General features: G+C 44.0%; 106 protein-coding genes and 1 tRNA gene (2 of these 107 only partly in view). 33 read left to right on the top strand and 74 right to left on the bottom strand.

Annotated elements, in window-relative coordinates; all coding sequences use genetic code 11:
- Window positions 1-342, top strand: the 3' end of a protein-coding gene (locus APB76_RS16220; protein WP_054961931.1) for a GGDEF domain-containing protein. 768 nt of this gene lie to the left of the window's left edge; only the last 342 of its 1110 coding nucleotides appear in the window; its start codon lies off the left edge, out of view; it ends in the stop codon at window positions 340-342.
- Between the two features lie 160 nt (window positions 343-502).
- Here the strand turns inward: APB76_RS16220 and pstB are convergent, their stop codons facing one another.
- The 4 genes from pstB to APB76_RS16200 all read right to left on the bottom strand — a co-directional run bounded on the left by pstB (window position 503) and on the right by APB76_RS16200 (window position 4073).
- On the bottom strand, window positions 503-1252 hold the full coding sequence (gene pstB, locus APB76_RS16215; protein WP_049843214.1) for a phosphate ABC transporter ATP-binding protein PstB: 750 nt from the start codon (window positions 1250-1252) through the stop codon (window positions 503-505).
- Between the two features lie 50 nt (window positions 1253-1302).
- The gene (gene pstA / locus APB76_RS16210; RefSeq protein WP_049843442.1) at window positions 1303-2166 is read right to left on the bottom strand and encodes a phosphate ABC transporter permease PstA; all 864 of its coding nucleotides are present in this window, start codon (window positions 2164-2166) and stop codon (window positions 1303-1305) included.
- 50 nt (window positions 2167-2216) lie between these two features.
- Window positions 2217-3146 carry a phosphate ABC transporter permease subunit PstC gene (gene pstC / locus APB76_RS16205; protein ID WP_049843215.1) on the bottom strand — a complete coding sequence of 310 codons (930 nt, stop codon included), beginning with the start codon at window positions 3144-3146 and terminating at the stop codon, window positions 2217-2219.
- Between the two features lie 105 nt (window positions 3147-3251).
- Window positions 3252-4073: a phosphate ABC transporter substrate-binding protein gene (locus APB76_RS16200; RefSeq protein ID WP_054961930.1), complete on the bottom strand. Its 822-nt coding sequence runs from the start codon at window positions 4071-4073 to the stop codon at window positions 3252-3254.
- A gap of 370 nt (window positions 4074-4443) precedes the next feature.
- Between APB76_RS16200 and APB76_RS16195 the strand changes: the two genes are divergently transcribed.
- A complete protein-coding gene (locus APB76_RS16195; RefSeq protein WP_054961929.1) occupies window positions 4444-6087 on the top strand; it encodes a methyl-accepting chemotaxis protein in 1644 nt (547 codons plus the stop codon).
- 45 nt (window positions 6088-6132) lie between these two features.
- On the opposite strand, the gene APB76_RS16190 is transcribed toward APB76_RS16195, so the two are convergent.
- From APB76_RS16190 to APB76_RS16175, 4 genes are all read right to left on the bottom strand, one after another.
- Window positions 6133-6534, bottom strand: coding sequence for a VOC family protein (locus APB76_RS16190; RefSeq protein ID WP_054961928.1), 402 nt, complete (start codon window positions 6532-6534; stop codon window positions 6133-6135).
- A complete protein-coding gene (locus APB76_RS16185) occupies window positions 6527-6967 on the bottom strand; it encodes a MarR family winged helix-turn-helix transcriptional regulator (protein WP_237767921.1) in 441 nt (146 codons plus the stop codon). Before APB76_RS16185 ends, APB76_RS16190 begins: the two co-directional genes overlap by 8 nt.
- 158 nt (window positions 6968-7125) lie before the next feature.
- Window positions 7126-8109 carry a chemotaxis protein gene (locus APB76_RS16180; protein ID WP_054961927.1) on the bottom strand — a complete coding sequence of 328 codons (984 nt, stop codon included), beginning with the start codon at window positions 8107-8109 and terminating at the stop codon, window positions 7126-7128.
- Between the two features lie 148 nt (window positions 8110-8257).
- Window positions 8258-9223 carry an ABC transporter substrate-binding protein gene (locus APB76_RS16175; RefSeq protein ID WP_049843219.1) on the bottom strand — a complete coding sequence of 322 codons (966 nt, stop codon included), beginning with the start codon at window positions 9221-9223 and terminating at the stop codon, window positions 8258-8260.
- A 118-nt stretch (window positions 9224-9341) separates the two neighbouring features.
- On the opposite strand from APB76_RS16175, the gene APB76_RS16170 reads away from it, so the two are divergent.
- The gene (locus tag APB76_RS16170) at window positions 9342-11285 is read left to right on the top strand and encodes a PAS domain-containing sensor histidine kinase (RefSeq protein WP_193395090.1); all 1944 of its coding nucleotides are present in this window, start codon (window positions 9342-9344) and stop codon (window positions 11283-11285) included.
- An 11-nt stretch (window positions 11286-11296) separates the two neighbouring features.
- On the opposite strand, the gene APB76_RS16165 is transcribed toward APB76_RS16170, so the two are convergent.
- From APB76_RS16165 to rbsD, 7 genes are all read right to left on the bottom strand, one after another.
- A complete protein-coding gene (locus APB76_RS16165; protein WP_049843221.1) occupies window positions 11297-12841 on the bottom strand; it encodes a DUF3369 domain-containing protein in 1545 nt (514 codons plus the stop codon).
- A 124-nt stretch (window positions 12842-12965) separates the two neighbouring features.
- Window positions 12966-13970, bottom strand: a complete 1005-nt coding sequence (locus tag APB76_RS16160; protein ID WP_054961925.1) for a substrate-binding domain-containing protein — start codon at window positions 13968-13970, stop codon at window positions 12966-12968.
- A gap of 29 nt (window positions 13971-13999) precedes the next feature.
- Window positions 14000-14920 (bottom strand): ribokinase, encoded by a 921-nt coding sequence (rbsK, locus tag APB76_RS16155; RefSeq protein WP_049843223.1) that lies wholly within the window; start codon window positions 14918-14920, stop codon window positions 14000-14002.
- Window positions 14921-15062: 142 nt separating this feature from the next.
- Window positions 15063-15941 (bottom strand): ribose ABC transporter substrate-binding protein RbsB, encoded by an 879-nt coding sequence (gene rbsB, locus APB76_RS16150; RefSeq protein ID WP_004745594.1) that lies wholly within the window; start codon window positions 15939-15941, stop codon window positions 15063-15065.
- 60 nt (window positions 15942-16001) lie between these two features.
- Window positions 16002-16985: a ribose ABC transporter permease gene (gene rbsC, locus APB76_RS16145; protein WP_054961924.1), complete on the bottom strand. Its 984-nt coding sequence runs from the start codon at window positions 16983-16985 to the stop codon at window positions 16002-16004.
- The gene (gene rbsA / locus APB76_RS16140) at window positions 16982-18487 is read right to left on the bottom strand and encodes a ribose ABC transporter ATP-binding protein RbsA (RefSeq protein ID WP_054961923.1); all 1506 of its coding nucleotides are present in this window, start codon (window positions 18485-18487) and stop codon (window positions 16982-16984) included. Before rbsA ends, rbsC begins: the two co-directional genes overlap by 4 nt.
- 24 nt (window positions 18488-18511) lie before the next feature.
- The gene (rbsD, locus tag APB76_RS16135) at window positions 18512-18931 is read right to left on the bottom strand and encodes a D-ribose pyranase (protein WP_054961922.1); all 420 of its coding nucleotides are present in this window, start codon (window positions 18929-18931) and stop codon (window positions 18512-18514) included.
- A 309-nt stretch (window positions 18932-19240) separates the two neighbouring features.
- Between rbsD and APB76_RS16130 the strand changes: the two genes are divergently transcribed.
- Window positions 19241-19504, top strand: a complete 264-nt coding sequence (locus APB76_RS16130; protein ID WP_054961921.1) for a DUF3012 domain-containing protein — start codon at window positions 19241-19243, stop codon at window positions 19502-19504.
- A gap of 21 nt (window positions 19505-19525) precedes the next feature.
- Here APB76_RS16130 and APB76_RS16125 read toward each other — a convergent pair whose 3' ends face one another.
- The 6 genes from APB76_RS16125 to APB76_RS16100 all read right to left on the bottom strand — a co-directional run bounded on the left by APB76_RS16125 (window position 19526) and on the right by APB76_RS16100 (window position 26952).
- Window positions 19526-21814, bottom strand: a complete 2289-nt coding sequence (locus APB76_RS16125) for an ATP-binding protein (RefSeq protein ID WP_054961920.1) — start codon at window positions 21812-21814, stop codon at window positions 19526-19528.
- A 160-nt stretch (window positions 21815-21974) separates the two neighbouring features.
- A complete protein-coding gene (locus APB76_RS16120; RefSeq protein WP_049843229.1) occupies window positions 21975-22643 on the bottom strand; it encodes a LuxR C-terminal-related transcriptional regulator in 669 nt (222 codons plus the stop codon).
- Window positions 22644-22792: 149 nt separating this feature from the next.
- Window positions 22793-23806, bottom strand: a complete 1014-nt coding sequence (locus APB76_RS16115) for a S1 family peptidase (RefSeq protein ID WP_054961919.1) — start codon at window positions 23804-23806, stop codon at window positions 22793-22795.
- Window positions 23807-23879: 73 nt separating this feature from the next.
- On the bottom strand, window positions 23880-24842 hold the full coding sequence (locus tag APB76_RS16110) for a S1 family peptidase (protein WP_054961918.1): 963 nt from the start codon (window positions 24840-24842) through the stop codon (window positions 23880-23882).
- 108 nt (window positions 24843-24950) lie between these two features.
- The gene (gcvT, locus tag APB76_RS16105) at window positions 24951-26069 is read right to left on the bottom strand and encodes a glycine cleavage system aminomethyltransferase GcvT (RefSeq protein ID WP_049843232.1); all 1119 of its coding nucleotides are present in this window, start codon (window positions 26067-26069) and stop codon (window positions 24951-24953) included.
- 259 nt (window positions 26070-26328) lie between these two features.
- The gene (locus tag APB76_RS16100; protein WP_049843233.1) at window positions 26329-26952 is read right to left on the bottom strand and encodes a helix-turn-helix domain-containing protein; all 624 of its coding nucleotides are present in this window, start codon (window positions 26950-26952) and stop codon (window positions 26329-26331) included.
- 370 nt (window positions 26953-27322) lie between these two features.
- On the opposite strand from APB76_RS16100, the gene APB76_RS16095 reads away from it, so the two are divergent.
- The 3 genes from APB76_RS16095 (at window position 27323) to gcvP (ending at window position 32020) form a co-directional block, all read left to right on the top strand.
- The gene (locus tag APB76_RS16095; RefSeq protein WP_049843234.1) at window positions 27323-28618 is read left to right on the top strand and encodes a serine hydroxymethyltransferase; all 1296 of its coding nucleotides are present in this window, start codon (window positions 27323-27325) and stop codon (window positions 28616-28618) included.
- Window positions 28619-28654: 36 nt separating this feature from the next.
- A complete protein-coding gene (gcvH, locus tag APB76_RS16090; RefSeq protein WP_049843235.1) occupies window positions 28655-29035 on the top strand; it encodes a glycine cleavage system protein GcvH in 381 nt (126 codons plus the stop codon).
- 120 nt (window positions 29036-29155) lie between these two features.
- A complete protein-coding gene (gene gcvP / locus APB76_RS16085) occupies window positions 29156-32020 on the top strand; it encodes an aminomethyl-transferring glycine dehydrogenase (protein ID WP_054961917.1) in 2865 nt (954 codons plus the stop codon).
- A 78-nt stretch (window positions 32021-32098) separates the two neighbouring features.
- Here the strand turns inward: gcvP and APB76_RS16080 are convergent, their stop codons facing one another.
- The gene (locus APB76_RS16080; protein WP_049843256.1) at window positions 32099-32749 is read right to left on the bottom strand and encodes a glutathione S-transferase family protein; all 651 of its coding nucleotides are present in this window, start codon (window positions 32747-32749) and stop codon (window positions 32099-32101) included.
- 99 nt (window positions 32750-32848) lie between these two features.
- Between APB76_RS16080 and APB76_RS16075 the strand changes: the two genes are divergently transcribed.
- Window positions 32849-33277, top strand: a complete 429-nt coding sequence (locus APB76_RS16075) for a winged helix-turn-helix transcriptional regulator (protein ID WP_049843257.1) — start codon at window positions 32849-32851, stop codon at window positions 33275-33277.
- Between the two features lie 20 nt (window positions 33278-33297).
- Here the strand turns inward: APB76_RS16075 and APB76_RS16070 are convergent, their stop codons facing one another.
- The 3 genes from APB76_RS16070 to APB76_RS16060 all read right to left on the bottom strand — a co-directional run bounded on the left by APB76_RS16070 (window position 33298) and on the right by APB76_RS16060 (window position 35287).
- Complete coding sequence (locus APB76_RS16070; RefSeq protein WP_004744035.1) at window positions 33298-33642, bottom strand: YajD family HNH nuclease; 345 nt, start codon at window positions 33640-33642, stop codon at window positions 33298-33300.
- A gap of 119 nt (window positions 33643-33761) precedes the next feature.
- Window positions 33762-34658 carry an SMP-30/gluconolactonase/LRE family protein gene (locus APB76_RS16065; RefSeq protein ID WP_049843258.1) on the bottom strand — a complete coding sequence of 299 codons (897 nt, stop codon included), beginning with the start codon at window positions 34656-34658 and terminating at the stop codon, window positions 33762-33764.
- A 20-nt stretch (window positions 34659-34678) separates the two neighbouring features.
- The gene (locus tag APB76_RS16060; protein WP_054961916.1) at window positions 34679-35287 is read right to left on the bottom strand and encodes a short chain dehydrogenase; all 609 of its coding nucleotides are present in this window, start codon (window positions 35285-35287) and stop codon (window positions 34679-34681) included.
- A gap of 101 nt (window positions 35288-35388) precedes the next feature.
- Between APB76_RS16060 and APB76_RS16055 the strand changes: the two genes are divergently transcribed.
- Window positions 35389-36285 (top strand): LysR family transcriptional regulator, encoded by an 897-nt coding sequence (locus APB76_RS16055; protein WP_054961956.1) that lies wholly within the window; start codon window positions 35389-35391, stop codon window positions 36283-36285.
- A gap of 104 nt (window positions 36286-36389) precedes the next feature.
- On the opposite strand, the gene APB76_RS16050 is transcribed toward APB76_RS16055, so the two are convergent.
- A complete protein-coding gene (locus tag APB76_RS16050; RefSeq protein ID WP_049843261.1) occupies window positions 36390-36728 on the bottom strand; it encodes a winged helix-turn-helix transcriptional regulator in 339 nt (112 codons plus the stop codon).
- Window positions 36729-36922: 194 nt separating this feature from the next.
- Between APB76_RS16050 and APB76_RS16045 the strand changes: the two genes are divergently transcribed.
- The gene (locus APB76_RS16045) at window positions 36923-37348 is read left to right on the top strand and encodes a YybH family protein (RefSeq protein WP_049843262.1); all 426 of its coding nucleotides are present in this window, start codon (window positions 36923-36925) and stop codon (window positions 37346-37348) included.
- Window positions 37349-37506: 158 nt separating this feature from the next.
- Here APB76_RS16045 and APB76_RS16040 read toward each other — a convergent pair whose 3' ends face one another.
- The 9 genes from APB76_RS16040 to APB76_RS16000 form a co-directional block, all read right to left on the bottom strand.
- On the bottom strand, window positions 37507-37767 hold the full coding sequence (locus APB76_RS16040; RefSeq protein ID WP_049843263.1) for a DUF5062 family protein: 261 nt from the start codon (window positions 37765-37767) through the stop codon (window positions 37507-37509).
- 205 nt (window positions 37768-37972) lie between these two features.
- Window positions 37973-38842, bottom strand: coding sequence for a PhzF family phenazine biosynthesis protein (locus APB76_RS16035; protein WP_054961915.1), 870 nt, complete (start codon window positions 38840-38842; stop codon window positions 37973-37975).
- 58 nt (window positions 38843-38900) lie between these two features.
- Window positions 38901-39242, bottom strand: a complete 342-nt coding sequence (locus tag APB76_RS16030; protein WP_054961955.1) for a MerR family transcriptional regulator — start codon at window positions 39240-39242, stop codon at window positions 38901-38903.
- A gap of 29 nt (window positions 39243-39271) precedes the next feature.
- On the bottom strand, window positions 39272-40339 hold the full coding sequence (locus APB76_RS16025; RefSeq protein ID WP_054961914.1) for a threonine aldolase family protein: 1068 nt from the start codon (window positions 40337-40339) through the stop codon (window positions 39272-39274).
- A 113-nt stretch (window positions 40340-40452) separates the two neighbouring features.
- A complete protein-coding gene (locus APB76_RS16020; RefSeq protein WP_237767920.1) occupies window positions 40453-42390 on the bottom strand; it encodes a sensor histidine kinase in 1938 nt (645 codons plus the stop codon).
- Between the two features lie 207 nt (window positions 42391-42597).
- Window positions 42598-42873 carry a hypothetical protein gene (locus tag APB76_RS16015; protein ID WP_054961913.1) on the bottom strand — a complete coding sequence of 92 codons (276 nt, stop codon included), beginning with the start codon at window positions 42871-42873 and terminating at the stop codon, window positions 42598-42600.
- A gap of 76 nt (window positions 42874-42949) precedes the next feature.
- Window positions 42950-43999 carry a hypothetical protein gene (locus tag APB76_RS16010; protein ID WP_054961912.1) on the bottom strand — a complete coding sequence of 350 codons (1050 nt, stop codon included), beginning with the start codon at window positions 43997-43999 and terminating at the stop codon, window positions 42950-42952.
- A gap of 53 nt (window positions 44000-44052) precedes the next feature.
- Window positions 44053-45102, bottom strand: a complete 1050-nt coding sequence (locus APB76_RS16005; RefSeq protein ID WP_054961911.1) for a hypothetical protein — start codon at window positions 45100-45102, stop codon at window positions 44053-44055.
- A 311-nt stretch (window positions 45103-45413) separates the two neighbouring features.
- Window positions 45414-46034 (bottom strand): LysE family translocator, encoded by a 621-nt coding sequence (locus APB76_RS16000; RefSeq protein WP_054961953.1) that lies wholly within the window; start codon window positions 46032-46034, stop codon window positions 45414-45416.
- A 168-nt stretch (window positions 46035-46202) separates the two neighbouring features.
- Here APB76_RS16000 and APB76_RS15995 point away from each other — a divergent pair, with 168 nt between their 5' ends.
- From APB76_RS15995 to APB76_RS15980, 4 genes are all read left to right on the top strand, one after another.
- A complete protein-coding gene (locus APB76_RS15995) occupies window positions 46203-46760 on the top strand; it encodes a helix-turn-helix domain-containing protein (RefSeq protein ID WP_054961910.1) in 558 nt (185 codons plus the stop codon).
- A 168-nt stretch (window positions 46761-46928) separates the two neighbouring features.
- Window positions 46929-47435 (top strand): hypothetical protein, encoded by a 507-nt coding sequence (locus APB76_RS15990; RefSeq protein WP_237767919.1) that lies wholly within the window; start codon window positions 46929-46931, stop codon window positions 47433-47435.
- Between the two features lie 65 nt (window positions 47436-47500).
- The gene (locus APB76_RS15985; RefSeq protein WP_054961909.1) at window positions 47501-48127 is read left to right on the top strand and encodes a LysE family translocator; all 627 of its coding nucleotides are present in this window, start codon (window positions 47501-47503) and stop codon (window positions 48125-48127) included.
- 118 nt (window positions 48128-48245) lie between these two features.
- Entirely contained in the window at window positions 48246-49103 is an 858-nt protein-coding gene (locus tag APB76_RS15980) for a DMT family transporter (RefSeq protein ID WP_054961908.1), read from the top strand.
- A gap of 119 nt (window positions 49104-49222) precedes the next feature.
- On the opposite strand, the gene ribA is transcribed toward APB76_RS15980, so the two are convergent.
- The 5 genes from ribA to APB76_RS15955 all read right to left on the bottom strand — a co-directional run bounded on the left by ribA (window position 49223) and on the right by APB76_RS15955 (window position 54568).
- Window positions 49223-50278, bottom strand: a complete 1056-nt coding sequence (gene ribA, locus APB76_RS22640) for a GTP cyclohydrolase II (protein ID WP_074181716.1) — start codon at window positions 50276-50278, stop codon at window positions 49223-49225.
- A gap of 187 nt (window positions 50279-50465) precedes the next feature.
- Window positions 50466-50852 (bottom strand): response regulator transcription factor, encoded by a 387-nt coding sequence (locus APB76_RS15970; protein ID WP_049843274.1) that lies wholly within the window; start codon window positions 50850-50852, stop codon window positions 50466-50468.
- Window positions 50852-53149 carry a PAS domain-containing sensor histidine kinase gene (locus APB76_RS15965; RefSeq protein ID WP_054961907.1) on the bottom strand — a complete coding sequence of 766 codons (2298 nt, stop codon included), beginning with the start codon at window positions 53147-53149 and terminating at the stop codon, window positions 50852-50854. Before APB76_RS15965 ends, APB76_RS15970 begins: the two co-directional genes overlap by 1 nt.
- Entirely contained in the window at window positions 53146-54180 is a 1035-nt protein-coding gene (locus APB76_RS15960) for an ABC transporter substrate-binding protein (protein WP_054961906.1), read from the bottom strand. The genes APB76_RS15965 and APB76_RS15960 overlap by 4 nt, the downstream gene beginning before the upstream one ends.
- 297 nt (window positions 54181-54477) lie before the next feature.
- Window positions 54478-54568: transfer RNA gene (locus APB76_RS15955), tRNA-Ser, on the bottom strand.
- Window positions 54569-54873: 305 nt separating this feature from the next.
- Between APB76_RS15955 and APB76_RS15950 the strand changes: the two genes are divergently transcribed.
- Entirely contained in the window at window positions 54874-55563 is a 690-nt protein-coding gene (locus APB76_RS15950) for a MaoC family dehydratase (RefSeq protein WP_049843277.1), read from the top strand.
- A 68-nt stretch (window positions 55564-55631) separates the two neighbouring features.
- On the opposite strand, the gene APB76_RS15945 is transcribed toward APB76_RS15950, so the two are convergent.
- Entirely contained in the window at window positions 55632-56204 is a 573-nt protein-coding gene (locus tag APB76_RS15945) for an aldolase/citrate lyase/malate synthase family protein (protein WP_049843278.1), read from the bottom strand.
- A gap of 162 nt (window positions 56205-56366) precedes the next feature.
- Between APB76_RS15945 and APB76_RS15940 the strand changes: the two genes are divergently transcribed.
- Window positions 56367-57896, top strand: a complete 1530-nt coding sequence (locus APB76_RS15940; RefSeq protein WP_049843279.1) for a DUF3612 domain-containing protein — start codon at window positions 56367-56369, stop codon at window positions 57894-57896.
- Between the two features lie 346 nt (window positions 57897-58242).
- Here APB76_RS15940 and APB76_RS15935 read toward each other — a convergent pair whose 3' ends face one another.
- Both APB76_RS15935 and APB76_RS15930 read right to left on the bottom strand, forming a co-directional pair.
- Entirely contained in the window at window positions 58243-58677 is a 435-nt protein-coding gene (locus APB76_RS15935) for an Mpo1 family 2-hydroxy fatty acid dioxygenase (RefSeq protein WP_049843280.1), read from the bottom strand.
- Between the two features lie 70 nt (window positions 58678-58747).
- Entirely contained in the window at window positions 58748-60124 is a 1377-nt protein-coding gene (locus APB76_RS15930) for a diguanylate cyclase (RefSeq protein ID WP_054961905.1), read from the bottom strand.
- A gap of 364 nt (window positions 60125-60488) precedes the next feature.
- On the opposite strand from APB76_RS15930, the gene APB76_RS15925 reads away from it, so the two are divergent.
- The gene (locus APB76_RS15925) at window positions 60489-61556 is read left to right on the top strand and encodes a DUF3541 domain-containing protein (RefSeq protein WP_049843282.1); all 1068 of its coding nucleotides are present in this window, start codon (window positions 60489-60491) and stop codon (window positions 61554-61556) included.
- A gap of 116 nt (window positions 61557-61672) precedes the next feature.
- Here APB76_RS15925 and putP read toward each other — a convergent pair whose 3' ends face one another.
- The 4 genes from putP to APB76_RS15905 all read right to left on the bottom strand — a co-directional run bounded on the left by putP (window position 61673) and on the right by APB76_RS15905 (window position 68077).
- Window positions 61673-63160, bottom strand: coding sequence for a sodium/proline symporter PutP (gene putP, locus APB76_RS15920; protein WP_054961904.1), 1488 nt, complete (start codon window positions 63158-63160; stop codon window positions 61673-61675).
- 71 nt (window positions 63161-63231) lie between these two features.
- Window positions 63232-63930, bottom strand: a complete 699-nt coding sequence (locus APB76_RS15915; protein ID WP_054961903.1) for a hypothetical protein — start codon at window positions 63928-63930, stop codon at window positions 63232-63234.
- A 24-nt stretch (window positions 63931-63954) separates the two neighbouring features.
- Entirely contained in the window at window positions 63955-67074 is a 3120-nt protein-coding gene (gene putA / locus APB76_RS15910; protein ID WP_054961902.1) for a bifunctional proline dehydrogenase/L-glutamate gamma-semialdehyde dehydrogenase PutA, read from the bottom strand.
- Between the two features lie 187 nt (window positions 67075-67261).
- Window positions 67262-68077, bottom strand: coding sequence for an AraC family transcriptional regulator (locus APB76_RS15905; RefSeq protein WP_049843286.1), 816 nt, complete (start codon window positions 68075-68077; stop codon window positions 67262-67264).
- A gap of 494 nt (window positions 68078-68571) precedes the next feature.
- On the opposite strand from APB76_RS15905, the gene APB76_RS15900 reads away from it, so the two are divergent.
- From APB76_RS15900 to APB76_RS15890, 3 genes are all read left to right on the top strand, one after another.
- Complete coding sequence (locus APB76_RS15900; protein WP_049843287.1) at window positions 68572-69669, top strand: PEGA domain-containing protein; 1098 nt, start codon at window positions 68572-68574, stop codon at window positions 69667-69669.
- Window positions 69670-69811: 142 nt separating this feature from the next.
- Window positions 69812-71632 carry a formylglycine-generating enzyme family protein gene (locus tag APB76_RS15895; protein ID WP_054961901.1) on the top strand — a complete coding sequence of 607 codons (1821 nt, stop codon included), beginning with the start codon at window positions 69812-69814 and terminating at the stop codon, window positions 71630-71632.
- A 264-nt stretch (window positions 71633-71896) separates the two neighbouring features.
- Window positions 71897-72610 carry a helix-turn-helix transcriptional regulator gene (locus APB76_RS15890; protein ID WP_054961900.1) on the top strand — a complete coding sequence of 238 codons (714 nt, stop codon included), beginning with the start codon at window positions 71897-71899 and terminating at the stop codon, window positions 72608-72610.
- Between the two features lie 13 nt (window positions 72611-72623).
- Here the strand turns inward: APB76_RS15890 and pdxH are convergent, their stop codons facing one another.
- Window positions 72624-73259, bottom strand: coding sequence for a pyridoxamine 5'-phosphate oxidase (pdxH, locus tag APB76_RS15885; protein WP_049843290.1), 636 nt, complete (start codon window positions 73257-73259; stop codon window positions 72624-72626).
- Window positions 73260-73469: 210 nt separating this feature from the next.
- Here pdxH and APB76_RS15880 point away from each other — a divergent pair, with 210 nt between their 5' ends.
- From APB76_RS15880 to APB76_RS15865, 4 genes are all read left to right on the top strand, one after another.
- Window positions 73470-74861, top strand: coding sequence for an HlyD family type I secretion periplasmic adaptor subunit (locus APB76_RS15880; protein ID WP_049843291.1), 1392 nt, complete (start codon window positions 73470-73472; stop codon window positions 74859-74861).
- 64 nt (window positions 74862-74925) lie between these two features.
- On the top strand, window positions 74926-75576 hold the full coding sequence (locus tag APB76_RS15875) for a transglutaminase-like cysteine peptidase (protein ID WP_371717672.1): 651 nt from the start codon (window positions 74926-74928) through the stop codon (window positions 75574-75576).
- Between the two features lie 5 nt (window positions 75577-75581).
- Window positions 75582-77492, top strand: a complete 1911-nt coding sequence (locus tag APB76_RS15870) for a bifunctional diguanylate cyclase/phosphodiesterase (protein ID WP_049843292.1) — start codon at window positions 75582-75584, stop codon at window positions 77490-77492.
- A gap of 18 nt (window positions 77493-77510) precedes the next feature.
- The gene (locus APB76_RS15865; protein WP_049843293.1) at window positions 77511-79625 is read left to right on the top strand and encodes a type I secretion system permease/ATPase; all 2115 of its coding nucleotides are present in this window, start codon (window positions 77511-77513) and stop codon (window positions 79623-79625) included.
- A 74-nt stretch (window positions 79626-79699) separates the two neighbouring features.
- On the opposite strand, the gene APB76_RS15860 is transcribed toward APB76_RS15865, so the two are convergent.
- Entirely contained in the window at window positions 79700-82237 is a 2538-nt protein-coding gene (locus APB76_RS15860; protein WP_054961899.1) for a glycosyl hydrolase family 18 protein, read from the bottom strand.
- 354 nt (window positions 82238-82591) lie between these two features.
- Window positions 82592-83989 carry a tryptophanase gene (locus APB76_RS15855; protein ID WP_049843295.1) on the bottom strand — a complete coding sequence of 466 codons (1398 nt, stop codon included), beginning with the start codon at window positions 83987-83989 and terminating at the stop codon, window positions 82592-82594.
- Between the two features lie 424 nt (window positions 83990-84413).
- On the opposite strand from APB76_RS15855, the gene APB76_RS15850 reads away from it, so the two are divergent.
- A complete protein-coding gene (locus tag APB76_RS15850; RefSeq protein ID WP_054961898.1) occupies window positions 84414-85052 on the top strand; it encodes a DUF2057 family protein in 639 nt (212 codons plus the stop codon).
- Window positions 85053-85068: 16 nt separating this feature from the next.
- Here the strand turns inward: APB76_RS15850 and APB76_RS15845 are convergent, their stop codons facing one another.
- Entirely contained in the window at window positions 85069-86340 is a 1272-nt protein-coding gene (locus tag APB76_RS15845) for an HD-GYP domain-containing protein (RefSeq protein WP_054961897.1), read from the bottom strand.
- 226 nt (window positions 86341-86566) lie between these two features.
- On the opposite strand from APB76_RS15845, the gene APB76_RS15840 reads away from it, so the two are divergent.
- The 6 genes from APB76_RS15840 to sstT all read left to right on the top strand — a co-directional run bounded on the left by APB76_RS15840 (window position 86567) and on the right by sstT (window position 91404).
- Complete coding sequence (locus APB76_RS15840; protein WP_054961896.1) at window positions 86567-87100, top strand: GNAT family N-acetyltransferase; 534 nt, start codon at window positions 86567-86569, stop codon at window positions 87098-87100.
- A 100-nt stretch (window positions 87101-87200) separates the two neighbouring features.
- A complete protein-coding gene (locus APB76_RS15835; RefSeq protein ID WP_054961895.1) occupies window positions 87201-87629 on the top strand; it encodes a hypothetical protein in 429 nt (142 codons plus the stop codon).
- A complete protein-coding gene (locus APB76_RS15830; protein ID WP_054961894.1) occupies window positions 87626-88219 on the top strand; it encodes an SCO family protein in 594 nt (197 codons plus the stop codon). Before APB76_RS15835 ends, APB76_RS15830 begins: the two co-directional genes overlap by 4 nt.
- Before the next feature lie 5 nt (window positions 88220-88224).
- Window positions 88225-88671 carry a copper chaperone PCu(A)C gene (locus APB76_RS15825; RefSeq protein ID WP_054961893.1) on the top strand — a complete coding sequence of 149 codons (447 nt, stop codon included), beginning with the start codon at window positions 88225-88227 and terminating at the stop codon, window positions 88669-88671.
- A 241-nt stretch (window positions 88672-88912) separates the two neighbouring features.
- Window positions 88913-89977, top strand: a complete 1065-nt coding sequence (gene rsgA / locus APB76_RS15820) for a ribosome small subunit-dependent GTPase A (RefSeq protein WP_054961950.1) — start codon at window positions 88913-88915, stop codon at window positions 89975-89977.
- A 206-nt stretch (window positions 89978-90183) separates the two neighbouring features.
- On the top strand, window positions 90184-91404 hold the full coding sequence (gene sstT / locus APB76_RS15815) for a serine/threonine transporter SstT (RefSeq protein WP_049843302.1): 1221 nt from the start codon (window positions 90184-90186) through the stop codon (window positions 91402-91404).
- A gap of 51 nt (window positions 91405-91455) precedes the next feature.
- On the opposite strand, the gene APB76_RS15810 is transcribed toward sstT, so the two are convergent.
- Window positions 91456-92598 (bottom strand): tetratricopeptide repeat protein, encoded by a 1143-nt coding sequence (locus APB76_RS15810; protein ID WP_054961892.1) that lies wholly within the window; start codon window positions 92596-92598, stop codon window positions 91456-91458.
- 378 nt (window positions 92599-92976) lie between these two features.
- Here APB76_RS15810 and nagB point away from each other — a divergent pair, with 378 nt between their 5' ends.
- Window positions 92977-93777: a glucosamine-6-phosphate deaminase gene (gene nagB, locus APB76_RS15805; RefSeq protein ID WP_054961891.1), complete on the top strand. Its 801-nt coding sequence runs from the start codon at window positions 92977-92979 to the stop codon at window positions 93775-93777.
- Window positions 93778-93831: 54 nt separating this feature from the next.
- Here the strand turns inward: nagB and APB76_RS23120 are convergent, their stop codons facing one another.
- The 3 genes from APB76_RS23120 to APB76_RS15795 form a co-directional block, all read right to left on the bottom strand.
- A complete protein-coding gene (locus APB76_RS23120) occupies window positions 93832-94005 on the bottom strand; it encodes a hypothetical protein (protein ID WP_167350321.1) in 174 nt (57 codons plus the stop codon).
- 82 nt (window positions 94006-94087) lie between these two features.
- Window positions 94088-94900, bottom strand: a complete 813-nt coding sequence (locus tag APB76_RS15800) for a PilZ domain-containing protein (protein ID WP_054961890.1) — start codon at window positions 94898-94900, stop codon at window positions 94088-94090.
- Window positions 94901-95112: 212 nt separating this feature from the next.
- Window positions 95113-95832 carry an SDR family oxidoreductase gene (locus APB76_RS15795; RefSeq protein ID WP_049843306.1) on the bottom strand — a complete coding sequence of 240 codons (720 nt, stop codon included), beginning with the start codon at window positions 95830-95832 and terminating at the stop codon, window positions 95113-95115.
- A 152-nt stretch (window positions 95833-95984) separates the two neighbouring features.
- Between APB76_RS15795 and APB76_RS15790 the strand changes: the two genes are divergently transcribed.
- A complete protein-coding gene (locus APB76_RS15790; protein ID WP_054961889.1) occupies window positions 95985-96884 on the top strand; it encodes a LysR family transcriptional regulator in 900 nt (299 codons plus the stop codon).
- Here the strand turns inward: APB76_RS15790 and APB76_RS15785 are convergent.
- The 19 genes from APB76_RS15785 to APB76_RS15695 all read right to left on the bottom strand — a co-directional run.
- Window positions 96881-98317: a coniferyl aldehyde dehydrogenase gene (locus tag APB76_RS15785; RefSeq protein ID WP_054961888.1), complete on the bottom strand. Its 1437-nt coding sequence runs from the start codon at window positions 98315-98317 to the stop codon at window positions 96881-96883. The two genes, APB76_RS15790 and APB76_RS15785, sit on opposite strands and share 4 nt — an antisense overlap.
- A 137-nt stretch (window positions 98318-98454) precedes the next feature.
- Window positions 98455-100194, bottom strand: a complete 1740-nt coding sequence (gene dsbD, locus APB76_RS15780; RefSeq protein ID WP_054961887.1) for a protein-disulfide reductase DsbD — start codon at window positions 100192-100194, stop codon at window positions 98455-98457.
- Window positions 100191-101075 (bottom strand): FAD:protein FMN transferase, encoded by an 885-nt coding sequence (locus tag APB76_RS15775; protein ID WP_049843310.1) that lies wholly within the window; start codon window positions 101073-101075, stop codon window positions 100191-100193. Before APB76_RS15775 ends, dsbD begins: the two co-directional genes overlap by 4 nt.
- On the bottom strand, window positions 101065-102288 hold the full coding sequence (locus tag APB76_RS15770; protein ID WP_054961886.1) for a DUF3570 domain-containing protein: 1224 nt from the start codon (window positions 102286-102288) through the stop codon (window positions 101065-101067). The genes APB76_RS15775 and APB76_RS15770 overlap by 11 nt, the downstream gene beginning before the upstream one ends.
- 15 nt (window positions 102289-102303) lie before the next feature.
- On the bottom strand, window positions 102304-102780 hold the full coding sequence (locus APB76_RS15765) for a DUF4266 domain-containing protein (RefSeq protein ID WP_054961885.1): 477 nt from the start codon (window positions 102778-102780) through the stop codon (window positions 102304-102306).
- Window positions 102777-103241 carry a TlpA family protein disulfide reductase gene (locus APB76_RS15760; protein ID WP_049843313.1) on the bottom strand — a complete coding sequence of 155 codons (465 nt, stop codon included), beginning with the start codon at window positions 103239-103241 and terminating at the stop codon, window positions 102777-102779. The genes APB76_RS15765 and APB76_RS15760 overlap by 4 nt, the downstream gene beginning before the upstream one ends.
- Before the next feature lie 29 nt (window positions 103242-103270).
- Complete coding sequence (locus APB76_RS15755; RefSeq protein ID WP_054961884.1) at window positions 103271-104473, bottom strand: vWA domain-containing protein; 1203 nt, start codon at window positions 104471-104473, stop codon at window positions 103271-103273.
- A complete protein-coding gene (gene tadF / locus APB76_RS15750; protein ID WP_049843315.1) occupies window positions 104463-105017 on the bottom strand; it encodes a tight adherence pilus pseudopilin TadF in 555 nt (184 codons plus the stop codon). Before tadF ends, APB76_RS15755 begins: the two co-directional genes overlap by 11 nt.
- Window positions 105007-105435 (bottom strand): TadE/TadG family type IV pilus assembly protein, encoded by a 429-nt coding sequence (locus APB76_RS15745; protein WP_049843316.1) that lies wholly within the window; start codon window positions 105433-105435, stop codon window positions 105007-105009. The genes tadF and APB76_RS15745 overlap by 11 nt, the downstream gene beginning before the upstream one ends.
- Entirely contained in the window at window positions 105432-106172 is a 741-nt protein-coding gene (locus tag APB76_RS15740) for a tetratricopeptide repeat protein (RefSeq protein WP_049843317.1), read from the bottom strand. Before APB76_RS15740 ends, APB76_RS15745 begins: the two co-directional genes overlap by 4 nt.
- The gene (locus tag APB76_RS15735; RefSeq protein WP_049843318.1) at window positions 106169-107023 is read right to left on the bottom strand and encodes a type II secretion system F family protein; all 855 of its coding nucleotides are present in this window, start codon (window positions 107021-107023) and stop codon (window positions 106169-106171) included. The genes APB76_RS15740 and APB76_RS15735 overlap by 4 nt, the downstream gene beginning before the upstream one ends.
- On the bottom strand, window positions 107020-107934 hold the full coding sequence (locus APB76_RS15730; RefSeq protein WP_054961883.1) for a type II secretion system F family protein: 915 nt from the start codon (window positions 107932-107934) through the stop codon (window positions 107020-107022). The genes APB76_RS15735 and APB76_RS15730 overlap by 4 nt, the downstream gene beginning before the upstream one ends.
- On the bottom strand, window positions 107934-109268 hold the full coding sequence (locus tag APB76_RS15725; protein ID WP_054961882.1) for a CpaF family protein: 1335 nt from the start codon (window positions 109266-109268) through the stop codon (window positions 107934-107936). The genes APB76_RS15730 and APB76_RS15725 overlap by 1 nt, the downstream gene beginning before the upstream one ends.
- Window positions 109268-110431, bottom strand: coding sequence for a P-loop NTPase (locus APB76_RS15720; protein ID WP_054961881.1), 1164 nt, complete (start codon window positions 110429-110431; stop codon window positions 109268-109270). The genes APB76_RS15725 and APB76_RS15720 overlap by 1 nt, the downstream gene beginning before the upstream one ends.
- A gap of 1 nt (window position 110432) precedes the next feature.
- Window positions 110433-111047 carry a CpaD family pilus assembly lipoprotein gene (locus tag APB76_RS15715; protein ID WP_237767918.1) on the bottom strand — a complete coding sequence of 205 codons (615 nt, stop codon included), beginning with the start codon at window positions 111045-111047 and terminating at the stop codon, window positions 110433-110435.
- Window positions 111048-111063: 16 nt separating this feature from the next.
- Window positions 111064-112449 carry a type II and III secretion system protein family protein gene (locus APB76_RS15710; RefSeq protein ID WP_054961880.1) on the bottom strand — a complete coding sequence of 462 codons (1386 nt, stop codon included), beginning with the start codon at window positions 112447-112449 and terminating at the stop codon, window positions 111064-111066.
- A gap of 20 nt (window positions 112450-112469) precedes the next feature.
- Complete coding sequence (cpaB, locus tag APB76_RS15705; protein WP_054961879.1) at window positions 112470-113312, bottom strand: Flp pilus assembly protein CpaB; 843 nt, start codon at window positions 113310-113312, stop codon at window positions 112470-112472.
- 24 nt (window positions 113313-113336) lie between these two features.
- Window positions 113337-113519: a Flp family type IVb pilin gene (locus APB76_RS15700; RefSeq protein WP_054961878.1), complete on the bottom strand. Its 183-nt coding sequence runs from the start codon at window positions 113517-113519 to the stop codon at window positions 113337-113339.
- Window positions 113520-113593: 74 nt separating this feature from the next.
- Window positions 113594-115343, bottom strand: the final stretch of a protein-coding gene (locus tag APB76_RS15695) for a DUF1566 domain-containing protein (protein WP_054961877.1). It continues 3104 nt past the right edge of the window; the window shows 1750 of its 4854 coding nt (coding positions 3105-4854); its start codon lies beyond the right edge, outside the window; its stop codon occupies window positions 113594-113596.

The following is a 115343-nucleotide window of genomic DNA, read 5'->3' as shown; positions in this document are numbered from 1 at the left end:
CACGGCCATCAAGCAGGAGACAGGGTACTCAAAGCATTCGCTGAAAGGTTAAGTTGCTTAGATGCAATATGCTACCGTATAGGGGGAGATGAGTTTGCTGTGATAAGTGACAAAATCGATGAAAACGAAATCGCCTCTATTACCAATGACATTCACCACAAAATGCGAGCTTCAATCATAGTAACGGATGGGACCGCGATTCATATGAGTTCGAGTGTTGGCAGTGCGCATTTCCCGGAAGACGCAGAAGAGAGCAACGAACTCATGCTCATCGCTGACAGCCGAATGTACATAGAAAAGCACGCTTCTAGGAAGGTGGATGCTACCAACACCGTTGGTTAAAGCACTAGGTGAATTTGACGCGCATACTTTGCAGCACTTCTTGTTTGAGTCAAATGCGATAGCCCTAACTGAATACATCTTCTAAAAGACATAAAAAAGCCCCTCATAAAGAGGGGCAAAGTACCATCGCTTATAGTTATAATATTCTCTTAGTAACTGGTTAACCGAAGTCACCGTTTACATAACCTTTAGTGCGGTCATCTTTCGGTGTACTGAAGATCACCTGAGTATCGTTGTGCTCTACAAGCTCTCCCATTAAGAAAAACGCAGTACGGTCAGAAATACGGCGCGCTTGCTGCATTGAGTGAGTGACGATGACGATTGTGTAGTTTTTCTTTAACTCTTCCATTAGCTCTTCAATTTTATGAGTTGCTATTGGGTCAAGTGCTGAGGTGGGTTCATCCATTAGGATAACATCCGGTTCCATCGCTATCGTACGAGCGATACACAGACGTTGCTGCTGACCACCAGACAAACCAAATGCATGAGACTTAAGGCGATCTTTTACTTCATCCCATAATGCGGCACCACGCAACGAGCGCTCTACTACTTCGTCGATGTGTTTTTTATCTTTGATACCTTGAGCCCGTAGACCGTACGCAACATTCTCATAGATGCTCATTGGGAATGGGTTTGGCTTTTGGAAAACCATACCAACCTTGATACGCAGATCTGCAACATCAATGTTTCCGTAGATGTCGTCACCGTCCATATCTAGACGCCCCGTTATCTTCACACCTTCAATCAGGTCATTCATTCGGTTCAAGCAGCGCAATAACGTTGATTTACCACAGCCAGATGGACCGATCAAAGCGGTAACTTGGCGCTCTGGAACTGGAAGGTTAATTGACTTAAGTGCTTGGTTTTCGCCATAAAATAGATCTAGGTTTTCAATATTAAACTTGTTCATGTTCTTAGTCTCTTAATTCTATAATTCGTGTCTAACTGTGCTGAGTAGGCTTAATACGTAGCTTTGTTAAAGCGGCTAGCAATGAACTTAGTCGCCGTATTAATCAATAAGACCACTACAATCAGCACTGTTGCTGTACCGTACGCTTGATTCCACTCTTCAATAGTGAACAGCTCGGTTGTTAGCTTATATAGATGAACCGTCAGCGTGCGCCCTGAATCGAGTAACGAATCCGGAATTCGCGCAACCATACCCGCCGTTAAAAAAACTGGTGCTGATTCACCAATTACACGACCGATACTTAGAATGACCGAAGTTAAGATACCTGGCGTCGCACTAGGTAAGATAAGGCGCCAGATGGTGTAGATTTTTGAAGATCCTAGCGCATAAGAGCCTTCACGATAAGTTTGTGGTACTGCCATAAGCGCTTCTTCCGTGGTACGAATAATCACTGGCAGAATAAGGATACTTAGTGTTAGAGCACCCGATAGAATCGAGAAACCAAGGCCAAGAATCGCAACAAAGAAAGTCATACCGAATAGGCCAAAGATGATCGATGGTATACCGGCCAGTGACTCAGTACAAAAACGGATAACCTTAACCAAACGACTACCCACTTTAGCGTACTCGGTTAAGTAGATTGCCGTCATGATGCCAAGAGGTGCGGCAACAGCAATTGAGGCGATAACCATGTATATGGTCGACACAATCATTGGGAAGATGCCTTTTTCTTCTCCAGTCGCTGTATAGTTATCGGTAATGAATGCCCAATCTACATGCTTAAGACCATTCGATAAAATGTACCAAATAATCCAGAATAGAAATCCAACCGTTAGTGCGGCAGAGGCCCACACAAATGCATTTAAGATATTGTCTTTAGTCTGACGTGCCTTTTTCAGCTTTGCTGTATCCATTTGCGAGACCTTTGATTGGCTAGGTGATTGCGATAATTGAGACATGGTCATTACCTCGCTTTCTCGCGGTTAAGGTAAAGCAGAACCGCATTCAGAGACATAATAAACACCAGTAGAACAACACCTGTTGCGTAAAGTGCGTTCGCGTGGACACCACTTGCGTAAGACATTTCAATCGCAATGTTCGCCGTTAGAGTTCGGGCAGAATCAAGGATACCTTCAGGCATCGCTGGCGCATTACCCATTACCATGATGATGGCCATGGTTTCACCAAGGGCACGGCCGATACCCAAAATCACACCGGTCATAATACCGCTTCGAGCAGCAGGTACTAACAGTTTGAAGATAGTAAAGATTTTCGAAGCGCCTAGTGCTAACGAACCTTCCTTATATGTCCTTGGTACTGCGCGAATCGAAGTTTCAGATACCGTGATAACCGTTGGAAGAATCATCACACCCAGCACGATAATACCCGCTAGAATCGTGTTACCTGCCGGAACATTGAAGATATTTTGAATCAGAGGAACGATGATAACCAGACCGAAGAAGCCGTATACGACCGATGGGATACCCGCTAAAAGCTCTACCGCAGGGCGAATAATGTCTGCCACACGTTTTGGCGCGATTTCAGCAATGTAAATCGCAGTTAGAACGCCAACTGGCACACCAACTACAACCGCACCTAAGGTTGATACCACAGAGGCAACAATCATGGTAGCAACACCATAAAGCGCCGGCGGTAACCAATCTTGGCCGAAGACGATGCCTGAAACACCCACTTCTTGGAACGCTGGGATACTTTCTTTAACAATGAAGTAAGCGATAACCGCTAGAGAGACAATACCGATAACCGCACTGGTTAAAAATAGGCCGTGAAAGATACGTTCTTTCCAATCTACACGTTTTTGGGCACGCAGACCTGACTTATTTAGTTGAGTCACTTCAGTATTCATAAGCTTTTCACTATTTGCGATGGTCATATGAAAATCTCACAGTTCGAGCTGCAAAGCAGAGTCGAAATGGATTGAAAACGCTCAGCCCGAAAAGGTGGGCTGAGCAAAGTTAGTAAGTAGGGTTAACTGATATTAGTTAACTGAGATGTAGCCTTTATTGTCTACAAGCGTTTGTGCTTCAGCAGAAACCATCCAATCTAGGAACTTCTGAGCTTCAGCTGATGGCTTGCCTTCTTTGAAAAGAACAAGGAATGGACGTGCAACTTTGTAAGAACCGTTCTTAACGTTGTCAACGTTCGCTTCAACACCGTCGATTGAAAGCGCGTTTACAGACTGATCAACTGTACCTAGTGAGATGTAGCCGATAGCGTAAGGGTTTGAAGCAACCATAGTTTTTAGTGCACCGTTACCATTTGCAACTTGAGCACGTTGAGAGATTGCAGAAACCTTCTTACCAGAGATTTTCTTTTTAAGCTTCATGATGTCTTCGAAAGCACCACGAGTACCAGAAGCAGTATCTCGAGTGATCGCTACGATTGGCTTGTCTGCACCACCGACGTCTTTCCAGTTAGTGATGTCACCTTTATAAATCGCCGTGACTTGTTGAGCAGTTAGCTTGTCTAGACCATTTTTAGGGTTAACAACCACTGCGATACCGTCTAGTGCAACGGTTAATTCTTTAAGCGCAGGCTCTTTTTCAGAATCTTTCAGGTTACGTGAAGACATACCAAGGTCAGCACTGCCGTTTTTCGCTGCTTTAACACCAGCAGAAGAACCAGGGCCTTGAACTTCGATAAATACGTTGTTGTGTGTCTTCATATATGTTTCAGAGAAAACTTCCATCAGTGGAGTTACGCTGCTAGAGCCAACTGCAGAGATAGTTTCTTTAGCAGAAACTGAAGTCACTGCCATTGCGCCTAGAAGTGCGATTGCACCGATTACTGTCTTTTTCATCACAATTTCCTTAAGTGGCTTTATTGCCGTTGTGTTTCACTTGAACGCTGCCCACTTTAGGACTCGAATATGACAGTTGTGTTTCACTTCGTTGAAGCCTGTATGACAGATGATTTTTTCTTTTCCTTCATAGGAAGAGGTATACCACTTAGATATTTTTCGGCCAGTAACTCGCGATTGACAAATTATGTAACACAATTGATTGGTTTTTAACCTAATGAAAAGATTGATATATTTAGTTGCATAACGCCTGTTCAAAGTTTGAAAAAGCGCAAGATATTTCATCATTGATTTATGAACTAAAGGAATTAGAATCACTCTCATTATAACAATAATAAATCTATTAATATTTCATCGGAGAGGACTCAAAATGCGCCAGTTACTAAACGGCTTATCTATTAAGCTGCAGGTTGTCGTACCTGTAGTATTTACTTTGCTATTACTCATCATCGGTATCACATACAGCACTAACAGCTTGAAAACAGCTTTCAATCAGGTGACGACTTCCACCGAAAACGTGGTAGAGCACAAAGATAACCTGACCAAGATTATAGATAACACCTATGGCATGCGTATCAAGGCCATTTATAGCTTGTTCCGTGCTGAAGATGTCGCTCAGCTTCAATCAACTCTCATTGCTAAACAAAGCGATAATTTGCGTCTACTTGATTCACTACGTGAGGTCGAGGGGTTACAAAATGAAGTAAAACAAATGGAAGAAGCGATTGAAGGCTACGTGAGCTACTCAATCAACACCATGGTACCGCTACTCAACTCGAAACACGGCCAGATGAGCATATCTGCGGACTTTCAACGTCAGTACGATCAAGCATCTTCTCTGTACCGTGACAAAGGCAACCTAATGGTTAAAGCCATCGAAGCACTGTCCAACAAACTTAACGCCCTTGCGATGGCTGAAGTCAAATACAATGAGCAGGTTCACTCTGGTGTAATGATGAACTCTGTTATTGGTTTAGGCTTTGTCTTACTCGGTGCATTCGCAATTAGCTGGGCGTTAGCCGGTATTATCGTCACTCCAATTCGCAAGCTGCAAAACGCAATGCAAGAGCTTGCCCAAGGTAATCTAAAGGTGACTGTTGCCGAAGAAGGTAATAACGAAATCACGGCGTTATCTAAAGATTTCAATTCAACGGTAGCTCAACTCAAAATGACGGTTGACTCACTGGTTCGCATCAGTGTCGATGTGGCATCTGCATCAACTGAACTCGCCGCTGTAATGACCCAATCCAGTGCAAATTCTGACCAAGAAAAAAACGAGGTCGAGCAAGTTGCCTCTGCGATTAACCAGATGGAAAGTACCGCCTGTGAAGTAACGCAAAATGCCAACCTTGCAGATCAAGCCTCTAGTAATGCAGATAAACTTGCGCGTGAAAGCCTTGCTATCTTTGAACAAAACACTCGTGATAGCGCGAAAATGGCCGACCAACTAGCGCTAGCAGCAAGTGTCGTAAATTCACTAAAAGACCAATCAGAGCAGATTGGTAAAGTTATCGAAGTAATTGAAAGCATTTCAGAACAGACTAACCTGCTAGCATTGAACGCTGCTATTGAAGCGGCGCGTGCTGGTGAAAGCGGACGTGGTTTCGCGGTAGTTGCAGATGAAGTACGTATGCTCGCCGCAAGAACTCAAGAGTCGACCAAAGAAATTCAAACCATTATCGAAGAGTTACAAAGCCAATCAGGCAGCGCAAATGACAGTATGGACTCTAGCCTTGCGATGCTTTCTCAAAACCAACAGCAGGCTGCTAAAGTGAGTGAAGCTTTAAGTCACATCAGCGCTTCTATTTCAGAGCTAACAACGCTCAATGCACAAGTCGCGGTCGCTTCAGAAGAGCAAGGTCAGGTAACCTCAGACATTAATAAAAACCTTGGCAATATATACGAGTTAGTAAGCCAGAATGTAACGGGCATCACTCAGTCTGCTGCTGCAAGCCAAGAACTTTCAAATTTAGCAGAGAGCCAAAAACAGCAGCTTGGATTCTTTAAAGTGTAAATATCGCACTGTTCGAAAGAGGCTCTTCAAGAGCCTCTTTTCGTATCACTTTCTCGCATATTTAATGACAGACAACACGCTACCGAGCGGGTCACGAAATGAGGCAATTCGACCAATACGCTCTATATCCATTGGCTCCACGACCACTTGTGCACCATTTGCTATTGCTTTCTCTAGCGTCGTATCCACATCATCTACAGTCACATAGGCTTGCCAAAAGCTAGGTACACCGCGATCTTTTAAAGGCTGCGGCATAGTCAGAATGCCTGCAAATGGCTCTGAACTATTCTCATTCATGACCAAGGCATAACGCGACTGATTTCGCCCCGGCACTTCTTTTAATGTCCAGCCGAGCACGTTAGAATAAAACTCTAGAGATTGATCAAAATCAGTCGTCATTAGTTCACACCAGCTAAACAGGCCGTGGTCTTCAAATGGTTTATCCATTATTTTCTCCCAAAAGGTTCTCCACAAACTTGTTGAGCAATTCGTGAAGTTGTTGTTGTTGTTGACTATTAAAGTTGTGCAGTGCTTTGCCCAATACACCAAATGCGACGTGTTTCGAAGACTCAACCAACGCTACTGCTTCTTGTGTCGCGACAATCGAGTAGCTTCTCCCGTCAGTTTCAGACATAAGCCGACGGATCAGATCGCGCTTTTCCAACCCTTTAATCAGACTGGTCACCGAACCTCGATTTTTTAACAACCGTTGTGACAATTCGAGCGGAGTAATACGCTCTGCTTCAATAACTGTCATCAAGAATATCCATTGCTCACGGGTCAAATTAAGCCCACTTTGGCTAAATTGCGCTTCAAGCTCATTAGTCAGTACTCTTGAAGCTAAGCCTACCAATCCGCCTATCGTATCTGTTGGTTTCATAGTGCCACACTTTAGTTTGAATTTAAACTATATTATTAGATTTAATATCTAACCACAACACATTTGATAAGATAACACTTTTGAATAAGGGGGGGGGGGGAATAACGACAAAAGGCACGCAATGCGTACCTTTCGAAAGACTAGTCTAAAAAAAGTGCTTAAGACTCTTTGCCGAAGATATATTTATCCATCATGGTCACCATTCTACCTAGTTCTGGTTTGGTAATCGTATCGTTCGCCCCCAAAGCCAACGCTTTAGTCCGATTATCCTCACTCATAAGCGATGAAAACATCACAATCGGTACGGTTGAATAAGCTTCACTGTCACGTAGGCGTTTAACTAAGTGCATACCATCCATACGTGGCATTTCAACATCAGTGACCACACCATCAACGAACTCGCTAACCGGAAGCCCTTCTTTCTTGGCAACCTCGATTAGACTCATTAATTTATCATGAGCCTCCCCACCGTCTTTACAAGCAATGATATTGTAACCAGCAGAACTCAGGGTATCTTGAATCATAGAACGTATAAATGCAGAATCATCCACCACCATGATCGTTTTCGCATTTCGCTTAGTCACCATACGCTGATTTAGATCGACACTCTTGTCTAAAGTAACATCGTATTTTTCCATACTCAGCTCTGGGTTGATATCTGCGATAATCTTTTCGAAATCGAGAATCATGATCAGGTTGCCATCTTTACGTACTACAGCAACAACACAATCTTGCTCTCCCGCTTCCAAGAACTGGCTTGGTGATTCAACATCATTCCAAGAGATTCGATGAATACGGCTAATACTGTCAATCAAAAAACCATTGGTCATGTTGTTAAAGTCAGTGACAATCACAAACTTCTTATCTGTGTTTTTCGAAGTCGGAACACCTAACCAGCCAGCAAGATCGACCAACGGGGTCAAGATGTCACGTGATGAAAACACACCCACCATGTGAGGCTGTGCATTTGGGTAATCCGTTGTATCAGGTACTTGGATAACCTCTCTCACCTTAGCGACGTTGATACCGTAGTAGCACGTCTTTTTGCTGCCATCAGGCAGTTCCTTAACCAAATGAAACTCAATAATTTCAAGTTCATTGGTACCACTTTCCGTTAAAATCGTACTGGTTGATCCGCTCATAATTCTACTTTCTTAGTTTGATCACTTTATATTATCGTCATCAATTACAAATTCTTTTGCTCTTTTTATCTGTAATCCCGTGATTTGTAAATCAATTGCTCCGACACAGTTCAAACTTCTCCGCATAGATGCCCAAACCAGTGACAAATTAATCAATTGAGTCCCAATATGAAGGCAAAGTCAAATCCCATCGCATTCGCTCTGGCTCAGAATAGATCGCTTTACCTTGATTACCTGTTACGATCGGGATTGGTTTGTTGTGTCCATGTTCAATAATCTGATTCACTAACTTGGCTGCTTGCTCTCCTTGGCTATAGCCAAATAACACTACACCGCCCATTGCTTTGTTTTTGCCCACAGCGAAATCCCAAAAGGCAAAAATCGGTAGCTCAGAGTGCTGATTGGTCCAATTAATCACTTGCTCTGCGGGAACATTATTACCTTGTGCATCAACAAGCGTTTGATATAGTCCAACGATGATCACCGTGAACTCATCCTGCTTAGCCCCAAGAACTTGACCCTGCCACTCTTCTTGGGTGGTAATCGCCTGGCTATCGACCTCAATGCCGAGGTTGTCTCTTATCAAGGTATATTGCTTGTCGATGTAGCTTTTGGCTATCTGAGAAGTCACTCCTGAATCAAACAGAATCTTTACTTTAAAGTTCTGAACATCAAATAGTTTGTCTAGCTCCCCTAACGATTTGGTAAACAAAGGGCGCTCTAATACCCCTGTTACTTTGGCCTGACCACGATATTTTGACAGTAACTTTCTCGGGTTGGAATTTATGCCTAAGAACACAATTGAAATCGGCTCATTAAATAGCTTCGGCAACATAAAGGATAATGCATTATCATCACCTAAGATGACAATGTTGGGCTGATACTCTTGGTATTTTACATACGCTTGGTCTGCTTTTTCTGCGTAGTCAGCCTTAGGAACACGTTTGGTATCCATCTGAAAAGTGTCGAACTCAACGGTGTCGATCAGTGTCGAGGTTATCCCTTCAACATAGCTCTGATCCCAAGGATACTCGGAGTGATAGCTCTCAATCAGTAAAACTTTTGTAGCAAATGCTGGGGACGAAAAAATAAGGCAAAGCAATATCCATCGCATCAGTCTTTCCTCTCGCTTTTCTTTTAGTGTAGTTGCCTTAGCTAAACTCTCCACTCGCTTTCCGCATCAAACAACATTTGAACGTCTATACTCAAAAATAAACTTTCGAATTAATGCCATGACTCGTAGTAAAGACATAGAAGATAGCCAAAACAGTCCTTTATACAGCCGGATCGGGCGGCGAATCATTCTTATCATGGTTTTACTTAGCGGCTTAATTACTGTTTTTACCACGTTACTGCAATTATCGTGGGACTACAGGAAAGAGTTCGATACCGTTAAACAGCGTCAATTTGAGATACGCGATATACACGCTCCAATCATTGCCTCTTCAGTTTGGGACTTTGACCTTTTAATTCTTCAGCAAGAGATTGATGGCTTGGTGAACTTGCCGAGAGTGGACTATCTCAGAGTCGAAAGTGGCGGCTACACTTTTGAAGCTGGCACAGAAGTCATCGAAAACGCAATCACCAAAAAGTATCCTTTGATATACAAGCATCCAAATACTTCGCGCGTTGAGGAAATCGGTCATATTTACGTTCAGTCTGATGCACAAGAGATCTACGATTACTTGATTTGGCAGGCGGTATACACCCTACTCCTCAATGCAGGAAAAACATTACTTGTTTGTTATTTGGTGCTGATGGTTTTTCATCGCAGCGTTAATCAAAGGATTTTCTCAATTGCACAGTATCTAAGAAGATACAACCCTCGTCACCCGGCTGAACCTTTGGTCCTTGAGCACCAAGCGTGGGTATCAGAAAAAGATGACGAGCTTGACTGGTTAGCTGAAGAAGCCAACAAGATCACCAATAATGTCACTCGACTTTACGACAGCATTAAACAAGAACAAGAGCGCCTAAAGGAGTTTGCTCATGTTTCGTCTGACTGGTTGTGGGAAACCGATCAATTGGGTCACCTTGTCTATTGCTCCGACAGTATGAGAGATGCTTTTGAAATTGATAGTCTTGGTAAACCTCTGGTTAGTCAGATACCTGCACTGAAACATTGCTCTTCACTGCACGAAAAGCTGCTACAGAGAAGTAGCTTCTCGATGTGTGAAGAGACGATTACCTTAAATTGCATAACTCAATTCCTGCTATTTCAAGCAAAAGCTCGCTATGAAAGCGATCATTTCGTTGGCTTTCGCGGAACAGCAATAAACATCACCGAGCTCAAACTGACCCAAATAGAACTTGAAGAGCTTAACCAGAACTTAGAACACACGGTGGCCACACGTACCTTAGATTTAAAACAAAGCATGGAGCAATTGAGGCATACCCAAGAACAACTGGTCGAATCAGAAAAGCTCGCCGCTCTTGGAGGGCTAGTCGCTGGTGTTGCCCATGAAGTCAATACTCCGTTGGGAATCGCAGTCACTGCTACCTCGGTGATTCGTGACATCACCCAAGAAGCTAACCAAGCCTTCACCAATCAAACCCTAACAACCGATCAATTTAAATCGATCATGGAAAGAATGTCAGACAGCAGCACTATGCTCGAACACAATCTCAATAGAGCAGCGAAATTGATTAGAGACTTCAAACAAACCGCTGTCGATCAAGTGTCTGAAAGTCGTAGCCATTTTCAGGTGTATCAAGTGTTAGATGCCCTCATCGCTAGCTTACATCCTGAAACGCGAAAAGTGCCTGTGGTTCCTGAACTGAAAGGCGATACCGAGTTGGCGATGAATAGCCTCCCAGGAGTGCTCACTCAAGTAATCTCAAACCTTATTATGAACAGTATTAATCACGCGTTCAATGAACAGACCACACCAAGTATTTCGATCCAGTTCCACCAAGAAGAGGACATGATGATGATTGAATACTGCGACAACGGGAGTGGTATAGAGGCGTCTTTACATCAGAAAATTTTTGAACCTTTCTTTACGACCAAACGTGGTAAAGGAGGGTCTGGCTTGGGATTAAATTTAGTCTTTAATCTAGTGAAACAGAAACTTATGGGAGAACTTAGCTTTAACTCTGAACCTGGCAAAGGGGTTCGATTCGAGCTAAAACTACCAATAAATTTGCCAACAAATGATGTTCCTGACCACCATTGAGATTACACCATTTAATCAGGCAAGGAGTTGCGTATTTCGATGAACTCTTCCCAATGGCCAATGAGCAAATCAACAAGCTGCGGCTGAAAATGTGCCCCTTTTTGCTTCAGTATCTCGGCGCGAATGTCCTCATCGCTCCACGGTTCTTTATAACTTCTCTTAGCACCAAGTGCGTCAAAAACATCGGCTAGTGCGGCAATACGTCCGCTAATGGGGATATCTTCGCCTTTAAGCCCGTTGGGGTAACCTGAGCCATCCCACTTTTCATGGTGATAAGCAGCAATCTCTTTTGCCATGACAATTAAGCGGCGTTTGGAGCGGCTCAATATCTCAACACCATAATCGACATGCTTCTTCATAATCTCCCACTCTTCTGCATCGAGTTTCCCGGGCTTATGAAGAATGGAATCAGGAACAGCTACTTTACCCACATCATGCAGTGGAGAAGCGTGTTTAAGCATCCCGGCTTCATGTTCATTTAGACCATACAGCAAGGCTAGTTTTTCACAGATTAAAGAAACCCGTTGAACATGCGCGCCGGTTTCTCGGCTTCTTGCCTCTACCGCGTTAGCCAAGTTGTACACCAACTCTTTCGACGTTTCCTTTATATCCAGTAGCAAGCTCAAGTTCTCAAAGGTCAAACCGATATTCTGCATATAGATTTCGAGCAGTTGAACATCTAACTCGGACAAATCTTTATGGAAGTTCACATACAATAAGCTATCAACACCCTGATCGTCGCTAGTATATAGGATAAACGCGTCACCGAAATGTTGCGAATGTCCTTGGTCCAATACCTGCAGACATCGCTCAGCGACATCATCCGGTAACTTGTTAAATGCACATTCGCTGTAACAATCTACATAATCGCCCGTAGCCGCCAACGTAAGAGCGCGTGTGACCTCTCCATTCGGACGCGGTTTAACAACACAATAAAAGGCTGACTTTTCAAGCTGAAGTAACGAGGTGAGTTGCTCCAAAACCGAGGCAGCGTAAGCTTGTAACGTTGTGGTATTTTGAACTTTCGCCGAGGACTCGATGACTTTTTTGAGACCCGACTTCTGCTGATTAATCAGACACAAATCACGGTATGAGCGAAGCATCGAATAAAGCAGGGTTTTAAGCTTCTGGGTCGTCAATTCGGTTTTTTCTTTATAGTCATCAATTTCGTATTCACGGATAACAATATCTTCTGGAGCCTGCCCTGCTTGCCCAGTGCGCAAAACAACTCGCATCAAGCTGTTACCTAAATCTTCACGAATGTATTTCACTAACTCTAACCCTGCATGCTCTGTTTCCATCACCACATCAACCAGTGCTAAAGCTATATCGTTATGCTGTTGACAAATAATCTTGGCTTCTTGCGCAGAGTACGCTGAGATTAGGTTGAGTTGACGACCTTCGAACGAAAAGCCAGACAATGCCAAACGAGTCACTTGATGCATTTGAACATCATCATCCACCAACAATACTAGCCACGGTTCAGAGGGAATAGTCTCATTGGCCGGGTTATCCTCCGGACTTTCTTGCTGTCTTTTGTCGGCAAACAACTCCATGTAGTACCTAATATAGCAAATGAGTTCATTCTTTAGGTTTAGCACAAATTTGCAAATACTTACTACTTACACACTAAGCAAATGACTATTCCACTGCTCAGTATAGTGGAACTAAATAGGTGAGTTAGCTAAGCTGAGTAACCGTAGATCGCTTAACTAAGGTCGGCTCTAGCTGCACCACTTGGGTATCTGTACTGCTGCCATCCAGCTTCTTGAGTAAAGCTTCTACTGCTGCTTTCCCTAAACGGTACTTGGGCTGATGTATCGTAGATAAAGATGGGCTCATAAATTTTGCAATGTGGATGTCATCATAACCAATGATGGAGAGATCTTGGGGGATACGAATACCTTGTTCGTTAGCTGCGTTGATCACCCCCATCGCCATCATGTCATTGCATACAAAGATCGCACTGGGTAGTGGTCCTTTCGCCACCATTTTGTTAAAGGCATCATAGCCACCTTCACACTCGAAGTCCGACTCTATGATCCAATTAGCTTTAAACACAAGTCCGGCCTCGTTCAGAGCCCGTTTATATCCTTCATAACGCATTTGAGCTTGGTGTTTGACCAATGGACCAGTGATACAACCAATCTGTTTATGACCAGACTCGATTAAATGCTTCGCCGCTAGATAACCACCGCGCAATGAGTTGTCTTGAATCTTGTCACTGGTAAACAGCATCGGCCCCCAATCCATAACAACGACTGGAATGTCTTGGTATTGCTCAAAGACTTCTAAACGCTCACCTTCGAGTGAAGAGCACATCAAGATCAAGCCATCGACACGTTTTTGCAGCAAGGTATTGATCGACTCACGCATCCGTTCGTGATCGCCCTCTGTATTACACAGGATCAGGCTATAACCTTGTTGATAGCAACTGCGCTCCACCCCTTTTACCACTTCACCGAAAAACGGGTTAGTCGAGGTGGTCACCAGCATGCCGATGGTTTTAGTTCGATTGACTTTAAGGCTGCGAGCTAATGCAGACGGGCGGTAGTTTAACTCACGGGCGGCATTATTGACGCGCTCAGAGATTTCTTCACTGACGAAACGAGATTTATTGATGACATGGCTCACCGTAGAGGTCGATACACCCGCAACTCTTGCGATATCTTTCATTGTCGCCATGTCATTCTCTCCTTGCTTGTGGCTAGACGTTAGCTTTGCTCTGCTAAGAAGGCATCGACTTCTTCTCGCGACGGGATGGATGTCTGAGCACCAAAACGCGTCACAGAGATAGCCGCTGCTGCATGAGCAAATTTGATCGCTGATTCTAAAGGTAAATCTTCTAGCAGACCAGTGACCAATGCCCCATTAAAGGTATCTCCTGCTGCGGTTGTGTCTGTGGCATCAACCTTAAAGCCAGGAATTAACTCTCCGCGGCCATTTTGACTCAGCCATACCCCTTTCGCGCCAAGGGTAATCATGACGATTTCGATCCCTTTACGATGCAGTTCGTTCGCCGCTTCTTGCGCACTATCGTTATCCGTCACGGTAATCCCAGTAAGCACTTCCGCTTCTGTTTCATTTGGCGTAATAACATCGACACAGGCGAGCAGTTCATCCGAAAGTGGACGAGCCGGTGCAGGGTTTAAAATCACATTGGTACGCGATTCTTTGGCCACTTTGGCCGCTTTTTCTATACCACAAATCGGCGTTTCTAATTGCGTCAGCAGGTACTTTGCCGAACGAATCTGCTCTAAATCTGACTCAATCGCATCAGCGGTCAGTTTTGCATTCGCTTCTGCAGAAATACAGATGCTGTTTTCACCGCTATCGGCAACCTGAATCATTGCAATACCGGTTGGGCAGTTTGGCTCCATTTTAACGCCGGCAATGTTGATGTTATCCATCTTGAAGTTTTCGCGAATGTTGATACCAAACGCATCATCACCGACACAAGCAATGAAGCCGATATCCGCATTTAATCTTGCAGCCGCTACGGCTTGGTTTGCCCCTTTACCACCAGGAATAACTTGATAGCTTCGACCATGTAACGTCTCGCCAGGGCGAGGGAAAGAAGGCACTTGAAGAACATGGTCAGCGTTAACACTACCTAAAACCACTAACTTATTCATAAGGTAATCCTCGGCTCGCTAGAGCCACTTATATGTGAACAGGAGTAATAGCGATGGACTCTGTAAAAAAGCGCATGGCTATTCGCCCTTCTCCCCTAGACGACAGACATAAACGGGGAGAAGGACAAAATTGGCTAACTCACTACTTAGTGATAACTTTCAGCGGTACCGGGATGTACTCTTCTACTTGAGAACCTTTCAGTACTTTGTCAGCAGTTTCGATACCAAGTGCGCCGATAAGATCTGGCTGCTGAGCGATAGTTGCAGATAGCTTGCCGCGGTTAACCGCTGCGATGCCGTCATCTGTGCCATCGAAGCCAACGATCATCACATCTTTACCCGATGCTTGAACTGCGCGCAGAGCACCTAGAGCCATCTCATCATTCTGAGCAAATACCGCTTGCACATCTGGGTTAGCCGCTAGCAGGTTTTCCATTACGTTAAGACCTTTAGTACGGTCGAAGTCCGCAGGTTGGCTCGCAAGAACGTCCATTTCACTGCCTTTAACCGCATTCATAAAGCCTTCACCACGCTCGCGTGCCGCAGAAGTACCCGCAATGCCTTCCAGTTGAATAACTTTCGCTTTCATACCCACTTTTTCAACGATGTAGTTACCCGCCATTTCGCCGCCAACAACGTTGTCAGAAGCAATGTGGCTCACCACTTCACCACGGCTCGCACCACGGTCTAGCGTCAATACTGGGATGTTAGAACGGTTTGCCATACGAATCGCATTTGACACTGCGTCTGAATCCGTTGGGTTGATTAGAATCGCCTTAACGCCACGGATAGTCAGGTCTTCAATGTTTGACAGCTCTTTGCTTGGGTCATTTTGCGAATCTAGTACGATTAGGTCATAACCTAACTCTTTTGCCTTTGCTTCAGCACCATCTTTCATCGTAACGAAGAAAGGGTTGTTCAGCGTAGACAGTACGATTGCCATCGTGTCCTGAGCTTGCGCTGAAACAGAAACGGTTGACGAAAGTAGTGCAGCAGAGATAAGAGTCGTTAGTTTTTTCATTTTCTCAGTCCTTGTGTAGGGTGAGCCAAGACACGTCACTTGGCTCGATTTAGTTATGATTTACTTGTTTTTGTTGTCTACCAGTACCGCAAGTAGAATTACCACTGCTTTCGCGATCATTTGGTAGTAGGAGGAAACATCGAGTAGGTTTAGAGCATTGTTCAAGAAGCCGATGATCAACGCACCGATCAGAGTACCCATAATACGGCCTTTACCACCCATTAAGCTGGTACCACCAAGTACTACCGCTGCAATCGCATCTAGCTCGTAGCCCATACCCGCGGTTGGCTGTGCTGAAGAAAGGCGTGATGTCACGATGATACCTGCCAATGCAGCGAGAAGACCACAGATCGCGTAGACACCGATTTTCACACGGTCAACGTTAATACCAGATAGTCGCGTGGCAGATTCGTTACCACCTAGAGCGTATACGTATCGGCCAAAACGGGTGTGGTTGAGTAAATACCATACGGCAGCAAAGACAAACACCATCAGCCAGACTGGAACTGGAATGCCTAGAGCGTAGCCAGTTCCAAACCATGCAAATGCATCGGCGGTATCTGTAAAACCCGTTGAGATTGGTCGACCGTCGGTGTAAACCATGGTTACACCGCGTAGAAGCGTCATGGTAACCAAAGTCGCTATAAAGGCCTGAACCTTACCCTTGGCGATAATAATGCCGCTAATTGCACCTAGAGCAGCACCCGCAAGTAAAGCAGTTGGCACCGCGACAAGCACTGGCACTTCCATTGCAATCAAACTTGCAGCAAATGCGCCACACAGCGCCAACACTGAGCCAACACTAAGATCGATACCTGCGGTCAAGATAACCAGTGTCATACCGACTGCAATGATCGCGTTAACCGACGTCTGGCGCAGAATGTTGAGTATGTTATCGACCGTAAAAAAGTTGGGATTCAAGAATGACACGACAACAATCAGGAACAAGAGTGCTATCAGTGATTTTTGTTCAATCAACCACTCTTTGCTAAACAGTTTCTTGCTGTGTATTTCCGTTGGTTTGCTCATGGTATTAGTACTCATGCTGCTTCCTCATTAATCTTTTTGCCTACGGCACAGGCGAGTAGTTTTTCTTGATCGGCGTCTTTTGCATCAAACTCGCCGCTGATTCGACCTTCATGCATAACGAGGATGCGGTCGCTCATGCCTAACACTTCTGGCATTTCCGATGAGACAAGAATGATACTCATGCCATCGGCTTTAAATTTGTTTATCAGTTGATATATCTCTTTTTTCGCACCGACATCGACGCCACGAGTCGGCTCGTCTAAAATCAGCACTTTTGGTTTGGTCATTAGCCCTTTAGCAATCGCAACTTTTTGCTGATTACCACCGGATAGATTGCCAATAATTTGGTCACGGGTTGGTGTTTTGATGTTGAATAGCTTGATAAAGTCTTCAACGGCTACCACTTCTTCACCATGCTGAATACGTCCACCTTTGGTCAGCTTATCGAGCGCGCACAGAGACATATTCTCTTTGACCGAAAGCCCCAGCACTAAGCCATCTCCTTTACGGTCTTCAGATATATAAGCAATACCATTGGCGAGCCCATCTTGCGGGCTGACTGGGTTAATGGTTTTGCTATCGAGATTAATCACGCCCCGCTCACTAGGTAGCGCGCCGTAGATCACCTTCATTAGTTCAGTACGACCTGCGCCCATCAAACCTGATACACCCAGAATCTCGCCGCGTTTAAGAGTAAAGCTGACGTCTTGAACACCAGAACCTGTCAGGCCAATGACTTCTAGGCAGGTTTCACCATGGCGAGCGTCAATGCGTGGATACTGCTCATCAAGCTTGCGACCCACCATCATCTCGATAAGGCCATCTTCATCGGTATCTGAAACTAAGCATTCACCAATAAACTTTCCGTCACGAAGCACGGTAATGTCATCGCAAACTTCAAAGATTTCTTTAAGACGGTGAGAGATGTAAACAATGCCACAGCCTTGCTCACGAAGCTCATTGATCACTGTAAACAAAGATTCGGTTTCGGTATCCGTTAAGGCATCGGTCGGCTCATCCATAATGATGACCTTAGATTCAAATGACAGCGCTTTAGCGATTTCTACCATTTGTTGCTCACCTAGGCTTAGGTCACCCAGCAAAGTCTTAGAACTGTGTTTGACGTTCAAGCGTGCCAGTAACTTGTCCGCTTCATCGTACATCTTGCCCCACTGAATACCGACGAATGCACTAGTAAATTCGCGGCCTAGAAAGATGTTCTCGGCGATGGTTAGCTCAGGAATAAGGTTCAGCTCTTGGTGAATGATGCTTATCCCAGCCTCTTGTGATTCTCTTGGACCTTTGAAGGCCGCAGCTTCAGCTTGGTAATGAATAGTCCCGCTGTCTTTGGTGTAAATACCCGTCAGAACTTTCATTAACGTCGACTTGCCTGCACCGTTCTCACCCATCAGCGCCATTACGCGTCCTGGATACACATTGAGGCTCGCTTTATCCAAAGCTTTAACACCAGGAAATGCCTTCTCAATCGAGCTTAGTTGAAGAATGGCTTGAGTCATAATTCTTCCCTACTGTCCTGCGGCTTAAAAAACCACACCTGCTTGAAATATAACGTTCGCATAAGGTGTACATTCACCAGTGCGCACGACGGCTCGGCTCTGTTCGGTTCTCGCTTTAAATTCTTCATGCGAAATGTAAGTCACCGAAATTTGCTTACCACTTAGCTCACTTTCTGTTGCCAGCTCTTTAACCAGCGCCTCATGATGAGCGGGGCTCACCTTGGCAAACTCCTCCGCGATTATGACACCTTCGATCTGAGATTCAGTCAAAAGCACTCGCACTGTCTCTAGAAATGAAGGAACACCATGTGTCAGTGCTAAATCAATGCGTTGCACCTCATCAGGGATAGGTAAACCCGCATCGCAAATAGTGATTTCATCGGTATGGCCCAATGTCGCCACCAAATACGAAAGTTCTGAATTTATTAGGGTACTTTTCTTCATCTCATCGACCTTCCAATAATACGTTTATCGTACGGCGAGTCTTTATTTCTCTATTTAGTTAGTTATTGAGAAAACACTCATCGAAACGTTTCGATAGCATAATAGTCCGTCACTTTAGAATTTCGAGACTCGATTTTATAGAGTGTGAAATTGATCCGTTTTGCTAGTGACTATTCTCTTTTCAAAGTGATTCAGATCACCCATCGAAACGTTTCGATACGCCATGTCCTATACTATTTTAAGAGCCAATGACAAATTGCATGCCCAGTTTAGGTATAGTGTGAGCCTGGATAATATGTGGAATTTAATATGAGAAAGATCGCTTTTTCTTTCGTTGCTCTTATAACGCTTAGTGCCTGCCAAACTGAGGTAGGAACTCAAACTTGGTGTGACGAGATGACTGACAAACCCAAAAGTGAGTGGAACGCTCAGGGCGCGGTAGACTACGCTAGGCACTGTGTACTGCAAGATGCTGTAGGCAGTGAATCGTGGTGCAATGACTTAGAAGATAAGCCAAAGGCTGATTGGAGCGCTAACGACGCAACTGGTTACGCCAAGCATTGTGTATTCTAAACACCACTTAGCGAGCATTTGCTACAAAACAGATGCTCGCCCCTCAAGATCAATTCTATTTTCAAGTGTGATTGTAAATTTCGTGCCTTCACCTAGCGCGCTTTCCAGTTCAATGCTTGCCCGTAGTTTTTGGGTGCATATATTGTAAACCATATGCATCCCTAGTCCTGTTCCTCCTCGTGCTCTTAGTGTGGTGAAAAAAGGCTGAAAAATCTTAGATTGGTCTTCTTCACTAATCCCTCTACCGTTGTCTTCGACTTTGATCGTTGTGTGTGTTTTATCTTGTCTAGCAATTAGCTTTACCTCCCGGCTCAGAGACTGAGACTCCGTAAATGCATGAAGAGCACAGTTGGTCATAAGCTCTTCAAGCACACAGGCTAACGATATGGGTGCTACGTATACTCTTAACTTTTCATCACAATCGATTTGCGCGGACACTTGATGCTCCTTGAATAACTCTTCTGTATGAGTGACAACGTCTTTAAATAACTGTGTTAACTCAACCAACTGAGGCTCTTCTACCGTCATTTTTTGATCAATATTTTTTAGCTTACTGACTAACTCCACTGAGCGGTTGATATTCGAAATTAGCATTTCCATGCATTGATTAGCGATGGATAAGAATTCATTAAGATCATCTTGAGAAATGGTCTTATCTCTAAAACTTGTTTGAATCGAAGACAAACGTTCATTTAATATGGACAAACTCGTGACGGATACGCCTAATGGAGTATTTAGCTCATGTGCAACGCCGACAACCATTCCACTTAACGCAGACATTTTTTCTGCTTCCATTAACTGGTCTTGAGTACGTTTGAAGCGCTCAATCAAAGTATATAGTGAATGTGTGTCTTCCTTTGAAGTCTGCTTTTGTAATTGCCCTTCGACATCATCTATCAATGAACGAAGCCCACTAATCATCGTTTTAAGTGAGTTAGACATGATGTCTCTATCACTACTTGGGGTGATATCCAAGTTTTCAAGATTCCCTTTGGCAACTTGGTGTAGTACATCAATGTTGCTTTCTAGTCGATCGAGCAGTTTATTGAACGCAATCGCCACATCCCCTGCTTCTGTGCCAAATTCTATAGGCACGCGACGAGAGTAATCTCCATATTGGCTGATTTGTTCGATGGTGCTTACCGTATCAAGCCAACTCATCCTCACACCATGTTCGCTAACATTAAGACCCATTGCTTCTTCTTGCTCTGTGACTCTATCTAAACTCATTTTTCTCAACACTAGAAATATCGCGATAGCGTTTAGGGCAGACCAAGTAATGACCATTGCCAAGCCTACCATTTGGATGGCAATCTGAGCGCCTATTTCGTTTGGGAGTAACCATCCTACTTTAAGTCCGGTGTATAAGGTTCCGACAATCCCACAAAAAAGATGAACAGGGATAGCACCAACCGGATCATCGACCTTAGCTTTAATCAATACACGGTCACCTAAAATGATACAGGAAGAAGCAAACACGCCTAACAACAGTAAATCGACCATTCCCATGATATCTGCACCAGCGGTGACGATCACCAAGCCCCCCAGAACACTATTAAGTACAACAAACACAGGAACATGACGGTGATGATGTAACCAGAACAAAGTAGTACACCCCGCGATAGCACCGCATACCAGCGTATTAAATAGTACTTTCGGAACTCGTTGATCGAATGTATATAAACTTCCACCATTAAACCCTAACCAAGCAAATAGCATCAGAAATACACCCAAGGTGACCAAGGTATGACTATAGGAAGGGATCTCTCTCACCGACTTTTTGTCGAAACGCCCCTTCCTTGGCCCAACAATGATTGTTCCAACTAGGCCAATCATTCCTCCAACCACATGCACCGTTGTGCCACCAGCGAAGTCATAAAAACCACTGGAGTTTAACCACGAGCTTGGATTCCAAGTCCAAAAGGCGACGATGGGATAGGTAATCAACGCAATGATCAATGAGGTGTAAATGTAGCCTTTGTAACTCATACGCTCTGCAACACAGCCAGATACAATCGTCGCAGCAGTGGTCACAAACATCACGTTAAAAAGGATTTTTGGCAGAAACTCCGGCGCCATAGAAATTGTAGAAAAAGAGAACAGACTTTCGCCCTGACTAAGGTGAAACCCAAATACTACGTAAGCCACCGTCACAACGATAAAGTCAGCGAGATTTTTCATCGCGACATTAACTGAGTTTTTAGCGCGTACACTGCCAGTCTCGATCAGAGTAAACCCTGCCTGCATAAACAAGGCAATACAGGTACACCCTAGCAACCAGAGCAATGAAATAAGCTCTTTGTCTGCCATTCCACACCTAATGGTTATACACTTACTCAACTAAGCGTAGTTTAGGCTCTTTAGACCATCCAAATATGGTGGGAAATTTGTGTTTATAGATGAAATTTTTCAATAAAAAAGGCCAAGCATTGTCGCTTGGCCTGGCAAGGAAAATTAACTTTTAGCGCGATTAAACCCGCTCTTCCAACGCAATGTTATTGTTTGCCCACAGTAGTGCTTGTAATCGGTTTTTAGCGTTAATTTTCTTAAAGATGTTATGCAAGTGCGTTTTGACCGTATTTTCACTAACAAACAATTCTTCCGCAATTTGAATATTAGATGCTCCATGCCCTAGCAAGCGCATGATCTCTTTCTCTCGTTTGGTTAAATTGGCATAGGCTTGAGACGTGGTCACTGTATTCGCGCAGCGGAAGTGTTCGATATAGTCTTGAGCAACTTTGCGCGATAACCACATCTCATCGTTCATGATCTTTTCCATCCCCTTGAGCAGCAAGGATACTTCATCATCAACATAGAAAACACCGACCAAATTGCGCCACTTAAACAAATGGCTTGAAGGCGCTTCATTTGGGCAATTGAATACGATTTCTTTGACTGCGTATTGACTGACTATTTTCGCTTGGTTGTACGCCTCAAACTTACTTTCATCAAGATAGTGGTAATCGATAAGAACAAGATTGCCAAGTAATGAGCTACCCTCTTCAACTTCTTCTAAAGCATCAGATGTAACCATGGTTACTTGAAGTGAGAGTCCTTTTTCCAAAGAATCTTTCAGCAGTTTTGACTGCATCGTTACATCAGAAATAAGCGTAATTTTGTAGATATCATTATTCATCATGGCGATCCCTAAACGACTTACCGATGACTTAAAACTATCGTTTAGAAAGAATTAGTCAACACAGCAATCTACTCATTCAAGAGTTATTCAGCAAAAACACACCATAATTTCAATGAATTGATAGGGCATTCTCATTTGTAAGAATAATCTTAATTGAATATGCGCATGGGGAATATTGAATAACGTCGCACTAAAAGTACTAGTAGCAGGTAGAAAAGGCTCAACAGGTTATTATAGCCCCCTCCACTGTCTCCACTAGGGGAGGGGGAAACAGTGGTAATTGGTGAGTTAGTCACCAAGCTCCTTACACCATTAGTTGTGACGACATAAGCTTTCGGGATTTCGAGGCCATTAATCACACGTGCTATCCATGCTTGATAGTCGTGAACATCAGTAAAAACAGAGGTTACCACACTACTCGTGTCTCCACATGATGAAGGACCAAAGCTCGTAATCCCAACTTGTATGTATTGAGAGCCATTAAACCAATACACTGGCCCACCAGAATCGCCACTACAGGTAGAGTTTCGATAACTACCGCTAATTGGTCCACTAAAACAAAGATGGCTTGAGGTCAGTTTGCTTCCGTATTCCGCTTGGCAAGCTGAGGTTGTCATGTAGGTTAGCGTCGTTTCTAGTAAGTTAGTCCCACCAGAAACATTTCCTTCAATTAAGCCGTGCCCAATCGCCTTATAGGTATCACTGACTGAAAAAGTATTGTTAATAGTCGTGTTTATCAGTGAGGTATAGTCGGAGACTGCCAACGGTGTTTCTAACTTGATGATGGCAATGTCATCGGGCCAAAGCTCTGCTGATGAATCAATATAAGTATCTGGGTAGTAAAACTCTAAAGCTTTGGCTTGCTGATTAGAGAGAAAATTACTTTCATCATCTAACTGAGGTGCAACAACGGTGTTAAGCATCAGATTATCATCACCGTAAATGCAGTGCGCAGCGGTAAGAACATATTGCGAATTGATCATCGTTGCGCCGCAATAAGATGACGAACTATAGACATTGCCATTGCGGAAAAACAGGCTTGCAAATGAGGGGTAATTGACAATGTTGGCATCACTACCGTTGACAATATAGGGTGTAACTTCAACGGCATAACAGAGTTTAGTAAGCAGTAGTAAGCAAAGTAACCGAACTGACGCTTTCATACATTCTTCCTACATCGTAATCACTCTTTAAGTTTAGATTACGATGTAGAAAGTGCGTCATTTCATAGAGATATTATTGATTGCGTCTCCAACCAACAAAACCTAATAGGGTTAGAAAGGCGAAACCTAGAGAGCCGCCGCCTCCACCACCAGCACTAGTCTGAACAGTAGTGTCAACAAATGAACGGCTACCGTTGGTGGCAGTTGAAACATAGTACTTTGGTGATTGGCCACCAGAAATCACACTATTAATCCAACCATTGTAATCATAAGTTTCCGTAAAAACTGATGTTGCTGGCTGTGCTGGGTCTCCACACTTTGTCGGTCCGTAACTTGTTATTCCTATTTGGACATACTTACTACCGTCCCACGTATAAACAGGTCCTCCAGAATCACCGTTACAGGTAGAATTCTTATAAGAACCACTTTGCGCACCATCAAAGCAAAGCTGCTTGTCAGTGGTGCCACATACAGACTTATTCTTTAACTCTAAACTTGTCTCCAACAAAACCCCGCTAGAAGAGACGTTGCCCTCAATTAAACCATGTCCAATGGCTTTAAATGAGTTGGAACCATTGTTCTGGGCATAAGTGTCGTTTTCTGTTGTATTCAACAAATACTGATAATCAGAAATATTGAGTGGTGTCTCTAGCTTAATAATTGCTATGTCGTTTGGTAAACCTTGGGCAGTAGAGTCAACATAATCGTCAGGGAAATAAAACTCTTTTGCGCGAGCAGATTGGTAACTGCCATTTGGGTATTGAGACAGGTCTGTTAACTGAGGAACAACCCAAGTATGTAAATTCTGGTTGTTATCTTGATAAATACAGTGAGCTGCAGTAAGAATATACTGTGAATTAATCACCGTTGCACCACAGTAGTTCCCGTATTGGCTTCCATTATTAAAGTACAAACTAGCGAACGAAGGAAAGCTACTTACATTGGCAGGTGATCCGTTAACTATATATGGGTTAACATCCAAGCTATAAGCACTCGCTGCCCAAAGGCAAGAAAGTACCACTGAAATCTTTCTCATAATAAATCCTATTCATCAAATCCATGTAATTGTACAGAATTATACAAACAAAAAAACCTCTCCAGAGAGAGGTTTTAACACACATAAATATATTATGTCATACCATATTTAGCCACGGTAATAACGCTGTGGAACAAATGGCATTTTTTCAATAGTCATAGGTAGTTTTTTACCACGCACGTCAGCAAACAGTTCTGTACCAACCGCCGCTAAGTCGGCACGTACGTACGCCATTGATACTGGCTTACCCGCATTCGGTCCTGCTGTACCACTTGTTACTACGCCAACTTTGTTGTCTTCAGCGTCAAACAGCTCCGCACCTTCACGTACTGGTGCTTTTGTTTGGCCAACTAGACCAACGCGCTTGCGTGAAACGTCTTTAGTTTCAATCTGCTTAAGAATGATGTCCGCGCCCGGGAAGCCACCTTCACGCTCACCACCTGCACGGCGAATCTTCTGAATCCCCCACAAAAGGCTTGCTTCAACAGGAGTGGTTGTCGTATCGAGATCATGACCGTATAGACATAAACCACACTCAAGACGGAGCGAATCACGAGCGCCTAAACCAATCCATTCAACTTCTTCTTCATCAGTTAGTTTTTGCGCCAACTCTTGCGCATGTGAATTTGGTACTGAGATCTCGTAACCATCTTCACCAGTGTATCCACTGCGGCTAACGATACACTCAACACCTAGGATCTCTAATTTCATCACATCCATAAACAGCATGTCAGCCACTTCAGCATTGAAACGCTTAAGTACATCTACCGCTTTAGGGCCTTGAAGTGCTAATAATGCACGGTCATCTATAATCTCTAGCTCGACACCTGATGGCAAGTGCGCTTCTAGATGATTGATGTCTTGCTCTTTACATGCAGCATTGACAACAACAAATAGGTGGTCGCCCAAATTAGCCACCATTAAGTCATCCATAATCCCGCCTTGCTCATTGGTAAAGAAAGCATAGCGCTGGTTACCTTGTGGCAAATCAACAATGTCTACAGGAACTAATGACTCAAGGAATGCTGCTGCGCCCTCACCGTGTAAACGCAATTGCCCCATGTGCGAAACATCAAACAAGCCTGCCGCATCTCGTGTATGTAGATGTTCTTTCTTAACACCAAGCTTGTATTGAACAGGCATATCGTAGCCAGCGAAAGGAACCATCTTCGCACCAGCTTCAACGTGCAGCGCGTGTAGAGGGGTTTTTAGTAAATCTTGAGTCATTGTTGTCTCCATTTAATCAGGTTCGTTTTCCGTTCGAGGAAACCTTGTTTCCAATAATAAACACGAGTGAGGATTTTTTGCACTCTTAACCTAACGATGAGCATTCAAAATGTGACATTTAACATCATATTCACAACAAACAGGAAAAAACAAAAACGCCATTTCGGACATAGACTATCCAAAATGGCGCTTAAGCATACTCAAACAAAACAAAAGCAAACGGTTGCATTCACTATAAGAAATTCACATCGAATTTACATTATTTCGCAGTCACCCAAAGAATGTGTGCATCTTGCTCACTGGTCGATATCAACATATGACCCATATTCGCATCATAATAAACGCTATCGCCTTCATTCATTTCGACGGGTTCATAGAACTCAGAGTAAAACATCACTGAGCCGGATATGATAAGCAAAAACTCTTCGCCATCATGCCTTACCCAATCCCCATACTCATCGAAGCTACGTGCGTGAACTCGGCTCTTAAATGGCATCATCTTTTTATTAGATAGCTGAGTAGCCAAAAGCTCATGCTCATAGGTCGGAGTGGGGTGAGGTTTTCCTTGGTTTGCTTTAGTGATATCACGACGCCCCGTCGCCACCTTTTTTCTTGGTGGTTCAAAGAGTTGAGGCATATCTATCTGTAAACCCAGCGCTAGTTTTTGCATAGCTTGAAAGGTTGGAGAAATCTGCTCGTTCTCAATCTTGCTTAAAGTAGAACGCGCTAATCCGGTTCGTTGGCTTGCTTCTTCTAAAGTAATCCCGAGCTTGCCACGAATATCTTTAATTCGTTGCCCTAGCTTTAACGGCTCAATATTCTCATCCACCGACTCTTTTGCAAGAGTCAAAGATGGATACTCATCATAGATATCTTCGGGCATGCTTCCCTCTACTAATTACTGCGACTTCCTGTTTCATTTTCATTGTGCACGAAGCAGATAGTGGAAGAAAGCGTCGAACAAGAAATAAACCGTGCTCTTGTTAACAAAATCAGAAACCTTGTTTCCAATAGGAAATTTTTGGTTGATTGTTCTTGTCACAACCGCTATGTTACCAACTTGTTAGTTGTAGAGATGTTATTTCCGAACTTTGTGTATGACTGTTTTAACACTCAGTTTCGGTTTCCCCCACCATTTTGGGGTTAGAAATTCACCCTGCTCTTACATAGAGAAGAGTAGTAATAGAAGTAGAACTGACGAGAATAATGAACAACATAAGAATCTCGTTGGCATGAATGGAAGGTCATCTACCATGAACAAACCGTTTCAAAATCACAGCCTAGAGAACTTTTTCTCTACTAACCTTGCTGCTACTGACGATGCTGTCTTCGCTGGAATCCAAGCTGAATTCACGCGTCAAAACGAACAAATTGAACTTATCGCTTCAGAAAACATTGTCTCTAAAGCGGTAATGCAAGCTCAAGGCACTTGCCTAACCAACAAGTACGCAGAAGGCTACCCAGGCCGCCGCTACTACGGTGGTTGTGAACACGTAGATACAGTTGAAGCGATTGCTATCGAACGCGCTAAGCAACTGTTTAAATGTGAATACGTAAACGTTCAGCCACACTCAGGCGCACAAGCAAACGGCGCTGTTAAACTGGCTCTACTTCAACCTGGTGATACTATCTTAGGTATGTCTCTCGATGCGGGTGGTCACCTTACTCACGGCGCGCGCCCTGCACTATCGGGTAAATGGTTCAATGCCGTTCAATATGGCGTTGACCGTGAAACTCTGGAAATCAACTACGAAGATGTTCGCGCGCTTGCTGTTGAGCATAAGCCAAAAATGATCATCGCAGGTGGTAGTGCAATTCCTCGTACTATCGATTTCGCTAAGTTCCGTGAAATCGCGGATGAAGTTGATGCAATCCTAATGGTTGATATGGCGCACATTGCTGGCCTAATCGCGACAGGTGCACACCCTAGCCCAATCCCACATGCGCATGTTGTAACAACCACAACGCACAAAACACTGCGCGGCCCTCGTGGCGGTATGATTTTGACCAACCATGAAGACATCATTAAGAAGATAAACTCGGCAGTCTTCCCAGGCCTTCAAGGTGGTCCTCTAATGCACGTTATCGCAGCAAAAGCAGTTGCATTCGGCGAGGCGTTAGGTCCTGAATTTTCAACTTATATCGATTCAGTGATCAACAACGCAAAAGTTCTGGCTGAAGTGTTGCAAACTCGCGGTTGTGACATTGTGACTGGCGGAACAGATACACACCTAATGTTGGTTGACCTTCGTCCTAAGGGCTTGAAAGGTAACAAAGCTGAAGAAGCATTAGAGCGTGCAGGGATCACATGTAACAAAAATGGCATCCCATTCGATTCAGAGAAGCCTATGATTACATCGGGCATCCGTTTGGGTACGCCTGCGGGTACAAGCCGCGGCTTTGGCGCTGAAGAATTCAAACTCATCGGTAATTGGATTGGCGACGTACTAGATGGGCTAGTCGATAACCCTGAAGGTAACGCAGAAGTAGAACTGCGCGTTCGCAAAGAAGTGAAAACACTGTGTGCTCGCTTCCCACTTTACCAATAAACAAATTAATCAAAGTTATTTTTTGGAGATTAAGCAATGGACAAAACACTGAAGTTTGCAGATAGCCACGAGTGGGTACGTGACAACGGTGACGGCACAGTAACTATCGGCATTTCGCAGCATGCTCAAGAAATGCTAGGTGACGTTGTATTCGTTGACCTACCTGAAGTAGAAGACGAAGTTGAGGCAGGTGAAAGCTTCTCTCTGGTTGAGTCTGTAAAAGCAGCTTCAGACATCTACGCGCCAATCACAGGTGAAATCGTAGAGATCAACGAAGAACTAGAAGATAGCCCAGAGCTTATTAACGAAGAACCTTTTGAAGGCGGCTGGATTGTTAAAGTGAAGATGTCTGATGCATCTGAGCTAGACAACCTTAAAGACGCAGAAGAGTACCTAAACTCAATCGAAGATGAGTAATTAGGAAGATGCAGAAAGCTGCCCCCGACTCGGGTGGCAGCTTTTTTTCTAAGTTCGGACGTATAATTAACATTATCAGTAACGAAGGTCGTTACCCGGACACGGAGTAGGTAAAGGACAATGACTGAATTACTTCAAAGCCTCAGCACACAAAACGAGTTCGTTGCTCGCCACAACGGCCCAAACAAATCAGACCAACAGAAAATGTTGGAAGCAATCAACGTAGCAAACCTAGATGCGTTGATTGAAGAAACCGTTCCAGCGCAAATTCGCCTAGAAAAGCCAATGACTCTTGCGGAAGCGAAAAGCGAAGCAGACATGTTGGTTGCAATGCGCGAGTTTGCCGACCAAAACCAACTTAAGCGTACTTTCATCGGTCAGGGTTACTACAACACCTTCACGCCGAACGTTATCTTACGTAACGTACTTGAAAACCCTGGTTGGTACACAGCATACACGCCTTACCAACCAGAAATTTCTCAAGGTCGTCTAGAAGCGCTGCTTAACTTCCAACAGATGGTGATGGACCTAACAGCAATGGACATTGCTAACGCATCACTTCTTGACGAAGCAACAGCGGCTGGCGAAGCGATGACGCTATGTAAGCGTGCTGGTAAGAGCAAGAGTAAAGTCTTCTTCGTAGCAGACGATGTTCACCCTCAAACGCTGGAAGTTGTAAAAACTCGTGCTAAATACATCGGCTTTGATGTTCAAGTCGGCTCGCTAGAATCTCTACCTGAGCAAGACGTGTTTGGTGCACTTGTTCAGTACCCGGGTACAACAGGTGAAGTTCGCGACTTAACGGATATCATAGCGAAAGCGCAAGCAAACAAAACCCTGGTTACCGTGGCGACCGATCTTCTAGCATCAGCGCTACTGAAACCTGCAGGTGAAATGGGCGCGGACGTAGTTATCGGCTCAGCTCAACGCTTTGGTGTTCCTATGGGTTACGGCGGTCCACACGCAGCATTCATGGCAACACGTGATAAACACAAGCGTACTATGCCTGGCCGTGTTATCGGTGTCTCTATCGATACTAACGGTAACCAAGCACTGCGTATGGCAATGCAGACTCGTGAACAGCACATCCGCCGCGAGAAAGCGACGTCTAACATCTGTACTGCTCAGGCACTATTAGCCAACATGGCGTCGTTCTACGCGGTTTACCACGGCGCAGAAGGATTACGTACGATTGCTCGTCGCACACATCATATGACGGCGATTCTAGCGGCTGGCCTAACTAAGTCTGGTTTCGAGCTCGCTCACAATAGCTTCTTCGATACCATCACTATCAATACTGCTGATAAGACTGAAGCGCTATACGCAAAAGCGCAAGCGGCTGATATCAACCTACGCCTACTTCAAGGCAAACTAGGTGTGAGCTTAGACGAAACAACGACAACCGATGATATTGAAGCACTATTCGCTGTCTTTGGTGTGAAAGAAGAAGTTAGCGCTCTATCTTCAGAGATCGCAGGCAACGAATTTGCAGCGATCCCTGAAGCACTTCGCCGCACTTCTGAGTACCTTACTCACCCAGTATTCAATACTCACCACAGTGAAACGCAGATGATGCGTTACCTGAAACAGCTTGAGAATAAAGACTTCTCGCTGACTCACGGTATGATCCCACTGGGCAGCTGTACAATGAAGCTCAACGCTGCCGCTGAAATGATCCCGGTGACTTGGCCTGAGTTTGGTTCTATCCACCCATTCGCGCCAATCGAGCAAGCGGCTGGTTACTCAGCACTCGCGAAAGATCTTAAAGAGAAGCTATGTGAAATCACGGGCTACGATGATTTCTCGCTACAACCTAACTCAGGTGCTTCAGGTGAATACGCAGGTCTTATCGCGATTCAACGCTACCACGATAGCCGTGGCGAAGGTCACCGTAACGTCTGTCTGATCCCAAGCTCAGCGCACGGTACTAACCCAGCGACTGCATCTATGGTGTCAATGAAAGTCGTTGTTGTTAAGTGTGACGATGACGGTAACATCGACATGTCAGACCTAGCAGCGAAGATTGAAAAGCATGCTGATAATCTTTCAAGCATCATGATCACTTACCCTTCTACGCACGGCGTGTACGAAGAACAAGTGAAAGAAGTGTGTGAAATGGTTCATGCGGCTGGCGGTCAGGTTTACCTAGACGGCGCAAACATGAACGCTCAGGTTGGTCTAACCTCTCCTGGCCTGATTGGTTCTGACGTTTCACACCTAAACCTACACAAAACCTTCTGTATTCCACACGGTGGTGGTGGTCCGGGCATGGGCCCTATCGGTGTTAAGTCTCACCTAGCACCTTTCCTACCGGGGCACATCGAAAACGGTGTAGAAGGTGAAGACTTTGCGGTATCAGCGGCAGACCTTGGTAGTGCGTCTATCCTGCCAATCTCATGGGCCTACATCGCAATGATGGGTGAAGCAGGTCTAACAGAAGCAACTAAAGTCGCTATCCTGAACGCGAACTACATGATGGAGCGTCTACGCCCTCACTACCCTGTTCTTTACCGTGGTACTAACGGCCGTGTGGCTCATGAATGTATTATTGATATTCGTCCATTGAAAGAAGAAACAGGTATCAGCGAAGAAGATATCGCCAAGCGTCTAATGGACTACGGTTTCCACGCACCAACCATGTCGTTCCCAGTAGCGGGTACGCTGATGGTTGAGCCAACAGAATCTGAAGATCTAGAAGAGATCGATCGTTTCTGCGAAGCGATGATCGCAATCCGCGAAGAAATGGCGAAGGTGAAAAACGGTGAGTGGCCACTAGAAAACAACCCTCTAGTCAACGCACCTCACACACAAGTAGACCTAGCGAAAGATGAATGGGATCGCCCATACTCTCGCGAACTAGGCTGCTTCCCATCACCTGCGACTAAGTCTTGGAAGTACTGGCCAACAGTAAACCGCGTAGACAACGTATACGGTGACCGTAACTTAATCTGTTCTTGCCCAAGCATCGACAGCTACGAAGATTAAGTTTCTTTACAGTAAGTCAAAGGCGAACCAAATGGTTCGCTTTTTTATTTCATGCCTCAGCGCTCTTCGAGTAATGGATTACCTTTTCGTCGACTTACCAATCTCTTCAGTTTTGCTTGGGGCCGTGGCAGCCCAATGCGGAGCCTTACGCATGCGCTCAAAATACGCGTTGACGTTGGGATAGGGTTCCCAATCAAAAGGGATGCTTTCTTTAAAGAACTCGACATGCACCATTGCGTAATCCGCCAATGTTATTGCATCACCAACCATGAACTGACGCCCTTCTAAGTGCTGATCCAGTATTCCAGCAAATCGAACTAGGTTCTGACTGGCCCAATTAATGACAGCATCATCTCCTTTTGTACCCATAAATTCGGATTTGGCGACGGCTTCTAAAGCTAAAGTTCCAAAGGCTTGATTGAAATGGGCAAGTTCCCAACATAACCAGCGATTGATATCCGCTCTTACTTTTTGATCGTTTGGATATAGGTCATTGATGCCTGAAGTCTCAGCCAAATACTGAATAATAGCGTTAGATTCCCATAGTGAAATATCACCATCAATAAGCGTTGGCACCATGGCATTCGGGTTTAAGCTCAGGTATTGCGGCTGTTTGTGCTCTCCAGAAAACAAATCTAGATACTCTATTTCAATATCTAGCCCTAGATGATTGATGACCGCCAATGCTTTACGAGAGTTGGGTGATCCTACAATTGCGTATAGCTTCATATATCCTCCTTGAATTTAACTTGCTTTTTACAAGTAAAATAACCCTAGAAAATTAACTTTCATTTTGCAAGTTAAATTTAAAACGAGTACGATTAATGAATGGTAGATAAAAAAACTAAAGAGTGGTCAGGCTGTCCGGTTCGTTTTGGCATGAGCCAATTCGGAGATAAATGGAGCTTTCTGATTCTTCGAGACTTGATGTTTAAAGGTCGGCATTACTATCAAGAGTTTTTAGAGGCAGGTGAAGGTATCTCTACTAACATCTTGGCGAGCCGACTTGCGGATTTAGAATCAAACGGATTAATCAGTAAAAAACGGGATACTGTTAAGCGTTCTAAGTTCGTCTACACATTGACCGACAAAGGAATAGATTTGCTACCTATGATGCTAGCGATGATCGATTGGTCCGAAAAATACGACACCAAAACCGAAGTTCCTTCTGATTTCATTCGCACACTACGTGGAGAGCCTGAACGCTTGCGTCAAAAGTTGCGAGAAGGCTTAACTACAGAATCGAAAAATAATTAAGTGCAACAAAAATGGTTGGATTATTTTTTCATCATACTCGCGAGTTCTGCAAACGGATTGTAGGTCGCCCCTTGATGATCATCTTGACCTGGTTTTATCTCACTGCCATAACGATCATGCTCTAGATATTTACTGTGCTCATGATCGTGGCAGTAAAGACACAGCAGCTCCCAATTACTTCCATCTTCTGGATTATTCGTATGATCGTGATCTTTGTGGTGAACTGTCAACTCACGCAAATTTGAGTAAACAAACTCCCTAGCACAGCTTCCACATACCCAAGGGTAGAGTTTTAACGCTTTTTCCCGATAATCAGCTTCTTTGCGTGCATAGCTAGCACTGGTTCCGTAAAAATCTGAAGACATTTTGCTACCTCATAGGCATTGATTCAGTCAGATGCTAGCATGGACACTGTTGGGAAAAAATGATCAGGCCTAATAAAAAGGGACTGGTGTATCTACCAATCCCTGCTTTTGTCCATAAATTAGTTTGTCGATGACTTAATTTTGAACACTAACACTTTGTTGTATGCGGTCACCATCAGTAAGTCTTGTTGCTCGCCACCAATTTCTAGGTTACTGATATGGTCCGCGTCGATAGCAATGAAGTCAATTTGTTTACCTTGTTTATCAAACACACCAACACCACCATGTGCTGCGACAAAAAGATTGTCGTGAAAATCCACAACAATACCGTCGACCATAGGCTCAGAACCGGAGGCTGCTTTCACCTGAGCAAACTGAGTTTTATTGCTGATTGATTGATCATTGACATCAAATCGGTATACCCAGCCATCAGAAGTATCGGCAACGTATAACAAAGATTCATCAGAAGAAAAAGCAATACCATTGGGTAACTCTAACTCTCCAGTCATCAGCTTTAGATCACCATCTAGGTATCGATAGACACCATTGACGGGTTGCTCTGACTCCGACTTAGCAGGGCCGTACCCTTGGATACCAAATGGAGGATCAGTGAACCAAACGCTTCCATCGCTGTTAACGGTTAGGTCGTTCGGGCTATTGAGCAAATTTCCGTTGTATGTCGCGGCTGCAATGACCTTCTCTCCACTTTCCTGACGGTATGATAGTTTTCTATCATGACGGGCTGCCCAAAGGTTGCCCTTCAAATCAATAGCAAGACCATTGGCATAACCAGAGTTGTTGTCGAAAACACTCAGCTTACCATCAGGAACATATGAATACGTTTTGTTGTTTGGGATATCACTAAACAAGAAACGCTGGTGTTTTGCATCCCACACGGGGCCTTCAACAAACCCAAAAGAATCACCCACAAGAGTCGGATCACCTTCCACTAAAGAGCTAGCAGAGGCGCCAATCGAGAAGGCGGTGACGGCGGCCATAAACATTAATTTATTCATTTTAAATACCTCTTACTAACTCAGTTGCCTGCGAAGGCCTTAAACGTTTTTCCCGATTCAACTCCTAATACAGATCGAATATAAGATTTGGCTACATCTATTGCATCGATGGAGTGGAACCCAGGGAAGTAGTCTCCATAAGTACCCAGCGATTCGGTGACGACTGATGGACTTACAACATTTATGCGAATACCACGCGGCAGCTCGTTAGATACTGCTTTGGCGAAATGCTGTATTGCGCCGTTAAGCGTTGCTGCACTAGTGCCATAAGCAATTGGATGATCAGCGATAATACCGCTTGTCAAAGTGATACTGCCGTTGTCATTCAAATACTCACTAGCAATCTGCGTCAAGTTCACTTGCCCCATAAGTCGGCTATTAATGCCCACATCCCAGTCGTCACGCGATAAGCTTGTGAAAGCGTTAAATGCAACATCTCCAGTAGCACAGATGATTGCGTCCACCTGGCCTATTGATTCAAGTGCCGTGCGAATAGAGCCGGGGGCGGTAATGTCAATCTGGACATCGCCGCTACCTTTGCCGGCTTTGATAACTTCATGTATTTCACCTAGAGCTTCTACAACCTCGCTGCCGATTGTGCCCGATGCACCAATTACAAGAACTTTCATAGTATTTCTCTCCCTTGTGTTTACATTTTGAATCTTAGCTAGTTGAACCCGCGAGAAAAACAACAGAAAATGACCTCACTGTTTACAAAATGGGTCTAATCATGAATTTAACTTATGTACAGACTTTCTTGGCTGTGGCCGAAGAGCAAAGCTTTACCAAAGCAGCGGAAGCGTTAGATGTTTCGAAAGGCTTAGTATCTCGCCATGTACAAAAACTCGAAGAAGCATTGAATTCTAAACTGTTTCATCGAACGACTCGCTCTATCAGCCTGACTGAAGTAGGAGACGAGTTGTATTCAAAGGCAAAGCAAATTCAGTTACTCGCCACTGAGGCGGAAATGCGTGTAAATGATATGACGCAAGAGGTCACTGGAGACCTAAAGGTAACAGCTCCAATTGAGTTTGGACGTGCTCTTTGTCACCATGTAATCCCTCCCTTTAGGCAACAGTACCCGAAGGTTAATTTAATCCTCGATTTCGGCCCCATAAAGAAGAAAATTGAGTCTGGTGATTATGATGTCGCTTTTCGAGCTTATGATGAATTGCCAGGCGATGTTGTAGCAAAAGACTTGGGCTTCATCCGAAATGTACTAGTTTGCAGCGGTAATTATGAAAAAGAGAACAGGGTCGCTGTTATTGAAGATATTCATCAGTGTTCCTTCATACTTAACAGCCAAAATGAGTGCTGGAATCAATTGGACCTTATCAGAGACGAACAAAGATATAATATTGAAGTAACAGGAAGCCTTCGCTCTAATACATACAGTTCGATATTAGAGTTAGCACTACAGGGAATGGGGGTTGCTAGCTTGCCATATTATCAAGTCGAAGACCTTATTAAGGGTGGCAAACTTGTCCACGTTCTTCCTGAGTGGTCTGTAAAGGCTCAAAAGCTAAGTCTCATATATGCACAGAGGCGAGTTACCCCCAAGAAACTGGTCACTTTTAATCTTGCTGTAAAACAATGGTTGGAGTCTAAAAACTCATACATGATATAGGGGTAGATTAATAAAGGCTAGCCTCCGCAGTACTCAATTAGCAGGTAAAAATCTCTCAATGCGCGAGTCGCCCTAACAAGGTTACAAGCCCATTCTCACATGAACTACATATCATCCCAACCATGCGCTTTTTGTACGATCAGATCAACCACATTAGCAAGCTCTTTGCCTTTAGAGGTTAAACCGTATTGCACCGTGACAGGGATTGTCTCTTCTTGTTTTCGCCAGACAAATCCATGCTGTCGTAACAACTTTAAACGCTCAGTGAGTACTTTACTTGAGACCAATGCCAACTGCTTACGTATTTGACCAAAACGCATCATCTCCTCTTGCCCTAACAACCAGACTATGTGCGCAGTCCACTTAGTTGATATCAATGTTAAGTATTTGTCCACACTACAATAGTCGTCTGGCTGTAATTGATGATTCACTTCTGTCGACATCTCTCTTCCTTATTTCATTCTTTGCTAAAGCGCCGTTTAATAACGCACTGTATCACAACCCATTGGTTACCTAGAGGTAACTAGTTACCTTTTAGAACCTAGTTTAAATTAGAAACTAACTTCTTTATTGTTACTCCATAGCCACAAGGCAAGGGTATAGGTGGTATCTGAGCCAACAATAAAAGGACTAAACCATGCGTTACATTTTACTTTTAACTTTTCTGTTTTCTTTTTGTCTCCAAGCGGGGGCTCAGTACTCGAAACCACAAACCCCTTCTGAACTGCACGCACTATTTGGGCAATATTTTGAGAATAATGACTTAGAGGGGTTAAGTACGCTTTTTCATCAAGACGCCGTGTTTGTTTTAGATAAAGAAGGTAACCAAGCTAAGGGAAGAGAAGCGATTAAGCAGGTGTTAAAGGGTTACATGAAAGACGATGTTAGTATCCTCACCAAAAGTGTCTCTATCCACATTAACCAGGACGTAGCCATGGTTCGCTCTGATTGGGAAATATCGAACGCCCTACAACAGAAGGCCATACAAGGAACGGCGTTAGAGGTCATGCATTACGTAGATGGTGGCTGGGTGTACATCATCGACAATCCAAATGGTTATTAGTCGTGGCTCGATAAACATAGAAGATAATATTCAAGAATATTAGAAGAACGCACATCATAAAGGATGACTCAGGTGCATGTGCCTATCCTTCAAGTTCTTTTGCTTACGATAAGACAAAGGCGAACTAAATGGTTCGCCTTTTTACATATGAGAATCGTTTACTTCAAAGGGTCGTTATCTGGCAGTGCACTATGAATCCAGAGTGCGAGTCTGTGTTTGATATTGGCACCATCAAGCTTACTTTCAGGTAACGGAGGGATTTGTTTGGCATCGACCAAAAATAGGTAGATAGCTTTCACTCTAATCGGCTGTGGCGACTGGGGTAATTCGAAGCCTTGCATCTTCGCCATTTTTTCACCAATTTCCAGTGCCTTCTTTACTAGTTTGTCTTCATTGTGAAGCTTGGAGCTTTTTGACATTAATAGAATCCTCTTTCCGACTTCACTTAGAATACATCAAGCTTGAAAATAGGCGTGTTAGCAACCTCTCAGAATAACAACCAACCTTAGTTGATTTCTCCGGCACACTACTTCTCTAAAACATCTATTAAACAAACAGATAAAGTTTTAAGCAAATTGTCCGCTCAAAAACTTAAGGCAGGTACTTATCTGCTCCTGACTGTCACTATACGACTACTACAGATTTAGAACTAGAAACCACGCCAACTCCACCTGCAAGCAAAGAAGTAATCTCTGAATTGTTGAGTGTCAGCAACACTTTAATGCAGCTTGGTGACGGTGTTGTCATCGCGTAACCCTGTTCGATATGGATCTCGTGCTTTTTAACTCCCAAGTAGTCATATAAGTAACACGCCAGCGGTCCAGCTGCCATTCCTGTCGCAGCCTCCTCCTTTATCCCGTAGCGAGGCGCGAACATTCTTGCTGAAGCATCCCTCCCGGCGCGGTTAGTTTCAAGTGTAAATACATAGAAGCCTATCAAGTCATACTTTTCTGACAGCTCATTAATTAAATCCATTTTCGGTTTAAGAGATTCCAATGTATGGATATCTTTAACTCCGACCAGAATAAAAGCATTTCCGGTACTCGCAACAATCGGTGTTCCAAGCGTATTCTCTTGCACGAGATCTAAGGCTTCCAAAACTTTATCCATATCAGCTTCAAGGCGGAGGTAGTGTGGTTGTAGCTGCTCCATATAGGCAAACTCGCCTTCCATCCGAATCTCACGATTTCCGTCAATCGTTTGTTTAGACGTATTTGGATTGGGAACTAGTCCCTGCTTGGCAAGGTAACTAAACGTTGCAACGGTGGCATGACCACAATGTGCGATTTGTTTCTCTGGGGTGAAAAAGTCGAGCTTAAAGTCTGCTCCAGCATTCGACTCTGAAACAAACGCAGTCTCAGACAAGCCGACTTGCTTAGCAACCAGCAGTTTTTGCTCGGCGCTTAAAGAGTCTGCATCTAGAACAACACCGGCTGGGTTGCCACCAAACTTTCCGTCTACAAAGGCATCTACGATGGTTACTTTTACTTCCATTTTGCTTCTCCTCACTGGGTTAGTTCAATGAGGTTAGCAACCTAGACCATACTCTAGGTCAAGCGTTTTTGAAGCGATTTATTTTGTTTTCTGTCACCTCGATATAGTGCTCGATATCCTGTTGCTGTTTATAAAGGTGCTTAAGGTGCACTTCTAAAAATGCAACGCACTCTGAATCATTGCCCTTATAGAAGGCCTCCGTATATCTTTTGATAGTGCTTAGAGACATACCAGAATTTTTCATACACGAGACCCAATTAAGGACATCCACATCTTTTGAGCTATACGAACGATGACCACTGACATCCTTAACAGGCTTTTTGACTAGACCCTGTTTCTCATAATAACGAATAGTGTGGATACTCATTCCTGTTTTATCACTGACAACTCCAATTTTCATTTCATAGGCACCTATAACCACTGTCACACTCAGTTAATGAGTTCCTTAAAGAAGTTTCTTAACACTTTATCTTCCATTTCAAGCAGGTTGTCACCCACATACCATTCTACAACCGACTGATTTGGGTTGGCTGTCACTTGTGGATTACCAAACCAAATGCCCTTTTCCGTCGCAAACGCCTGCTGAAGTTCTTTTGCTTCATGGCAGCTAAACGGAAGGATGAGATGCAGCATGTTAGATTGAGGTTGAACGGGGTTCACTGCTAGAGCGGGAAACTCTTCGAGAATCTTGTATATTTGTTTAGTGCGCTCGAACAGCTTTGGCAGTTTGGCCAACTTTTCATCAAATTGCATCGCTGCTGAAACAACATAAGGTGTACGGTGATAGAGGTTGCCACCTTGGCGCTTCATCCAGATTGAAGCTAAGTCAATAAACTCTTTTGAACCAAGTAGCATAGAGCCGCCAAGTCCATTAATCCCCTTGTATAGTGAAACATACGTTGTATCAAAGCCTTGTGCGATTTCTCTGTATTCTTTCTGATAGTAAGCAGACGCTTCCCATAGTCGCGCGCCATCCATATGGAGATGAATGTTGTTGTCGGCACAATAGCTTTTTATCTGTTCGAGTTCACCCCAAGAAGGCAGTTGACCACCAATTTCACGCATAGGGAGTTCATACAAAACCGCCGCCAATTCGTCGGGCCACACTTTTAGGTCTTCGAGCTTCCATGTTTGAAACTGATTGCCTATCGGCAATATGTTGAATCGATTCTGAAGTTGGTAGCCTTGTCTTTCATGAACATATATGTGGCTAGATGGGTGCATGCCTACATTAGGATTTCGTTTTTGTTTTGTCACGAGTTCCAATACTGTGGGTTGCGTCATTGTTCCTGTGACCACAAAAAGCCCTGCTTCATAACCCAGTAAATCTGCCACTTTCTGCTCGAAAGCTTGGATTGTTTCACCTTCGCCATAGACATCGTGGTTTACATCATTATCTTCACACCAGTTCGCCATTTTTTTGAAGTGTTCTGCTGGCGAATCCTCTCTATTACCAGGTAGGTGGATATGACATAGCTGCTTAAGGTAAGCACTCATAATTCTTTCCTTAGATTAGACATACCCCCAATGTAACCTGTTAAAAATGTGGGGTAAATACCTCAAGCTAAGGGGATCATACTTACTTATTCACATAAATTGCTTAGATTGGTTCATTCCTCAAGCGTGACTTGCTTGGGAAGGGTAATGACAAACTTAACGCCATTCTCGGATGAAAACTCTAGGTTTCCTTTCAATTTCTGATTGACTAAATTGAAAACCATATTGAGCCCAATCCCAGTCCCTCCACTACCGCGTCGAGTGGTGTAAAAAGGTTCAAAAATCTTCTTGTGTAGCTCCTTCTCCACACCGCATCCGTTGTCTTGATAAATGAACACTACATCTTCGCTCTGTTCGAAGAACTCTATCAATATTTGGGGCTCTGGTTGCTGCTCAAATGCATGATAGACGCTATTCAAAATCAAATTGGAAAACACCTGCGTCAGAGCGCCAGGCAGACTTGACATTGATACACTAGAATCGCCTTTTAACACTGGCACAACCAATACTTTTCGAGTTTCAGGATGGAGACTCGCGATTAATGATTCTAGTACATCTTTAACAACAAAATGACTCAGTGCTTCAGATACTTGGTGCACTGCTGTTTGTTTAAAGCTTTGAACCAGTGACGAAGCGCGATTTAGATTAGCTTTCAATAATTCGAGTGCCTCGAGTTGCTGGCTCATATTGATTTCAAATTGCTCGCTAGTAAGTGTTTGTTTCTGAAAGGCGGCATTCAGCTCGCTATTTGCGTCAGACACTAACGAAGCAGAAGTAATCGCAATACCGAGAGGAGTGTTCACTTCATGAGCAATACCGGCAACAAGCCCCCCTAGTGCTGACAACTTCTCCGACTCAATCAATTGGTCTTGCGTTTGCTTTAACCTTTCCAAACTTTGCTTTAGCTCAAGAGTGCGTTGCGCCACGTTGTTTTCGAGGTTTTCATTTAAATCCTCGAGTTGCTTTTGCGCCGCAATACGGACATCTATTTCTTTGTGCAGTTTTTGATTCGCTTTATCTAAATCAGATAAGAACTGATTAAAGTATACCGTTAACTGGGCAAGCTCATCCGTCGAACCCGATTTATCTTTCATTAATGTTGGATGCTTGCTCGCAGACGCCTGGCTTATCCAATTCATCATACCTTTTAGAGGCAATACAATTGATCGGCTAAGCATTAAGTTCGATGGAATCACTAAAGCAATGGCAAAAACTAAGACGGCAAGATGTATTATTTTCAGCTCAACAAGCGGTTGATTGAGTTCTTCTACATAGGTCGAAGAAACGATATACCAATCGTATTCCGGTAAATATCTAAAGACTGCTATTTTCTCGCGGAAATCTTCGTCATGAGGATTTTGCCAAGTATAGGTAATCGTACCGTTTTTCTTGTTTATTATCTCTTGCACAAAGAGCTTGCCATTAGAATCGGTAACGTTGTAGAAGTTTCCTGTAACGAATGGATGTACAATAGGATCGCCTAGTTGATTAAGTACGTATGAATAGCCAGTTTCATCGAAGTTTAACTTGGAGATCGAGTCACTAAAGTCATCAATATTGATTAGACTAGCAAACTCCTCTCTATACGATGAAGAAGTGATGATCCAGTCCCAAGGCTCAAAGTAGACCATGTAAAGTGCTTTTGGCCGCTCAACCAATTCATCTGGGTTTTTCCATTGATATTCTAGATACCCTTTCTTTGACTGAATTTGCTGCTTAATAAAATCAAAGGAAATAAGACTCGTATTAATCAGCGGTTGTTTGGGATGAACTCTAATCACCCCAGAAGAGTCAACCACATAGGGATAGCCTGTCTCACCTATCGATTGACTTAACAAGAAGCTTGTCGCCTTTTGCTTTGCTTGTTGCTCTGTAATTTGGCCAAGCTGAAACTGCTGATAGCACAACTCAACATATTGAAGGTTTTGCTCTGATATTCCACGTAAGTAGCTGCGGATAGTAATATCAACCGTATTGACGATGTTATTCGTTATTGACTCAGTAGCCGACGTTAGTTCTTTCTCTACTCCTTGCTTGACAACTTCTCTCATTAACAGATAGTTAGAGAGGTTAGCAATATTGATCACAACTATGAACAACAGCAAATAACCGAACAGCAGTCGGTTTCTAATCGACAGTTTTCTTAATATTCTCTGTAGACTTAGCATAATAACCCGCTTATACGCTTTTGTTCCTAAAGCATAGTCATTAAATCCACATTGAGTGTGGAAGCCGTTCCTGCGAAGCTGGTCGTTTCTCTACATTTTCGAGCCAGCAAAAATGCCAAAACTGAGAACATTTAGCGTATCTGTTAAGCTTTCTACCGCGGTTAAAATCTGCCTTGTGGGTTCTGTGTCTAATAATACCTGAGCATCGATACTCTTCTGCATAGGCTCTTGGTCACTAGCTTCCTTTTCGATAGTGTATGGGGTTTGGCTGACAACGTCTTCAGGCGCGAGCGTTTCATTCGTGCTAGAGCACCCAATGAGTGGGCTAAGTAGACTTAATAGAAAAATGGAATGTCTATAGGTCATAAGTTATCAACATAACAAAAAAACACCGTTCGATTGTATGATAGCTTTCAATCTGCTGCTAGTACGAATTACGTTATCATAGCAATTGTTCTAAAAAAGCCACCTGCTGACGCTCTTGTTCACTCATCTGATACTCTTCATCACTAAGGGTTTCCGAGTTAAATGTCCCTACCGGGTAACTTTCTAGATCACTTTGCCCATAGCCAGCCTTCTCTCCCGGATAGCCCGACATTCTTTCAATAACGACATTCTTCAGTTCAAGATCGTTTGAGCCTTTTGGCAGAACCTTTTTAAATGCCTTAAGCTCAAGAGTTTGTTCCCCTTCAGATAAAAGCTGCTTGTGAACCAAGGACGCAATTACTTTTCCACCACTTTGATACAAATTGGCTCTGACTCGATAGATTCCAGCTTGACCAATATCGAGGGTAATCGGCAACCTCATATCTGGACCAGAAGCATACCCATCCCCAACACTGACAACACTTGCTACGGGGTGATAAAAACGGATATCAGCGCTAACCACGTCTTCCCCTCGCGCAAAATCCACGTTTGCGACTAAACGAATCTCTTCTGGCCAGTCAACCTCTGGAGCGATAACCCAATGCTGACTATCTGAAGACACTGACGCCAATATTTTCTGGCTTTCAACAGATACAATATTCAATTCAGCGACGATAACTGGTTCACTTGTCTTTAGCTCTATCTCAATGTATTCTGGATAAAAGTGTCTGAACTTCTTAGCACTCAGTGAGGCTGTAGACTTTCCATCTAACACAGGAAGAGGCTGTTCAATGAATTCATTCCAGCTAAGGTAAGGGCTGTCATCTCCTTCAATTGGCTGAGAATAAGACGGATACTGGAGCTTTTGCTGATGCATATAAGCGACTCGCTTTAAAGGCAGCGACAAAGAGGTCAACGCAGGTGTATTTGCGTTATGCCCTATAATCAGACTTGCAGCCGCTTCCTCGACTTCTTCTTTAACTTTCACGCTATTTTGAGTGTTTTCTGACACGGAGAAGTTTTTAGCTTCTGACGAAATATCCTTCTCTTGTTCAAACAGCCACACCGTTACTCCACATATTACGAGTAGCATAGACGAAGCAGATACCGTATGTTTCCAATGCATAGGACAATCCTTTTAGTTCGAGGCTATGGTGCTTAGCCATAGCCTCGTGATTACTAGTTCATAGCAACTGCAAGCTCTGACATAGTGCGTTTCGAGGAGTCTTTCACATACAGATATTTCGTTCCCCACCAACCACTCTCTTTATAAGTTTCTAGCTCGACATATTGACCGTTCGTTAGCTCTACCTTATTCACACTGGAAGTCACTTCTCCCTTATGTTTTGAACCAACAACATCGCTATGGCTATAACTATCCCCCATAACCAAAGGGTAGTGCTCTGGCATAAAGCTAGAAACGCCCTTACTCTGATTCGAAATCTTTCCGTTCATTGCCAAATCTGTCGAGCAACTGTCAAATTTTCCAGAACTTGACGCGCCGCAGGCAGAATGTGCAGCTACGACACCATCGTCGTTACCAGGCAAAAATGCCGATGTCGTTTTGAAGTAATCGGTGCCATTACCAATAAAACGAATCCGTGGGATCCTATGTTCGGACAGTCGTGCGATTTGTCGAGCATTGGCAACCTTTAGATCATTAAGTACACCTGAGTTTTGCTGGTTTGGCATTTCCCCTAACCAAAGAGAAATCGCATATCGCATCGCACTGTTTGCCAAGCCGCCGCCCTCAATTATATTGATGACGATGTCACCCAATTCAGAGCCTCCACCAGCCCCTGCAAAGTCAAACGTGGCCACAATATTCAAAGGTGTCATCCCCGCATTAGTCAACCAGTTATCCTGATTGTCTAGGAGATACCTCGTCACTAAATCACCTGCAGAGTGAGTAACAAATATACACCCCGTCTGACATGTACCTTGTTGCGACAATTCCTTTAACTTTGGCCATGCGTAGTCGCTCGCAATCTTACCCTCGACACGTTCATATGCAGGCCAGTCGATACGCGCATCTGCGTATTGCAACCAGTACTCTTTCCAATAATCTTGCCCTTCCAAAGCGACTTGAGCTTTATCGGGTTTAGACTTGAGTTGATCAGATTGAAAGCCGTGTACTAAGACGACGTTATAGTTACCTATCGCAGCATTTGTGAAACTAGAAAACACAACAGCCCCAAGTATAGAGACAATTTTTATCATTTTTTTCATGATGTTATTTAACCTTTATCATCCTTTGATTCGCTTCATTACTTTAAATAAGGAGCAAAAATTCAAACATCGAAACCACTTCCGCTCGATTAATAGAGTTAGTAGCTGAACAATTTTCAATCAACTCATCCGACGAGAGCTTTTGCACTAGGTTAAAAAAACAACATTTGTAGCCATGCTTTTTGAGACACAAAGCAGATTTATGTAAACCTGCCATACGCAAATCTTCACTTATGCGTTACGCACTGCTTTTATGGCAGTGTTTTTGGCTCAGAAAAGTCAAATAAAGGCAAAAAAACAGACACTTAACTCTAAGTTTGAGTGCTTAACTGAGCGACAATATCGATAGCAACAGGTAAAACGGAAATGGCTAGCAAAGTCGACATGGTAAGATTAAAAACCCTTAGGTAACTAGGGCTTTTCAGGTAGTGCCTCAGCACTGAACCGAACATAAGCCAAATACCGACACATGGAAAGGAAGCAACAAAAAAGGTTGACGCAATGGTTAAGTTTTGCGAAACGTACGCATCCCCAACGGTGGTAAAGGCCGAAATCGCACCTATCGCCACTACCCAAGCTTTCGCATTTACCCACTGAAACAAAGCACCTTTCACAAAGCCCAGAGGTTTGGCTTGCTCATTTCCACTTGAGACATTTCCCGATCTAGCAATTTGCCAAGCAAGATAGAGTAAATACGTCGTCCCGAGCGTTTTAATCACTAAATCTAATTGAGGAAACAAACTAAATAGCTGGCCAAACCCTAGCCCAACCAACAACAACATGACAGTAAAGCCAACACAAATCCCCAAAAGCAGGGGCATGGTCTTTCTGACACCAAAGTTCACCCCTGATGTCATCACCATAATGTTATTAGGCCCCGGTGTCACCGATGATGAAATGGCAAACAAGGCCACGGATAATAGATATTCCACAACAAACATCCCCTTTTGCTCTGGTTTAATTGCGTACAGCAAGACCCTCAATCAAACAGATGATTTAATGAACGATAGAATTATATATTGAACACCCTATTACAGTTTGTCAAACCGTCCATTCGTTTTTTATAATGAACAGATTAAAGTAAGGAAGTTTGTAATCCTATGACAATGAATAAAGCACCAATTGCCCAGATCGCAGCAACACTCAGTGCGGAAAGACAACGTTCTGGACTTAGCATCGCAGAAGTGGCTAGACGAGCGAACATCGCAAAATCAACGCTTTCTCAGCTAGAAAATGGATCAGGAAACCCTAGCATCGAAACGTTATGGTCAATCTGTGTGGTTTTGGATATTCCATTTTCTCGCTTGATCGAGGAACCTCAAGCAAAAACTAAGGTGATACGCCATGGTGAAGGCGTCTCCGTTTTTTCAAAGAATGAAGATTACAAGGCGACCCTGTTGGCGGCATGCCCTCCGAGTGTCAGTCGCGACATTTATTGGCTAGAAGTTGAGCCCGGAGAGCCTTTTCAATCAGAACCTCACAACCGAGGTGTTATTGAGCACATGATCATTGTTAAAGGGAGAGCACGACTAGGGCTTCTCTCAGATCAACACGAACTAGGAGAAGGCGACTACATTACCTACCCTGGTGACCAGGCCCATGTATTTGAAGCTTTAGAACCAAATACACGCGCGATGTTGGTGTCGGAATATCGGTAACCCAAGGTATTGAAAATATGACCAAAGTAACATTTGGGCACGGCTTAACTTGAACAGCTAAGATGCCGTTCTACTATTTGAATTGAAATGCTTTTCAATGGATGGGGATCTTGTGCTTTTATTATCTTTCGTTAAACCGTTATGCCTTAAGCTTCTATGGCATTATGTATGAAGTTGCGTTCTCATTGGCTATTTTGCGGTTTAATGCTGTGTATAACTGCCCTGCAAGTGAATAGCCACACCGTACCTAAAACAACATCTGAGCTAATTATTCGCGATGGCCAAGCGGAGCTAAAAATTATTGTCGACATAGAAAACTGGCTGATGAGGCTTCAGGACCCTCAAGCTTGGCTACTGGGGGATACCGAAGTTCTCCTAACTGAAGCACAACTCACATCAAGCCGACTCAATATAGAACTGTATAAGCTTCTGGAGAATGGCGTTGAACTCACTATAGATGGAAAGAAGATTCCGCTTTCACCAATTAAAACGGCAGAATCACAGCATAGTCACGTCGTAGAATTTCGATTTTCAGCCACACACCCTTTTCAGTCTCCGCAAGAAATTGGCATCCGCTTCCCGAAATCTCTTGGTGACGTTCATTTTTCGTTATCACACCCAATTTATAGTCAGCTACCAGCAGGCTCCGCTCAAAATTTTTCGCTACAACATTAGCCATTTTCACTCACAGAAAAAGGTGTTAGTGTGCAAAGAATCAACGACAAGCGGAGCGTCAGCGTATGACTTTTGAAAGTGCTATTACCTTTTTTATTGCAATGCTTATCTTCAGCGTTACACCTGGCCCTGGAGTCTTTGCTATTATTGCTCGCGCTATTGTTTCAGGAGCCCGAAACTGTGTTGCTCTTTCTGCGGGAATGGTTATTAGTGATGTAATCTACTTTCTTCTTGCTTACTTCGGCCTCGCTGCTATCGCAGAAAATTGGGCGACATTGTTTGTCGCCATCCGATACGTTGGTGCCGCTTACCTAATTTATTTAGGTTACAAGATGATTAAAGCACTGCCCCAAGCCAGTCAAGCTCTTGAACAAGATATGGTCATCTATAAACAATCCAGTCTTTCCGGCTTTGTGCAAGGGTTCCTGATTTCGGCATCCAACCCTAAAGTGATTCTGTTTTATATTTCATTTTTGCCGACATTTATGGAACTAACCTCCCTTAGCAACCAAGACATTATACTAGCAGTCGCACTCACAATGGTTGCATTGATGACAGGGTTAATGAGTGTCGCGATAGGCGCAGGGAGGCTAGCTAAAATAATCAAAACTCCCAAAGCACAACAGAAGCTCAACCGAAGTGCGGGCGGTATTATGATAGCTGCCGGAACTTATTTAGCGATTAACAAGTAAGCTCATTTGTCTACTTTAATCCCACGAAAAGGGTGACTGTTGTCACCCTCATTTTAATCAGTCTCTCAATACAATGCTTAATAATACTCTCAATCAAATCCCTGTAGGGGTTCGCTTCATGCTTCTTTCAGCACTCGGCTTCGCTCTGATGTCTGCGTGTGTAAAGTATGTCAGTAACTATGGTATCCCCGTTTTTGAAATTGTTGCAGCTCGAGCTCTAGTTTCTCTGGTTATTAGCTACATAGATGTAAAACGCAAACGAATCTCCATTTGGGGCAATAACAAACCTTTACTCTTTGTTCGAGGAACCGTGGGCACCATCGCACTAATGTGTGTTTACTACGCAGTCACGACTCTCCCTCTTGCTGAAGCAACTATTTTGCAATACGTTCACCCTGTATTTACTGCTTTACTTGGCACGCTGTTCTTAAAAGAGCGAATTCAATCTTCAACAATAATTTGTATCGCCTTCTGTTTAGCTGGTTTATGGGTCATGGTCCAGCCAGCAATGAATGGAGGTCCAAGCTCAGATCTCCCACTGCTTAGTATTGTCACCGCATTGCTCGGTGCTTTTGGTAGCTCAATCGCCTACGTGATTGTGAGAAAGCTAAGCCAAAGCGAAGACAGTTCCGTCATCATTTTTTACTTTCCACTTGTCGCTCTGCCAACCTCGCTGTTGCTAGTATGGAACGAGTTTGTGTGGCCAAGTTTGTATCTCACACTCGTGTTGGTTCTCGTCGGGATCTTTACCCAAGTTGGTCAATATGGTTTAACGAAAGCTATGCAAACCCAAGCAGCGGGGAAAGCATCTGCCTATTCATATGTTCAAATCGTCTTTTCTGCCTTGCTCGGTGTCTTAGTATTTAATGAAATGCCTTCTATTTGGACTTACTTAGGAGGAGGTTTAATTGTGACAGGCGCACTGGTCAATGTCTTTGGTAAGCAATTACTCTGGCCCTTGAAATCAAATCGATAAGGTCAACCAACATACTAAAGGAAAAGATTGTTGTACTAACTCTGAATTGACTCTATTTCTAGTCTAACCTACAAAAAGAGCCATCAACTGATGGCTCTATACTAGTTACTCCAATACCCTTACTGCTTAATAAAACTACTATCAAACATATGCCCTAGCTTCTCAGCTTTAGTTGCAAGATAATGTTGGTTGTTGATATTACAGCCTTCTTGTAGCGCTACACGCTCAACAACATCGATATTGGCTCGCTCTAGAGCTTTGAGTTTTCTTGGGTTGTTTGTCATAAGCCGCACAGAATCGATACCAAGGTACGACAGCATCCCTTTACAGAATCGGTAGTCTCGCATATCGGCAGCAAAACCAAGCCTTTCATTTGCTTCTACCGTATCTGCACCATCATCTTGCAGGTGATAAGCTCTGATTTTATTAAGTAATCCTATACCCCGCCCTTCTTGACGTAAGTACAGTAAAACCCCCGCCCCTTCATTGGTAATATTCTGTAATGCTCGATCTAGTTGAAATCCACAATCACAACGCGTACTGAATAATGCATCCCCTGTTAAACATTCTGAGTGCAATCGAATCAGTGGGGCAGGCACAGTACTAATGTCACCGTAAACAAGAGCTACGTGCTCCTTCCCAGTCTCATGCTCAATAAAGCCAAACATTTCGAATGTGCCCCACTTTGTCGGAAGCTTGGCCTTATCAACAAACTGAACCAGACTAAATGGTTCGCTCCTCTTAAGCTGTTCCCTGACTTCCATCAAAATCTTACCAAGGTGATTTTCACCCTTGCCGTTGCCTCCGTCCCCCCAAAAAGCATCTTTGTGAGAGTGCTCTGTTAAAACGGCATCTCCAGTACTGATAAGCTTAAAAGCTAACTTGGGGTTTTGACTGAATTTTTCTTGAACGATGAAGCGCATAACCCCAATACGTTCATCATTCCAACTGGGCTTTACCTCTTCCTGATATGTGCGACTTAAAGCAAACGCAGAATCAGGGCCATCACAGTTTCTGATCTCTTCTTTAGTAATTGGGTTGATAAATTTTTGGGCTTGATAGTAATGTTCACTTGTAGGCCAGATTTGACCATTTACTTCGATGGGAGACTGGCAAAAATTGGAGAGAAAACCATAACTTTCGTCTGGTTCGTAAAACTGAATGTCATCGATCATGGTGGACTCCTGACGTTGCGACTCTGAATAAGAATGAGAAACCACACTCATATTAAGTCTTAGTCTTAGTGGCTACAAAGTCAACAAAGCCCTAAAACATTTAGCCGCTTACAAGCTACGATGAGCAAAAATTTAATAATTCGTATCCATTGCTGTTCATGGAGTAAATCCCCTTTGAATCAAAATATTACTTATCAACACAATCAAGCAGCCCTATCTGCCCAAAAATTTCGTATAAGTCTTTAAATGCGATCGGCTTAGTCAAACTTGCGTCTACACCAAATGAGTTCGCGAGCTCAAGATAGGTATTACCCGCTATACGTCCACCACCCGAAATCGCGATGACTTTGCATGGAAAATTAAAAGAATCGTCTCGAATAGCCATCAGAAAGCCAAGCCCATCCTGATCAGGCATCACAATGTCAGTGATTACAAGGTCTGGAGTAGTAGCATTAAATTTCTCTAAGCCCTTCACCCCATCATAAGCGATTTCAACATCAAACCCTTTCCTCGACAGATGTTGATAAATTGCGTCACTAAAGTCTCGATCATCGTCGATCAGTAATATTTTCATCAGCTAGCTCCCATTGTTACGGTTGATTTTCCCCGATCTATATGAACATTCACATTTTGTTGGATAGGCAAAGAAAGTGTGAAAGTAGTTCCGATACCCAATTTGCTTTCTACACTTAATCGACCATTGTGTGAACAAGCGATACCGTAGCTAATCGACATTCCTAGCCCTGTGCCTTCTCCGACTCCTTTTGTTGTAAAAAACGGATCAAATACGCGACTTAAGTTATCGCTTGAAATACCGTGTCCAGTATCTTCAACCTCAATAATTACACAGTCATTTTCTGTGTAGGCTCTTATCCAAATAACCTTGTTTTTCTCTTTGGACACTGCGTGCTCTGCATTAGAAAGCAAATTTGTTAAAACCTGCTCAATTTGAATTTTACAGCACTCTACACTCGGCAAAACGGTTGAAATATCTTGGTGTAAAACGATGTTGCTTAAACGGAGGCGCTGCGAAAACAAAATGAGAGACTCTTCAATCATAAGACGTATATCGGTTGGTTCCATTTCAACAGACTGTTCATCGCGGCTGAATGTACGTAAGTGCTGAACTATCTTAGTTATCCTTTGAATCTGGCCCGTGATTTTGGTATATATCGGAGTAATGGCCTCTCTGCTAATTACTTCCTCTTCTTCCGCTATCGAAAATATTAATTCAGCATTTAATTGAATCGCTCCAAGTGGTTGATTGATTTCGTGTGCCAAACCTGCCGACAACTCACCAATCGATGCCATTTTTGCAGAGTGGATCAGCTGATTTTTGGCGAGACTTAAAGCTTGATTTGTTGATTCAAGTTCGCTAGTAGACTTGCGCAACTTTTCCTCATATATAAGACGGTCGCGAATATCGGTCGCGATACAAATAATATTTCTAACCCTACCTTCGTCATCACGCATAACAGAGCCGGACAATAAAACTGGGATACTATTGCGACCCTTATCAAGATACCGTTGCTCATTACTGGCTATAACACCGTCTCGGATAAGATCATTCACTTCTAAATGTTTACCATAGGGGTCACACACAACAGTAGAAAATGGCTGCCCAACAAGCGCTTGTTCTTGATACCCCAAAAGAGTGAGGGCTGCCTCATTGGCCCGCGCAATAACTCCGTTAGGGTTAATTACAAATAGAGCACCTGGCATTGTTTTAAGTATATTGTCTACGTAGTCTTTCGAAACTGTGGTTCTTTGTAGAATTTCAGTCATTTTGTTGAACGATATAGCCAAGGTTCCAACTTCGTCTCTTGTATCTATATCTGCTTGCACAGACAGATTTCCACGTGAGACTTCTTCTATGGTTTCTGTCAACCGCTCTACAGGTCGAGCTAGTAACCTGCCGACAAAGTAGAGTACCGTTATCACGCAAAGCATCACTACTACCGTGAGTACAGTAACGTGTCTCGCCAATGCATTCACAGGGGCTAGAGCCTTCTTCAGTGGAACTTTCAACGTCAGCTTCCACCCACTACCCTTATATCCAAACAAGCCATTTTGATCGGCAAAAACCACCAACAAAGCGCCATACTCATGATTATTATCATTATTAACACCAGCCTGTTTCGAACTTTTACCAAATGCTTCTATGAACTCGTTCGTGGCATCTTGTCGATCGATAGAACGCTCATTCAATAATGGGTTGGATCTTGCTATAACGCTTCCTTCACTATTGACCAAATCTACAATTACGGGTGGTGCAATCTCGTCTAAGATTTGAGCTACAACTGGCCAGGCAAAATGACCAATTACTGCACCTATAATCGTGCTGTCACCCCGATTAGCTCTGATGGGCGCACTGAAAATCACAGTTTCACGTTGACCTTCTCCTGGAAGGACTTGGTCAGAATAGTAATCTGTACCTTCGATTGTATGCTTAAAGGCAGTATTGCTTGGAGGGTAATCCTCAATACTTCGCCCAATCGCTCTCTTATCTGTAGAAATTAAAATACGACCAAAGCTATCTACTAGCATCAATTGATCCCAAGGTCCTGTCAGGAAAGTTCTCTCATCCCAGTCTGTCGCAATTAATTCGGGAAAAGTTTGAGTTGACTGCCATTCTTCTTGCATAAGATCTTGCAAATTTTCATCTTCAGCGATCATTTTAATATCACGCAACGCAGTATAAAGAACACGGTCTATGCTATGCATTTGATGTTGCGCGATTTGGAGGTAACTATTAGCTATATTGTTTTTCAGTAACTCTCGCGCAGAGTAGAAGGTACCCACTACCAACGCAGGTACTCCGATAATTGATACAACTACAATTGAAAGGGTGATTTTATTGGCAAACTTCATTGCGAAACCTGCTGGGAGGAATGCTGAACAGTTCGAATAAACCGTGCATCAATAAACGTCATACTATCGACTTGCGATTGAGTTACGTTTTGCTCGATGAGGAACTTGTTTATTTGCCTTGCGGTACCATGTAAGGATTGAAAACCAGCGCCATAAGAGAATGAAGTGACGTTCCCGCGTAAATCTACGATATGGTTTAGTTGAGCAAATGCCTGGACATCTTCTAGTGGGACACCGTAAATATTGGCAATGATGCTGTAAGCTTCGATAGGATGATCAAAGATAAACTGCGTTGTTTTATGCCACACGTTTATAAAGGCTTGGACATCAGCATACCTTTCATTAATAAAACTTCGATGAAAGGATAACCCCGACGGTGAAATACCTGGGATCTCTGAAGTGTCAAACAGCTTGTGACCTTGTCTACTTTCTATTGCTTGAGAAGCAATAGGCTCCCAAGTGACAATAGCATCTAGCTTCCCTTTGGCAAATTCTGATGCGGCTTCTTCTCCCGATACATTTACTTTGATTACATCACTGGCACTTACACCATGCCTTTTTAACACTACATCTAAGATGTACTCCAAATAAGTACCTTGATCGACGCCAATCGCTTTACCTTTTAGATCGGTTATTGATGCCACTTCTGGACTGGCGACAATTGCATCTACCCCCATTGAGTTATCACTAATATTCACCATCACAATATCTGAGCCAGAAATATTGAACTGAATCAAATCAAACAGCGTAAAATTATTGTTGTCTATCTCCCCATCCACCATAGCTTTCAATGAGCCCCAATAGTCTGGGTGAGTATCAAATAGCTTAACGTCTAACCCCGCTTCCTCAAACCAGTCTTTTTGATCTGCAATTTCAATCCAAAACGTGCCCGGCCAGTAGCCCCGAGCAACAGTCATGGGCAAACCCGTTGTTTCCGTTTCTTCATTCATTGTTGTCGAAGAATACCACCACATCAGGCTAACTATAGAGAAAGCCAATAACGCAGCTGAAATTGTCAGTTTCCTATGCATTCTATTTTCCTCACCTTCGCTGGTGCCAGAGCTATCCTGAGCACCTACAGAGCTACCACAATTAATGGCAAAAAATTGAAATGAAAAATCAAATGTGCAATTAGTAGAATAGTGGAAAACTCATGGGTAATCCAAAGTTCAACAAATTTGGAACGTTGTTATAAATAATTGAAACTAAGAAACTACGGTTTAAGTAGTACGAACTTTCTATTTACAGGAGTAACAAGACGAAGGAAGGGAACTAGGAAAAAGAGATACGAAAAAGCCCACTGTTTCCAGTGGGCTTTTTCTTGAATGTGGCGGAGAGATAGGGATTTGAACCCTAGATACGCTATTAACGTATGCCGGTTTTCAAGACCGGTGCTTTCAACCACTCAGCCATCTCTCCGTTGCGGGGCGTATATTAGGTATTGCCCTGAAGATTGTAAAGCAATAATTCTCCTTCAATGTTTCAAGTGTTGAGAAACTAAGCAGCCATTTCATGTTTTCTGTGACTTATACGTCAATTGTTGGAGCTAACATTCTAAAAAAAGAGATGGTAATAAAATAGTGTTTTATTTATATCCATTTGATATAAATAAAGAATATCACTTTCAAGCAACAACTGTACGCCCGAAAGTAATTGCACAATAGTGTGAACTGATTCAAAATTACGGGATTAACTGAGTAACAACGTCTATTTCAGAGGTTTTTATGAAAGTCGCAGACTTATTTAAACATCGTGGTGAAGCTATCTCTAAACAGCATTCTGAGTTTATACAATGGATGACTCCGACTGTACGCGAGTACTGGGGAGAGATTGTTAACAAGGCTCACAACCGCCACCTGTTTACTCGTCTACTTGATTTTCAAGCTCCTGCTGTCAATGACGAGGTTCAAACACCTGTTCAACAGCCAACAGCTATTGAGCTAAAGCCTGAAGCACAAAAACTTTTCATAGAACTGCAATCTAAGCTTGGTGAAGTCATCCACACTGGCGAATGGTTCGATGTTTCTCAACAACGCATCAACCAATTTGCTCAAGTGACTCAAGACATGCAGTGGATCCACACAGATCCAGAGCGTGCGGCTGAAGAATCTCCGTTTAAGACGACCATCGCACACGGATTTTTAACTTTGGCACTATTGCCAAAGCTGACAGATAGCGTTGATCCTGACAACAACCTGTTCCCTACCGCGAAAATGGTTGTCAATATTGGCCTAAACCAAGTTCGCTTTCCTTACCCAGTAAAGGCTGGCAACCGGGTTCGTGCGGTAAGTACTCTTTCAAAGGTGACACCAATTCGTAAAGGATTAGAAATTGAACGCGAAATTAAGGTTGAGATTGAAGGGGTTCGTCGCCCAGGTGCTGTGGTTACCTCTGTAATTCAACTGCACTTCTAGCACTCTCGGTCATATCAAGCAAAAAAGGATACCCAATGGTATCCTTTTTTCGTTTTACACGATCTCGATTATTTCATGGTGTAACAGCATTCTAGTTGATAATCATCACCATTCTTGGCGGTGTACTCTTTTTCTTCTGTACAAGCTCTTGGCTTACCTTTTTCGTCACCTTTCACTAAGCTAATCCAGTGGCGCATCGCTGCCATATCTGCCATTTCTTGGGGAAAAATGGTGCATGTTTCTAGTTGGATATCTTCAATATCAATTAACTCAATACAGCCTGTACCTTTATGGTTGCCAAAGGTCACCTCAACGTGGCTTCCTGTGCCATCCCTGAACAAGATTGACGTTGGGTCTTCTTTCTCACCCATATACGCAACAAAGTGTTTCGGGTGTTTAAGACCACTATGAGTTCCATCTTTGAAGTATGCCATTACGTGGCGATAATCAATCACATATGCCGTTACTTCCTTGTGAGAACCGTTCTCTAGCGGGAATAAACGGTCAAGTAGCTGCTTTGCTTTTACCTGTTTCTCACTTGCTTGGTTAGCATTTATTGTTTCTACCGCGAAGACTGCTTCAGCGATAAATGGCTTATTTTGTTTTTGAATGTCAGTCTTATCGAATGTCAGCATATTCATAGCGTTTCCCTCGCGGATATTTCACAACTTTTAAGTCCTAGAGCAAATGATCCAAACCGGCGTTTAATTGTTTTGCGATTTTGTGACTTTGCTTAGTTTGTATACTAGTGAATTTTTGACTACAATTTCACAACAAAAATTTTACAATGTGAATTTTACAAAATGCCAGTGTCAAAAAGCCTTATTCGCCAGTCTCATTTCTTAGGTACTAAGATCAGAAACCTGAGGAAACGCAACCATTTAACTATGGAGGATCTCTCTGCACGCTGTATACGCGTTAACCCAGAGTACGCCCCTTCTGTCTCTTACTTATCCATGATTGAACGTGGAAAGCGCGTTCCAAGCATTGATATGCTGGAGGTAATTGCAGAGGTGTTCCAAAAAGATCCAGCTTGGTTTTTAGATGACGAACCTGAGCAGGCAGACATCACACCAGATAAAGGAAACCGTGGCGGGATAAGTGGTATGGCACTTGAACCCAGTTTCCTATTTTCGAATGACATTCTACAGATAGCGATACCCGAGATGCTATCGCAAACAGGTATCACTGGCCGCCAGTTTGCGCATTTGCTTATTCGAGCTCACCAAGAAAGTAACCAGAACCACTTTCCAGATTTAGAGCGCGCGGCTGAGGAGGTCGGCCTAAAAAGACTGAATCTCTCGGCAGAAGATTTGATGGATATCGCGCGTAGTTTAGGGCTAACGATTCGTTGGATTTCGCGACCACCGCAAGATGTAGTCGATGAGCTAGGTGTCAGCGCAAAACAGATCGTTACCTCATTTTTTGAGCCCCCCGGTAGCATCTATCTAAATGAAGTACTTAAACAGTACCCAACGCGCCTTAAATACGATTTAGCGGTCTATATTGGCCATTGCGTTTTACACAGCAAAGAGGGCCTAAAGAGCGTTCTCTCGGTTGGACACGCCAACAGTTGGGAAGATAGCGGTCAAGCGTCCCCAACTTCAGAGCTAAACTCCCAAGATATTTTGCAAGCATGGCGAGATTTCGAATCAAGCTTTTTCGCTGGAGCCTTGCTTTGCCCCAAGGTCCCTTTCAGACAACTTCTCGATCGTAGCGGTTATGAAATAGACGTTCATCTTAAAGCTGGCGTTTCTCCTTCAGTCGCCATGCGTCGTATGACCGTTGTATCGCCTTATCCGCACTGGCACTACTTTGATGCCTATGGACAAAACAAATTAAAAGCCGTCTACCGAGGAAATGGTATCCCACTTCCTTGGGGGAATATGCGTAAAGTGAATGACCCTTGTCAGCACTGGGCCGTATTTAGAAGGTTATCAGAACCTCAGCAGGGCAGCTCAGCACAAATTTCGATATTAAATGTCGGTGATGAACCAAGGATATATTGTTGTGAGTCCGTCAATATGACAGACCCGGCTGGAAACAATCGCGTCCTGTGTGCAGGAATTGATTTAAACCCGGCGATCGATGCGCAAGGAGGCAATTCTCTCGAATTAGCCGAAGAACTCAAGTCTTTATGTGTGAGTAATGGAGGAAGTGCCGCGATCCCTCGTTATATGCAAAAAGAGTTCACTACAATAGCTAAAATCCTCAATATCAATTGGATTGAACGGGGTATACAGACAGATGCGAGAGTAATCTGTTCCCGCGGTGCAGTTTGCCCCAGAAAGCCTAGTTGCTATAACGGTTGCCAAGAAATTACAGTGCAGTAACTTTCTTCCAATCGATTTTACTTAGCCCAAAAAGAAAAAAAGCCAATCACAATGGTCGTGATTGGCTACATATAAGTGTGAACAAATTGGGTTCACTAACAACGTCAGTTGGCTAGGTGACCCTCGGCTTAAGAAGGGTCACTAGTAATAAAGCAATAAGCGTGCCAACTTTTCAAACTACTCAAAACCCTCAATTTTGGCTAATTAATAACCCATTTCACAAAAACTAAGCGCATAATAGCTTCTTATTTTGCATTTTATTGCAGAATGGAAATTAATCGTGTTGCAAAATGCAAAATCACCTACACTAACAAACAATACGGCTCGACTCGCCAATGATTAACTTTTATCGCTTTCTGAATACCCAGATCGGGCCAATCAGCAAGAATTGAACATCTTCGAAAAATGAAGGTTTCTTACCTTCTATTTTGTGACCAATAAACTGAAACAGCCATAACACAGCAAATAGCGTAAGGGAGACTAATAGAACCGAAAGTTGCATTATCTCAATAGACCAGATAAGTGAAATACAAGCTAAGGTAAAGCCAAGCATCATCAAGAAGACGCTTAAGGAAAGTCTAAAATAGAACACCATAACAGGAAATGCGGCCACCCATACCCAATTCAGTGTCATACCGAACACCTCAAGTGGCGGAATAGACCAGATCAACCCTACCACTGATAAAAAGATCCCTGGTACAGCAACTTTATGTATCTTTTGGTTGATGGGATTTTGATGGCTATCTCCATACTCCGATAGCCATTGAGAGAGATCCTTCATGCGTATTCACCTGTAAATTCATCCTAATATTTCTATAGCATGGCTTTACACCTCCTGCCTTCAAGAAAGGCTAATTTGTGATAGTCCTTTTTAATTGACGACGTTTTTCATCGTACATTCGCGAATCCGCTAACTTAAGCATATCGTCTATATCATTGAATTCAGGCTTATAAATCGCATGGCCAATACTGACGTGTAGGTTGATCAAATGCTGTTCATAAATCACTGGCGTATGACAAATCGCTTTTTGCAGCTCGATGTTGATAACATCAATATCATTCGTGTTTTCGATTCTTGACAATAAAATTAAGAACTCATCGCCCCCGATCCGGGCCACAACATCTGACGCCCTTAAAACACTTTTTAAACGCTCTGCGGTCGCGATAAGAACCTTGTCTCCAGCCGCATGTCCATAGGTATCATTAATCGCCTTAAATTTATCGAGATCGATATTTAGAATCGCAAATCGGTCTTGGGCAATACGCTTTTTAACTGCATCAAAGTGTTCACGCAATGTGTACATAAAATAGCGTCTATTGGGTAATAGGGTCAGCTCGTCTTGCAGTGAACGTTTACTTGCTGCGCTATAGAGACTATAAGTCATCGCGAATGCGCCTAGCAAAATCAAGATCATCGGATAACCGAGCAACCGCACTACATGAACTTGATACCAAGGCTTACTAGCAAGTAAATCCTGTTTGGTCGAAGCTGCGATAACCCAGTTACCATAGGGAAAATGAACCGATTCAATAGCAAAAGCATTGTCAAAAGTAGACTGTAGACCATAGAACACTTCACCATCTATGCCCGTACTATCTCGGCCGCGAATCGCAATATCATACCTATGCTCAAAAGAAGGTACTCCAGCATCAAGAAATAGAGATTCAAGCGAGATAACGACACTGCACACCCCCCAATAACGCGAATTGTATGGAGGATCAGAGAAGATAGGTACTCGAGCGATGAGAGCTAACCCTCCTTGGACTAAATTCACAGGACCCGCAATGAATATTTCTTGCAGATCTTGAGCCTTCTTAACCGTGCGCCACTGACTTGGGATGGTTCGATAGTCTAAACCCAACGCTTTCTCATTCCCTTCTATCGGGTAGATGTATTGAATGACATCATCGGGGGCCAATCCTAGTAGTTGAATATGGCTGCTTTTTCGGATCACACTCGAGGCGATAAGATCCCACCCAGAAAATTCAAACTCGGGGTTCGCTGCCACGAGTGCAGGCAATCCATTAACAACATAGATATCTGAAACAATTGCCGATTCCAACTCAGAACGGACAATAGAAAGTTCTTCTTTGGCTCTGGCTAACAAACTATCGCGCAAGAAGGATTTTTGGCTACGATCCAAAGATTCAACCAAACCGATAGAGATAACAAAAACAAACAAACATAGAGCATTAAGAAAAAAATGCCTGCCTGAACTTAAGGCCATCCGCCCCCCACAACTGTCAGCAACAAAAAACACCGGGTACTACCCGAGCAAAAAAGCCTGTTATCCGTATTGTTATTATTTGCATTGGTTATATAAAAGTTACAATAAATTAGCTTAATTTTCATCGACAATAGATAAAATTATCGACAACAAGGGTCATTTTATTGAGCTTGCTAACCGAATTAGGTGTAAATTCTCTCACATAAGCGCTCCAATTGTCACATTAGGCCTAATGGCCTGTGCTTAATGTTAACAATCTGTATCAACTCATATGGGTAAAAATTTGACCAAGAGATAACATCTACTCTTCTAATATCTGTTAACCTTTGTGGTCAAACTCATTGGGACTTGTTGGACAACTAGAATGCACGGAAAGTTAATCGGATTGTGTCTCGCTATTGTTTTCTCTCACTCAGCGGTAGCTTCAACTCCACCTAATTATAAAGCCTCCGCAGACATTATTCGAAGTACCTATGAAAGCCAATTGTATACCCTGCCTGCGTTTAAAGAAGGGCACTACGGCTTACGTATGTTTCGCCAAACATTAGATAAAAAGTATTCTGCAGCAGTCTGGACAGATATGGCTAGAGTCGCCAGCCGACTCAATAAGTTTGCAGCAGAAATCAATACCTCCGAACAAATTCTCCTCTACTCAGAGAGAAGAGTGTCCGGTTACCTTGGAGAAACGGATGAACGCAGCGTTAGGCGATATGGCGTCACTAAGCACATGCCTGAATATTTGTACCTAGGTGTCGACCTTTTAGGATCAATGGCACGTGCCAACGAATACGGCCTCAAACATAAGCAAGATGAGAAACTTAGGGCTGTCATTCGTCGCTACGACTTTGCTAAATATGCAACCGATCAGGAAATGATCAAAGCTTGGGCTGCGCAACTCGCCAATCAAGTCTATTGGCTAAGACAGCTAGGTGAACAAGATGTGGTTGAAGCGTTTACGCAGGCTTTTAAGACAACTTACCCTGATAGCGAAGATAAAAGACTCACCAAACAGCAGTATGGCAACAAACTGTATGGTATGACTCATATCATTTTTGGTGATTCGGAGTACTATCAGCACCAAGTCAGCGAGAAGCAGCATCAATGGATATACGATTACTTCCGCGACAACATTGATACGATTTTGATTCGAGCCAAAGAAGACGTTATCGCTGAAGTAGGTATTACCTTCTTACTTGCTGGGCTTGAAAATGATCCAGTTGTTGAAAAGACTCGCAACGCCATTCAGCAATCCATCAATCTTGATAAAGGCATGATCCCTTCTGTCACTGGAGACTTCGACGTCACTTACGGTGAGCATCGCAATGTACTCGCAATAATGTTACTCGACTGGCAGCAAGTGAATGAAGCACCGACAGTAAAAGGACAACCAAAAATGTTTTCAAGCCCTCCGTATGGTCTTATTCCCCAGTAATAAAAAGGCCTGATTTCGAAACGGTATCGAAATCAGGCCCTATTTCTCGCCTAGATAAAATGTCCAACTCTGTGGATTAATTCTACCTAAGGAGATTCACGTTTTGGCTACGCAATTTAATCAAGCTCGACAAGTTGCTTTTTGAATTTAGCATGCTGTGATTTTACCGAATCTCCCGGTTCACCTGTCATCAGGCTAACAGCAACAATCGCAATCGTAGAGAAGATGATTCCCGGTACGATTTCATACACATCAAACCAACCACCTGAAATCTGCTTCCACACGACGATAGTTATACCACCAACAAGAATACCTGCTAGTGCGCCATTGCGGTTCATACGCTCCCAATACAAGCTAAGCACTAATGCAGGACCAAACGCTGCACCAAAACCTGCCCAAGCATAAGATACTAAGCCAAGAACTGAGCTGTCTGGTGTCATTGCTAGTATAAGAGCAACAATCGAAATACCGATGACCGCAACGCGACCAACCATAACAATTTCTTCTGAGCTTGCGTCTTTCTTAAATACTTGCTTGTAGAAATCTTCTGCTAGCGCAGACGATGAAACCAACAGTTGTGAATCCGCGGTACTCATTACCGCAGCAAGGATAGCAGCTAGCAAAATACCTGCAATCACTGGATGGAATAACGAATTAACCAGCAACATGAAGATCTTCTCGCCATCATCGACACTCACACCTGAGTTAGTTACGTACACTAGACCAACGAGACCAACAAGCATTGCACCTACCATCGATAGCGCGGTCCAGATAACAGCAATACGGCGGGCAGTAGTGAGGTCCTTGTTTGAACGAGACGCTTTAAAACGCGCTAGAATGTGAGGCTGACCAAAGTAACCTAGCCCCCAAGCAACGAGCGATATAATCGCGATAGCTGAAAGCGGCTCACCCTTTGCGTCATTCCATAACGTCAGTAGCTGTGGGTTAATCGATTCAAGATCACTTCCAAGCTGACCTAAGCCACCTTCCATCGCTGTAATAGGAACAATGAGCAGCGCTGCCGCCATCAATAAACCCTGTACTAAGTCAGTCCAAGATACCGCTAGGAAACCGCCAAACATGGTGTATGAAACAACACATACGGTACCAATAATCACTGCCGTTGTGTAATCTAAACCAAATACTGTCTCAAACAATTTACCACCCGCTACCAAACCTGAGCTTGTGTAGAAAAGGAAGAATAAAAGAATGAAGAAAGCAGAAATTACCTGAATCAGTTTTGAATTATCGTCGAAACGACGTGATAGAAACTCTGGTAGTGTTAGTGCGTCGGTAGTAATGCTGTACGTACGTAGACGTTTTGCATTAACCAACCAGTTTAACCAAGTACCTACAAGTAGACCACCTGCTAGCCAGAACGCTTCAATACCTGCTGCATAGGCATAACCTGGCAGACCAAGCAGAAGCCAACCACTCATATCCGAAGCACCCGCTGAAAGTGCCGCTGGCCAAGGGCCAAGTGAACGACCACCCAAGAAGTAGTCGCTTGAGCTTTTGGTGCGCTGATAAGCGATAACACCAATAGCAAGCATCAGAATCAGATACGCTATAAACGTGGTTGTAATAGCAAAGCTATTTTCCATGTGATTTGTCCTCTTTTAAAAGATCGCCTTCCCTGAATGCCCCCGAACAATCGAGGGCAAATCAATGAAGATTAGTGGGTTTCGCTTCCTAGCTCGAGCAAAGTCGCGTTACCACCTACTGCTGTTATATTTATAGTTCTAGTGCGCTCAGTGATGAAACGAAGCGCTAGATGAGGATCATGTGCAACCGGTAGGTTCACAAGATCTGTTTCAGACGTCAGACTTACAATTGCGCCTGTACGTTTGGCGAGTTGACGGTTGATTGTCCTTTCAACCTCAGTGTTACCTACATAACCAATACTGCGTACATCAGATTCCAGCAATTGATGGTAAGCATCAATTGCTGCAAACTGTACTAGATTCGTCGGTAACGAAGACTGCAAATAAGCAGCTTCTAATGATTGGCATAGCTCGGCATCATCACTACAAAAAATGATGCTATTACCTGCGATCAGTGCAGCACTCACTTGCGCTACTGCTGCCAGCTTTGCCTGCTGTTGTATATCATCCTGAATCACAACAGCGACACCACGACCTGCGGTGTAGAGCTCGTTGGTTTCCCCCGTAGGACCAACCAATTGATGCGTTTCGGCTAGTAAAGCAGACGCTTGTTCAATGTGGTAAGACACGACAGAAGCCAACTCAGGCTGTACTTGCTGTAAAGCCTGTTTAAAAGCGAGTAAACACTCACTTTTAGAATCAAAATTAGTTAAGTTCCAGTTTTCCCAAGCAGAGAAAGCGTCAGAAAAACGAGTGACTTGATGAACCATAATTATTTCTCCTTGCCCACTCAATTAAGAAAACTGTGTTTGGGTGAAACGGTACAGGTAGTGAGGACCACCTGCTTTCGGGCCTGTGCCCGATAAGCCTTGACCACCAAATGGCTGAACACCGACAACCGCCCCGACTTGATCTCGGTTGATGTAGCAGTTACCCACTCGAGCATGCTTCTCAATCCAGCGATAAGTGGTTTCATTTCGGCTATGGATACCCATGGTTAAGCCAAATCCAGTGTTGTTGATCTCATCAACAATCTGATGGAGCTCACTCGCCTTAAAGCGAACAATGTGCAAGATAGGACCAAATTGTTCTTCCTTCAGGCAGGAAATATCACGAATTTCAAACGCGGTAGGGGCAACGAAATCACCCTGTTCGTGTTCATCTGATAACACCAGTTGAGCCACTTTCTTCTCGCTGTTACTCATTCGTTCAATGTGCGAAAGCAACTTAGTTTTTGCTGCTTTGTCGATAACAGGGCCAACATCTGTAGAATGCAGATAAGGTTTACCTACGCTCAACTCCTGCATCGCACCTTGAATAAGAGCGACGATACGATCGGCGATATCTTCCTGAACATAGAGAACACGCAATGCACTACAGCGCTGACCCGCAGAAGCAAAAGCAGAGCGGATAACATCACGAACCACTTGCTCTGGAAGCGCAGTACTATCGACGATCATCGCATTTTGGCCGCCGGTTTCAGCAATGAATGGGACTGGAGCCGCATCGCGCTGAGCCAAGGCTCGATTGATTCTCTGCGCTGTTACCGTTGAACCTGTGAATGCCACACCAGCGATTGCTGAGTGAGAAGTCAGTGCCGAACCAATTTCGGCACCACGACCTGGAAGCAACTGGATGGTGCCAACCGGGAAGCCTGCATCTAGCATCAACTCAACGGCACGAGCCGCGATCAAGCTAGTTTGCTCAGCTGGTTTAGCCACTACAGTGTTACCAGAAACCAGTGCGGCTGTAATTTGGCCAAGGAAAATTGCCAGTGGGAAGTTCCAAGGACTGATACAAACAAACACGCCACGCCCTTGACGAGTAACGCTGCGGCTTTGCCCATCAAACCCTTTTACGGCAAATTCACCAAGTGCGTCGACTTGTTTTGCGTAGTAACGACAGAAGTCCACCGCTTCACGTACTTCATCAATGCTGTCATGAATCGTTTTACCTGCCTCCTGATGGCAAATAGCAACAAGCTCCGCTAAGTGCTCTTCTAAAAGATCCGCTAACAACTCTAACTTTTCAGCACGTTCGGTCTTTGCAGTGGTTTGCCAAGCATCGAATGCTTGATCCGCTCCTTCTATTGCTGCGGAAACATGATCAAGGGTAGCAAAAGCCACCTGACCCACATTAATGCGCCTGTCATAAGGAGCTGTAACAGCTTCAGTATTAATATTTTCCTTGATCATGCTTTCGGCATGGAACTCGCCATTTATAATTGGACCAGCTGACCACTGCTTGTTTAAAAAGCTTTCAACTTCGTGTTCAAACGGTTTGGCTTCACTTTCTACATCAACATTGACGCCGAGTGAGTTCTTGCGCTCTGGAAATACATTCGGTGGTAGAGGGATGCTAGTGTTGTTCAACGTTTCAAATTCACTGAGCATGTCCACCGGGTGCTGAGTTAATGTCTCTACAGGACAACGTGCATCGACTAAACGGTGGACAAACGAGCTGTTGGCCCCATTTTCTAACAAGCGACGTACCAGGTAAGGCAATAAGTCTTTGTGACTACCAACTGGCGCATAGATACGCACTGATTGTTGATAGGCTTCCATCGCATGGTTGTACAGAGAGTCACCCATGCCATGAAGGCGCTGAAATTCAAAGTCTTTATGCTCAGCCATTACCGCGATGGAAGTTACTGTCTGTGCGTTGTGGCTTGCAAATTGCGGGAAGATATTGCCACGCACGTTATCACTTAGAAGGAATCGCGCACAAGCAAGGTAAGCAACATCGGTCGCCTCTTTACGCGTATAGACCGGATAATCTGTATAGCCCGCTTGCTGTGACCACTTGATTTCGCTGTCCCAGTAGGCTCCTTTGACAAGACGAAGTGGAATCAAATCACCCTGTTTTTTAGCCAGACCGTTAATCCAAACAAGTACAGGTAAAGCTCTTTTTGAATAGGCTTGAATTACAAGGCCAAATTTGCCCCAGCCTTTGACTAGCTCGCTACAATAGACTTTTTCAAATAATTTAAGTGAAAGTTCTAAACGGTCAGCTTCTTCGGCATCAATAGTAATAGCCACATCTAGCTCCACCGCACGGCGCAGTAATTGTTGCAGCGTGTCATAAAGCTCTGTCAGTACGCGCTCTTCGTTTGCCACTTCGTAACGTGGGTGAAGCGCAGATAGCTTGATGGAGACCGATGGTGCAGGACTGGTTGATAAACCATAGTCATCGCGCCCAACTGCTTCGATCGCCATTAGGTAGTCTTTGAAGTACTTGTTCGCATCAGCAGTGGTCAGTGCCGCCTCTCCGAGCATGTCATAAGAGTAAGTAAAACCTTTATCACGCATTGGACGGCCATTTTTTTGCGCCTCAGCGATGCTGCGCCCAAGCACAAATTGGTGTCCCATCACCTTCATTGCTTGATGCATAGCTTTACGAATTACAGGCTCAGACATCTTATTAACAAGGCGATTTACCGCGCTCACCGGACTTTGAGATTCATTTTCTGAAAGACCGACGACCTTACCCGTTAGCATTAATCCCCAAGTGGATGCATTTACAAACACTGAATCTGAGTTTTTAAGGTGAGATTTCCAATCAGCAACCGTTAGCTTATCGCGAATCAGAGCATCAGCCGTTGCAGAATCAGGGATACGCATTAGCGCTTCTGCTAAACACATCAACAAAATACCTTCTTGGGTATCGAGGCTGTATTCAAGCAACAATGCATCAATCATCTGAATAGACTTTTTATCCGCGCGGATCGCTTCTATGAGCTGCGTTGTCTTGGCTGCAATTTGCTCTTTTTCACTGTTCGTTGGCTGCGCTAGTGGTAGTAGTTGCTTAAGCCATTGTGATTCGTCCACCATATACAGTGGAGAGATCAACGACCAAAGCTTGTTAAGCGGTTGCTCGACAAACTCAGCGTTTAACACATCAGTCGCTGTAAACATGCGTTTTCCTCAATCTCAGACCTGAAAAAAGTTCAGGTTTCCTACAATGGCTTGCAGTGTATTTTGAGCCCGAGAAGATTACTTGTCAAAAACTCCGAGTTTTTTGCTATTTACTCTGATTATTAACAAAACAAAAACAGAGTCACATGCAAATAAGCAAAATAATATGTGGTTTAAGTTAGCTTATTTAACCAAATTGTTTCTTGTACTGAGAAGGGGATATACCTTGAAGACGAGAAAAGGTGTGAGTAAAAGTACTTTGACCAGAGAACCCAGTGAATTCGGCGACTTGGCCCAAAGTAAGGTGGCCTTGCTCTATGAGCTGTTTTGCCATGTCGATTCGCTTACCTAGTACATACTGGTGCGGAGTAATACCCATTTGCTCTTTGAATAAAGAGTGAAATTGGCTTTCCCCAAGAAACACACTGCCAGCAAGCTGAGTCACCGAGATCTTTTGGTTTAAGTGCTGCTCGATATAACGATCTATCGCCTCTAAATCAAAACGAGAGTCACGACGCGAACTGGCAAACGCAGACATGTGGCGCTGTAAGAGTGCAACGACGGTGTCACTACACGCTCTACTAAGCAGAAGGTCTTGAGGGTTAGATTGCATTTCCGCAACCAGCATCTGAATCAACTTCTGAATCTGACCATCAAGCTGAAAATAGGTATCCTTTTGGTTCAGGGCATTGAGCCTTTGCAGTAATAAAGGATCATCATCCTTCGGTGAAGGCATATTCAGCACCAAAATATCCGACTGCTCCAGTACACCGCCAAACGCATGACCTGTACCTGAAGTCACCACACAACCTTGCCCTGGCCCTACCAAATTTCCGTATCCACTTACCTCAAACTCCGCCTTTCCCTTTAGCCCGATAACGACCTGCGTATAATTGTGATCATGACATTCCATGTACGAAGGTAGCGTAACCAATTGTGCTGGCATAGGTGACAATTCTTTGGCAGCTAGCTGATTATTTTCTGGCTTAAAGGATGAAGACATAGCAACACACAGACATATTTAGAGGTGGAATCACCATGTTATACCAAAAGTGATGCAACTCGAAATTCCTATTGATGATTTATCAAATAGGTTGCATTTTGTTCAACTAGACAGGTATCTGGCACGATTACCAACTGTTGAAAAAATAGCCACTGCAGATACTGGAAGAATGATCAAGTGCACATAAATTACGGCTTATGTCACTTCTATCCATTTAACCTCTTATCGATCAAGATTCTTTACTTGCATATTTCTTCAATGCGACCAAAATGGATTAAGTATTCGATAAGTTTATTTCGATTTATGATAAGCTTAGGTAAGACTCTCTAGAAATAGAGATGAATAAATGGAAGAAATAGACCTTTGCAAGGCACCTTAGCAATGGACTGTCAAAAGTTTGTCTTTTTCCTATTTTAAGGTGCATATCTTTAGAATATGCACTGGGTTTAAATGTATTACATTGGTAATTTAAACGTTAATTGTTGCAGGGACTTATGATCATACGTCGCATCCCAGCGCTTTTGCTTGCGCTAAGCCCTCTTTGGGTTTCGACTTCGATTTTTGCAGAAGAAAGTGTACAGGCTGATCCTGTTGCTGAAATCGAGAGTAAATTAGAAAATAAAGAAGCGGAAATGGGTACTATGGCTACAGAGTTTGACTCTGAAGCTGAACGTCTCCAACAACTTCAGAATGACAAAAGTAAGCTTAAACGCAGTGAGAAAGAACTCAATGCTAAGCGTAATCGTACCAAGTCGGCGCTGGACAAACAGTATAGCCGTCTTTTAGATGATCCTGAGATCGACTTGGTTTCTTTCCAAAAAGCTTACCAAGATGCATGGTCTGAAGTGAAAGAGAACCAATCTTCACTTTTAGAAAACCAGCAGGCTATCACTGAAAGTGAAATGCGCCTGTCTCAGGTTAAGCAAAAGCAAGCGCGACTCAATTCGGAGCTTTCTTACCTTAAAGAGCAAAAAGTTGAAGCGCGTGTAAAACGTATTGCTGCAGAACTTCGTGAAAGCGATGTGCTAGAAACAAGCTATAAAACGACTTGTTCATCAACAATGACGTTAGGTGAATGTACTAGCCAAGGCCACTATCTAACGAAGCAGAAAGCAGTTAAGGCGTTTAAAGCAAAACTGATGGATCGTTTAACAGAATCAAATATAGCCAAACAAAACGCTAAAGGGGTTCAGCTAAACGTTCATGTGCAGGAAAGCCAAATTATTCGCTCTGGTTTTGAAGGCAATAATAGCTATTTCACGCAAATGCAGTCTCAGCTTCAAGCTCGCCCTGAAGCGTCTGCGGCATGTAAGCTACTAAATGTATCTTCTCGTTACTGTCTAAAAGGCGACCAAGAAACAAAAGCAAAGAAGAATGATAAGAACTGGGTAAACGTAACAGTGCGCTCAGACCAGTACGATGACTCAGTCGTTATCAATGGTATCAACTATGGCAGTACGCCAGTCGAAGTTGTTCTTCCACGTGGTCAACACCAAGTAACCGTATCGAAAAGTGGTTTTGAAACCTACAACCGCGAAATCAGTGTAAATACAAATGATACGGTTTGGGTTAAGTTACGTCCGAGTGGATAACAGTTGAAACTCTTACTGAATTCACAAGATTGAGCTAAAAACGCCATTTTGATCCTAAGTTATTAACGGATAACTTAAGACAAAGTGGCGTTTTCGTTTAAAATAAGCCAATTAATCAATAATTAGATGTAGAAGAAAGACAATGCGCCCAGGTTTACCAGCCCTTTTGTTAGCATTATCTCCGTGTTTGCTTCTCTCTACTGTTTCAGCAGAAGAAGCACCGAAGACATTGGTTCAGATTGATGACCAGCTATTCACTAAACACGATGAGTTAAAAGCTGCGCAGCAAGCAAAAGAAGAGCAGCAAGCGCTGCTAGATAGCAAGAAATCAGAACTAGACTCTCTTGAGCAAACGGCCAAGTCTTTGGATGAAGCGTTTTCTAATGCTAAAAGTAAATTAGAAAACGCTTACCAGCGTATGATTGACGATCCGAATACTGATCTAGCTGGATCACAAAAATCTTATCAAGATGCTTGGTCTGCCGTGAAGCAAAATCAAAAAGCGCGTCTTGCGGCTGAGCAAGAGCTGGTAGAAACACGCAATGTCTTTGTAACTCGCCAAGCCGCACTGGAAACCATCGAACAACACATTGCTGAGCTTGATGAAAATAAGATTCGTGCAAGAGTTGAACAGCTTAGGGGCGAAATAAAGCAGCCACAGCAGATTTCTGTGAGCTTCACCAACCGCTGCCAAGCTTCACTAACACTTTCACAATGTGATAATCAGACGAAAGAACTTGCGTTACAAAAAGCGGTCAAACAATTTCGCACCGAAATCGCTGAACAAACCAGTGAAAGCGCGATCGTTAAACGCAATATCAACGACGCCTCATTAAATATTCATGTCATCAAACACGTGACTAAGCAAGCTGGCTTCTATGATGGCGTGCGTTACCGAACCATTATGAATGTTGAACTAGAAGCTCGCCCTAAAGCTAGGGTAGCATGTGACTTGTTACAGGTTGATACTCAGTACTGTTTTGCACCTGGCACAGCCCACGAGTTGCAAGCAGATCAAGAAATGGCTTGGGTAACACTTGCAATACGCTCTAACCAATTTAACGACAGTGTCTATATAGATGGTGTTTCCTACGGCAGTACACCCGTAGAAATCATGCTGCCAATTGGTCTCCATGACATTACTGTTCAAAAAGAAGGCTACAAAGCCTTTGCCCAGCAAGTTGCAGTAAAATCTGATACTGCTATTCGCGCGGTGCTAGAAGAGAAATCTAACCCACTTCGCGCTGGGAGTAAATTCGCTGACGCAATGGCAGGCAAAGGTCAGGCACCAGAGATGATAGCCATTCTTCAAGGTAAGTATTTCACTGGTGAAAATGCTTCAAAACAAGTTTTCCTTGATCATGCTTTCGGAATAGGCGCCACTCCAGTGACGGTCAGCCAGTTTGCTACATTCGTCGAACACACCAATTATCAAACTGATGCGGAACTTAAGAATACCTGTACAGCACTTGTGAATGGTGAAGTGACCCCAATAGCAAAAGCAAATTGGCGTGATCCCGGTTTTAAACAGTACCCTAACTCACCGGTGGTTTGTGTTAGCCAAAACGATGCAAAGTCTTATACGAACTGGCTACGCAAACAAACAGGTGCTGCCTATCGCTTGCCTACTGAAGAAGAATGGGAAGTGGCAGCTCGCGCAGGTAGCCAAGATAAATACTGGTGGGGTGATAAATTCGTCTCTGGTGAAGCAAATACAGGTTGGAGCGGGACACCATGGTCAAACCTTAGCACGTCTCCCGTCAGCGCCTTTAAACCAAATCAGCTTGGCCTATATGACGTTGTAGGTAATGTGTGGCAATGGACCAGCAGTCCAAAGGGCATTGCAAAAGGAGGCGCTTGGAACTTCTCACCTGAAATGGCGGCATCTGACAAACAGCTTTTCTTGTCCAACTTTGAAGCAGCAAACTACCTTGGCTTTCGGGTAGTCAGAGATATAAACTAGTCACAAGAAGAGGGGGATTTCCCCCCTTTTTTATTATTATCAAAAAGATAAGATGGTTGTTGAGTAAGGTCTAATGACCGAACTTAGTATCTATTGATACGTCTATACTCAGTGAACCACTGAGTTCATAGAACCTCTTCTACACGTCTACAAGAAGTTTTCTTGTTTTTGCCAGCCATCATTAGATGTCTGGCATTTTTTATCGTACAGAATGCTCAATTATGATATGATATTCGTTCTGTTTTATAAGATTTATATTGATAAGTGAACGAACAACAAGCCTCTCTATTCAATCAACTTCCTGGTTATTGGGGTTGTAAAGACTTAAATTCTGTTTTTGTTTACGCCAATAACGCCTACGCAAAGCTCATCGGGTTTGATCAGCCTAATCAGTGCATTGGTTTATCTGATAAACAAATGCCGAGCCCGACCTCTCGCTGTGCAGATGACTTCGTTAAGCAAGACCGATATGTCATCGAGAACGTTACCCAGCTTAAAATCCTTGATATCCACCCCTACCCCGATGGCAGTTGGCGTGCGCATATTTTTACCAAAACTCCATGGTTAGACGATAATGGGCAAGTACAAGGCACCATCTTTTACGGTCAAGAGCTTTCCAATACTGCCATTTTAGAAGTGAGCCACTGGATATGTAGAGCGACTGGGCTCGCATCGAATGAAACCATAGCAGGTGATATTCCCCCTGCTAGCACCTTGAGCAGCAAACTGACCTCAAGAGAGTCAGAAGCACTGTTCCTGTTGCTTTATGGCAAAAAACCTAGCTACATTGCAAAAATAATGAAGATTTCGATTAAAACACTAGAAAGCTATGTGGTGAGATTAAGGCATAAGTTTGGCGCGCATTCTAAAGCGCACTTAATCGATATGGCATTAGAACAGGGGTATGGCTCCTACATACCAGAAACCTTGTTGAAGACTCAAATTTCTGTCGCCCTAAATACCGAAAACGCCGCATAACGCGGCGTTTTGTCTAAGGGGCAAGACGGTCGATATGCCATGCTTCGCGGTCTTTCGAGAACAAGAACCGATCGTGTAAACGGTTCTCCCCACCCTGCCAGAACTCGATACTTTCAGGCCTGATACGGTATCCCCCCCAGAAACTTGGTACTGGAATCTCTCCAGCTTCGAATTTCTTTTTAAGTTCCAAAAACTTACCTTCAAGTACTCCACGAGCTGAAATTCGGCTACTTTGCTTACTGGCGATGGCGGCAAGCTGGCTCGATTTCGGGCGAGAAGAAAAGTACTGCATGTTTTCTACTACGGTCAGCTTTTCAGCAACACCTGTAATATGGACCTGTCTTTCAAGAGGATGCCAAGGAAAATGCAGGCTCACTTTAGCGTTGTGCTCTATATGCTGAGCCTTACGGCTACCTAAATTGGTATAAAAAACAAACCCTTGCTCATCGACATTTTTTAGCAACACAATACGTTGAAATGGTTGACCTGTTTCGTCAACAGTGGCGACTGTCATAGCAGTTGGGTCCGTAAGTTTGGCTTCAATGGCTTGCTTCAACCATAAATCAAACTGAGCAATTGGGTCAGGTAACAAGTCTTTTCTGCGCAAACCACCTTTTGTGTACTCGCGACGAATCTCATCAAGCTCCATCTTTTCTCCTCGGCGAAATTTTTTGTCGATTGTGCGCTCTTAATGATAAGAACTCAAGCCCAAGAGGTTGGATAACGCTACACTCTATAAAAACTAGCGATAATAACGAAGTCAACTATTTTACTAGGATAAATCTAACAGCAAATCCTTAACATTTTGGGCCATGAGTAATAAAATCAATAAAATAACTCCATATAATAAGGACTACCCATGAGTAAGAGCGGTTATAACAAGCTTACTCCAAACGAACTGGACTATGTCGACGACAAGACAGCGGCCCTTTTGTTAAACACACCAAATAGTGCACGCGTAATGTTGTGGGTCATGGTGTTGTTTTTCGTGCTTGCTATTTTATGGGCTTCTTGGGCAGAAATCGATAAAGTTACAGTTGGTCAGGGTAAGGTTGTTCCTTCGTCTCAAGTACAGGTGGTTCAAAACCTAGAAGGTGGCTTAGTTAAAGAAATACTCGTCCGCGAAGGTCAAAAGGTAGAAAAAGGGCAACAATTGCTTCTTATTGATGACACGCGCTTTCGCTCAGACTATCGCGAACGTGAACAGCAAGTGGCCAACTTAACAGCAAGTGTATTACAGCTTTCGGCCTCAATTACCAGTGTTGAACTTAATCAAGACTTCGATGAATCGAATTGGCAAAATAGCGTTCTTCTCAACTTCAACAAGTTAGCCTTTCCTCCTGTACTGCAAGAAACCCAACCTAACCTAGTTGCTCGCCAACGCGCAGAATACCGCCAAGACTTAAATAACCTTCGCAACCAGATCTCTCTGCTTGACCAACAAGTAAAGCAGAAGCAGCAAGATTTAGTCGAGATCCAAGCGCGGGTGAGAAACTTACGCGAAAGCTACCGCTTTGCTAACAAAGAACTTGAGATCACCAGACCGCTGGCTGAAGAAGGGGTAGTTCCGCGGATTGAGCTACTAAAACTTCAACGTCAGGTAAACGACACTCGCCGTGAAATGACGTCAAGTGAACTTAAAGTTCCGGTCCTTAAATCGGCGATTCGTGAAGCCATGCTAAGCCGTATTGATGCCGCGCAAAAATTCCGTTCTGAGCAGCAAGAAAAGCTCAACCAAGCTCAAGATAAGCTGTCGTCTTTGACAGAGTCGACCGTTGGCTTAGAAGACCGTGTAAACCGCACTGTCGTAACATCCCCAGTCACAGGTACAGTAAAGACACTAAATGTCAATACTGTGGGTGGTGTTATCCAGCCCGGTATGGATATCGTAGAAATCGTACCAAGTGAAGATACGCTTTTGGTCGAGGCTAAAATCGCACCACAAGATATCGCTTTTCTTCGACCCGACCTACATACAATCGTTAAATTTAGTGCCTACGACTTTACAAAATACGGCGGTTTAGAAGGTACGCTTGAGCACATTAGTGCCGATACAACAACAGATGAAGAAGGCAATAGTTACTATCTAGTCCGTATTCGGACAAAAGAGACAAGCCTAGATAAAGATAATTCGCTACCCATTATTCCTGGTATGACTGCTTCAGTGGATATTATCACTGGTAAGCGAACCATATTAGAATATCTGCTGAAGCCAATTCTTAGTGCGCAAAACAATGCTCTGAAGGAATAGACGATATGATCACTAAAGTGCTAGGAAAAACAATTTGAAACCTCGCTTGTTTGCCAACGGCCTAATTGCTTGTGTTGTGCTGCTACTTGCGACAACAACTTCGTTTGCTCTTAATACTCAAGAGCAACGTTGGGTTGAAGCTGTACGTAAAACCTATGGCGATAGAGCGGGACGGCGAGTCGAGACATGGCGTAAAGAGATGGCACAATATAAGTCGGTCCCCGAACGGGATAAGCTGACCAAGGTTAATAATTTCTTCAATCAACTCAATTTCGTTAATGACATCCGCTTGTGGGGTAAGAACGACTATTGGGCAACCCCACTTGAGTTTCTTGGTAGCAACGCCGGAGACTGTGAAGACTTCACAATCGCTAAATATTTTTCTCTACTTGAACTGGGTGTATCAGATAAGAAACTACGCCTGGTGTATGTTAAAGCCATAGAGCTTAACCAGTTTCATATGGTATTGGCTTATTACTCGAAACCAAGCGCAGAGCCGATTCTATTAGACAATATCAACCCACAGATTAAACGCGCTTCTAAGCGTCGGGATTTATTACCGATCTACAGCTTTAACGGTAAAAATCTATGGCTTATGAAGTCTAAACAGGGACAACTCGCAGGGAAGTCTTCTAGGCTAAGCCTATGGAATGATCTCCGTGCGCGCGAGAAATCGCTAAAACTTAATAAACCAGTAGTCAACTATGATGAGTAGGCAATATGACTTTATATAAACAACTTGTCGCGGGAATGATTGCGGTTATTTTGATGCTGTTAATTTCGGTATTTATCATCGAATTTAACACCACTCGAAATAACCTCATTCAACAGCAGCGTTCCGAGGTGAACAACACCATCAACACGGTCGGTCTAGCACTGGCACCGTATTTGGAAAATAAAGACCAAGTCGCCGTTGAATCTGTGATTAACGCCTTGTTCGATGGGAGTAGCTATTCAGTCGTACGCTTGATCTTCCTTGATACCGGAGACGAAATCCTGCGCTCTTATCCGATTAAACCTAACAACGTGCCAAAGTGGTTCACTCGCCTCAACCTGTTTGAGAAAATTCATGACCGACGAGTGGTCACAAGCGGATGGATGCAGTTAGCAGAAGTTGAAATTGTCAGCCACCCTGGGGATGCCTACACCCAGCTTTGGCTCGCATTTGAACGCCTAGTGATCGCTTTCTGCCTTATCATGTTGATTGGTTTATTCTCTATCTCGTTCATTCTTAAACGCGCGCTTCGTCCTTTGCAGCTCATTGTAAGTAAGATGGAGCAGGTAGCCAATAATCAGTTTGGTGAGCCACTGCCGCGACCAGCAACACAAGATCTTATCTATGTTGTTGATGGAATCAACAGCATGTCTGCCCAGCTTGAAAAGTCATTTAAGGCTCAGGCTAAAGAAGCTCAACAACTCCGTGAACGTGCCTACATCGACCCAGTATCTCAGCTTGGCAACCGTGCTTACTATATGAGTCAGCTAAACTCATGGATTGGTGAAGGAGGGATCGGTGGCGTTGCTATCCTTGAAGCAAGCTTCATTCGTGAACTCTATGAAGACAAAGGCTATGAAGCTGGTGATGGCATGGTTCGAGAGCTTGCTGATCACCTTAAAGTGTCTATGTCCTCTCCAGATGTGACACTTGCGCGTATCTCTACCGAGGAGTTTGGTTTTATCTTACCTAACGTTGATGACTCTGAGCTAAAACTGATTGCCGAAAGCATTGTGACTTACGTCCAAGACATCAACGCAGACCCGACAGGCATGGCGACCGCTAACCTCTCGCTAGGTGTGGTTTTCAATAAAGCATCTACAAATTCTACAGAACTGCTTACCATGCTTGATAACGCGCTCGCCAATGCCAAGTCAAATCCTGAACTCGACTATGGTTACGTGACAGGTGAAGACACCGACAATCTAATGGGCAAACAGCAATGGAAAAACTTGGTTGAAGAAGCAATCAGTAATGATTGGTTCAGCTTCCGCTTCCAAGCTGCCAATAACAGTTGGGGTCAAGCCTATCACCGCGAGGTCTTTTCTGCGATAGAAAAAGACGGCGAAAGATACAGTGCAAACCAATATCTATTTGCACTAGAGCAGCTCAATGCCAGCCACTTGTTCGATGAGTACGTAATTCAAGCTATAGTAGAACGATTAGAAACTGGCGAGTTCACAGAACCTGTTGCTATTAACATCGCACAAAGCAGTATCTCTCAGCCGAGCTTTATTCGCTGGGTTACCCAGTTGCTCAACAAGCATGCTTCAGTTGCCACGTTGCTGCATTTCGAAATACCTGAAAACTGCTTTATCAACTCTCCTCACCACACTGCCCTGTTCTGTAACGCAGTACGTGGTGCTGGTGCCGATTTTGGTGTCGATAATTATGGGCGTAATTTCCAGTCATTGGATTACATCAATGAATTCCGCCCTGCGTACGTGAAGTTAGACTATCTGTATACTCACCACTTAGATGATGAGAAACAGAAGTTTACTCTCACGTCGATTTCGCGAACGGCCCACAACTTAGGGATTAAGACCATCGCATCTCGTGTCGAAACACAGACTCAGTTAGATTTTCTTTCTGAGCACTTTATTGAAGTCTTCCAAGGCTTTATCGTAGATAAATAATGAGCAAAAGGTTATAGCATGCAGGACCCGCTATTAAATTCACTTATCTACGTCAGTCGATACTATGGATTAGCAAACTCACCCGAGGCATTGATCAATGGCTTGCCGTTATCTGACGGTAAGCTAACACCATTCCTATTCCCCCGATCAGCCGAACGCGCCGGCCTAGTGGCAAAAGAAAACCGTTCAGCGCTTAACGAGATTTCACAGCTCGTATTACCAGTAGTTTTGATTTTAAAAAGTGGTGATGCTTGTGTTCTCAACAGCATAAATGATGACAAAACCGAGGCAGAGATCGTCACAGGCGAGTCTGGTTTAGTGCCGATTTCTATCGATGTGAAGGATCTTGAAGAACTTTACATCGGTCGATACTTTCTGGTTAAAAAGCAGTTCCGTTACGATGAACGCTCACCAGAGGTACTCAAGACCCGTGAAGGGCACTGGTTCTGGGGTACAATTTGGCAATCGAAAAGGATCTATCGCGATGTACTTATCGCCTCGATTTTGATCAACCTCTTTGCTGTCGCCGCCCCAATGTTCACCCGTTTGGTGTATGACAAAGTTGTTCCTAATTTGGCGTTCGAAACCTTATGGGTATTGGCAAGTGGTATCTTTGTCATCTTCCTATTCGACCTTACTCTCAAGTTATTGCGTAGCTACTTTATTGATGTGGCAGGAAAGAAATCCGATATTCTAATCTCCTCCAAGTTATTTAGTAAGGTAATGGGGATTCGAATGGAGGCTCGACCTGCCTCTGTCGGTGCTTTTGCGCGTCACTTGCAAGAGTTTGAATCAATCCGTGAATTCTTCACCTCAGCCACGATAGGTTCTCTGATCGATTTGCCATTCGCGGTTCTGTTCTTGCTATTAATTTGGCTGATGGCTGGAAACTTGGTGATCGTACCTATCGTAGGTGTCTTGATTCTAGTCATTTATTCTGCATTAATTCAAGGACCGCTAAGACATACCATCGAAGAAGGATCGCGTCTAGCCTCGCAAAAATACGCTAACCTAATCGAGAGTCTATCTGGCCTTGAGACGGTAAAATTATTTGGTGCACAAAGTCAGTTCCAGTTCCGTTGGGAAGAAGCCGTTGCTCACATGGCAAACTGGAATATCAAGAGCCGTCGTATTACTGATGGCATTCAAAATACTGCGGGCTTTGTTCAACAAGCTTCTAATGTAGGGATGATCATTCTCGGCGTTTACTTGATCTCTGAAGGTGAACTTACTATGGGTGGTTTGATTGCCGCGACCATGTTAAGTGGCCGTGCTATCGGCCCTATGGTTCAGCTCTCATTGCTTTCGACTCGTTACAACCAAGCCAAGTCCTCAATGACAATCATTGAGCAAGTGATGTCCATGCCGGATGAGCAAGAAGAAGGCAAGCGCTATATTCATCGCCCTATCATCCACGGCAAAATTGAATTAGACAAGGTCACATTCCATTACCCTGACTCGCCTATGGCTTCTATTCGAGACTTGAGTCTAACCATTAATCCAGGTGAGAAGGTCGCCATCATCGGCCGGATCGGCTCTGGTAAGACGACTCTAGAACGCTTGATTATGGGCTTATATAAACCGACTGAAGGCCACGTCCGAATTGATGATACCGATATCGACCAGTTACATCACATCGATATCCGCAGAAACATCGGCTGTGTGCCACAAGATAGTCAACTATTCTACGGTAGCATCCGCGACAATATCACGCTGGGCCGACCACTTGCAGATGACCGGGATGTGCTAGATGCAGCAAACCGAGCTGGTGTGACAGTATTTACCCAACAAGACCCAGCAGGTTTAGAGCGCCAAGTAGGTGAAGGGGGAATGTTGCTTTCAGGCGGTCAACGCCAAGCCGTCGCTATTGCACGCTCACTACTCGGTCGCCCACCTGTTTTGTTAATGGATGAACCGACGAGTGCGATGGATAACCGCTCTGAAATGCATATTAAGCAACAGCTATCGCAACTGAAGTCGACTGAAACACTGATTCTAATTACCCACAAAACATCCATGCTTGATGTGGTTGATCGGGTGATCGTAATGGAAAAAGGTTGCGTGATTGCCGATGGGCCGAAATCTGACGTTCTTAATAACCTTAAACAAGGTAAAGTGAGAGCGGTTAAGTAACTTCAAAAAAAACACGTAAAGAAAAAGCCATTCGGATAACCCGAATGGCTTTTTGCTTAGTTATCTATTAGTGCTTAGTTAGTCGGGCAATTGGCCGCCCCCACTTCTTTCCAAACACCCCATTGACCAGATTGAGCTGGATCATCACCTTTTGTCCACCATTTTGCTTCCCAAACTTTTCCAGCCCAAGAAACTTGGTTGCCACCAGTGTATACGGCGGAAGCATCCCATAAGTTGTTACAAAGGTCCCCACCCGATGACTTCTTAGCCACCACAACAGTCGTAGAAGCCGTCGATGTCGCTTTACCATCGTTAACCATGACAGTAAACACTAGTGAAGTATCCGCGGTATATTCAGCCGCAGTAAAGATCACACTTGAACCGTTGACTGTCGCGTTTAGGCCTGTAGGGAGATCCCAAGTGTAGGTAAGAGGGTCATTGTCAGCATCTGATGAAGCCGATGCATCAACCACTACTGTATCGCCCGCATTAACATTTGCAGGGGCAGTCACTAACGCTACTGGGGCTTGATTTACAGGAGGAACGTCTTTAGGGTTTACTGTAACCACCACTGTATCGGAGGCTGAAGCACCTTCATTATCCACTACCGTCAGTATAAAGCTTAGTGTTTCTGCTTGGGCCACTTCAGTAACATCAAAACTTGCTGTCGCTGTGTTTGCCCCGCTAAGGGTAACCGCTGTTCCAGAGACCTGCACCCATTGATAGCTTGCAATAGTACCGTCGGTATCTGAAGACGCACTACCATCTAAAGTAACACTTGCAGGCCCAACTACCGTCGCATCTGCGCCAGCATTAGCTTGAGGTGCACGATTGACCGGAGTACCACCAGCTAAGCCTTCATGCATTGCATTTAAGATATCGCCGTTGTCCGCATCAATTTCCCACGAGAATAGACCCGCTAGACCCAAGTTACGAACGTACGCACCTTTGGCTTTCACTGAACGGTCGTCATCAAACGTAATCAATTGACCTGATGTGCGATTCCAAACCCACGCAGCTTCAGCCTGCGCATCGTAACCGTACTCAAAACCATTGATTCCTGTGTTGTTCGCACCAAGCATATGAGCTTTGACGCCTTTGTAATCAATAACACCCGCTTCCCATACACCTTGAGCAGTTGTGCCTGTAAGTTTACCGTTGCCCACGCCTGTCATTGGGTCAGTAGGATCGGATAACGTGTCAGGTGTAACACCTTCCCATCCGCGACCATACATTGCAGCACCGAGAACTAGTTTACTTGCTGGAACCCCTTGTGCGAGGAGGAGTTGAATACCGTTATCAGAGGTGTAAGCTGGGCCTTTGTAAGGTTCGCCATTTTCATCTACGCCAGTACCATCACACTGACCAGGGCGCATAAAGCTACCACAGTAGAGCGCAGTTTGATGACCAACAACGTTATTCCATCCACCATAGAAGTCATAAGTCATCGCGAAGATGTAGTCCATGTACTGAACCGCATCAGCATAATTCACGTCTTCAATTTTATCGTGACCAACACCAATGGCTGACGTCAACTCATAGGTACGCCCGGTTGATGCTTCTAATTCATCGAGCATTGCGCGCAATTCACGCATCAAAGCAACATAGGCAGGACCATCATTTACAGGGTCACCAAGATCAGGTGCAGCACCACCACCACCAGGGAATTCCCAGTCAATATCCACACCATCGTAGAATTTCCAAGTCGTTAGGAAACGCTTAACAGAAGCAACAAAAGTGTCTCGGTTTGCTTTGGTGGTGAAGTCAAAAAATGGGTCTGATAAAGTCCAACCGCCGATAGAAGGGATGATTTTTAGATCTGGGTTGCGTTGCTTAAGAGCCATCAGCATGGCGTAGTTACCCTTAATTGGCGAACTATATTCGTGCCCTGCCTGCGAGAAACTTTTTTGATACGCAGCCCAAGGGTCGTGAATAACCACTTCGTAATCGGGCACTCCCTGACAAGCGGTCATCAGTGCATTGTAGCTATTGCCACCGACTGACTTGACTGACTCATTTGGACCACAGATTGGGATAAAGCCATAAAGGATGTGCGTAAGATTGTCGGCAGGCAAGTTATCAACTGTGTAATCTCTACCGTAGATACCCCACTCAACGAAATAGGTCCCGACAACGGTATTAGGGTCAGTATTGTAAGATTTGTTGTTTGGATCGATATTCATGGTCAACGGCTTTAAGTGCGAGCCATCGGTATCAGCCACCGTTATTTCAACGGGTGCACTAACACTACAACCGGTGGCATCACACGCTTCTATAGTCATTTGATAAAGGCCACCTTTACCATACTTAAAGTTCGCTGTTGTTTGGCTTCCAGCAATTGATCCGGTTGCCACCTGAACACCATCAAAGTAGACCTTATACGTGTCGCCTGTGGTACCACTCCACTGATTAAACTTGACGGTGATATCGGCTTCATCAAAGTACTTGACCATTTGGTTGTAACCAGACGTTGTCTCCATCGCCAGTTCAATTTTAGAGAACTGCAAATTATTGGAGCCATACACGTCAACACTTGGAGCCGTTGGTGCCGCTATCGCTGTGCCCGAGAACGCAAATGCAATACTCGCAGCACACAATGTAATACGATTCATACCTATTTCTCTCATTCCTTGTTTGTTCACTCTAATGTCAGAGCAAAAACTGTCCTCCGACGAATCGAAGAACACCACTTACAAGTATTTAAGAGACTTTTTTTTTGTAGAAAAAAATAAAAGCTATTTTCGAGTGATGATTAGAAATTAGTTCGTTGTTACTAAGCTGTTACATTACAAAGGGGATATCGAGCCAAAATTTATAAACCTCCTCCAAACCAGAATAAATGACATAATAATCAGAAATTTACAGGTAAGAATTCCATATAAATATAAATAGTCCACATAGAAAACTGCCACGGCGGAAAGGCGTTGTGGCAGTGTATATTAGAGTTTTTGATTTGTTAATTGCCGCTACTTGGACTTAAAACGCGCCGTGAAATGACGCAGTACTGGTGGTTCATACTCAAATGACAGCCCTTTCAGTTCATGCGCTCGTTCCTTGAGCGCAATGATCGCATCCGCTATGTAATCCATATGATCATTGGTATAAACACGTCTTGGAATAGTCAAGCGCATCAATTCAAGTTCAGAGGCTTTTTGCTCACCAGTATCTGGGTCTCGACCAAGAAGCAATGAACCAATTTCAACGGCGCGAATCCCTGCTTCAAGATACAACGCATTACACAGTACCTGTGCAGGAAACTGATCAGCGGGAATATGAGGTAATATTTTCGCCGCATCGACAAACACCGCGTGACCACCCGTCGGGGTTTGAATTGGGATACCCCCTTCGCGAAGGCGTTCACCTAAGTACTCAACCTGACTAATACGGTAATGGAGGTAATCCTCATCGGCTCCTTCGTACAAGCCACGCGCCAAAGCTTCCATATCGCGCCCAGCCATACCACCATAAGTAACAAAACCTTCCATCGGAACGCAACGAGTACGGACAGCTTGAAACAGTTCCTCATGATCACGAATACAGCAAAGACCACCGATATTAACCATGGGATCTTTCTTAGCTGACATAGTGAGCATGTCACCGTACTGGTACATTTCACGAATGATTTCCAAAATCGACTTGTCTTGATAACCCTCTTCGCGTTGCTTGATAAAATAAGCATTTTCACAATAACGGGCGGAGTCAATCACAACAGGAATGTCATTCTTTGCTGCAATTTCATATACCGCACGCATGTTAGCCATCGAAACTGGTTGTCCACCAGAGCTATTACAAGTCACCGTGGTAATGATGGCACAAACATTCTCTGGGCCGTGGGCTTCGATGGTTGACTGGAGCTTATCTAGATCGAAATTTCCCTTCCAATCGTAAGGTGTTGTAGTATTAAAGGCATGTTTATCAACGACATTAATCGCCTTGCCTCCATTAAGCTCGATATGACCAGCCGTCGTATCAAAATGGTAGTTGGAGATAAATACCGGATCTTTACCACCACGAACTGTTTTCATTCGTTCGATGAGAGCAGGAAACAGTATCTGCTCAGCACCGCGTCCTTGGTGGGCTGGGACTGTTAGTTTATAGCCAAAGAAGTGTTCTACTGCTGCGCATAAGTTGTAATAATTGCGGCTCCCTGCGTAAGACTCATCTCCCATCATCAAACCAGCCCACTGATTATCACTCATCGCCCCTGTACCAGAGTCCGTCAGCAAATCAATATAGACATCATCGCTTCTGAGTAAAAATGGGTTCAATCCCGCTAAGTTCAACGCCTCAACACGATCGTCATATGTCGTCATTTTGATCGGTTCTACCATTTTGATGCGAAAAGGTTCTGGAATACGTTTCATCATTAATTTCCTTTAAATAGATCAATTCCCCCGCAATAGGTTCACACGGGTATATTGGTTTATAAGATTGCTTTGGGCGCAAGACGCGCCACTAGGGATTAACGAAGAACCGTTTCTTTATTCAGTAGTGAGAGGGTGTAGTCAACGTTGTACCATGGCGACAACACTAGTCTGCTGTCTAACATATCGGTATATGCCATAGCGTTATCCTCCTGATTCATTGAACACTTAATTAATATAGTCTAGTTATTATCCAGATTACCGTGAAAGGTAGCTCAAATTTATAAACTAGCGTGGCTCATTAACGTGAGCACTAGTTAAGATTTGATGAATTTTTCGAACTTCTTACATTCGCATCTTGAAATCATGCGACGAGATAGGCACTCTCTTTGCAGTTTAAGTGCCTGTTTATTAGGAACCAAAAATGAAAATAAAAACAACATTACTTGCTGCAATCGCTTTAGGTACCAGTGGTCTCGCGGCTGCTGACATCACTATATCGATTCCAGACACTATCGACGTCTTAGTGGTGAACGATGCAAAACCTGAGCTATCAGGAAGCTTCTTTTCATCCAAAACGCTTACGCTACCCAATGGGGAAAACCAAATCCTGTTCACTTACCAACCTTACTTCGACCAAGGTAAAGATCGGATCATTCTCGAAAGCGATCCGATTGTTGGAACATTTAACGTTGCTGACCAAGAACTGAAATTTGACTTACCGAAGTACCGCAATGAGCACGAAGGTTCAAAGAAAATTCGTAACTTAGAATGGTCTTTAAAAGGTGAAGACGGTCAATCGATCGAGATGAAACAAGACAAGTTGGTTAAAGACGGGATGCAAATCGGTCGCAACCACAAAATCGAATTGGCTGAGTATAATCGTCGTGGTGGCGTCGCAGCAATTTCAACAGCAGCGGTTGTGCCAGTTACGTTACCAGCACAGATTAACGGTAAGCCTGTAAAAGCTGGCGATAACACAGCAGAAGAAATGCTGCATTTCTGGTACAGCAAAGCAGATGCTGAAACTCAAGCTCGCTTTAAAGCATTTGTGAACCAGTAATAATCTATAGCCAGTACTAAACAAGTACTGGCTTTTCACTTTCTTGCCCGGTTGAAATCCGGTAGCACTCTTCCGCGTTATCAACTAAACACTTGAATATTTTGCGATCTAATTGATTGCTGTTGACCATCTCTTTAAGAATAGCAACCGCCTCGCCTAAAGGCAGACCTTTTCTATATGGCCGAGACTGAGTAAGCGCTTGAAACACATCTGTAATGGCTATCAATCGACTCGGCTCATCTAACCGAGACGCATCCAGACCTAATGGATAACCCGATCCGTCAAGTCTTTCATGATGATTGGACGCCCATTCCACAATTTGTTGATTGGTAAACATTCGCTGTATGGCATGTCGCGAATCCGTCGCATGACGTTTGATACATGCATATTCTTCATTCGATAACTGAGCCGGTTTATGCAAAATCGCACTCGGCGTTTTTAGTTTGCCAATATCATGAATCAATCCTGCCAGATAGAGCATTTTTCTTGCCCGCTCTGAATAACCAAGCTTATGAGCAAAAAACTCGGCAAGTTGAGCAACGTGTAAAGAATGCTGATAGGTGAAGGAACTCTTCGCGTCAACGATTTGTGCAAACAGCTCCGCCACCTCGATTGACTCATCTAGTCCAATCGGGTTGCGATACAGAGGCTCAAAAGTATAAGATAAGCTTTCGATATACCTTGCCTCCATAGAGAACCAGAAATCATCACAGTGAATGAGCTCACTCATAAAACGGACCTGAGTTGGTTCAAACATTGATCCCGAGTTAGCTTGCAACTCTCCAACGATACTGTGCGTACTCTCTTTGCTAATATTGCCATAACAATCTAAGCCGTAATTACCATGCAGATAATCGACCCGATCGGCCAGAAACAATAACGTTGCATATTGTTTAATGTCTTCGCTGACGCTGTGCATCACTTTTAATTCTTGCCACCAAGTGTGATGTAGCAATATTGGTGTTGCAAGCTCAGATAAAGGTCGACAAGCTTTCAAGAGTTCATAACCCTTAACACAGTGTTTACGCGTGTTTTTAGGGGCTAGAGTGGTCAACAACTCACCGATTTCAGCGCTTTCAGATACGCCACAATCGTGGATTAACCCGAGCGAAAAGATCACTTGGCATCGCTCTTCACTCCATCCCATACGTTGGGCACAGCGATAAGCGATATAGGCGACTCTGTGCCCATGATAAATATCATCTACACCAACCGCATCGAGGGCATAAGCAATTTCAAATAATACGCGACGCAGATCAACACTGACATCGTCTATAGGCACTTTCATACTGACACTTCAGTCATTTATAAAGAATTATTATGCCCGTCAGGATATACGATAGCAGTATCAATAAACCATATATTGTAAATGGTTACTAACAGAAGTGTGAGCCGTGCTACCTAGCGCGCGTTTTTCGTGCTAGAAATCAAACTCTTATTGCAGCTTATCGCTCTAGCTATCACCTTTGTAGTTTGCTACGTTAGCTCTAACCAATATATGCAAGGAGTGGAGCATGTTTACACACAAAGTAGATGATGAAATATCTCTCGCACTGGTGCAAGAATCTTTTGCCACCAAATACAGTGAACTCGTCGCAGATCAGTTTGATTACTTATCCCAGTGGCTCGCATGGCCATCTCACTGCACAAGTGAGCAAGATTTCCGTCTATTCGTACAGCGCGTTTTGCATGAGTATGCCGAAGGAAAAACCATTACTTGTGCCATTGTGTACCGCGGGGAAATCGTTGGAAACTGTAGCTGCTTCAATATCGACTATGATACTAAATGCCTAGAAATTGGCTATTGGTTATCAAAGCACCACCAAGGCAATGGAATCGTCACTCGCGTTGTCAAACATCTAATCGAATTTTCCTTTAACGAGTTAAACATGGAAAAAGTCCAACTTTCGGCAGCGGTAGAAAACCGAGCAAGCCGGAGTGTTGCTGAAAGGTCAGGAATGACGCTGGAAGGTGTGATCACCAATCAAGAAAAAATAGGTGAACGAATTCTTGACCATACTATCTATGGCATTCACAGAAATCGCTAGGGTTGTCTTGACGCTGAGCACAATTTTACTCGTTATCTCATAGATATAGAGTGCTATGTGCTAGGATTGCGCTCGTTTTTAAACTCTCGGGATAAATGTTATGCCCAGCTATGCAAAGTTTCTTCTAATTGCCGTTGCGTTAGGTACCGGTTTCTTTGCCAGTGATATTGTTAAGTGGTATCAATCAACAAACCAACAGGTATCTCTAGACGACTACTGCCTGCTTACGACTAGCCAGTGTCAGCAAGACTCTATCTCTGTTCAGGCGAACAAAGACATCACTCACCCACTCGTCCCTACCCAAGTGACGGTCAACTGGGAAAACGCCAACAGCGATAGTCTGATGATGACTTTAAAAGGGTATGAGATGGAGATGGGCACTGTTGTGTTTAAGCTCGACAAATCTGACTCAGGAACCTTTACTGGTGAAGTTGTGTTACCTGTGTGCACAGAAGACGCGATGACTTGGTATGGCACCATCACTGACGGCAAACAATCAATCAATACATCAATAAGGATGGAACGATGAGTAAGAACTGGTCATTAATCCTAGTCGCCGCCTTTGTTCTTGGCTTTGGACTGAAAAGCTATCTCGATCATCAAAATAGTGATGCTCCTGTCGCGCAAGATACATCTAGCATTACGCTGTTTGGTGAAGACAACAAAGCGGTGTCACTTTTCGATCCTCAAGATACACGAATTAGAGTCGTTTACTTTGGGTTTACTCGTTGTCCAGATGTATGTCCAACGTCTTTGGCCATGCTGGCAGGCGCACTGAACCAAATTGATCAAGAAACGAAAGAACACTTCCGCCCAGTGTTTATCTCGCTGGATCCGGAGCGTGATGCTGCTGCTGACTCATACAAATACGCTCAATACTTTCACCCAATGATTGAAGGACTTGCAGCGCCTTTAGAGGTCACTACCCCACTTGCTCATCAGTATGGTGTGATTTTCCGTAAAACCGAATTAGAAAACTCTGAATTGAAATATACGCTGGATCACAGCTCCTATTTCTATTTCCTCAAACCAGATGGCACATTAATCACAAAAGTGCCACACACGCTCACTCCAGCACCGCTGGTTGAAGCCTTTAAAACGATTACATCGAAAGGATAGTCAGGATGAAACTTAAAGCCCTTCTCTTAGCCTCTTTGGCATTAAGCCCTTTTGCTTATGCAGATTCAGATATCATGGCTCACCACACCTACGCACGTGCTACGCCACCCAATGCGGCAACCAGTGCCGTGTTTGGTGAGTTTATGAATCATAGTGATAAAGACCGTTATATCGTCTCCGCTACCACAGAGGCGGCAGGTAAAGTTGAACTGCACGATGTGATCAAAGAAGGCGATGTGATGAAAATGCGCCAAGTTGATCAAATTGCAATCCCAGCGAAAAAAACGGCAGTGCTAAAACCTGGTAGCCTACATATTATGTTATTCAACCTAACCAAGCCTTTGGCTGAAGGTGAAAGCATTGATGTTGAGCTTACATTTGCCAACGGCGACAAACAAACCATCACAGCACCAATTAAAAAAGTGATGAGTGGCATGAAACACCATCATTAAGCAACGAATCTTATATTAAGGGGTGGGCATTTGTTCGCCTCTTTTGCTATGATAGCCTGCGTAAACACAAATAAATCCATAGGAGGATACGATGATTGTACTTAAAACCCACCCGGCAAAATTGGTGAAGTCACTTTAATAACCCACTTCTACCCTTCCTTTGCCCGGTGCTATCTAAACCGGGGTCTAAAGACCCTAGCAAATTTATATAGATACAGATATCTGTATGCTTGGGGCAACTATGAATACCAAAGCAAATACGCCAATGTCTTTAGCGACACTTGGTTGGAACAACCTATTTCAACAACAACTAACACTAGAAGATTTAGAGCAAGAATTCACTGCCGCTCGTATCACTGAGCACCACCGCAGTGGCTATAAGTTATTGAGCGAATCTGGTGAGTTACCATTAGAGATCCATAAATCGCTGCCCTCTATGACGGTTGGTGACTGGATTTTGATCGATAGCAATCAGCACTTTGTGAAGCTTTTGGACAGGCAATCCTTGTTCCATCGCAAAGCAGCAGGTAGCAAAGTCAATGAGCAGCTCATTGCTGCTAATGTCACAACCTTGTTTATTGTTTGCTCACTGAATGAAGATTTTAATCTCAGTCGAATTGAGCGTTACCTCGCGATTGCCCATGAAGCAGATGTTGAGCCTGTCATTGTTTTAAGCAAAGCAGACCTAACCAACGACGCTGAAGAGAAAAAGCAACAAGTTCAACAGTTAGACCCGTTGCTAATGATTGAGAACGTCAATGCGCTCGATGAAATACAATGTCAAAAACTGCTTCCATGGTGTCAAATCGGAAAGACCGTCGCTTTTATGGGCTCTTCTGGTGTAGGTAAGTCGACACTAGTCAACAGTTTATTAAAAGACAGCGCTCAACAAACGGGAGGCATTCGCGAAGCAGACAGTAAAGGACGACATACAACAACAAGTCGTTCAATGCACTTTATGCCAACGGGTGCGGTTTTGATTGATACTCCGGGAATGCGAGAGTTGCAACTTATTGATTGCTCAGAGGGTGTATCTGAAGTATTCACTGATATCGAATCTTTAGCAAATCACTGTCGGTTTTCCGATTGTCGTCATCAAAATGAACCAAACTGCCGTGTTCTTGAAGCCGTTGAGTTGGGTGAGTTAGAACAAAGGCGGCTAACAAACTATCGTAAACTATTACGAGAACAACAACGCAATAGCGAGACACTTGCTCAACAACGAGCTAATCATAAGCAACTGACCAAGCGATATCGCTCATCACAAAGTGTTCACCGCGGCCAGAAACAAGGCAGCAATTACTGATTAGAAAGGGGCACCCGCCCCTTTTTTATCACTCACCAAACACAATAGTGCAACATATAATTCACAACAAGTGATTGTTGTTAATTTTTAATGCTAACTTTCAATTAATTCTAGACACAATATTTCAAGCCGCTAGTATATCTGTCTCAGTTCTCAATAACTGAAATTACTATAAATTTATAAAACTATTCATTGCAGGAATAACTATGCAACACAACTCTCTTATTGCACGCTTTGCACGTGGCAATCTGGTTTTGCAGATCCTAGCCGGCATCATTCTTGGTGTGGGTTTAGCGACCGTCTCTCCAGAGCACGCAAAAAGCGTCGGTTTACTTGGAAGTCTTTTTGTCGGAGCACTAAAAGCAGTAGCACCTATTCTTGTTTTTATTTTGGTAGCAGCATCGATTGCCAACCAAAAGAAAAACCAGCATACCTACATGCGCCCAATTGTGGTTCTTTACCTTTTCGGTACCTTTACTGCCGCTTTAACCGCAGTGGTACTTAGCTTTTTATTCCCAACCACGTTGACGCTTGTTTCTGGTGCTGAAGGGGCAACGCCTCCGCAAGGTATTGCTGAAGTACTTAACACGCTACTGTTTAAACTTGTCGACAACCCAGTCAACGCACTTATGAGTGCGAACTACATTGGCATTCTGGCTTGGGCTATCGGTCTAGGTTTAGCACTGCACCACGCCTCTGGTACAACAAAGGCGGTATTTGAAGACTTAAGCCACGGCGTTTCTCAGATCGTACGTTTCATTATCCGCTTAGCCCCATTTGGTATCTTTGGCCTTGTTGCTTCAACACTGGCAACGACAGGTTTCGAAGCATTAGCTGGTTACGCTCAATTGCTAGTGGTTCTTTTAAGCTCAATGGCGATCATCGCATTGGTTGTTAACCCAATCATTGTGTTCGTTAAAACAGGTGAAAACCCGTACCCACTGGTTTTGCAATGTATTCGAGAAAGTGGTGTAACAGCATTCTTTACACGTTCAAGTGCTGCAAACATCCCTGTGAATATGGCACTGTGTGAGAAGCTAAAGCTGGACGAAGATACTTATTCAGTATCCATTCCGCTAGGTGCAACCATTAACATGGCTGGTGCTGCAATTACCATCACGACGCTAACACTTGCCGCTGTTCATACTATGGGTATTGAGGTTGATCTACTCACCGCATTACTGCTTAGTATTGTTGCCGCGGTATCTGCATGTGGTGCATCTGGTGTTGCGGGTGGCTCTCTACTCTTAATCCCACTTGCTTGTGGACTGTTTGGAATCCCCAACGAAATCGCGATGCAGGTTGTTGCTGTTGGCTTCATCATTGGCGTTGTGCAAGATTCAGCAGAAACCGCACTTAACAGTTCAACTGACGTAGTGTTTACTGCCGCAGTATGTAAAGCGAAGCAAAAACAAGCTCAGCAGTAATTGTTAGACGATATCCAATAAAATGGCCTCGTGAGTAACGAGGCCATTTTTTTATTGCTTATCCATTGGCGATTGAGAGTAATCGACCTTAGTCTCTGTTATCTCTTGGCTAGTTTTTTCAGATAACGGCTCTTGTGAGGTAAGCTCTTGTTCTTGAGGTTCAGAAGGAACTGTCGTCACATTGTTATGCTCATCAGTTGGTATCGAACGTTTATAAAGCTTGTTCAAAGCCTTAATAATTGAATGCTTACTCACTTTATTGTCACGAATCTTTTTGACCATAGGTTTGGCTAAACTTTGCAGCCCTACAACGGTATCAACGCCAATGTTCAAAGCGACTTGGTCTCGTAAAGCCCTTGCAGGGTCGTGGCCAAGCTGCCCTGCGAGAAACAACCAAATATAAGCGAGAGCGCTGCCATTTGATTTGTGATCCATCCAAACCTCACCCAGCTTATACATGGCTTCTAGGTGACCTTTTTCTGCAGCACGCTCCAGCCAATAGATGCCGCGTTCGAAGTTACTCACCACACCTCGACCTTGAATGTAGTTTATCCCGAGCTTCATGCGCCCTTCATTACTTCGTAGCTCAGCAGCCCTGCGATAATAATCGGTCGACTTAACGGGGCTCTTCTCTGGGTTGTTGGCAGCAATAAACCAATCCCCTAGAAAAATCAACGCATCTAGATAATTTTGCTCCGCAGCAGATTCCATAACTGAAAGTGCTTTCGGTAAGTTTATTTCTGTACCTCGGCCAGTAAACAGTGCCTTCGCCATCTCAAATTGATGCGCTAAACTCCCTTCTGAAGCAGAAATACACACCTGCCAGAACTTAGCCTGCTCTTTTAACACTAAATCTTGCTTCATCTTGTTGCTGATACGTACAACTCCATACATCCCTGTGACATTATCAAGTCGAGCTGCTTTGGTGTACCAATAAACCGCCTCTTGCGTTCTTGTGCGCTCAGCTTCTTTTGCTAAGTAGAGGATTGTAGGAATATGCCCTCCCTCTGCCTTCATAATCCTTTCATCGTGTTCTTGCTTACGGTTTTTCTCCATCGCTTTGCGATAAGCGATTTCACGTTCTTTGCGCTCTTGCTCCAAGCGTTTTTTACGCAATGATAGGGCTAACATCCACAAAAACATGCAGAGTAGCAGCAAGCCAGTCGCCCCAATGGCGATCCCCATAATATTCATTCGTTTTCTTTTACTTCCTTAAAGCACCAGCTAAAAATACATCGGCACAAAAACCAAATGGTTGAGCGCTCCATCTTACCCCAGATTATTGATTTGCTGTTACGCAATCAACTAAGGGTGATATCTGCTTCACAACGTCGAGGTGATATCTCTATTCGCTTAGCCTACATCTTATTTTAGAGACTAAAATTTTCTTCAACTAAGCTCCACCACTACTAATATCTTAGTCAACAAAATCGAGTGAACATGACTCAATTAGCAGACACTGCCAACAAATAAGGAAAAATTGACCAAAAACAATAGCAGTCCAAGCAAACTTATTTTATAATGCGAATTAATGTTTCAGAGCATCATAAATTCCAATACTAGGGGCAAAACATGAGACTTATCCCGTTAAATCAAGCCGCACAAGTAGGTAAGTGGGCAGCAGCACACATTGTTAAGCGTATCAACGACTTCAAGCCAACTGCAGAGCGTCCTTTTGTTCTGGGTCTACCAACTGGTGGGACACCTCTAGCGACTTACAAAGCGCTTATCGAAATGCACAAAGCTGGCGAAGTTAGCTTTAAACACGTAGTAACGTTTAATATGGATGAGTACATTGGTATCCCAGCAGATCACCCTGAATCGTACCGCTCATTCATGTACAACAACTTCTTCAAGCATATTGATATCCAAGAAGAGAACATCAACCTTCTTGATGGTAATGCGCAAGACAACGAAGCAGAGTGTAAGCGCTACGAAGACAAGATCAAATCTTATGGCAAGATCAACCTGTTTATGGGGGGGGTTGGTAACGATGGTCATATCGCGTTCAACGAACCTGCCTCTTCTCTGTCTTCACGTACTCGTATTAAGACATTAACGGAAGACACTCGTATCGCGAACTCTCGCTTCTTTGATGGCGATATTAACCAAGTACCCAAATACGCACTGACTATCGGTGTTGGTACTCTTCTTGATGCCGAAGAGATCATGATCCTAGTAACAGGTCACAATAAGGCACTTGCACTTGAAGCCGCGGTAGAAGGTAGTGTAAATCACTTATGGACGGTCTCTGCTCTGCAGCTACACCCTAAATCAGTGATTGTTTGTGACGAGCCATCAACTCAAGAACTCAAAGTAAAAACTGTAAAATACTTTACTGAACTTGAAGCAAAGAACATCAAAGGTTTCTAATTCCTTTCCCAATATAGAAAAAATCCGAGCATGGCTCGGATTTTTTGTTTTAAGTTAGCTTTCAGGGATCTCTCCACGCTCTTTCTGTTCAGCATTTGCTACCCAATGCTCATTGGGGTCAAACGCCTCATCACAAAGATCGATTGAATAGCCCATTTCTAATACTTCTTTAATGGTGAGATTATCCGCTACTTGTGTCACTTCACCACGTTCGTTACGTAATTCCATACCCGCAATCCTCTCAATATTATGATGCCTTCTTATTAAGTATAATAAAGAAATACCAGTCTATGTGATGTTCACTCATTAGTTATAGAGTGAATTTTTGCTGAATCGAGCAGAAATTCAGATTTTCAATTAAAGTGCTTACATAATCTAAGCTTGTCTCTTCAAACTTAACACCATATTTCAAATAACAGCTTGTCTTGCTGACATTTTTCACCACAGCTTGCAAAGTTTCATCAATTGCATCTTTCTCTTGGTCATCTGCGATAATTTTCAGCTCTACTAAAGACCCTACTTGATAGTTGCTATTGCCTCGTTCAATAACGATAAGACAACCATGCTGAGAGATGTCCCTTATCTGACAAGGAAAGTTTTGTTTCGATGGAGCCAAAATACCATCTAGTCCAATCTCAAGACGGACACTTTCACGCAGCCCCACCACAACTTGAGTCGCTTTGGGCAGGGTGACGAGCAATAAATCGTCCCCTCCACCAGACAGGACATATTCAATATTAGTTTTAAAATATACACGTGCACCCTCTCCCTTCGAAGAAATGACGCATGCTTTTATCGTATAGCCTCGATGCATAAACTGAGACTTCTCTTTAGGGGAAATTGCTGGCATTTCTAGCAACAAGACATTGTTTGAATGCAGTCCAATATACTTGGTCCTACATTTCAGAAGCTTACCTGTCGGAGTTGTGATAATACATGCGACTTCACACAGTGGCATCACATCATGAAATGCATCTTCTCCATAATGAATAGATTCGCAAGGCTCCTTGGCTTTTTCCTTACTCTCTTCATTGTACTCTTCTGACGAATTAATGTGTCCTTGAGGACTTTCAGATAGTTGCAACTCTTCACTATTTTTGTTTTCTCTCTCAGCTACGTCCACAACCAAATGCCCCTATGCAAATTGTCACTTATTTAAGTAATAGCCTGAAATCTACGTTTAGAAAACCCCTTCTTCAAACTAATATCCTTAGAATTTGGACTAAGTCTATTTTTGGCTATGAGCCAAGGCGGTTCATTCTCGCCTGAGCCATTGGATGACAAAAAGCTCTAGCTGGGGAGGCTAGAGCGTTTGTTGTCTTATTGAGTCTTAAATTATGGTTGCTGCTTAGTTGGCGCTAGAGCAATTTCACGAACACATACGTTTTGTGGTTGGTTGTAGGCAAACTCTACAGCACGAGCCACATCATCGGCTACCAGTACCCCTCCCATATCGACTTTCCAATCATCGTAACCATCTTTAATCTCTTGAGAAGTCGTATGCGATAGCAACTCAGTTTCCACAGCCCCTGGTGCAATGGTAGTAACCCGAACATTAGAAGCGGCAACTTCTTCTCGAACATTTTCAGAAATCGCATGAACTGCAAACTTAGTCCCGCAATAAGCGGCATGGCTGGGGAATGTTTTCTTACCCGCAATCGAGCTGATGTTAATAATTGTACCGCTACTGCGTGACATCATAGGTGCCAATACCGCTTGCATACCGTTCAAAAGGCCAATGACATTGACGTCAAACATGCGTTTCCATTCGTTAGCATCTTGAGTATCAATTTGACCAAGTAGCATCGCACCTGCGTTGTTAACCAAACCGTCAACTGGGCCAAACTTAGCTTCGGCTTTCGCAATTGCGCTTTCAAATGAAGCTTTGTCAGTCACATCAACTTTTTCACATACTGTGTTAGGCAGATCTAATGCTTCTAGTCGTTCGACACGACGCGCCAGTAGAAGTAAAGGATGACCTTCACTGCTCAAACGACGAGCAATAGCTTCACCTATACCTGAACTAGCGCCTGTAATTACAATTAGCTTTTTCATCTCAATATTTCCTCTGTGTTTGTTCAACAGCAGCCTGTTTTGCTGCGATGGAGGTATATTAAGCCAAACTATTTTGTTGATATATATCACCCTGGTTGAAACTCTGTTGCTATATTGCAACAATAAACAATCTGCAGTAACTGGACTTCATCATGCTCAATAACGTTAACCTTGCCGATATCCGTTCATTTGTGTTGATCGCCAAACTTGGCAACTTCACTAAAGCAGCTGAGGCGCTAGATGTGTCGCGCTCACACGTTTCACGCCAGATAAGCAATTTGGAAAAGCAGATGAAGGTGACTTTGCTTATTCGAACCACACGCAGCTTAAAGCTCACGGATGCTGGTAAAAGATTCTACCTACAATGTGAGAAAGCCCTAGCAGGTATTGATCAAGCTATATTAGCCGCCGTCGATGATGTGGAGGAAGTTCAAGGTGAAATTCGCGTCAACTGTGTTGGCGGCTATCTAGGCGAAGAGCTGATCGCACAAATCACTTGTGATTTTATGAGCCTGTATCCAGACACCCAAGTAAGCCTTGACTTTAGCAGCCATAGAGTCGACTTACTGGAAGAAGATTTTGACATCGCATTTCGTATGGGCTGTTTGGATGACTCTGGCTTTGTTGCTCGAAAATTAATGACTATAGAAATGGGTACGCTAGCGAGCCCACAATACCTAGACGTTCATGGCCAACCTTCGCACCCCAAAGAGCTTACTCTGCATCAATGCCTAACCGGTTCAGTCAAGCGTTGGGGTTTCGACCATAAAACCACCAAAGACAAGACTGAGATCGCCATTCATGGACATTTGCAATGCAAAAATGGACGTGTTTTGGTAAAAGGCGCGTTGAATCACCAAGGCATTATTCGAGTGCCTTCCTTGTATTGCCAGGAAGAGATGGAAGCCGGTAAACTCATTGAAGTATTCGATAAATGGACAATACCCAGTGTCGACTTTTCGGCCATCTATCATCGCGATAGATATCAGCCTAAACGACTAAAGGTCTTCATTGATTTTGTTAAACAGCAATTCGATACCTTGTCTGTTTAGCGTACAAACAAGCGCCCTAACACCTTAACAGCAAGTTTGCGATACTTAAGTAATAAGAAACTGCGAGGCATCCAAGTTGCGGAGTAGAGGACCGTTTTCGCTTTAGAGAAGGTTTGAAAGCCTTCTTTTCCATGATATTGACCAATACCAGACTCGCCGATTCCACCAAATGGCGCATCTTCTACAGCAACATGCAGCAGGGAATCATTGATTGCAATACCACCGCTGTGTGTCTGCTCGATAATTTGGCGCTGTAAAATCGGGTCATTTGACATCAAATATAATGCAAGTGGACGCGGACGAGCGTTAATATAAGCGAAGACTTCATTTAAGTGGCGATAGCCGATTACTGGTAATATAGGGCCAAAAATCTCTTCCTGCATTAGCAGCATTTTGTCACTAACCCCAGTCACTAACTGGGGAGCCATCTGTCTCGGCTCTAGCTCAAGGTAGTCGATGGTATGAATCGTCCCACCTAAGTTTTTCGCATCAAGAAGATACTGCTGCAATCTTTGATATTGAGATTGGTTGATAATTGAGGTTGATGACTTTAGCTGCCCTTCCTTTACATACAACTGATAGAAGCGCTCTAAGTAGCGCTCAATAAACTGAAGCTCTTTACCCTGAGGAACTAAAACATAATCTGGAGCCACGCAGATTTGTCCTGCATTAATCGACTTACCTAATAGAATTGAATCGACCGCTTTGGCGATATCTGCATCATTGGCGACAATCGCGGGAGACTTGCCGCCAAGCTCCAGTGTGGTTGGGGTTAAATTTTTGGCCGCCGCTGAGGCAACTAACTTGCCAACCTTAGTGGATCCGGTAAACAGTAAATGATCGAATGGCAACGAAGCAAAGAATTTAGCAATTTCTGTTCCCCCTTCAACGGGATAGACAAACTCGCGAATTTCAGCAAAGATTTCACTCAATACCTGATTGGTTTTTGGTGTAAACTCGCTGAGTTTAACCATCACTCGGTTACCCGCAGCCAATGCCGTTACAATAGGCGCAATGCTTAACACTATAGGGAAATTCCACGGCACCATAACACCAACCACGCCTAAAGGCTGGTACTCAACATAAACCTTGGAAGGGAACAACATTAACCCTGCATCTCTTTTGCTGGGTTTCAACCATTTTCTGAGATGCCTGATGGTGTAGTTTATGTGGCTAACAGCGGGTAACAAGTCACAAATCAAACTGTCAAAATCGCTACGATACCCGTAATCTTGGCAAAGCGCTTTCACCAACCGTGGCTTGCGTTCGATCAGCTCATATTTCAGTGCATTCAAAACTTCTAAGCGTTGCTCCAATTCTGCATAAGGCGCTGTGCAATATTTAGCCTTTACCTCAGAAAACAAGTACTTAAGATCTTGCTCTGTTCTGATGTGTTCCTTCTGCCAGCGATTAAGATCTACCACTTTTTCCATACTCATAGCCAACAAGTTTGATCATCAATCCTTGGTTAAGGTTAGCCACTTTCTCCAACAAAGTCGCGCTATCGATACTGAATAATTTAATTCATAGTGCAAAAAAGCAGCATAAATGCTGCTTTGTTATTGAGATCTTAAAGGCTAGGAAACTGCTGCAGAAACTTAGTGAGATCTACTCCACCTGCTATTCGGTGCTCTGCTAACTCTGTGCCCTGGGGGGAATAGAAAAAGATCGCCGGAGGCCCAAAAACCCCTCGTTCTGCCAACCATGCCATTTGCTCAGGTGTGCTTTCTGTAACATCTAGCTTGATCGCTTGCCACTTTTCCAGTTTCTGTTGAACGTCAGAATCGTTAAACACTTCCTTCTCTATGGCTTTACACGACACGCACCAGTCTGCGTATAAATCAACAACCACTGGCTGCTGATTAGACTTCGCAGAAGCTAACGCTAGGTTAAGCTGTTCTATCGTCGTTACTTTATTAAAAGCGGTCTGAGTATTGGATTGGTTGATAGGGCGATTTACTTGATCTAACGCTAGAGGGTTTAATGGGTCATCGTTACCGATTAGGTAACCGACAAACAGCACTAAACCATAAAACAGTGAGAGAAATGCTACACATTTTCGAGTTCTCGCCCACCCCGCTTCTGCGGCATCTAAAGCACCAAAGTGAATGCCTGTACCTATCGCTAACATTGACCACATAAGGATTGTGGCCCAAGCAGGTATAAATCGACTTAACAACACAATGGCAACACCTAACAGAAGCACACCAAACAGTTGTTTGACTGCTATCATCCAAGGGCCACTCTTAGGCATGAGTTTCCCACCACTGGCACCAATGATGATAAGCGGTATTCCCATACCTAAAGCCATTACAAATAGAGTGAAGCCACCAAAGAGCCAATCTTGAGTGGTAGACACATAAAGTAACGCCCCTGCCAAAGGCGCACTCACGCATGGCGAGACCACCAACGCGGAAATCACCCCCATCCCAAATACGCTCAAAACACGGCCACCACCTAGCTTATCTGATCGCGTATTAAGTTTGTTTTGCAGCGAAGAAGGCAGTTGTAACTCATAGAAGCCAAACATCGCCAATGCTAGCAGTACAAACACCCCTGCAAACAAAGTCAGTAACCAAGGTTGTTGCATCGCGGCTTGCAAATTAACCCCTTTAGCAACTGTTGTTACCAAAATACCAGTCAGCGCGTAGCTCGTTGCCATACCCAGTACATACGAAGAAGAAAGCAACAATCCTTTGCGCCCCGTCATTTGAGAGTCGCCACCAATGATACTCGAAAGTATCGGAACCATGGGTAATACGCATGGGGTCAATGAAAGGCCTAAACCTAGCAAGAAGAAAACAATCAATGCTTGCGCTCTAGAAGCACTGTCGAGGAAGCTAGAAAGTCCCTTAGTATCATCAGCTAAACGCGTTACTCTCTCCCAAACCGATGCCGAACTATCTTGAGCACGATTAGGCAAAGCTATAGCGATCGTTTGTGGTAGGTAGCAAAGCCCTTTATTTGCACAACCTTGGTATCGGACTTTAACCTCTCCTACCCCATGGTAGGGCAAAGTAATCGTAACAGGTTTGTCGAACACATTGACTTGACCAAAATATTTATCTGTCTTGGTCTTACCACTCCAAGAAAACTCAGGCTCAGATGGAGTGATACCATCAGCCGACGTAAACTTAAAACGTGACTGATACAGGTAATAGTCTGGATGAACAGCAAAATGCAATTGCAGCCCAGAATCCCCTACTGACCATTGATAAGGAAAAGCCTGCTCGACTGGCAGAAACGTCTCTTCATCTGCAAATGAAGAAAAAGAAAACAATATAGCTAATGCAACGAGAAATCGTTTCATCGGGTCAAAAACTCCGTGTCCTGATGAATTTGAAGTTGATCATCAATAAAAATAACGCCTGCCCCTTCTGGGACAGCTAATAGAGGCTCAATGGTTAGCGCTGTACTAATCGCCCCCGCTTCTAACGCCGTTGGCGCCACTACTGTCACCGAAAGCACTTTAGGGTGCGTTCCTTGATGAGCCAGAATGTGTGATGTAGTCTGATCTACAAACTCAATTTTGCGTTCATAGTGAGCAGAAGTCGTTAGCGCTGCATCGACCAACGGCAGAGAGAAATAGGCCTCAGACGGGTTAGCCGGATTGAGCACAGCGACATTGAAGGACTGAGATTGAGGCTTAGTCCCTAATGTGCGGATATCTCCTCCAAAATTAATTAGCGCAGCCGACACACCGAAGCTATCTGCAATATTAATCGCCTGATCGATAGCAAATTCTTTGATCACGCCGCCAAAATCAAATCGAGTGTCGCGATGAGCAATGTCTAACGTCTTACCACTCAACTCCCAAGACTCAACCCCCATCGCAGGCTTAGCCTTTAGATAGATAGCGTCACGTCCAAGAGAGGCATTGCTGGCAAGTAACGTCTTTACCGTTCCGACCGTTGGGTCAAATACCCCTTGAGTTCCATCGACGATATTGCGTAATGCCTCAAACACCATCAACGACTCGTCATCTAATTCAACCGAGCTACCCTGACGATTGTTAACCTGCTGACTAAGCCATGACTGGTCAGAATAGAAATTGTACTTCTGCTCTAATCGGCGTGTATTGTGTTCAATCATCAGCGCTATTTGGCTTGCGTCTTGCGAACCAAACAATTGCACTTCACACGGCACTGTCATGGCCCGAAATTTGTGGATGAATGGGGAGCTAGAAGGCATAGCTTGCTCCTATCGCCCACCATTTGGCTTTAAAGCCGTTTGATTGCTCATAGTAAGCCCCAAGCAGGTTGACACTTAGCCCTTTGTAAATCTTAAAACTACCTCCGAGTTCATAAGCGTTAGCGGTATAGTCACCTAAACGTAAATCGGAGGTTGCGTATCCAGTTGCAGCAAAGGTTTTGTCTGCGCTATTTGGATCGCGGAAGAAATCTGCTCCATCTTGGGTATACCAAAAGTAACCCGGCGCGAGAGTAAACCAATTGGTTAGTTTCCAAGAGAGTTTTCCGCCAACTTGGTGAGACTGAACGCCCCAGTCATCTTGGAACCACTTGTAACGAGGGCGGATGGTTATCGAGTCTGTTAGCGCCCAAAACGCCTGAATATTCACACCACCAGATAAACGTTGGTCTGGACGAGAGTCTTGACCCAGAAATACTTCGTCCGAACCGATTTGGCCGTCATCATTAATGTCGACTTCACGTAACACGGTCAGGTAGTGGTTGCTGAGATAACCTTGACGATAACCAGCGTAGCCAGTGAACACCATGTAGTAACTCGGACTAAACACTTGAGAAAGTCCGGCTTCGACACTGCCAGTAAAGATATTCTCCCAATCTTGGGCATTGGTATTGTTTGCAAATTTCTGAAACGCCAGAGTTTTATCAAACAGCATTGACACCCCTACGCTGTATGAACGGTTTTTCTGCGAGTCGGCAAATATCAATGCTTTGCCGTTTACACCAAGGCTTTCGTAATCTTCTTCTCGGGAAAAGTTTTGCCCAATAGTCCACTCATTACGCAGTTCATCTCGGTAAGTTACGCTTGCCGCTATTGACTTACGAGTGTCTTCAAGCTCATATTTCTGAACCTGGTAGCCACTTGCATGGGGATCATATCCTCTGCGGATCACTTCATCTGTTTTTCCTTGAGCACTTTTAGTCGCTTGAGCTCGATTAGCGGCATCACTTGGACCACTGACTGGCGTCGTTGGCCCCCATGACGGAGAGGCACCAGAGACACTGTCGTAACCGATTTCTGCATTTATCGTCCAATCTAGGCCAATACTTTTCTCAAAAGAGATAACGTGATCACCGGCTTTAACTCGACCGTCGTATTCTTCATAGTTGAGGTAGTGCTGTGAAATATGATCTTCTGCCAAGGCTGGATTTGCCACTGCTGCTGCACCAAGCAGCGTTAAAGGTAATTTTTTCATTCTGTTTAATTTTAATTAGTTACAACCACAACCGCCGCCACCGACGCCACTACCACCTACCGAACCTTGCTTGTAGGCAAACACTTTCTCTGAAAACAGATCAAACTCCGGCACTGGGCCGCCTGGCTTCATCTCTTTTTTAGCTAACGTACCTTTTTCCCATGACTTAACTGGCTTAATGCCAAGCGCCTTATCAACGAACTCAAATGCAGATTTGTTCTCTTTAACAACCTTCGGCTTTTTCAACTGAAGTTGAGCAGTTGTCGGCCTCACAAGTTCTACATTTCGACGCATACCAATGTCAGACTCCCCACTGGTGTATACACGCGTTGAAATCACTTCTTCCTCAATCAATTCCGACTGAGTATCGACCTGCTGTACTTGCGGTGCTTTCTTACCTAGCTGACTAAGGTCAACTTTAGGAGCAGCAACCGTAACCATTGGCTGCAAAGCAACTAAAATAACGGCCAACTTGAAGAATTTACGCGTCATAACTGAACTCCCATTTCGGCGAGATCGTCAGTAATGACTTGGCTAATGTTGTTAATTGCTCCAAAGCGAACTTTGAGCACTTGTCCTTGGTAGATGTAATAAAGTGCTGGCATACCGATCGGCTTAAACTCGCCAATTAGAGACTGTTCTGGATCATTCACAACTGGAAAATCGAGCCCAAGGGCCTTTTGAAAAGCCAAACCAACTTCGACTTCTTCATCAACATCAACACCAACCACGGTGACACCCGTTCCTTTTAGTTCGCCATATAGCTCGTTGACTTCGGGTAGCTCATGACGACATGACACACACCACTCAGCAAAAAAGTCGACGATAGTGAGTTGCTCAGCATCAAGACCTAAATGCTGCGCAGCTGAATCGGTAAGTACGTCACCTTCTTGGAAGGCCATGGCCGGTATCGTCCAAATGAGAGCCACTAACACGATTATTCGATTAATCATTTTTTCTCCATAACTTATTGTTTTAATGTTTATTTATTTCCAAAATTGAGTAATGTCTCGTATTCAAGCTTTAGAATCTGTTCAAAGTACTCATTGAGTTTTTCGGTACTATTGGCTTGATAAACCTTGCCCGCGTTACCTAAACCACTTTGAGCACAACGTCTAAATTGCTCGAGACGAGGGGCTTGTACGTTGAAGCCAATGAAATTCAACTGGATACCAAATGTGTTTGACGCTTTATCACATAGGCCAGCACTGATGAGTTGGTCCAAAGTGTCATTTGAGTCAGCACCGTCCGTCATCAGTACCAGCTTTCGGGTTGGGCTTGCAGATGAGCGAGAGGTAACACCCCAGCCTTTCTGCCAATTAGGCGTTAACTGCCTAATTCCCCATATCAAACCTTGATACGAGGCCGTTCCCCCCGTCACAGCCAACCTATCAATATGATTTGCCACGACTTCTAGATCTGATGTCAGCGGTAATAATGGGGAAGTCGCGCTACAATCCGCTAACCATTGATCTGGCGCTTTGAAGTCAACACTCACTTTATCGTGGGGGACATCAAGGTTTGATACCGTTTCGCTCGCTGAAACGTTTCCTCCTTGCTTCGTCAAACCATCGACACAAAACACTCCTGCTTGCGGTAACCAAGGTGCGTTGGTGACTGAGACTCCATCAGAAAATGGCACAACAGAGAGTTTGATATGATCTCGGCTGTTGGCTTGTGCTTGCTGGCTTTTTAATGAAGTAAGCGCGTTATTTAGTATCTGCTTCAAGGCAGTAATTGAGCTCGACATAGAGCCAGAAATATCAAGTACTACGACCAATTCGGTTGGAGATGAGGAGACACTAGGCTCTACCCTAACCAGTTCACTTGAGTTCGCACGCGCGACAAATGAAGTGTCAGATAAAGTTAAAGAGGTGAAGATTGAGTTTAAACGATAGCCCATCTTAACCTTGCAGCCTGACGACATGTCTGGCTCAGAAGTCACTCCAACCACTTTTGGGCGATAGAAATCCAAATAGTGTCGATTCATATTTTTGTCCACTGACCCCGCAAAAGCACAGGCCAAACTCGCCGCATCTACAGCTTGCGTTGCACGGTTAGATAACTGAACTTGGTAACCGATAACAATAGTCGCAGCCGCAGCCACCACCATAGGAATCAGCAGAGCTAAGTAACTTAAAGACACCGAACCTTTCTGGCGCAGTTTTATTGGGTTATTTAGCATAGTACCTCCCAATCATGACTGCATTGCTCGATAGTTCGTTAGGTAAAACCAGACCATCAATCGCAAAACGCGAGTCTGGATTAAACGGCTCTAAAACGCATAAGTGCAGTTCTATCAACGTTGCTTCTCGCCCGTAGAAGGCACTGGAAACTTGCTGATTAACCGGAACCAAGCTCTTTGGCTTCACTTTTGACGTTGACTTCTGGCATTGAGCTCCCGCGCTTACTGAGTAGATCGGTGTATTGGAGGCCTCTCCATAGATATCTAATACAACACCAACCTTTTGGCGTTCAAAGCCTGCTGGTAGCATCCTAGTTGCAACTTCCAGCAAATTTTCAGCACTATATTGAATGCTGTCTGGAGTCCCTTTAAGGGTTCTGGAAACGGAGTCCGCTACCATAAAAGCACTGCTGTCCATGCGAGTTTGAACGTACATCAAGCGATAGATGGAGACTAAACCAAACACGATGACCATAATGCCAAGCACTACAAAGGGAAACTCGACAACCGTTGCACCTTGCTGTGATTTGATTTTAGCGGTCATAGCTCACCACAACCGTTCGCTTCAAAGTCATCACTTCTGAAAAGGCTTCATTCAATCGCGGAACTACTAGGAAGGCGAATCGATATGAGACGCTGTATTCCCCCAAAATAGCTTGTGATGATGACACTGAAGTTTTCTGTGCCAGCTGAGCGAAGGTCTTTGCGTAGCGAGGTTGACTAACTTCAATATCCTCAGAGCGTAAAAGAGGAAACTCCGCAATGCGAGCTGCAAACTTTTGGTCCGCCGTGTACGAAGGGCTTAGCACTCTCACTTCACGCATCGCGCTGTTTACCGCAGACTCAAAGATCATATTGATCCACAAGAATCGGGTTAACTCGAAAATCGCCAATATTAATAGCACAAAAGGCAGCGCTATCATGGCGAATTCAAGAGTTTGGCTGCCTTGTTGACGCTTCATTGAGATACACCACCAAACTTATTCGCCACTCTCTGATAAAAACGAGCATTATTTTCTAGTTCTACTTGTGATAGGTCTTGCTGAGCGACCACTTTCGCCGCCTCGGCATCTCCACTCATCGCATAAGACAATGCCAAGTTAAGCCGTAATTTACTGCTAGCCTCTCCCCTTTGATAAATGGGATACAGAATCCGAATACTCTGTTGAGGGTTGCCATCTAACATCCATGCCAATGCCAAATTGTTTCTATATTCAAGACTATCTGGCTTTAGAGCCAGTGCGTCGGAGAAAGCTTTTCTTGCCAACCCGTATTGATGATTAAGGGAATGAGTGACCCCAAGACTGTTTAAGGCGACGTCATCTTTAGCATCACCCTCTACCGACTTTTCAAGTGAAGATTGAGCTTGTACCAAGTTACCGAGAGCCAAATGCGCGCGGCCAATTTCCCTTTTAAATTGATACGAAGGCGCGAGCTGATTCCCCTTATTAAGGTAGTGCAATGCTTCATCAAAACGAGCGGATTGATTACACGCGGAACCGGCAAGAAACAGCAGCTCACTATTATTTGGACTGATAACCAAGCGCTGTTTATAAATTGTCAGAGCATTATCTGCATGCCCATTTAACAAGGCTGTGTTGGCTAGTTTCAGATCTTCCTGCTCACTATTGGTTTCTGGTGCAGACTGGCAACCCACTAGCAAGCCGCAAAGTGCGATGGGAACAAGAGTTTTGATCATAATTGCCCCAATGTGTCGAATAGGCTTAAGACGATTGGCGCTACGATAATGACCACAACGGGTAACATGATGAACACGACCAATGGAAAAGACATTTTGGATGGGATCTTACCGACCCATTCTTCTAGTTCTAGCAAATGATACTGACGACCATCAGAGGCAATAAGCTTGAGCGCCTCTGACATTGGAGTACCAAATTTAAGTGCTTGCGACATGGTAACCACCATGTTGTTCACTTCAGGTAGAGACAAGCGCTGATCGAGGTTATCTAGAGCTTGATATGGGGAATCAAGTACTGACATTTCAGTTGCAGTGAGTAACCATTCCCGCGATAGCGCCCTTGAGATAGCCTCCATCTCACCGCCAACGGTTCTGAAAGTTTCCTCTAGTGGCAAACCAGAATTCACACACACCACCATCAAATCCAAGGCGTCTGGTGTAATTCTTGCTATCTCTTGACGAACGATTGCCACCCGCCAGTCGAGGATTTTATCGACCGCAATACCAACCGAAATTGCGATTGCAATGCCCTGCGCAAAACCTGCCGCATTCATCTCTAGCTGCTGCGCAACCATCCACACGGAGCCACCTATGACCATGAGCGTTAAGCGCAACAGCATAAAGACCGTCTCAGCATAACTGGCTGAATAGCCGATCATTGCAAGCTTTTTCCCGCGTTTAGGGTTCGTTGCCCATCTCCATCTATTACCTGAATGGCTTGGAGTGGAAACTGATGTAGCGACTTTGTTCAGCCTATGCTTCACAGCATCTCTCTGCGATGCATAGAAATAGCTTGAAACGGCTCCGATGACTCCCATAAGCACCAAGCCAATCCCCAACATGGGTATCATGAAAACCTCCGGTTCTTAGTCAGCGCTTGGAGGAGTGCAGCTCCGATTAAAATACTGATGCCGCAATAAATCAGAACCGCTTGTCCGCTTTCTGTATCAATCAATAGCGAGAACAAAGATGGATCCATCCAGGCAACAACTCCAAGTAAAGCAAACGGAAGAATCGACAAGAAGCGAGCCGTCATACGAGGCTCTGAAGTCAAACTTTTTACTTTTTTCTGCATGGCTCGATTATCGTGCAAGGTGCGGCTTAAGCTATGCAGGATATCTCGCAGTTGACCACCATTACTTTGGTTGAGAATCAAAGCCACCGAAAAATAGCGAAATGCTTTATATGGAAGACGTGCACACGCCTCGTCAAGTGTACTGCGCAGGCTACGCCCCAAAGAAAGTTGATCTTGAATTAGAAGAAATTCACGGCCAAGTAATCCTGACTGAGACTGCGCAACTTGTTCAATCGCTTGAGGGACAGACAGTCCCGCGGAAACTGCACGACTGATTAGGCCAAGTACTTGCGTTATGTCGCGCTCAAACTCTTCTGACTGTTGACGCTTACGAACAATGTACAGAGCGCAACACACCAGCAATCCAGTGGTAAGACCGCTGCTTATCCGCCAAAGCCAAGCGATCTCTGTAACAAAATAAAAGCTCAAGCATGGTAAAGCGAACATACCAAGAGTAAGTGCGAATTTATCGCTACGGGAAAACAATGCATCCAAACGGGCAAACAAACTTCTCACAATGCCATTCGACGTTGCTTTCTTCACGATCGACAGTTCACCGCCATGCCTTGGGGATAATGCCACCGAATCGACCCGCTGCTTAACCACCTTCTTGGCCGAGTGTTGACGCAACAAGTACAAGAACGCTAACAGAAAGAAAACGACAGCAAAAACTAAAACCAGAATCATTAATCCAGCTCCATAGCACTACGAAGTTGTGGCTCCAACTGGTAATAGCCTGCTTTGTCGGCAAACCCTGGCAAGGTTTTAGCACTTTGAAAGTGACCAAACAGGTTACCTTGAACATCTTCACCTTGTGAAACATAGCGATAAAGGTCTTGGGTAACGTACTGCTCACCTTCCAGCCCAAGAATTTCAGTAATGGCGACCACGCGACGTTTACCATCACGCATTCGCTCCACTTGGACAACGATGTCGATCGTATCCGCTACCTGTCGACGCAATGCGAATAGGGGAAGACTAGACTGCGCCATCATCAGCATGTTTTCGATTCGAACCAGAGCATCCGTTGGTGAGTTAGCATGCAAGGTAGACAAAGAACCATCGTGACCAGTGTTCATTGCTTGCATCATTTCGAACGCTTCATCACCGCGGACCTCACCTAAAATGATTCGATCAGGTCGCATACGCAGCGCATTTTTCACTAATTCCCTCTGGCCTATAGCCGGCAAACCCTCTGCATTGGCAGGGCGAGTTTCTGCGCGGACAACATGCGGTTGCTGCAATTTAAGCTCTGCCGCATCCTCAATTGTGACAATGCGTTCATTGGGCGAGATACTAAAAGAGAGAGCATTAAGCAAGGTGGTTTTACCAGCACCAGTTCCTCCAGCGACTAGCACGTTCAAGCGGCTACGAACAACAACATCAAGCAACTTAACCATTCCTTGCGACATCGCGCCGTTTTCTGCCAATTGATTCAGAGACATTTTGTCTTGGCTAAACTTACGGATCGAAATGTAAGTACCATCAAGTGCCAGAGGAGGTATCATGACGTTGACACGGCTACCGTCTTCTAAACGAGCATCAACCAGCGGTGAGGTCTCATCAATTCGACGGCCAATTTTTCCTACTATACGTCGAGCTAAATTGAGCAGCTGTTCTTCACTACGGAACACCACGTTGGTTTTTTGCAGCTTGCCTAACTTCTCTACATACACTTCGCGATAACCATTGACCATAATATCTGTGACGACAGGGTCATCGATTAAAGGTTGCAGCGGCCCTAGACCGCGCAACTCATCAACAAGCTGCTTCACTACCAGAGAAACATCTCGATGCCCTAGTGGTAGCTGATCCGTAGCAACAATCTCGTTCACGAGCATATGGATTCTGCCTTCAAGCTCTTTCGCTGAAAGCTTTACCACCACACTCGCCTCAATGGCATTGACGACCTGAGCATGAATGCTCTGATAATGCTCGCGTACGGGGTCCGTTGCTTTCTCTTGCACCACACTACTTAGCGTATGATTCGAAGGCGTTTTGACTCTAGAATGACCAAACATTACGCACCTCTTCGCCAGAAGCGAGGTTTAGCGACGGCAACTTGCCCAGAAGCAAGATCAGCCAGCTGCGCGAAAGCACGATTTACTTTGCGGTTACCTTTCAAAGAAGATTGACCAAGCGCGCCTTTAGCAAGGAAATGTGTCGGAGCAAATGGCATAACCACGTCCACACCAAATCCAAGCGCTCGCTGAATGTCATGACAAGAGATAAGCGACGCTTTATCTGATTTCGTGTGGTTCGCCACTACAATATTGGTTTTACCAGACTGCGGCTGCTGTGAACTTTCTAGGGCGGAAAGGATTTGACCAGCATTTCGTATCGACGCCAGTGTCGGCTCCACAACAATAACCCTAACGTCCGCATGTGCTAAGGAACTGAAACCGATCTGGTCACGCAGAGAGAACGATGGAAGGTCTAGGATCAGCTTGTCACTATGCGATAAGCAGAACTTGCGAAAATGATCTAATGCATTTTTCTCAGGCCAAAACGGACTCACATCTAGAGGTAAGTAGCCGGTAAATAAGCTTATTCCTTTTCTAACTTGAATCGCGCTGCGTTCATAAACAACCGGCTCTAAACGCTCTGGGAATTGCAGCATCTCTACTAGCGCGGTATTACCTTGAACATCAAATTGCAAGTCTAGGTCACCGGTAGAAAAGTCCATATCCGCAACCGATATGGTGTCTCCTCTTTGGTGTAATTCTCGGGCAAGGTTAGCAGCAATGGTTGAGGCTCCAACGCCTCCTTTAGAACCGACCACAGAGATAACTTGACCTTTACTCTCTTCTTGGAAAGAAGTCTGAAAGTCAACGTTATTTAATGCACCAGCTTCAACGGGATTTAGCACATACTCTTGTGCCCCTGCTTTTACCACTGTTCGGTAAAAAGCGATCTGTTCATTGCTGCCAATCGCAACAATATGACATCCAGTACGCACTTTGAGCGCATGAATCAGATCTTGCGCCTGCTCTAACGGCTGTTCAATGATATCTAAGGCAATGATTTTAAAGGCATGCTTAACAACCTGTTTGACGATTTCGTCTTCATCAATCGCCACGCTAGTCAAAGAGGTGATGCCCTGCTCCGCAAAAGCGGTGCTTAGAGCGTACGAGTCCAATAAAGGGGAAGCCGCGACTAATACAGAGATATTTTGCTTTTGCATATTAGTTAGTTCCAAACGCAGACGGTAAAGTTTGCTGAGTATCTTCAGCTCCATTAGTGGAAGGCGGGGCGATATAGTTGTCGATCGCCGATATTGCCTTAGCACCATTCGTTGGGCCAAGCTCTTCGCCAACAATGAGATCTTTCGGATTTGCTACCATTTGTGCGAGCGCGGTTTGGTTAGCACAACCAAAAGATGGGTGTGTTTTAAACTGGTTGATGAAGGTACTGCTGTATTTTTGAGGCTGACATTTCGGCACTTTGGCGCGGAAAGATTCAACAAAAATTTGAATGTCCCCAACTTCGGCTTGCTCAATATGTGTTTGCTCTACATTTCTCAATGACATCCCTTGCAATACAAGGGTATCAACGATGCGCGACGCTTGAGCTTGACCTTTCTCGGTGTGACTAACTACCTTCGCCCTTAGTGCATACGGCGTTCCCTTACGCTCAATAAAAGTACGTACGTCTTGTCGCTGCTGCGAAGAAAGAGAGTCACCTTTCAGGTTAAGCGTTAACTTATTGGTTACTGCGACAACATTAATTGTTGGCTCACGTTCAATAGGCGCGGAACTACAACCACCTAAGATGATCAGAGCGGGAATTAAATACTTCATTATTCTCATAATTACCTCAGTAGTAGAATCCATTGTCACCGAGTAGGCGAGGTTTGCGGTTATCTGTGTATGTATTGGTATCTTTCACTTTTCTACCTTTAGGGCGAGGAATAGCCAGCAGTCGCTCTAAGTCGCTAAGTGGAACGATATTGTCAGTAGGTAATGGCAAAGAATCATTTCGCACAGGCTCTACTAGGTATGCAGTTGCAATAATGATCAGCTCGGTTTCACGACGTTGGTATTCGGTAGAACGGAATAATCCTCCCAGCACAGGGATATTGGAAACACCCGGTAGCTTCTGAATTTGGTCTATTTCGTGGCTTTGCAGTAGCCCACCAAGTGCAAAGCTTTGACCGCTCGCCAATTCAATCGTGGTTGACGCTCTACGCGAAGTAAATGAAGGATAATTATTGCCATTTAGGCTGGTCTGATTTTCAACCGCGACACTGCTCACCTCAGGTGACACCTTAAGGCTGATGCGATCCGGGCCGAGTACCACTGGAGTAAAATTGAGATTCACGCCAAAGGGCTTGTACTCAACTGTCGCAGTGTCGCCTTGGATTAATGGAATTGGTATTTCACCACCAACTAAGAAGCTTGCGTCTTCACCCGACATAGCGGTTAGATTTGGCTCAGCTAAGATAGACATAGTGCCATCAGAGGCAAGGGCGTCGACCAATGCGCTTAATGTCGGTTTACCCCAACTGCTAACATCCCAAGGTTTAGTGTAAAGAAAGCTTCCTACATCCTGACCTACAGAGCCCCATTTGATACCCAGCTTGTTCGAAACATTACGCGACACTTCCGCAATGCGAACACGGATATTGACCTGAGTAGGCATTGTTACGACTAGCTGGTTTACTAGTTCGTCTGCTTTGTTGCTCTCGTTTGAACTGTTTTGGTTTGAGCTAGATGTACTTGTTGTAGAGTTGCTCGACTTTTCCTGCTGCGGGGCGACTGTCGGTGACAGATAGCTTTTAGCCACACTGACAATGCTATGGGCCATTACAGGTGTTGGTACTGAGCCTTTTAGCCATAGCTTGCCGCCCAAAGATTCTGAGCGAACTGAAGCTTGTGGAAACTGCTCTTTAATTAACGCGTCAAGCTCTTTGGTATCATGTACCACTCTTATTTTGTTGCTATAAATCACACGTTCTTGAGCATTCAGAATAGTGATTGTTGCTGTTCCTGCCTCTTTACCAAACACCATAATCTTGGTATCGGTCATTGGCTGATAGTCAGCAATATGGGTATTTGAAATAAAGATCGATTTCGCGTCTTGCAAAAGATTAATCATCTTAGCTTCATTGATGTTTACATCTAAGGCAGCAGCCAAAGAAGATACAGAGAAAAATAAGCTAGGAAGTAGCAATAAGCTCGACCAACGCACAAACTTGTTCATAGTTTCAATTCCTACCACTACTAATTACTTTTGACTGAATTGGGTCTGAGCTGGATCAATCCAACGTTAGGCGCGACCTGCTGGCTGTCTGGGTTGATCAGCTTTGAAGTAACGGTAAATGGCTGTTCTATCTCGGCATCAATTTCGTCAGCTCCGCGTAGCGATAGCGTCAACTTACCTATTTGATTGGCTAAAACGATTTGCGTTGCCTGCTCTGGCGTTACCTCTAGAGAAACAGAGCTGTTATCAGGTAAATCAGCCCCGTAGGAGCTACGCTGCTTTTGAAAGTTTTCAGAGCTGGACAACTCATTAAACGCCAAGACTCTCACGTCCTTTGCAATGGTGGTAACGTATAAACCTTGAACTAGGTTATCGTACTTCTTTAGCTCGCTAACTTGAGAGCCAAGCATCAATATATCGACTTTATCTCCAGGCTGAACGAAACCAGAGTTAGCGGTCACTTCATCAACAGGAACTGAAATAGCGCGATAGCCAGAACGAACGTTGTAAGCCATAGAAACGCCACCTTCAGGGCGAATTAGATCTGCTGAAGACATCACTTGGCCTGATTTAATCGCAATGTGTGCGATACCCGCTTTTATCGACAATCGCGAAAACTGCTCCTCGGTGATGTAATCTAAATAATTAGTTAACTCTTGCTCTGAGATCTCTTTCCACTTAAACATATTAAGAGTAAATGGCTGACCAATACGAATTGAATGTTTAGCGATCAATACCTTCGTAAATTGTTCATTTGAACTTTGCGGCAGAGGTGCAACAGTATTGGCTTGTCCGAGTAGTAGTATTGCGATACCGACCACCGACAAGACCAAAGACAACACCATTAGACGTTTTGCTGTCATGCTAATTCCTATAGAGCAGGCGAATTATTCGCCTGAGTCCTGTGTTTTCTCTAGTGATTCAATAACGGTTTCGTAAGCACCTGTGATAGCTTTGGTTAGCTTTCCATCACTTCCGCCAACAAGCGAAAGTAAAACGACCGACATAGCTGCTGCTAAAATTGCGTATTCAATCGCGGCTGCACCGCGTTGTTTTTTCTTATTAAACATGAATAGACTCCTGAAATGAGATAATCAGCCTCCCAAAAGAGGCTGGTTTAGTTATAGTTTTCTTGAAATGAGGATTATTTGGCGACTAAGCGATAAAGATACTCATAAGAACTTCCACTGTAGCCAGAAGAAGATTCACCTAATTGAACTTCAATGGCTTCGTATCTACTTGAAGTAGCGCCACTCGTCAGGTATTTCTCGTGGTGAGCGTAATGTGTGTCACTTGGGGAGGCATAAGGGAACACAGCCGCGTTAACCGGAATCAGAGCTTTCAGTTCCTCCTGAGTCGGAAGAGCCCAGGTTTTTAAACCACAGGTACCAGCATTCAGACGGGTAATCTCTGACTGTACATCTCTGTACGACTTGTAACGCTCATCTGCATTAGTGCTCTGAAATAACTGCCACACATAACCTGTATCGGGGTTCCTCGCACATACAGCTGCAGAACGATCAGTTACAACAGTCCCGTTTTGAGCAAGGAATTCCCAAGCAACGGGGTCTTCACGCATTAATCTCGCAACAGTCACATATTGATCATAGGTATCACCGTCAACTTCAAAGATTCGTGTGCCTGGACTTTCACTTTTACTAGCGAAAACATAGGCATATTGACGTGACGAACTCCTAGCAGCATTACTCCAATAGTAGAATCGGGTCCCTCCGCTGTAGTGAGACTTATCGTATTCTGCGAGAAGTGCTTTATGATTAGGGAACACATTGACATCAACCGTCGTACTAGCACCTTGCAGGCCAGATACAGTCGCTGTCGCTAGAGTTTCAAGCTGCGAAGGGTGAGGAACAACCCAATCACTATAGCCACACATGCGGCTACTCTTAACTGATTCTAGTCTGCCACCTGTCCCCAATAGGGACGGTATATCTGCGCCTTGACCGTTATAAACCATTTCATCTTTGCCATTTGGTAAGCCGTCTTGTAATAGCGTCCAAATACGCTTCTTACCAGCTTGACGGGTATCAAGAACACAACGCCAACCTTGAGCGTATGTCGCCGCTTTAGGTAAATATCGACCAAGCAGATCTAATTTGGCAAAGCTTCCTTCTATCATGGCGTCTGATTGAGAAACAACATACCCCGTATTGTGAGCACGATTTAGCCCATCAATTGCTGTTGTGTACAATGTGTCAACATTATGTAGAGCAATGGTTGATTTCAGCTCATTCAATAAAGCGTTGATAGAAGTGATCAATCCTACATATTGACTATTAATGCTCGCAAGCGCTGTACTGAGCCTACTCTCTAGGGCATCAGTTGTCGCATAGCCTTTTTCTAGATCATAGAGTGCAGCGTAGAGGCTCATCGTTGCTTGATGAATCGCACTGCCAGTACTTGCAGCTTGCAATACCGATTTAGCAGAAGTCATCGTGACCGCATGTTGCTGAATCAATGCTAACTTGTTGGCAAATACATAAGCCTCAATAAAGCCATCCAAGGCGTTGTTATTATTTGCCAGTTGGTTAAATTTGCTCGTGTACTCTGTTACTTTAACGATAAAGTTTGCACTTTTATAATCTGTACGCGACTGGGCTATTTGGGCTTCAAATTTTAGTTTATCGAGCGTCTCTTTGAGTTGCTCTCTTTTTGTCTTCCAACTGGAAGCAAATGCCTGAAGAGAAGCTAGTTTCGCATGAGCATCAGAACCCAACTGAGTATAAGTTTTACTCAAATTTTGGTTGTCATTCACCCACGTTGAAAGGAAGTTATTCGCAGAACTTAACTCGACGCTTTGTTGAGAGATGAAGCTGTCAATCGTACTAAGTTGCGAGGTAACATCGGCGACAAGTTCAGAACCAGTAGCCAACTGC

Origin of the sequence: Vibrio bivalvicida (assembly GCF_001399455.2) — a bacterium.
GTDB classification, from domain to species: Bacteria; Pseudomonadota; Gammaproteobacteria; order Enterobacterales; family Vibrionaceae; genus Vibrio; species Vibrio bivalvicida.
Note: the sequence above shows the minus strand (reverse complement) of the source record. Positions and strands in the feature narration are given on the sequence as shown.

Coding starts and splice junctions, on each gene's coding strand:
- gcvP (WP_054961917.1), top strand. CDS start 29,156: ATGACTGAATTACTTCAAAGCCTCAGCACACAAAACGAGTTCGTTGCT.
- pstB (WP_049843214.1), bottom strand. CDS start 1,252: ATGAACAAGTTTAATATTGAAAACCTAGATCTATTTTATGGCGAAAAC.
- APB76_RS16170 (WP_193395090.1), top strand. CDS start 9,342: ATGACTCGTAGTAAAGACATAGAAGATAGCCAAAACAGTCCTTTATAC.
- gcvH (WP_049843235.1), top strand. CDS start 28,655: ATGGACAAAACACTGAAGTTTGCAGATAGCCACGAGTGGGTACGTGAC.
- putP (WP_054961904.1), bottom strand. CDS start 63,160: ATGGAAAATAGCTTTGCTATTACAACCACGTTTATAGCGTATCTGATT.
- APB76_RS15745 (WP_049843316.1), bottom strand. CDS start 105,435: ATGAAGCGTCAACAAGGCAGCCAAACTCTTGAATTCGCCATGATAGCG.
- rbsB (WP_004745594.1), bottom strand. CDS start 15,941: ATGAAAAAACTAACGACTCTTATCTCTGCTGCACTACTTTCGTCAACC.
- APB76_RS16025 (WP_054961914.1), bottom strand. CDS start 40,339: ATGAGTGCTTACCTTAAGCAGCTATGTCATATCCACCTACCTGGTAAT.
- dsbD (WP_054961887.1), bottom strand. CDS start 100,194: ATGAAACGATTTCTCGTTGCATTAGCTATATTGTTTTCTTTTTCTTCA.
- pstC (WP_049843215.1), bottom strand. CDS start 3,146: ATGACCATCGCAAATAGTGAAAAGCTTATGAATACTGAAGTGACTCAA.
- rbsC (WP_054961924.1), bottom strand. CDS start 16,985: ATGAGTACTAATACCATGAGCAAACCAACGGAAATACACAGCAAGAAA.
- APB76_RS16130 (WP_054961921.1), top strand. CDS start 19,241: ATGAGAAAGATCGCTTTTTCTTTCGTTGCTCTTATAACGCTTAGTGCC.
- pdxH (WP_049843290.1), bottom strand. CDS start 73,259: ATGGAGCTTGATGAGATTCGTCGCGAGTACACAAAAGGTGGTTTGCGC.
- APB76_RS16175 (WP_049843219.1), bottom strand. CDS start 9,223: ATGCGATGGATATTGCTTTGCCTTATTTTTTCGTCCCCAGCATTTGCT.
- APB76_RS15960 (WP_054961906.1), bottom strand. CDS start 54,180: ATGCATAGGAAACTGACAATTTCAGCTGCGTTATTGGCTTTCTCTATA.
- APB76_RS15825 (WP_054961893.1), top strand. CDS start 88,225: ATGAAACTTAAAGCCCTTCTCTTAGCCTCTTTGGCATTAAGCCCTTTT.
- APB76_RS15845 (WP_054961897.1), bottom strand. CDS start 86,340: ATGAAAGTGCCTATAGACGATGTCAGTGTTGATCTGCGTCGCGTATTA.
- putA (WP_054961902.1), bottom strand. CDS start 67,074: ATGTTTACAGCGACTGATGTGTTAAACGCTGAGTTTGTCGAGCAACCG.
- APB76_RS16050 (WP_049843261.1), bottom strand. CDS start 36,728: ATGTCGACAGAAGTGAATCATCAATTACAGCCAGACGACTATTGTAGT.
- APB76_RS15785 (WP_054961888.1), bottom strand. CDS start 98,317: ATGGAAAAAGTGGTAGATCTTAATCGCTGGCAGAAGGAACACATCAGA.
- APB76_RS15840 (WP_054961896.1), top strand. CDS start 86,567: ATGTTTACACACAAAGTAGATGATGAAATATCTCTCGCACTGGTGCAA.
- APB76_RS15895 (WP_054961901.1), top strand. CDS start 69,812: ATGCGCCCAGGTTTACCAGCCCTTTTGTTAGCATTATCTCCGTGTTTG.
- APB76_RS15715 (WP_237767918.1), bottom strand. CDS start 111,047: ATGAAGTATTTAATTCCCGCTCTGATCATCTTAGGTGGTTGTAGTTCC.
- APB76_RS15925 (WP_049843282.1), top strand. CDS start 60,489: ATGCACGGAAAGTTAATCGGATTGTGTCTCGCTATTGTTTTCTCTCAC.
- APB76_RS16200 (WP_054961930.1), bottom strand. CDS start 4,073: ATGAAAAAGACAGTAATCGGTGCAATCGCACTTCTAGGCGCAATGGCA.
- APB76_RS16110 (WP_054961918.1), bottom strand. CDS start 24,842: ATGAGAAAGATTTCAGTGGTACTTTCTTGCCTTTGGGCAGCGAGTGCT.
- APB76_RS15870 (WP_049843292.1), top strand. CDS start 75,582: ATGACTTTATATAAACAACTTGTCGCGGGAATGATTGCGGTTATTTTG.
- APB76_RS15755 (WP_054961884.1), bottom strand. CDS start 104,473: ATGCTAAATAACCCAATAAAACTGCGCCAGAAAGGTTCGGTGTCTTTA.
- APB76_RS15830 (WP_054961894.1), top strand. CDS start 87,626: ATGAGTAAGAACTGGTCATTAATCCTAGTCGCCGCCTTTGTTCTTGGC.
- APB76_RS15905 (WP_049843286.1), bottom strand. CDS start 68,077: ATGTCTTCATCCTTTAAGCCAGAAAATAATCAGCTAGCTGCCAAAGAA.
- APB76_RS16160 (WP_054961925.1), bottom strand. CDS start 13,970: ATGGCGACAATGAAAGATATCGCAAGAGTTGCGGGTGTATCGACCTCT.
- APB76_RS16030 (WP_054961955.1), bottom strand. CDS start 39,242: ATGAAAATTGGAGTTGTCAGTGATAAAACAGGAATGAGTATCCACACT.
- nagB (WP_054961891.1), top strand. CDS start 92,977: ATGAGACTTATCCCGTTAAATCAAGCCGCACAAGTAGGTAAGTGGGCA.
- tadF (WP_049843315.1), bottom strand. CDS start 105,017: ATGACCGCTAAAATCAAATCACAGCAAGGTGCAACGGTTGTCGAGTTT.
- APB76_RS15995 (WP_054961910.1), top strand. CDS start 46,203: ATGACAATGAATAAAGCACCAATTGCCCAGATCGCAGCAACACTCAGT.
- APB76_RS15940 (WP_049843279.1), top strand. CDS start 56,367: ATGCCAGTGTCAAAAAGCCTTATTCGCCAGTCTCATTTCTTAGGTACT.
- APB76_RS16035 (WP_054961915.1), bottom strand. CDS start 38,842: ATGGAAGTAAAAGTAACCATCGTAGATGCCTTTGTAGACGGAAAGTTT.
- rsgA (WP_054961950.1), top strand. CDS start 88,913: ATGAATACCAAAGCAAATACGCCAATGTCTTTAGCGACACTTGGTTGG.
- APB76_RS16165 (WP_049843221.1), bottom strand. CDS start 12,841: ATGGAGTTGTTTGCCGACAAAAGACAGCAAGAAAGTCCGGAGGATAAC.
- APB76_RS16010 (WP_054961912.1), bottom strand. CDS start 43,999: ATGCATTGGAAACATACGGTATCTGCTTCGTCTATGCTACTCGTAATA.
- APB76_RS16045 (WP_049843262.1), top strand. CDS start 36,923: ATGCGTTACATTTTACTTTTAACTTTTCTGTTTTCTTTTTGTCTCCAA.
- APB76_RS15795 (WP_049843306.1), bottom strand. CDS start 95,832: ATGAAAAAGCTAATTGTAATTACAGGCGCTAGTTCAGGTATAGGTGAA.
- APB76_RS15990 (WP_237767919.1), top strand. CDS start 46,929: ATGAAGTTGCGTTCTCATTGGCTATTTTGCGGTTTAATGCTGTGTATA.
- APB76_RS15900 (WP_049843287.1), top strand. CDS start 68,572: ATGATCATACGTCGCATCCCAGCGCTTTTGCTTGCGCTAAGCCCTCTT.
- rbsD (WP_054961922.1), bottom strand. CDS start 18,931: ATGAAGAAAAGTACCCTAATAAATTCAGAACTTTCGTATTTGGTGGCG.
- APB76_RS15760 (WP_049843313.1), bottom strand. CDS start 103,241: ATGATTAATCGAATAATCGTGTTAGTGGCTCTCATTTGGACGATACCG.
- APB76_RS15725 (WP_054961882.1), bottom strand. CDS start 109,268: ATGTTTGGTCATTCTAGAGTCAAAACGCCTTCGAATCATACGCTAAGT.
- sstT (WP_049843302.1), top strand. CDS start 90,184: ATGCAACACAACTCTCTTATTGCACGCTTTGCACGTGGCAATCTGGTT.
- APB76_RS15790 (WP_054961889.1), top strand. CDS start 95,985: ATGCTCAATAACGTTAACCTTGCCGATATCCGTTCATTTGTGTTGATC.
- APB76_RS15985 (WP_054961909.1), top strand. CDS start 47,501: ATGACTTTTGAAAGTGCTATTACCTTTTTTATTGCAATGCTTATCTTC.
- APB76_RS15730 (WP_054961883.1), bottom strand. CDS start 107,934: ATGATTCTGGTTTTAGTTTTTGCTGTCGTTTTCTTTCTGTTAGCGTTC.
- APB76_RS16015 (WP_054961913.1), bottom strand. CDS start 42,873: ATGACCTATAGACATTCCATTTTTCTATTAAGTCTACTTAGCCCACTC.
- APB76_RS16115 (WP_054961919.1), bottom strand. CDS start 23,806: ATGAAAGCGTCAGTTCGGTTACTTTGCTTACTACTGCTTACTAAACTC.
- APB76_RS15965 (WP_054961907.1), bottom strand. CDS start 53,149: ATGAAGTTTGCCAATAAAATCACCCTTTCAATTGTAGTTGTATCAATT.
- APB76_RS15950 (WP_049843277.1), top strand. CDS start 54,874: ATGAAAGTCGCAGACTTATTTAAACATCGTGGTGAAGCTATCTCTAAA.
- rbsA (WP_054961923.1), bottom strand. CDS start 18,487: ATGACTCAAGCCATTCTTCAACTAAGCTCGATTGAGAAGGCATTTCCT.
- APB76_RS15720 (WP_054961881.1), bottom strand. CDS start 110,431: ATGCAAAAGCAAAATATCTCTGTATTAGTCGCGGCTTCCCCTTTATTG.
- APB76_RS15860 (WP_054961899.1), bottom strand. CDS start 82,237: ATGAATCGTATTACATTGTGTGCTGCGAGTATTGCATTTGCGTTCTCG.
- APB76_RS16040 (WP_049843263.1), bottom strand. CDS start 37,767: ATGTCAAAAAGCTCCAAGCTTCACAATGAAGACAAACTAGTAAAGAAG.
- APB76_RS15740 (WP_049843317.1), bottom strand. CDS start 106,172: ATGATCAAAACTCTTGTTCCCATCGCACTTTGCGGCTTGCTAGTGGGT.
- APB76_RS16180 (WP_054961927.1), bottom strand. CDS start 8,109: ATGAGCGGATCAACCAGTACGATTTTAACGGAAAGTGGTACCAATGAA.
- APB76_RS16195 (WP_054961929.1), top strand. CDS start 4,444: ATGCGCCAGTTACTAAACGGCTTATCTATTAAGCTGCAGGTTGTCGTA.
- APB76_RS16065 (WP_049843258.1), bottom strand. CDS start 34,658: ATGAATAAATTAATGTTTATGGCCGCCGTCACCGCCTTCTCGATTGGC.
- APB76_RS16055 (WP_054961956.1), top strand. CDS start 35,389: ATGAATTTAACTTATGTACAGACTTTCTTGGCTGTGGCCGAAGAGCAA.
- APB76_RS16100 (WP_049843233.1), bottom strand. CDS start 26,952: ATGCCCGAAGATATCTATGATGAGTATCCATCTTTGACTCTTGCAAAA.
- APB76_RS15880 (WP_049843291.1), top strand. CDS start 73,470: ATGAGTAAGAGCGGTTATAACAAGCTTACTCCAAACGAACTGGACTAT.
- APB76_RS16070 (WP_004744035.1), bottom strand. CDS start 33,642: ATGTCTTCAGATTTTTACGGAACCAGTGCTAGCTATGCACGCAAAGAA.
- rbsK (WP_049843223.1), bottom strand. CDS start 14,920: ATGAATAAGTTAGTGGTTTTAGGTAGTGTTAACGCTGACCATGTTCTT.
- APB76_RS16060 (WP_054961916.1), bottom strand. CDS start 35,287: ATGAAAGTTCTTGTAATTGGTGCATCGGGCACAATCGGCAGCGAGGTT.
- APB76_RS15970 (WP_049843274.1), bottom strand. CDS start 50,852: ATGAAAATATTACTGATCGACGATGATCGAGACTTTAGTGACGCAATT.
- APB76_RS15735 (WP_049843318.1), bottom strand. CDS start 107,023: ATGATACCCATGTTGGGGATTGGCTTGGTGCTTATGGGAGTCATCGGA.
- APB76_RS15855 (WP_049843295.1), bottom strand. CDS start 83,989: ATGAAACGTATTCCAGAACCTTTTCGCATCAAAATGGTAGAACCGATC.
- APB76_RS16185 (WP_237767921.1), bottom strand. CDS start 6,967: ATGAAACCAACAGATACGATAGGCGGATTGGTAGGCTTAGCTTCAAGA.
- APB76_RS15700 (WP_054961878.1), bottom strand. CDS start 113,519: ATGTTTAATAAGAAAAAACAACGCGGTGCAGCCGCGATTGAATACGCA.
- APB76_RS15935 (WP_049843280.1), bottom strand. CDS start 58,677: ATGAAGGATCTCTCTCAATGGCTATCGGAGTATGGAGATAGCCATCAA.
- pstA (WP_049843442.1), bottom strand. CDS start 2,166: ATGGATACAGCAAAGCTGAAAAAGGCACGTCAGACTAAAGACAATATC.
- cpaB (WP_054961879.1), bottom strand. CDS start 113,312: ATGACAGCAAAACGTCTAATGGTGTTGTCTTTGGTCTTGTCGGTGGTC.
- APB76_RS15765 (WP_054961885.1), bottom strand. CDS start 102,780: ATGACGCGTAAATTCTTCAAGTTGGCCGTTATTTTAGTTGCTTTGCAG.
- APB76_RS15835 (WP_054961895.1), top strand. CDS start 87,201: ATGCCCAGCTATGCAAAGTTTCTTCTAATTGCCGTTGCGTTAGGTACC.
- APB76_RS16125 (WP_054961920.1), bottom strand. CDS start 21,814: ATGGCAGACAAAGAGCTTATTTCATTGCTCTGGTTGCTAGGGTGTACC.
- APB76_RS16080 (WP_049843256.1), bottom strand. CDS start 32,749: ATGAAGCTATACGCAATTGTAGGATCACCCAACTCTCGTAAAGCATTG.
- APB76_RS15865 (WP_049843293.1), top strand. CDS start 77,511: ATGCAGGACCCGCTATTAAATTCACTTATCTACGTCAGTCGATACTAT.
- APB76_RS15945 (WP_049843278.1), bottom strand. CDS start 56,204: ATGAATATGCTGACATTCGATAAGACTGACATTCAAAAACAAAATAAG.
- APB76_RS16005 (WP_054961911.1), bottom strand. CDS start 45,102: ATGAAAAAAATGATAAAAATTGTCTCTATACTTGGGGCTGTTGTGTTT.
- APB76_RS15930 (WP_054961905.1), bottom strand. CDS start 60,124: ATGGCCTTAAGTTCAGGCAGGCATTTTTTTCTTAATGCTCTATGTTTG.
- APB76_RS15710 (WP_054961880.1), bottom strand. CDS start 112,449: ATGAACAAGTTTGTGCGTTGGTCGAGCTTATTGCTACTTCCTAGCTTA.
- ribA (WP_074181716.1), bottom strand. CDS start 50,278: ATGATCGATGACATTCAGTTTTACGAACCAGACGAAAGTTATGGTTTT.
- APB76_RS15770 (WP_054961886.1), bottom strand. CDS start 102,288: ATGAAAAAATTACCTTTAACGCTGCTTGGTGCAGCAGCAGTGGCAAAT.
- APB76_RS15850 (WP_054961898.1), top strand. CDS start 84,414: ATGAAAATAAAAACAACATTACTTGCTGCAATCGCTTTAGGTACCAGT.
- APB76_RS16190 (WP_054961928.1), bottom strand. CDS start 6,534: ATGGATAAACCATTTGAAGACCACGGCCTGTTTAGCTGGTGTGAACTA.
- gcvT (WP_049843232.1), bottom strand. CDS start 26,069: ATGACTCAAGATTTACTAAAAACCCCTCTACACGCGCTGCACGTTGAA.
- APB76_RS15810 (WP_054961892.1), bottom strand. CDS start 92,598: ATGAATATTATGGGGATCGCCATTGGGGCGACTGGCTTGCTGCTACTC.
- APB76_RS16095 (WP_049843234.1), top strand. CDS start 27,323: ATGAACAAACCGTTTCAAAATCACAGCCTAGAGAACTTTTTCTCTACT.
- APB76_RS23120 (WP_167350321.1), bottom strand. CDS start 94,005: ATGGAATTACGTAACGAACGTGGTGAAGTGACACAAGTAGCGGATAAT.
- APB76_RS15915 (WP_054961903.1), bottom strand. CDS start 63,930: ATGGTTCATCAAGTCACTCGTTTTTCTGACGCTTTCTCTGCTTGGGAA.
- APB76_RS16020 (WP_237767920.1), bottom strand. CDS start 42,390: ATGAGAGAAGTTGTCAAGCAAGGAGTAGAGAAAGAACTAACGTCGGCT.
- APB76_RS16075 (WP_049843257.1), top strand. CDS start 32,849: ATGGTAGATAAAAAAACTAAAGAGTGGTCAGGCTGTCCGGTTCGTTTT.
- APB76_RS15980 (WP_054961908.1), top strand. CDS start 48,246: ATGCTTCTTTCAGCACTCGGCTTCGCTCTGATGTCTGCGTGTGTAAAG.
- APB76_RS15775 (WP_049843310.1), bottom strand. CDS start 101,075: ATGCCTTCTAGCTCCCCATTCATCCACAAATTTCGGGCCATGACAGTG.
- APB76_RS16120 (WP_049843229.1), bottom strand. CDS start 22,643: ATGATGAATAATGATATCTACAAAATTACGCTTATTTCTGATGTAACG.